97 protein-coding genes, 2 tRNA genes and 4 pseudogenes (2 of these 103 running past the window's edge) are annotated in these 114,868 nt (G+C 63.4%); 74 read left to right on the top strand and 29 right to left on the bottom strand.

Annotated features, from left to right (window positions below; all coding sequences use genetic code 11):
• The 12 genes from ACVWZM_RS32520 to ACVWZM_RS32575 form a co-directional block, all read left to right on the top strand.
• Positions 1-632 carry the 3' portion of an NUDIX hydrolase gene (locus tag ACVWZM_RS32520; protein ID WP_456855584.1) on the top strand. The gene continues 70 nt to the left of window position 1, outside the view, so the window shows 632 of its 702 coding nt (coding positions 71-702); its start codon lies off the left edge, out of view; it ends in the stop codon at positions 630-632.
• A 15-nt stretch (positions 633-647) separates the two neighbouring features.
• The gene (locus ACVWZM_RS32525; RefSeq protein ID WP_456855585.1) at positions 648-1,412 is read left to right on the top strand and encodes a substrate-binding domain-containing protein; all 765 of its coding nucleotides are present in this window, start codon (positions 648-650) and stop codon (positions 1,410-1,412) included.
• 176 nt (positions 1,413-1,588) lie between these two features.
• Positions 1,589-2,899, top strand: coding sequence for an ABC transporter substrate-binding protein (locus ACVWZM_RS32530; protein WP_076824302.1), 1,311 nt, complete (start codon positions 1,589-1,591; stop codon positions 2,897-2,899).
• A gap of 22 nt (positions 2,900-2,921) precedes the next feature.
• Positions 2,922-3,695 carry an ABC transporter ATP-binding protein gene (locus tag ACVWZM_RS32535; protein WP_050385458.1) on the top strand — a complete coding sequence of 258 codons (774 nt, stop codon included), beginning with the start codon at positions 2,922-2,924 and terminating at the stop codon, positions 3,693-3,695.
• Positions 3,696-3,699: 4 nt separating this feature from the next.
• Positions 3,700-4,404 (top strand): ABC transporter ATP-binding protein, encoded by a 705-nt coding sequence (locus tag ACVWZM_RS32540; RefSeq protein WP_092090331.1) that lies wholly within the window; start codon positions 3,700-3,702, stop codon positions 4,402-4,404.
• Between the two features lie 232 nt (positions 4,405-4,636).
• Positions 4,637-5,518, top strand: coding sequence for a branched-chain amino acid ABC transporter permease (locus ACVWZM_RS32545; protein WP_057015074.1), 882 nt, complete (start codon positions 4,637-4,639; stop codon positions 5,516-5,518).
• On the top strand, positions 5,515-6,525 hold the full coding sequence (locus ACVWZM_RS32550; RefSeq protein WP_456855586.1) for a branched-chain amino acid ABC transporter permease: 1,011 nt from the start codon (positions 5,515-5,517) through the stop codon (positions 6,523-6,525). The genes ACVWZM_RS32545 and ACVWZM_RS32550 overlap by 4 nt, the downstream gene beginning before the upstream one ends.
• A complete protein-coding gene (locus ACVWZM_RS32555) occupies positions 6,491-7,432 on the top strand; it encodes a polyphosphate kinase 2 family protein (protein WP_057015076.1) in 942 nt (313 codons plus the stop codon). The genes ACVWZM_RS32550 and ACVWZM_RS32555 overlap by 35 nt, the downstream gene beginning before the upstream one ends.
• Before the next feature lie 92 nt (positions 7,433-7,524).
• Positions 7,525-8,538 (top strand): phosphatase PAP2 family protein, encoded by a 1,014-nt coding sequence (locus tag ACVWZM_RS32560; protein WP_456855587.1) that lies wholly within the window; start codon positions 7,525-7,527, stop codon positions 8,536-8,538.
• Positions 8,539-8,947: 409 nt separating this feature from the next.
• Positions 8,948-10,507: a 2-isopropylmalate synthase gene (locus ACVWZM_RS32565; protein ID WP_038383406.1), complete on the top strand. Its 1,560-nt coding sequence runs from the start codon at positions 8,948-8,950 to the stop codon at positions 10,505-10,507.
• 318 nt (positions 10,508-10,825) lie between these two features.
• Positions 10,826-11,818 (top strand): LysR substrate-binding domain-containing protein, encoded by a 993-nt coding sequence (locus tag ACVWZM_RS32570; protein ID WP_456855588.1) that lies wholly within the window; start codon positions 10,826-10,828, stop codon positions 11,816-11,818.
• Between the two features lie 188 nt (positions 11,819-12,006).
• Positions 12,007-12,645 (top strand): HD domain-containing protein, encoded by a 639-nt coding sequence (locus ACVWZM_RS32575; RefSeq protein ID WP_456856804.1) that lies wholly within the window; start codon positions 12,007-12,009, stop codon positions 12,643-12,645.
• A gap of 115 nt (positions 12,646-12,760) precedes the next feature.
• Here ACVWZM_RS32575 and mobA read toward each other — a convergent pair whose 3' ends face one another.
• Entirely contained in the window at positions 12,761-13,393 is a 633-nt protein-coding gene (gene mobA / locus ACVWZM_RS32580) for a molybdenum cofactor guanylyltransferase MobA (RefSeq protein ID WP_057015079.1), read from the bottom strand.
• A complete protein-coding gene (locus ACVWZM_RS32585) occupies positions 13,386-14,270 on the bottom strand; it encodes a formate dehydrogenase accessory sulfurtransferase FdhD (RefSeq protein ID WP_283069765.1) in 885 nt (294 codons plus the stop codon). The genes mobA and ACVWZM_RS32585 overlap by 8 nt, the downstream gene beginning before the upstream one ends.
• A 184-nt stretch (positions 14,271-14,454) precedes the next feature.
• Here ACVWZM_RS32585 and ACVWZM_RS32590 point away from each other — a divergent pair, with 184 nt between their 5' ends.
• From ACVWZM_RS32590 to dapD, 4 genes are all read left to right on the top strand, one after another.
• Entirely contained in the window at positions 14,455-15,708 is a 1,254-nt protein-coding gene (locus ACVWZM_RS32590; RefSeq protein WP_456855589.1) for a molybdopterin molybdotransferase MoeA, read from the top strand.
• Positions 15,709-15,915: 207 nt separating this feature from the next.
• On the top strand, positions 15,916-17,628 hold the full coding sequence (locus tag ACVWZM_RS32595) for an NADH-ubiquinone oxidoreductase-F iron-sulfur binding region domain-containing protein (RefSeq protein ID WP_456855590.1): 1,713 nt from the start codon (positions 15,916-15,918) through the stop codon (positions 17,626-17,628).
• Between the two features lie 36 nt (positions 17,629-17,664).
• Positions 17,665-20,451, top strand: a complete 2,787-nt coding sequence (gene fdhF / locus ACVWZM_RS32600) for a formate dehydrogenase subunit alpha (RefSeq protein ID WP_456855591.1) — start codon at positions 17,665-17,667, stop codon at positions 20,449-20,451.
• 232 nt (positions 20,452-20,683) lie between these two features.
• A complete protein-coding gene (dapD, locus tag ACVWZM_RS32605; RefSeq protein WP_253589664.1) occupies positions 20,684-21,655 on the top strand; it encodes a 2,3,4,5-tetrahydropyridine-2,6-dicarboxylate N-succinyltransferase in 972 nt (323 codons plus the stop codon).
• Positions 21,656-22,347: 692 nt separating this feature from the next.
• On the opposite strand, the pseudogene ACVWZM_RS32610 reads toward dapD, so the two are convergent.
• Positions 22,348-23,297 (bottom strand): annotated as a pseudogene (locus ACVWZM_RS32610) (MBL fold metallo-hydrolase).
• A 311-nt stretch (positions 23,298-23,608) separates the two neighbouring features.
• On the opposite strand from ACVWZM_RS32610, the gene ACVWZM_RS32615 reads away from it, so the two are divergent.
• Positions 23,609-23,962, top strand: coding sequence for a DUF2200 domain-containing protein (locus ACVWZM_RS32615; protein ID WP_057020632.1), 354 nt, complete (start codon positions 23,609-23,611; stop codon positions 23,960-23,962).
• A 1,081-nt stretch (positions 23,963-25,043) separates the two neighbouring features.
• Entirely contained in the window at positions 25,044-26,048 is a 1,005-nt protein-coding gene (locus tag ACVWZM_RS32620; RefSeq protein WP_028342401.1) for a TRAP transporter substrate-binding protein, read from the top strand.
• Between the two features lie 194 nt (positions 26,049-26,242).
• On the opposite strand, the gene ACVWZM_RS32625 is transcribed toward ACVWZM_RS32620, so the two are convergent.
• Entirely contained in the window at positions 26,243-27,406 is a 1,164-nt protein-coding gene (locus ACVWZM_RS32625; RefSeq protein ID WP_057015126.1) for an IS4 family transposase, read from the bottom strand.
• Between the two features lie 253 nt (positions 27,407-27,659).
• On the opposite strand from ACVWZM_RS32625, the gene ACVWZM_RS32630 reads away from it, so the two are divergent.
• The 4 genes from ACVWZM_RS32630 to ACVWZM_RS32645 all read left to right on the top strand — a co-directional run bounded on the left by ACVWZM_RS32630 (position 27,660) and on the right by ACVWZM_RS32645 (position 30,508).
• Entirely contained in the window at positions 27,660-28,232 is a 573-nt protein-coding gene (locus ACVWZM_RS32630) for a TRAP transporter small permease (RefSeq protein ID WP_057020631.1), read from the top strand.
• Positions 28,232-29,515 carry a TRAP transporter large permease gene (locus ACVWZM_RS32635; RefSeq protein ID WP_092090549.1) on the top strand — a complete coding sequence of 428 codons (1,284 nt, stop codon included), beginning with the start codon at positions 28,232-28,234 and terminating at the stop codon, positions 29,513-29,515. The genes ACVWZM_RS32630 and ACVWZM_RS32635 overlap by 1 nt, the downstream gene beginning before the upstream one ends.
• A gap of 162 nt (positions 29,516-29,677) precedes the next feature.
• Complete coding sequence (locus ACVWZM_RS32640) at positions 29,678-30,268, top strand: Spy/CpxP family protein refolding chaperone (protein ID WP_456855592.1); 591 nt, start codon at positions 29,678-29,680, stop codon at positions 30,266-30,268.
• Between the two features lie 164 nt (positions 30,269-30,432).
• Positions 30,433-30,508 (top strand) — tRNA-Lys (locus ACVWZM_RS32645).
• Positions 30,509-31,146: 638 nt separating this feature from the next.
• On the opposite strand, the gene ACVWZM_RS32650 is transcribed toward ACVWZM_RS32645, so the two are convergent.
• Positions 31,147-31,380 carry a helix-turn-helix domain-containing protein gene (locus ACVWZM_RS32650; protein ID WP_253589666.1) on the bottom strand — a complete coding sequence of 78 codons (234 nt, stop codon included), beginning with the start codon at positions 31,378-31,380 and terminating at the stop codon, positions 31,147-31,149.
• A gap of 89 nt (positions 31,381-31,469) precedes the next feature.
• Here ACVWZM_RS32650 and ACVWZM_RS32655 point away from each other — a divergent pair, with 89 nt between their 5' ends.
• The 3 genes from ACVWZM_RS32655 to ACVWZM_RS32665 all read left to right on the top strand — a co-directional run bounded on the left by ACVWZM_RS32655 (position 31,470) and on the right by ACVWZM_RS32665 (position 33,252).
• On the top strand, positions 31,470-31,745 hold the full coding sequence (locus ACVWZM_RS32655; protein WP_253589667.1) for a DUF2285 domain-containing protein: 276 nt from the start codon (positions 31,470-31,472) through the stop codon (positions 31,743-31,745).
• Positions 31,746-32,288: 543 nt separating this feature from the next.
• A complete protein-coding gene (locus ACVWZM_RS32660; RefSeq protein WP_456855593.1) occupies positions 32,289-32,924 on the top strand; it encodes a hypothetical protein in 636 nt (211 codons plus the stop codon).
• 238 nt (positions 32,925-33,162) lie between these two features.
• Positions 33,163-33,252 (top strand) — tRNA-Ser (locus ACVWZM_RS32665).
• Positions 33,253-33,309: 57 nt separating this feature from the next.
• Here ACVWZM_RS32665 and ACVWZM_RS32670 read toward each other — a convergent pair.
• The gene (locus ACVWZM_RS32670; protein ID WP_456855594.1) at positions 33,310-34,014 is read right to left on the bottom strand and encodes a hypothetical protein; all 705 of its coding nucleotides are present in this window, start codon (positions 34,012-34,014) and stop codon (positions 33,310-33,312) included.
• Between the two features lie 453 nt (positions 34,015-34,467).
• On the opposite strand from ACVWZM_RS32670, the gene ACVWZM_RS32675 reads away from it, so the two are divergent.
• From ACVWZM_RS32675 to tenA, 6 genes and pseudogenes are all read left to right on the top strand, one after another.
• A complete protein-coding gene (locus ACVWZM_RS32675) occupies positions 34,468-35,508 on the top strand; it encodes a 2-keto-3-deoxygluconate permease (protein ID WP_225164475.1) in 1,041 nt (346 codons plus the stop codon).
• A gap of 29 nt (positions 35,509-35,537) precedes the next feature.
• Complete coding sequence (locus ACVWZM_RS32680) at positions 35,538-36,845, top strand: four-carbon acid sugar kinase family protein (RefSeq protein WP_092090552.1); 1,308 nt, start codon at positions 35,538-35,540, stop codon at positions 36,843-36,845.
• Positions 36,842-37,840, top strand: coding sequence for a 4-hydroxythreonine-4-phosphate dehydrogenase PdxA (gene pdxA / locus ACVWZM_RS32685; RefSeq protein ID WP_057020626.1), 999 nt, complete (start codon positions 36,842-36,844; stop codon positions 37,838-37,840). The genes ACVWZM_RS32680 and pdxA overlap by 4 nt, the downstream gene beginning before the upstream one ends.
• A 151-nt stretch (positions 37,841-37,991) precedes the next feature.
• Entirely contained in the window at positions 37,992-38,759 is a 768-nt protein-coding gene (locus ACVWZM_RS32690; RefSeq protein ID WP_076834264.1) for a DeoR/GlpR family DNA-binding transcription regulator, read from the top strand.
• A gap of 140 nt (positions 38,760-38,899) precedes the next feature.
• Positions 38,900-39,682: a C13 family peptidase gene (locus tag ACVWZM_RS32695; protein ID WP_456855595.1), complete on the top strand. Its 783-nt coding sequence runs from the start codon at positions 38,900-38,902 to the stop codon at positions 39,680-39,682.
• Positions 39,683-40,404: 722 nt separating this feature from the next.
• Positions 40,405-41,078 (top strand): annotated as a pseudogene (gene tenA / locus ACVWZM_RS32700) (thiaminase II).
• Positions 41,079-41,098: 20 nt separating this feature from the next.
• Here tenA and ACVWZM_RS32705 read toward each other — a convergent pair.
• The 4 genes from ACVWZM_RS32705 to ACVWZM_RS32720 all read right to left on the bottom strand — a co-directional run bounded on the left by ACVWZM_RS32705 (position 41,099) and on the right by ACVWZM_RS32720 (position 44,263).
• Positions 41,099-41,266, bottom strand: a complete 168-nt coding sequence (locus ACVWZM_RS32705) for a hypothetical protein (RefSeq protein ID WP_156436544.1) — start codon at positions 41,264-41,266, stop codon at positions 41,099-41,101.
• 72 nt (positions 41,267-41,338) lie between these two features.
• Positions 41,339-42,337 (bottom strand): SIS domain-containing protein, encoded by a 999-nt coding sequence (locus tag ACVWZM_RS32710; RefSeq protein WP_456782037.1) that lies wholly within the window; start codon positions 42,335-42,337, stop codon positions 41,339-41,341.
• Between the two features lie 11 nt (positions 42,338-42,348).
• Positions 42,349-43,305 carry an N-acetylmuramic acid 6-phosphate etherase gene (locus ACVWZM_RS32715; RefSeq protein ID WP_456855596.1) on the bottom strand — a complete coding sequence of 319 codons (957 nt, stop codon included), beginning with the start codon at positions 43,303-43,305 and terminating at the stop codon, positions 42,349-42,351.
• A 19-nt stretch (positions 43,306-43,324) separates the two neighbouring features.
• Positions 43,325-44,263: a BadF/BadG/BcrA/BcrD ATPase family protein gene (locus tag ACVWZM_RS32720; protein ID WP_456855597.1), complete on the bottom strand. Its 939-nt coding sequence runs from the start codon at positions 44,261-44,263 to the stop codon at positions 43,325-43,327.
• A 119-nt stretch (positions 44,264-44,382) separates the two neighbouring features.
• Here ACVWZM_RS32720 and nagA point away from each other — a divergent pair, with 119 nt between their 5' ends.
• The 4 genes from nagA to ACVWZM_RS32740 all read left to right on the top strand — a co-directional run bounded on the left by nagA (position 44,383) and on the right by ACVWZM_RS32740 (position 50,035).
• On the top strand, positions 44,383-45,558 hold the full coding sequence (gene nagA, locus ACVWZM_RS32725) for an N-acetylglucosamine-6-phosphate deacetylase (protein ID WP_456856806.1): 1,176 nt from the start codon (positions 44,383-44,385) through the stop codon (positions 45,556-45,558).
• Positions 45,559-45,720: a hypothetical protein gene (locus ACVWZM_RS32730; protein ID WP_156436543.1), complete on the top strand. Its 162-nt coding sequence runs from the start codon at positions 45,559-45,561 to the stop codon at positions 45,718-45,720.
• A gap of 301 nt (positions 45,721-46,021) precedes the next feature.
• Positions 46,022-46,447: a YybH family protein gene (locus ACVWZM_RS32735; protein WP_057020648.1), complete on the top strand. Its 426-nt coding sequence runs from the start codon at positions 46,022-46,024 to the stop codon at positions 46,445-46,447.
• Positions 46,448-46,675: 228 nt separating this feature from the next.
• Positions 46,676-50,035: an AAA family ATPase gene (locus ACVWZM_RS32740; protein WP_456855598.1), complete on the top strand. Its 3,360-nt coding sequence runs from the start codon at positions 46,676-46,678 to the stop codon at positions 50,033-50,035.
• Between the two features lie 68 nt (positions 50,036-50,103).
• Here ACVWZM_RS32740 and ACVWZM_RS32745 read toward each other — a convergent pair whose 3' ends face one another.
• From ACVWZM_RS32745 to ACVWZM_RS32755, 3 genes are all read right to left on the bottom strand, one after another.
• Positions 50,104-51,204, bottom strand: coding sequence for a patatin-like phospholipase family protein (locus tag ACVWZM_RS32745; RefSeq protein WP_456855599.1), 1,101 nt, complete (start codon positions 51,202-51,204; stop codon positions 50,104-50,106).
• Positions 51,179-51,415, bottom strand: a complete 237-nt coding sequence (locus tag ACVWZM_RS32750) for a patatin-like phospholipase family protein (protein WP_456855600.1) — start codon at positions 51,413-51,415, stop codon at positions 51,179-51,181. The genes ACVWZM_RS32745 and ACVWZM_RS32750 overlap by 26 nt, the downstream gene beginning before the upstream one ends.
• 978 nt (positions 51,416-52,393) lie before the next feature.
• Positions 52,394-53,287 (bottom strand): LysR substrate-binding domain-containing protein, encoded by an 894-nt coding sequence (locus ACVWZM_RS32755; RefSeq protein ID WP_456855601.1) that lies wholly within the window; start codon positions 53,285-53,287, stop codon positions 52,394-52,396.
• A gap of 169 nt (positions 53,288-53,456) precedes the next feature.
• Between ACVWZM_RS32755 and ACVWZM_RS32760 the strand changes: the two genes are divergently transcribed.
• Positions 53,457-54,560, top strand: a complete 1,104-nt coding sequence (locus ACVWZM_RS32760; RefSeq protein ID WP_456855602.1) for an MFS transporter — start codon at positions 53,457-53,459, stop codon at positions 54,558-54,560.
• A 185-nt stretch (positions 54,561-54,745) separates the two neighbouring features.
• On the opposite strand, the gene ACVWZM_RS32765 is transcribed toward ACVWZM_RS32760, so the two are convergent.
• The 3 genes from ACVWZM_RS32765 to ACVWZM_RS32775 all read right to left on the bottom strand — a co-directional run bounded on the left by ACVWZM_RS32765 (position 54,746) and on the right by ACVWZM_RS32775 (position 58,870).
• Positions 54,746-56,905, bottom strand: a complete 2,160-nt coding sequence (locus ACVWZM_RS32765; RefSeq protein ID WP_456855603.1) for a N,N-dimethylformamidase beta subunit family domain-containing protein — start codon at positions 56,903-56,905, stop codon at positions 54,746-54,748.
• Positions 56,906-57,080: 175 nt separating this feature from the next.
• A complete protein-coding gene (locus ACVWZM_RS32770) occupies positions 57,081-58,064 on the bottom strand; it encodes a phosphotransferase enzyme family protein (protein ID WP_456855604.1) in 984 nt (327 codons plus the stop codon).
• Complete coding sequence (locus ACVWZM_RS32775) at positions 58,061-58,870, bottom strand: HAD-IIA family hydrolase (RefSeq protein ID WP_233475840.1); 810 nt, start codon at positions 58,868-58,870, stop codon at positions 58,061-58,063. Before ACVWZM_RS32775 ends, ACVWZM_RS32770 begins: the two co-directional genes overlap by 4 nt.
• A gap of 341 nt (positions 58,871-59,211) precedes the next feature.
• On the opposite strand from ACVWZM_RS32775, the gene ACVWZM_RS32780 reads away from it, so the two are divergent.
• The 4 genes from ACVWZM_RS32780 (at position 59,212) to ACVWZM_RS32795 (ending at position 64,598) form a co-directional block, all read left to right on the top strand.
• Positions 59,212-60,774: an ABC transporter substrate-binding protein gene (locus tag ACVWZM_RS32780; RefSeq protein ID WP_057020614.1), complete on the top strand. Its 1,563-nt coding sequence runs from the start codon at positions 59,212-59,214 to the stop codon at positions 60,772-60,774.
• Between the two features lie 101 nt (positions 60,775-60,875).
• Positions 60,876-61,856 carry an ABC transporter permease gene (locus tag ACVWZM_RS32785; RefSeq protein WP_092083050.1) on the top strand — a complete coding sequence of 327 codons (981 nt, stop codon included), beginning with the start codon at positions 60,876-60,878 and terminating at the stop codon, positions 61,854-61,856.
• A 2-nt stretch (positions 61,857-61,858) separates the two neighbouring features.
• Complete coding sequence (locus ACVWZM_RS32790) at positions 61,859-62,776, top strand: ABC transporter permease (protein ID WP_456855605.1); 918 nt, start codon at positions 61,859-61,861, stop codon at positions 62,774-62,776.
• 1 nt (position 62,777) lies between these two features.
• Positions 62,778-64,598 (top strand): ABC transporter ATP-binding protein, encoded by a 1,821-nt coding sequence (locus ACVWZM_RS32795; protein ID WP_456855606.1) that lies wholly within the window; start codon positions 62,778-62,780, stop codon positions 64,596-64,598.
• Between the two features lie 4 nt (positions 64,599-64,602).
• Here the strand turns inward: ACVWZM_RS32795 and ACVWZM_RS32800 are convergent, their stop codons facing one another.
• Positions 64,603-66,009 (bottom strand): amidase, encoded by a 1,407-nt coding sequence (locus ACVWZM_RS32800; protein ID WP_057020610.1) that lies wholly within the window; start codon positions 66,007-66,009, stop codon positions 64,603-64,605.
• A gap of 201 nt (positions 66,010-66,210) precedes the next feature.
• Between ACVWZM_RS32800 and ACVWZM_RS32805 the strand changes: the two genes are divergently transcribed.
• The gene (locus tag ACVWZM_RS32805; RefSeq protein ID WP_456855607.1) at positions 66,211-67,167 is read left to right on the top strand and encodes a phosphotransferase family protein; all 957 of its coding nucleotides are present in this window, start codon (positions 66,211-66,213) and stop codon (positions 67,165-67,167) included.
• On the top strand, positions 67,164-68,120 hold the full coding sequence (locus ACVWZM_RS32810) for a choline/ethanolamine kinase family protein (protein WP_168856098.1): 957 nt from the start codon (positions 67,164-67,166) through the stop codon (positions 68,118-68,120). The genes ACVWZM_RS32805 and ACVWZM_RS32810 overlap by 4 nt, the downstream gene beginning before the upstream one ends.
• Before the next feature lie 26 nt (positions 68,121-68,146).
• Here the strand turns inward: ACVWZM_RS32810 and ACVWZM_RS32815 are convergent, their stop codons facing one another.
• The 3 genes from ACVWZM_RS32815 to ACVWZM_RS32825 form a co-directional block, all read right to left on the bottom strand.
• Positions 68,147-68,938, bottom strand: a complete 792-nt coding sequence (locus tag ACVWZM_RS32815; protein ID WP_057020607.1) for an inositol monophosphatase family protein — start codon at positions 68,936-68,938, stop codon at positions 68,147-68,149.
• A gap of 67 nt (positions 68,939-69,005) precedes the next feature.
• Positions 69,006-70,031, bottom strand: coding sequence for a helix-turn-helix domain-containing protein (locus tag ACVWZM_RS32820; RefSeq protein ID WP_310885663.1), 1,026 nt, complete (start codon positions 70,029-70,031; stop codon positions 69,006-69,008).
• 13 nt (positions 70,032-70,044) lie between these two features.
• On the bottom strand, positions 70,045-70,866 hold the full coding sequence (locus ACVWZM_RS32825; protein WP_253589681.1) for a DeoR/GlpR family DNA-binding transcription regulator: 822 nt from the start codon (positions 70,864-70,866) through the stop codon (positions 70,045-70,047).
• A gap of 351 nt (positions 70,867-71,217) precedes the next feature.
• On the opposite strand from ACVWZM_RS32825, the gene ACVWZM_RS32830 reads away from it, so the two are divergent.
• From ACVWZM_RS32830 to ACVWZM_RS32855, 6 genes are read left to right on the top strand one after another with little or no spacing between them, the layout of a single operon-like run.
• Positions 71,218-72,561, top strand: coding sequence for an aspartate aminotransferase family protein (locus tag ACVWZM_RS32830; protein ID WP_456855608.1), 1,344 nt, complete (start codon positions 71,218-71,220; stop codon positions 72,559-72,561).
• 50 nt (positions 72,562-72,611) lie between these two features.
• The gene (locus ACVWZM_RS32835; RefSeq protein ID WP_456855609.1) at positions 72,612-73,979 is read left to right on the top strand and encodes a glutamine synthetase family protein; all 1,368 of its coding nucleotides are present in this window, start codon (positions 72,612-72,614) and stop codon (positions 73,977-73,979) included.
• A 35-nt stretch (positions 73,980-74,014) separates the two neighbouring features.
• A complete protein-coding gene (locus tag ACVWZM_RS32840) occupies positions 74,015-75,400 on the top strand; it encodes an aldehyde dehydrogenase family protein (protein WP_456816412.1) in 1,386 nt (461 codons plus the stop codon).
• 9 nt (positions 75,401-75,409) lie between these two features.
• On the top strand, positions 75,410-76,582 hold the full coding sequence (locus ACVWZM_RS32845; RefSeq protein WP_057020603.1) for an iron-containing alcohol dehydrogenase: 1,173 nt from the start codon (positions 75,410-75,412) through the stop codon (positions 76,580-76,582).
• Positions 76,583-76,585: 3 nt separating this feature from the next.
• Positions 76,586-77,416, top strand: coding sequence for a type 1 glutamine amidotransferase (locus ACVWZM_RS32850; RefSeq protein ID WP_141339851.1), 831 nt, complete (start codon positions 76,586-76,588; stop codon positions 77,414-77,416).
• Positions 77,413-78,639, top strand: coding sequence for an allantoate amidohydrolase (locus ACVWZM_RS32855; RefSeq protein ID WP_456855610.1), 1,227 nt, complete (start codon positions 77,413-77,415; stop codon positions 78,637-78,639). Before ACVWZM_RS32850 ends, ACVWZM_RS32855 begins: the two co-directional genes overlap by 4 nt.
• 300 nt (positions 78,640-78,939) lie before the next feature.
• On the opposite strand, the gene ACVWZM_RS32860 is transcribed toward ACVWZM_RS32855, so the two are convergent.
• Positions 78,940-79,104 carry a hypothetical protein gene (locus ACVWZM_RS32860; protein ID WP_158074243.1) on the bottom strand — a complete coding sequence of 55 codons (165 nt, stop codon included), beginning with the start codon at positions 79,102-79,104 and terminating at the stop codon, positions 78,940-78,942.
• Positions 79,105-79,371: 267 nt separating this feature from the next.
• On the bottom strand, positions 79,372-79,569 hold the full coding sequence (locus ACVWZM_RS32865; RefSeq protein ID WP_076834229.1) for a hypothetical protein: 198 nt from the start codon (positions 79,567-79,569) through the stop codon (positions 79,372-79,374).
• Between the two features lie 627 nt (positions 79,570-80,196).
• Between ACVWZM_RS32865 and ACVWZM_RS32870 the strand changes: the two genes are divergently transcribed.
• Genes ACVWZM_RS32870 through ACVWZM_RS32885 form a run of 4 tightly spaced genes read left to right on the top strand, consistent with a single transcriptional unit; the run spans position 80,197 to position 83,766 of the window.
• Entirely contained in the window at positions 80,197-80,514 is a 318-nt protein-coding gene (locus ACVWZM_RS32870; protein ID WP_083715219.1) for a DUF485 domain-containing protein, read from the top strand.
• Positions 80,511-82,205 carry a cation/acetate symporter ActP gene (actP, locus tag ACVWZM_RS32875; protein ID WP_076834226.1) on the top strand — a complete coding sequence of 565 codons (1,695 nt, stop codon included), beginning with the start codon at positions 80,511-80,513 and terminating at the stop codon, positions 82,203-82,205. The genes ACVWZM_RS32870 and actP overlap by 4 nt, the downstream gene beginning before the upstream one ends.
• Positions 82,206-82,242: 37 nt before the next feature.
• The gene (gene fahA, locus ACVWZM_RS32880; RefSeq protein ID WP_253625909.1) at positions 82,243-83,598 is read left to right on the top strand and encodes a fumarylacetoacetase; all 1,356 of its coding nucleotides are present in this window, start codon (positions 82,243-82,245) and stop codon (positions 83,596-83,598) included.
• A 15-nt stretch (positions 83,599-83,613) separates the two neighbouring features.
• Entirely contained in the window at positions 83,614-83,766 is a 153-nt protein-coding gene (locus tag ACVWZM_RS32885) for a hypothetical protein (protein WP_158074242.1), read from the top strand.
• On the opposite strand, the gene ACVWZM_RS32890 is transcribed toward ACVWZM_RS32885, so the two are convergent.
• Positions 83,729-84,805 carry an AraC family transcriptional regulator gene (locus ACVWZM_RS32890; RefSeq protein ID WP_310885666.1) on the bottom strand — a complete coding sequence of 359 codons (1,077 nt, stop codon included), beginning with the start codon at positions 84,803-84,805 and terminating at the stop codon, positions 83,729-83,731. The genes ACVWZM_RS32885 and ACVWZM_RS32890 overlap by 38 nt on opposite strands.
• Before the next feature lie 249 nt (positions 84,806-85,054).
• Between ACVWZM_RS32890 and ACVWZM_RS32895 the strand changes: the two genes are divergently transcribed.
• The 8 genes and pseudogenes from ACVWZM_RS32895 (at position 85,055) to ACVWZM_RS32930 (ending at position 92,859) form a co-directional block, all read left to right on the top strand.
• On the top strand, positions 85,055-85,822 hold the full coding sequence (locus tag ACVWZM_RS32895; protein ID WP_057020596.1) for an enoyl-CoA hydratase/isomerase family protein: 768 nt from the start codon (positions 85,055-85,057) through the stop codon (positions 85,820-85,822).
• A gap of 2 nt (positions 85,823-85,824) precedes the next feature.
• Positions 85,825-87,036 carry a CaiB/BaiF CoA transferase family protein gene (locus ACVWZM_RS32900; protein WP_076834220.1) on the top strand — a complete coding sequence of 404 codons (1,212 nt, stop codon included), beginning with the start codon at positions 85,825-85,827 and terminating at the stop codon, positions 87,034-87,036.
• An 804-nt stretch (positions 87,037-87,840) separates the two neighbouring features.
• Positions 87,841-88,254 carry a hypothetical protein gene (locus tag ACVWZM_RS32905; RefSeq protein ID WP_456855611.1) on the top strand — a complete coding sequence of 138 codons (414 nt, stop codon included), beginning with the start codon at positions 87,841-87,843 and terminating at the stop codon, positions 88,252-88,254.
• 3 nt (positions 88,255-88,257) lie between these two features.
• A pseudogene (locus tag ACVWZM_RS32910) lies at positions 88,258-88,521 on the top strand (helix-turn-helix domain-containing protein); the annotation flags it as partial.
• 216 nt (positions 88,522-88,737) lie between these two features.
• Positions 88,738-89,988, top strand: coding sequence for an acetyl-CoA C-acetyltransferase (locus ACVWZM_RS32915; protein WP_253639294.1), 1,251 nt, complete (start codon positions 88,738-88,740; stop codon positions 89,986-89,988).
• A gap of 18 nt (positions 89,989-90,006) precedes the next feature.
• On the top strand, positions 90,007-90,789 hold the full coding sequence (locus tag ACVWZM_RS32920; protein ID WP_456834848.1) for an SDR family NAD(P)-dependent oxidoreductase: 783 nt from the start codon (positions 90,007-90,009) through the stop codon (positions 90,787-90,789).
• Between the two features lie 20 nt (positions 90,790-90,809).
• Entirely contained in the window at positions 90,810-91,577 is a 768-nt protein-coding gene (locus ACVWZM_RS32925; protein WP_057020591.1) for a crotonase/enoyl-CoA hydratase family protein, read from the top strand.
• 121 nt (positions 91,578-91,698) lie between these two features.
• Positions 91,699-92,859, top strand: coding sequence for an acyl-CoA dehydrogenase family protein (locus ACVWZM_RS32930; protein ID WP_456814786.1), 1,161 nt, complete (start codon positions 91,699-91,701; stop codon positions 92,857-92,859).
• 37 nt (positions 92,860-92,896) lie between these two features.
• On the opposite strand, the gene ACVWZM_RS32935 is transcribed toward ACVWZM_RS32930, so the two are convergent.
• Complete coding sequence (locus tag ACVWZM_RS32935) at positions 92,897-93,574, bottom strand: GntR family transcriptional regulator (protein ID WP_456816405.1); 678 nt, start codon at positions 93,572-93,574, stop codon at positions 92,897-92,899.
• A gap of 143 nt (positions 93,575-93,717) precedes the next feature.
• Between ACVWZM_RS32935 and ACVWZM_RS32940 the strand changes: the two genes are divergently transcribed.
• Positions 93,718-97,119: a molybdopterin-dependent oxidoreductase gene (locus tag ACVWZM_RS32940; RefSeq protein WP_456855612.1), complete on the top strand. Its 3,402-nt coding sequence runs from the start codon at positions 93,718-93,720 to the stop codon at positions 97,117-97,119.
• Between the two features lie 53 nt (positions 97,120-97,172).
• Positions 97,173-98,627, top strand: a complete 1,455-nt coding sequence (locus ACVWZM_RS32945) for a short-chain fatty acid transporter (protein ID WP_456855613.1) — start codon at positions 97,173-97,175, stop codon at positions 98,625-98,627.
• Between the two features lie 42 nt (positions 98,628-98,669).
• Here ACVWZM_RS32945 and ACVWZM_RS32950 read toward each other — a convergent pair whose 3' ends face one another.
• Positions 98,670-98,867, bottom strand: a complete 198-nt coding sequence (locus ACVWZM_RS32950) for a hypothetical protein (RefSeq protein ID WP_456855614.1) — start codon at positions 98,865-98,867, stop codon at positions 98,670-98,672.
• A gap of 125 nt (positions 98,868-98,992) precedes the next feature.
• On the opposite strand from ACVWZM_RS32950, the gene ACVWZM_RS32955 reads away from it, so the two are divergent.
• Positions 98,993-99,214, top strand: a complete 222-nt coding sequence (locus ACVWZM_RS32955; RefSeq protein ID WP_456855615.1) for a hypothetical protein — start codon at positions 98,993-98,995, stop codon at positions 99,212-99,214.
• Positions 99,215-99,223: 9 nt separating this feature from the next.
• On the opposite strand, the gene ACVWZM_RS32960 is transcribed toward ACVWZM_RS32955, so the two are convergent.
• From ACVWZM_RS32960 to ACVWZM_RS32970, 3 genes are read right to left on the bottom strand one after another with little or no spacing between them, the layout of a single operon-like run.
• The gene (locus tag ACVWZM_RS32960) at positions 99,224-99,949 is read right to left on the bottom strand and encodes a formyltransferase family protein (RefSeq protein WP_456856808.1); all 726 of its coding nucleotides are present in this window, start codon (positions 99,947-99,949) and stop codon (positions 99,224-99,226) included.
• Between the two features lie 38 nt (positions 99,950-99,987).
• Positions 99,988-101,346 carry a hypothetical protein gene (locus ACVWZM_RS32965; RefSeq protein ID WP_456855616.1) on the bottom strand — a complete coding sequence of 453 codons (1,359 nt, stop codon included), beginning with the start codon at positions 101,344-101,346 and terminating at the stop codon, positions 99,988-99,990.
• A gap of 58 nt (positions 101,347-101,404) precedes the next feature.
• Positions 101,405-103,753, bottom strand: coding sequence for a hypothetical protein (locus ACVWZM_RS32970; RefSeq protein WP_456855617.1), 2,349 nt, complete (start codon positions 103,751-103,753; stop codon positions 101,405-101,407).
• 667 nt (positions 103,754-104,420) lie between these two features.
• Here ACVWZM_RS32970 and ACVWZM_RS32975 point away from each other — a divergent pair.
• From ACVWZM_RS32975 to ACVWZM_RS33025, 11 genes are all read left to right on the top strand, one after another.
• Positions 104,421-105,122, top strand: coding sequence for an RNA polymerase sigma factor (locus ACVWZM_RS32975; RefSeq protein WP_076834197.1), 702 nt, complete (start codon positions 104,421-104,423; stop codon positions 105,120-105,122).
• A gap of 140 nt (positions 105,123-105,262) precedes the next feature.
• On the top strand, positions 105,263-106,087 hold the full coding sequence (locus tag ACVWZM_RS32980; RefSeq protein ID WP_028336954.1) for a flagellin: 825 nt from the start codon (positions 105,263-105,265) through the stop codon (positions 106,085-106,087).
• A 63-nt stretch (positions 106,088-106,150) separates the two neighbouring features.
• Positions 106,151-107,848 (top strand): flagellar filament capping protein FliD, encoded by a 1,698-nt coding sequence (fliD, locus tag ACVWZM_RS32985; protein WP_456855618.1) that lies wholly within the window; start codon positions 106,151-106,153, stop codon positions 107,846-107,848.
• Complete coding sequence (locus ACVWZM_RS32990) at positions 107,848-108,291, top strand: flagellar export chaperone FliS (protein WP_456816397.1); 444 nt, start codon at positions 107,848-107,850, stop codon at positions 108,289-108,291. The genes fliD and ACVWZM_RS32990 overlap by 1 nt, the downstream gene beginning before the upstream one ends.
• Positions 108,292-108,394: 103 nt before the next feature.
• Positions 108,395-108,901, top strand: a complete 507-nt coding sequence (locus tag ACVWZM_RS32995; protein WP_456855619.1) for a hypothetical protein — start codon at positions 108,395-108,397, stop codon at positions 108,899-108,901.
• A gap of 231 nt (positions 108,902-109,132) precedes the next feature.
• Positions 109,133-109,792 (top strand): flagellar hook assembly protein FlgD, encoded by a 660-nt coding sequence (locus tag ACVWZM_RS33000; RefSeq protein ID WP_076834188.1) that lies wholly within the window; start codon positions 109,133-109,135, stop codon positions 109,790-109,792.
• 19 nt (positions 109,793-109,811) lie between these two features.
• Positions 109,812-111,101: a flagellar hook protein FlgE gene (flgE, locus tag ACVWZM_RS33005; RefSeq protein WP_310885677.1), complete on the top strand. Its 1,290-nt coding sequence runs from the start codon at positions 109,812-109,814 to the stop codon at positions 111,099-111,101.
• Positions 111,098-111,352 carry a hypothetical protein gene (locus ACVWZM_RS33010; RefSeq protein WP_057020579.1) on the top strand — a complete coding sequence of 85 codons (255 nt, stop codon included), beginning with the start codon at positions 111,098-111,100 and terminating at the stop codon, positions 111,350-111,352. The genes flgE and ACVWZM_RS33010 overlap by 4 nt, the downstream gene beginning before the upstream one ends.
• Positions 111,353-111,371: 19 nt before the next feature.
• Positions 111,372-111,827, top strand: coding sequence for a flagellar protein FlgN (locus ACVWZM_RS33015; RefSeq protein WP_456855620.1), 456 nt, complete (start codon positions 111,372-111,374; stop codon positions 111,825-111,827).
• 27 nt (positions 111,828-111,854) lie between these two features.
• Positions 111,855-113,630, top strand: coding sequence for a flagellar hook-associated protein FlgK (gene flgK, locus ACVWZM_RS33020; protein WP_456855621.1), 1,776 nt, complete (start codon positions 111,855-111,857; stop codon positions 113,628-113,630).
• Positions 113,631-113,647: 17 nt separating this feature from the next.
• On the top strand, positions 113,648-114,556 hold the full coding sequence (locus ACVWZM_RS33025; RefSeq protein WP_456855622.1) for a flagellin: 909 nt from the start codon (positions 113,648-113,650) through the stop codon (positions 114,554-114,556).
• A gap of 12 nt (positions 114,557-114,568) precedes the next feature.
• On the opposite strand, the pseudogene ACVWZM_RS33030 reads toward ACVWZM_RS33025, so the two are convergent.
• Positions 114,569-114,868, bottom strand: a pseudogene (locus ACVWZM_RS33030) (substrate-binding periplasmic protein); it runs 656 nt beyond the window's last position.

Consider the following 114,868-nt stretch of genomic DNA (forward strand, 5'->3'; position numbering starts at 1 on the left):
CGGACGAGCGGCGCGTCGAGATCGACGCGCATTTCGCCGAGCAGCAGCGGCTGACCCCGAACCTGTGGAACGGCCGTGTGCTGCTCGGGCGCGATCCGGTCTTCGCCGGCGAGCGGCTCAGCGCGAGCTATTTCGAGACCGATTTCGCGAGCTTCCTCGCTTGGCGCGACTGGGGCTTTCCGGACCACGAGGTGTTCAACGGTTTCGGCATGGGGGCGCTGCTCGCCAGCGACGGCGCCTTCGTGTGCGGGGTGATGGGCGAGCAGACCGCGAATGCCGGCCGCATCTATTTCCCGTCAGGGACGCCCGATCTCGACGATATCAGGGGCGACACGGTCGATATCGCCGGAAGCGTGATGCGCGAACTCGAGGAGGAGACGGGATTGTTGCCATCGGATTGCCGCGGCGACGCCGATTGGCACTGCATCTACACCGGGCCTGCGCTTGCGATGATGCGGATCCTGCGCGTCGATATGCCCGGTGACGCGCTGCGGGCGCGGATCGAGGCCAATCTCGCGCGCCAGGCAAATCCCGAGCTTGCGGGCATCCATCTGGTGCGCAGCCGCGCCGATCTCACTCCCGCAATGCCGCGCTTCGTCACCGCATTCATCGAGACGCAGCTGCCGGCCTAGGCAAAGGAATGCGCAATGACCGAGCAAGGCACCGCTGCCGCTGCGTCGACACCGGCAATCGCCGATGGCCCCAACACGATCAAGGTCATCATTTCGGGTGGTTTCGCCACGGTCTACCGCGACGTGCTGCCTGAATTCGAGCGAAGCACGGGCATCGGGGTGGAGACCGGATCGGGCGCGTCGGAGGGCACCGGTCCGAAGACGATCAGGCACCAGCTTGCGAACGGCACCAAAGCGGATGTGGTGATCCTTTCGCGCGAGGGGCTTCGAAGTCTGACCGAAGACGGCCGAATTCGTGCGGGATCGGAAGCCGCACTGGCGACGGCACCTTTGGCCGCGGCGGTTCGAGCAGGCTCTCGCAAGCCGGACATCGGCAATGATGTCGCGCTCAGGAAAGCCTTGATCGACGCCGGCCAGGTGGTGGCGCCGAGCAGCACGAGCGGACAGTACGTCCGCGACAAGGTTTTCCCCAGGCTGAACTTGCCGGACACGGTCAGGCTCACCCTCGAGGCGCGCGGAACCGAAGCGGCCGAAGCGCTGAGAGCAGGCAAGGCAAATCTCTCGATCGGCCCGACCAGCGAACTGGTTCAGGAGGGCGGCATCGAAGTTGTCGGTTTGTTGCCGCCAGATTTCCAGCTGGTCCAGACCTTCACGGCCGCGATCGTCAGCGACGCGCAAGCGCCGGAAGCCGCCAAGCGCCTGATCGATTTTCTTGTCTCGGACAGCGATATCTTGCTCGCGGCCATCAAACGGGCCGGCATGGAACGGCCCCGCGGATAAATTGCCGCTGCCACGCGCGCGCCCGAGCACCGTGCGTCGGCACCGTTCCGCCGAAACTTTGCGCAAGCCTGCGCGGTGCGGACGCAGCCATCGCGCTTGACATCATCGGCCGCTCCCCCTGTGATAGGGCGGCACGACAACAAAAAATGCAGTGCACAATCTCTGGGGAGGGATTCATGCCGGTCAGGAGGGCTGCCCGCTGGCTTGCGGGTCTATCTGTCGCGCTTGCGGCGCTTGGTGTGGCCAATGCAGCGCATGCGCAGGACAAGAAGATCAAGATCGGCGTGATCTTCGATTTGACCGGCCCGCTGGCCGGCGGCGGCTCCGAGCTGCAATACACCGGCGTCAAGATCATGCTCGACCATTACGCCAAGACCGGCGTCGAGGGTTACAAGGTCGAGGCCGTCTATGCCGACGCGCAGAGCAAGCCCGACATCGCGATCAACGAGGCCGTCCGCCTGCTCGAGCAGGAAAAGGTCGACATGGTGATGGGCTTCTTCTCCTCGGCGCAATGCGTGCCGGTGTCGGCGCGGGTCGAGCAGATGAAGAAGTTCATGTGGATCACGACCTGCATTTCCTCCGGCGTGTTCGACGGCAAGAATTACAAATACGTGTTCCGTCCGCAGGCCGCCGGCAACCAGTACGGCATGATGACGACCGACTTCATCGCGCAATACTCCATGTCCAAGTTCGGCAAGGAGCCGAAGGATCTCCGCGTCGCCATCATCCATGAGGACGGCGCCTATGGCGTCGACGTCTCCAAGGGCAATGAGGCCGGCGCCAAGAAGGCCGGCTTCAACATCGTGCTCAAGGAGGGTTATTCGGCGACCGCGCCCGATCTGTCGGCGCTGGTGACCAAGCTGAAGCGCGCCAAGCCCGACGTGATCTTCCACACCGGCTACAATCCGGACATTACCCTGCTGTTCCGCCAGGCCCGCGAGCAGGGATTGAAGTTCGGCGCCATTGTCGGCCATGGCGCGGGCTACGGCGTCTACGAAAAGCTGAAGGAAGGGCTCGGCACCGACGCCAACTATCTCTTTAACACCGACCCGATCTCGATCTGGCTTGCCAACCAGAAGAACATGGATCCCAAGCTGCCGCCGGTCATCAAGATGGTCGGCGAGGAGTTTGACCGGCTGAAGCCCGGCGTGCCGATCCGATCCGCCCATGTCGGCATCGGCGCGGCCAACGCCTATGTCTTCCTCGACGACGTCTTGCCGCGCGCGATCAAGAAGTATGGCGGCGTCGATCCGGATGCGCTGCGCAAGGCCGCGCTCGACACCGACATACCCGAGGGCGGCACCATGCTCGGCTACGGCGTGAAGTTCTACGGCGAGGGAGAGCAGTATGCCGGGCAGAACGCGCGCTCGTTCCCGGTGGTGCTGCAATATATCGACGACAAATCCTATGTGGTGTGGCCGAAGAGCCAGATGCAGCGCGAGACCGAGCTGCCGCTGCCGGCCGGCACCACCTACAGCTACAAATAGCTCGCTCGCGAAGGGAACTGCCGTGCTCGCCGTCGAAGGCCTGGTCAAGCGGTTTGGCGGCTTTCGTGCCGTCAACAACGTGTCGTTCCGCGTCGAGCAGGGCGAGATCCTCGGCCTGATCGGCCCGAACGGCTCCGGCAAGAGCACGATCTTCAACATGCTGTCGGGCACCTTGCCGCCGACCTCCGGCTCGATCCTGTTCGACGGCCACGAGATCGCGGGGCTCGCCCCGCACCGGATCATCAACCGTGGCATCGGCCGAACCTTCCAGATCCCGCGGCCGTTCCATCGCCTCAGCATCTTCGAGAACGTCGTGCTCGCCGGCTTCTACGGCCAGGGCCGCCACAGCCGCGGCAAGGCCGAGGAGGCGGCCGAGCGGGCGCTCGCGATGGTCGGGCTGCCGACCGATCGTCACGCCAGCGTCGAGGGCCTGGGCGCCGCCGGGTTGAAGAAGCTCGAGCTCGCCAAGGCGCTCGCCACCGGCCCGAAGCTGTTGCTCGCGGATGAGAGCCTTGGCGGCCTTGACGAGGCCGAGATGGACCAGGCCGCCGACATGCTGCGCCGGATCCGCGACGAGCTCGGCATCACCATCATCTGGGTCGAGCACATCATGGGCGTATTGATGCGCGTGGTCGATCGCGTGATGGTGCTCGATCACGGCGAGAAGATCGCCGAGGGCCTGCCGGCCGATGTCGCCGGCGACGCAAGAGTGATCGAGGTCTATCTCGGCACCGATGCGGATGCGAGCCTCGCAGCCGCGGCCGCAGCCCAGGCGCGGCGCCGGATCGGGGCGTGAGCGCATGCTGGAATTGAAATCGATCGACGCGGGCTATGGCAGCTTCCAGGCGCTGTTCGACGTCAGTCTCGACGTCAAGGCGGGCGAAGCGGTCGGCGTGATCGGCCCGAACGGCGCCGGCAAGACCACCCTGATGCGGGTGATCTCAGGGTTGATCCGCCCGATCAGGGGCACGATCGCGATGGAAGGCGTGAACGTCATCGCGACACCTCCGCATCGCATCGTCAGCCTCGGGATCGCGCATGTGCCGGAAAATCGCCGGTTGTTTCCCCGGCTCACCGTCGCCGACAACCTGAAGATGGGCGCCTACATGCCCGGTGCCCGCGCGCATTACGCCGAGCGGCTGGAGTTCGTGTTCGAGCTGTTTCCGCGCATGAAGGAGCGCCAGCACCAGATGGCCGGCACGATGTCGGGCGGCGAGCAGCAGATGTGCGCGATCGGCCGTGCGCTGATGTCGAACCCGAAACTGCTGCTGCTCGACGAGCCGTCGGCCGGCCTCGCGCCGGTCGTGGTGCAGCAGGTGTTCGAGCTCGTCAAGCGCATCCGCTCAAGCGGGCTGACGGTCCTGATCGTCGAGCAGAACGTGCAGCAGGTGCTGCGCGTGGTCGACCGCGCCTATCTGCTGGAAGCCGGCAGCATCCGCGCCGCCGGGTCAGCGGCGGAGCTCGCGGCGAGCGACACCATCAAGCAGGCGTATCTCGGGGTGTGAGGGGGTAATGATCGTGAATCGAGCAAGCGCACTCACATATTTCCCCGCCATCCCCGGACGAACGCGTTTGCGTTCGCTCGGGAGGTGCGCGCTCTTGCGCGCCTCGAAGGATGAATCGGCCACAGACGGGCCGTGCATCCTTCGAGGCTCGCTCCGCTCGCACCTCAGGATGACGGTTGCGCTAGTTCGAGTTCGGCCAGATGACCACGCCTCGGTCTAAGGCAGAGCCACCATGCAATCCTTCCTCGACATCTTCGACATCTACCTGCTGGAGGCCGTCATCAACGGCATCCTGCTCGGCGGCGTGCTGGCGCTGCTTGCGCTCGGGCTCAACCTGATCTTCGGCGTCATCGACGTCACCTGGATCTGCTACGCCGAACTCGTCATGATCGGCATGTACGGCATGTACTATCTCGTGCAGTACTACGGCCTGCCATACTGGGCCGCCGCGCCGCTGGTGATCCTGCTGGTGGCGCTACTCGGCGCCGCGCTGCATTTCTTCGTGATCGCCCCGCTCCTGACCGCGCCGCCGATCAACCAGCTGCTCGCCACCGGCGGCGTGCTGTTCATCCTGCAGAGCTTTGCCACCGTCGCCTTCGGCATCGACTTCCGCAATCTCGGCATCCGCCTGCCGGTGCTCGCGCTCGGCGAGATGAATTTCAGCTACGCGCGATTGCTGTCGTTCGCTGCCGCGCTGCTCGGCATGATCGGCGTCTATCTGTTCCTGACCCGCACCTTCACCGGCACCGCGATCCGCGCCATCGCGCAGGACCGCCAGATCATGCCGCTGATGGGCGTCGATCCCAAGCGCATCTATCTCGTCACCTCGGCGATCGGCGGTGGGCTCGCCGGCCTCGCCGCCTGCCTCCTGGTGCTGCAATATGACGTGCATCCGTTCGTCGGCCTGTCGTTCGGGCCGATCACCTTCCTGATCTGCGTGCTCGGCGGGCTCGGCAATTTCATCGGCGGCTTCATCGCCGCCTTCGTGTTCGCCGAGATCATCTCGCTCGGCGGCCTGTTCTCCGATCTCGAATGGGGTTACGTGCTGGCCTTTGCCTTCTTCATCGTCATGATGTTCATCCGGCCCGCGGGCCTCCTGGCGAGGCGCTCGTGAACAGGCAAGCCGCCGGCTGGATCATCGCGCTGATCGCGCTCGTCGCGGTGCCCTTCGTGCATCGCGATCCCTATCATCTGCACGTGCTGGTGCTGATCCTGATCTGGTCGTTCGCCTACACCTCGTGGTCGATCATGGGGCGCTTCGGCCTGGTCTCGCTCGGCCATGGCGGCTTCATGGGCATCGGTGCCTATGTCACCGCGCTGCTGTGGAACCATCTCGGCGTGTCGCCCTGGATCGGCATTCCCCTCAGCATGGCAACCGCCGGCGTGCTCGCGCTCGTCGTCGCCTATCCCTGCTTCCGCTTCCGCATCACCGGGCATTATTTCGTGCTGGTGACGCTGGCGCTGTCGGGCATCGTGCTGCAGGTCATCACCGCGACCCGCGACTATACCGGCGGCTCGCTCGGCTACACCCCGCGGCGCGCCCCGAGCGGCAAGGGGCTGCTCGCGCTGCAATTCGACGACAAGACCACCTGGTATCTGATCGCGCTCGCGGTCTGGATCACAGGCCTCGTGATCTGGCGCGCGATCGATCGCAGCATGATCCGCCATGCCATGGAGGCGATCTCGGAAGACGAGGATGCCGCCGCCGCCGCGGGCGTCAACGTCACCGCCGAGAAGCTCAAGATCACCCTGATCAGCGCGCTGATGACCGCGCTGTCGGGCGCGCTCTACTGCCAGTACCAGATGTTCATCTCGCCCGACACGGTGAGCGGCATCGCGGTCTCCCTGCAGATGGTGTTCGCGGCGATCGTGGGCGGCGTCTATGTCGCGCTGGGACCGACGGTCGGCGCCGTCATCACCATCGTGCTGGCCGAGGTGTTGCGCATCTCTTTCGGCACCAAGGCGGTCGGCTGGGACAATCTGGTCTATGGCGTACTGCTGGTGTTGTTCATCATCTTCCTGCCCAAGGGCATTCTTGGTAGCGTGATCGACCGGATCAAATCGCCGCGCAAGCCGTCGAGAAGCCATGAGCAACAAACCGTCCCCATCGCTCGCCGATGAACTGAAGCCCTTCGTCGCGCCGTTCCGCTTCGACGGGTCGGGCGAATTTCACCTCAAATCGTATCCGACCGCCGAGAAGGGCGGCATCGACAAGGACGCCGGCGGCAAGATCATCGAGGCCAACCGCAAGCGGCTCAACGACTTCCAGGAGAAGCTCTACGCCCAGGACCGCTGGTCGCTGCTGCTGATCTTCCAGGGCATGGATGCCGCCGGCAAGGATTCCGCGATCAAGAGCGTGTTCGAGGGCGTCAATCCGCAGGGCTGCGAGGTTTCCTCCTTCAAGCAGCCTTCGACCAGGGAGCTCGACCACGACTTCATGTGGCGCGCCATGATCGCGCTGCCGGAGCGCGGCCGCATCGGCATCTTCAACCGCTCCTATTACGAGGAGTGCCTGGTGGTGCGGGTGCATCCGGAAGTGCTCGACAAGCAGAAGATCCCGAAGAAGCTGGTGACCAAGAACATCTGGCGCGAACGCTTCGAGGACATTGCGTCGATCGAGCGCTATCTGTCGCGCAACGGCACCGTGATCCTGAAATTCTTCCTCAACGTCTCCAAGGAGGAGCAGCGCCAGCGTTTCCTCGACCGGCTCGAGGAGCCGGCCAAGAACTGGAAGTTCTCGATGGCCGACGTCGCCGAGCGCAAGCTGTGGGCCAAATATCAGGCCGCTTATCAGGACATGATCCATCACACCGCAACCAAAGAGGCGCCCTGGCACATCGTGCCGGCCGACCACAAATGGTTCGCCCGCGTCGTGATCGGCTCGACCATCGTCAACGCCCTCGACGGGCTCGACCTGAAATTCCCCGAAGTCGACAAGGCCGACTTGAGCGAATTCAAGCGCGTCCGCGCGGCGCTGGAGGCGGAAGGCAAGGGCGGGGCGGGCGAGAAGACGTCTGCAAAGAAGTAGGCGCCGCGTCCCATGTTTGTCGCATGCGGATATTCCCAGCGCGTACCGGCCGCTCGCAAGGCAATCTTAATGAATTGACGCAACATGGGGGTATGGCAACCACAGATTTAGCGACAGGCAGTCACAACCCGAACGATGACGCACTGAGGGGCGTGCTATGGGCGCCTGTCCTGCTGTTCCTGGCTGGTTGCTTTGCTGCCTTCCATTGGTCCGGATTCCGGCACGTCGATGTCAATTGGGCCGGCTATGGCGGGATGGCAGCGATCTTGCTCAGCGCCTACCTCGTGACAAAGGGACTGCGAATCCAATTCGTCCAATTGTTCATAAACTGCTGGTCGCAGAATCTGGTGGTTGCGATCGCCGCGACGATGTTGACCTATGCCGCCGCGACAGTCGGCCGTCCCCTGATCGACGACCAATTGCTGCGTGCTGATCAGCTGATCGGATATGATTGGAGAGCTTATGCGGGGTTCTTCGCGGGCTCGGACACGATGGTCCGCTTCGTGAGCGAATTCTATAACTCGATTTTTTATCTGCCCAATGTTGTGATCCTGGCGCTGGCCATCAAGAAGGATGTCAAGACGCTTGAGAAATTCATCCTGGCGGCGATCATATCACTGCTGCTGACGATTGTGATTTTTGCCCTGGTTCCGGCCACCACGGCGTGGACCCATCTGCATCTCAGCGATACCGAGATATCCTCGTTCCGGAATTTGCCGCTGTCGTCCGACGGCTGGATCGATGAGCTGATCCGGATTCGCGAAGGAAGCCTCAGAAGCCTGCGCAATTTCCAGGGCAAGGGACTGATCGCGTTTCCTAGCTTCCATTGCGCGGCAGCCCTGATCCTGATCTGGGCAAGCTGGAACATCCGCTGGCTGCGCATCCCGATGACGCTCGTCAATCTGGGCATGATCCTGGCAACGCCGATCGTCGGCGGTCACTACGTCGCGGACCTGATCGGCGGTCTGGTGATCACGATCGTGTCCGTGATCCTCGCTGGTTGGCTTCACACCTGGATGCTGCGGCACGTGGCTGTGGTCCGGCGAGGAGCATGGGCGATGATACCCGCGGTGCAACGAGCTGAGCCCCGGGCGGAAGTCAGGTGAGGGCGATCGCGCCCCAGCCATGCGATGACGATAGGTCAATCCACCTGACCATCTTTACCCATTGCGGCAGCTTGCCATAATCGTCTAGAACGACGGCGCACAGCGCGTCCCGGCAACCAACCGTCAATGGTTTTGCCCGAGGATTTTGGCGCTCAACAGGGTCTGGCAATGCTGATTCGCGGCCAAATTGATGGGATTTCAGGGGAGGTGGCCCAGGCTACCGCCGCGATCCCTGCCGCAGCGCCCACCCTGCTTATTGGCGGCCTTCTTCTTACCTGCCCCTGAGGGCCGGCTGGGCGTTTGCGCCTGGGCACTCAGGGGTTTGTACGAGATCACCGAACCCTGATATCGCCCAGGTAATTGCTCAGGGAGCAACATGACGGGCGCAAAGCTTAAAGGAATTTCTGACATGGCCACCGCGAACAAGTCCGAGAAGGACCGCGTCATCATTTTCGACACCACCTTGCGCGACGGCGAGCAGTGCCCCGGCGCCACCATGACCTTCGAGGAGAAGCTCGAGGTCGCCGAACTCCTGGACGACATGGGCGTCGATGTCATCGAGGCCGGCTTCCCGATCACCTCGGAAGGCGATTTCCAGGCGGTCAGCGAGATCGCCCGCCGCTCCAAGAACTCGGTCATCGCGGGCCTGTCCCGTGCCCATCCGGCCGACATCGACCGCTGCGCCGAAGCCGTGAAGTTCGCCCGCCGCGGCCGCGTCCACACCGTGATCGCGACCTCGCCGCTGCATATGCGGGTGAAGTTGAACAAGACCCCCGAGGAGGTCATCGAGACCTCGGTCGCGATGGTCGCCCGCGCCCGCAACCAGATCGACGACGTCGAATGGTCGGCCGAGGACGGCACCCGCAGCGAGATGGACTATCTGTGCCGGATCGTCGAAGCGGTGATCAAGGCCGGTGCCACCACGGTGAACATCCCCGACACCGTCGGCTACACGGTGCCGGAGGAATACACCCACTTCATGCGCACGCTGATCGAGCGCGTGCCGAACTCCGACAAGGCGATCTTCTCGGTGCATTGCCACAACGACCTCGGCATGGCGGTCGCGAACTCGCTGGCCGGCGTCGTCGGCGGCGCGCGGCAGGTCGAGTGCACCGTCAACGGTATCGGCGAGCGCGCCGGCAATGCCGCGCTGGAAGAGATCGTGATGGCGATCAATGTGCGGAACGACAAGTTTCCGTTCTGGAACAAGATCGACACCACGCAGCTCACCCGCGCCTCGAAGGTGGTGTCCGCGGCCACCTCGTTCCCGGTGCAGTACAACAAGGCAATCGTTGGCCGTAACGCGTTCGCGCATGAGAGCGGCATCCATCAGGACGGCGTGCTGAAGGACGCCTCGACCTACGAGATCATGCGGCCCGAGATGGTCGGCCTGAAGCAGTCCTCGCTGGTGCTCGGCAAGCATTCCGGCCGCCACGCCTTCATCCACAAGCTGGAGGAGATGGGCTACAAGCTCGGCGCCAACCAGCTGGAGGATGCCTTTACGCGGATGAAGGCGCTGGCCGACCGCAAGAAGGACATCTACGACGAGGACATCGAGGCGCTGGTCGACCAGGAGATGGCGGCCGCGCACGACCGCATCAAGCTGACCTCGCTGACCGTGATCGCCGGCACCCATGGCCCGCAGCGCGCGACCATGAAGCTCGACGTCGATGGCCAGATCAAGATCGAGGAGGCCGAGGGCAACGGCCCGGTCGATGCCGTCTTCAACTGCATCAAGCGCCTGGTGCCGCACGAGGCCAAGCTGGAGCTCTATCAGGTGCACGCGGTGACCGAAGGCACCGACGCGCAGGCCGAGGTCTCGGTGCGTCTGGCACATGAAGGTCGCTCGATGACGGCCCGCGCCGCCGATCCGGACACGCTGGTCGCCTCCGCAAAGGCCTATCTCGGCGCGCTGAACAAGATCGTGATGAAGCGCCAGCGCGACGTCCCGGCCAAGGCTGCGGGCTGACGAGCGCGGTCGACCGACAGGTTGAAACGCGGCGCCCTGGCGCCGCGTTTTTCGTTTGGGCGTGCAGATCTAGAGCGAGAGTCCTCCGTCATTGCGAGCGTAGCGAAGCAATCCATCTCTCCCATTCCTGATACATGGATTGCTTCGTCGCTTCGCGCCTCGCAATGACGGCGGTAGTTGGCCAGATTGGAATAAAATTAGACCATTTCGGTTACCGTTGGAATCATTTACCAATATTCCGCTCCATCCCGCATTGCTTTGGAATCTTCCGCGCCATCTCCAGCGCTACGCTGCGTTCTTTCCCGGGGAACGCCGTCCATGCCGATCTCCTCCATCGTGACAGACCTTCCGCGCGCCGCCACGCCGGCGGAGACCGCGCTGACGCGCCGGGTCGACCTGACAACGCTTCGCCTGTTCGTCGCGGTCTGCGACGAACAGAACCTCACCCGCGCCGCGCAGCGCGAGGGGATCGCGGCGTCGGCGGTGTCGAAGCGGATGAACGATTTCGAGCTGGCGTTCGGCGTTACGCTGTTCAAGCGGCTCGCCAAGGGCATGGCGCTGACGCCGGCGGGCGAGGCGCTGCTGCACCACGCCCGGGTGACGCTGCTCAATGTCGAGAAGATCGCGGTCGAGCTGTCGGAATATTCGCAAGGCGTGCGCGGCCATGTCCGCATGCTCGCCAATCTCTCGGCGATCGTGCAATACCTGCCCGAGGATCTCTCCGCCTTCTTCGCCGCGCATGAATTGCTCCGCGTCGATCTGCAGGAGCGGCCGAGCGGGCAGGTGGTGCGCGGCATCGAGGAGGGCGCGGCCGAGATCGGCATCTGCTCGGCCGAGGCCGACAGCCGCGCGCTCGAGGCCTTCCATTATCGCTACGACAATCTGGTGGTGGTGATGCGCGCCGACCATCGGCTGGCCGGCCGCGAGACATTGCTGTTCACCGAGACGCTCGATTTCGACCATATCGGCTTGCACACCGCGAGCTCGATCTATCTGCGCTCGCAATATGCGGCGACGCAAGCCGGCAAGGCGATGCGGCTGCGCATCAATGTACCCGGCTTCGATGCGGTCTGCCGCATGGTGCAGGCCAATATGGGGCTCGGGCTGATCCCCGACCGCGCCTTCGAGGTGGTCGGCGCCGGGATGGGCCTTCGTGCGATCCCGCTGCGCGACGATTGGGGACGGCGCGAGCTGAAGATCGTGGTCCGCGACACCGCGCATCTGTCGGCAACCAGCCGTATGATGCTGGACTATCTGCGGGCGGCGGAGGCGGGGAGCGTGGCGCGGATAGGCGTGGCGCAGGTGCGCTGAGCCGGATATTGCACCAGCCTCACGATCTCCCTGCAGAATCTTCATGCAGCCGGGGCCTTCCGGTTGCCGCTTCGCGGGTTAGGTAGTGGTACGATTCACTGCAGCGGAGTGCCGGCGCGCATGAATCGTGACGCCATTGGCCGTCCAGTGCATGCATCCGGGGCACTACACAGGGCAGGAGTGCGATGATGGCGGACACGATTTCCGGCATTCGAATCCCGGACAGCAAGATCGCGCGGGAGGCCGCCGAGTTGGTGCGGCAATATGAGACCGAGATGTTGTTCAATCACTCGGTCCGCGTGTTTGTGTTCGGCGCGCTCAAGGGCGCCAGGCAAAATCTGAAGTTCGACGCTGAACTGCTTTATGTTGCCGCGCTGTTTCATGATCTCGGCCTTGTCGAACATTTTCATACCGAGACCAAACGGTTTGAGGTCGACGGCGCCGATGCGGCGCGCAAATTTCTCAGGAGCCACGGCATCGCCGAGCCCAAAGCGGACCTGGTGTGGGAGGCGATCGCCTTGCACACCACGCCCGGCATTCCGCAATACATGCGGCCTGAAATCGCGCTCACCAATGCAGGCGTATTGGTCGATGCCGTCGGCGTCGGATACGATGACTATACCGCCGAGCAGCGCGACGGCGTCCTTGCCGCGTTTCCCCGCGGCGATTTCAAGAACGAGTTCATCGAGGTTCAGACCTGCTCGGCCCTGAAGAAGCCGCAGACCACGTTCGGCACCGTCAATTTCGACTTCGTCGCGGAGCGCGATCCCACATTTCACAGGCCGAACGCCTGCACCCGGATCCGCAACACGCCGTGGCCGAGCTGAGTGGGGCGGCGGACGTTAGAGCGTTTTCGAGCGAAGTGGACGCCGGTTCGCGTGAAGAAAACGCGTCAAAACAAGAATCTAGAGCTTCGGTTCTGATTCAATCAGAACCGATGCTCTATCCGCCGTCGAGCGCGGCGAGGCGGTCGGCTTCCGCGATGTCCTCGACGGTGTTGGCATTGAAGAACGGATCCAGCGGCTCGGTCGGCCACTCGACCGTTGCGAGCGGATAGCGCGCGGTCCAGCGGTCGATCTTGCGCACGTCCTCGACGACAAGCGCCTTGCGCAACTCGTTCCGCAAGCGGACGCTCCAGAGACCGATGACGGGATGCGTCTGCCCGCCGGATGAAGCGACCGCGAGCTCGGCATTCACGGCCGCGCGCGCTTGCTCCAGGCGCGTGACGAGGTCGCACGGCAGAAACGGACAGTCGCCCGCGGCGCTCAGCACCCATTGCGCATCCGGCCGGTTGGCGGCGGTCCAGTCGAGCGCGGCCAGGATGCCGGCGAGCGGACCGGGATAGTCGGCGACATCGTCGGCGACGACCGGAAGGCCGAACGCGGCGAAGCGCGCCGGGTCGCCATTGGCGTTGATGATCAGCCCACTGCATTGCGGAGCGAGACGGTCGATCACCCGTTGCAGAATGGTGCGGCCCGCGATCTTGCGCATCGGCTTGTCGCCGCCGCCCATCCGGCGCGCGAGGCCGCCGGCGAGCAGCACGCCCGGGATGCTAGTCCCCGGAATGTCAGTCATTGTCGGTCTCGCCCTTGCGCTTGTGACGCATCGATTCCTCTTCGACATAGTCGAGGTTCTGGTCGTAGACGATCCGCTCCTCACCGGACAGCGCGATGAAGCGCTTGCCGCGGGCGCGACCGACCAGCGTCAATCCGACCTGCCGCGCCAGATCGACGCCCCACGCCGTGAATCCGGAGCGCGAGACCAGGATCGGGATCCCCATCCGCACCGTCTTGATCACCATCTCCGAGGTCAGCCGGCCGGTGGTGTAGAGAATCTTGTCGGCCGGATCGACATTGTGCCGGTAGATCCAGCCCGCGATCTTGTCGACGGCATTATGCCGGCCGACATCCTCGGTGTAGCACACCGGCGTCGCCTCCTTGCACAGCACGCAGCCGTGAATGGCGCCGGCTTCCAGATAGAGCGAGGGCATCGTGTTGATGGTGTGCGTCATCCGGTAGAGCCAGGAGGTTCGCAGTTCGGCCTTCGGCAGCGCGACCTTCTCGACGGCTTCGAGCAGGTCGCCGAACGCCGTGCCCTGGGCGCAGCCCGAGGTCTGGGTGCGCTTCTTCAGCTTGGCCTCGAAATTGGTGTGGTGCGCGGTACGCACCACGACGACCTCGAGATCGTCGTCATATTCGACCTCGGTGACGACGTCGTCATATTTGAGCATGTTCTGGTTCAAGAGGTAGCCGAGCGCGAGGTATTCGGGGTAGTCGTTGATCGTCATCATCGTGACGATCTCCTGCGCGTTGAGGTACAGCGTCAGCGGCCGCTCGACCGGCACCTTGATCTCGGTCCGCGTGCCGGTCTGATCGACGCCGACCACGCGCTCCGTCAGGCGCGGATCGTCCGGATCAGGAACAATGATGGGAGCGGTGGTTTTCTCGGGCACTGCTTGACGTCCAGATGGGTTCACATGGCAACGCAGCTAGGGATATAAGCACGTTCGGAGACTGACTGGCGACTCTCCGCCGCGTCGCGGGAACTGCCATCGATCGGTCCGGCTTTAAGGATAACGCCGCAGTTCGCGATCCGGGTCGAACAAATCTTGTCGATGGCGAGGACTGAGGGAGATCATGGCGCAGCTTTCGGACGACTGCTTCGCATTCGGCGGACCGATGATGTCGGTCGATGAGGCCGTCGCGATCATCGCCGCGCGGGTCAAGCCTGTCGGCGAGACCGAAGCCGTTGCCCTGGTGGATGCGGACGGACGCATCCTGGCCGGCGACATTGTTGCGCCGCTTGCGCTGCCGCCGTTCAAGAATTCCGCCGTCGACGGCTACGCGGTATCCGGCGCGGACCTGCCGGCGAGCGGCGAGCGCGCGTTTCCCGTTGCCGGACGGGTGCAGGCGGGCGCGTCGGCGCAGCCGGCGCAGGCGGGCCAAGCGGTGCGGATCTTCACCGGCGCGCCGATGCCCGATGGCACCGACACCGTGTTCATGCAGGAAGACGTGCGGATCGACGATTCCGGGCGTGTGATCCTGCCGTCCGGCCTCAAGGTCGGCGCCAATGTGCGCCCCAGCGGCGAAGACATTCCGCGCGGCCACGTCGCGCTGGCGGCGGGCCGGCGGCTGCGCCCGCAGGATATCGCGGTCGCTGCGGCCTTTGGGCTCACCACGCTCGATGTGGTGCGGCGGCTTCGCGTCGGGGTGTTCTCGACCGGCGATGAACTGGCTGCGCCCGGCAGCGCGCGCACCGAAGCGCAACTGTTCGATTCCAACCGCTTCATGCTGATGGCGATGTTGCGGCGGCTCGGTTGCGAGGTCGGCGATCTCGGCATCCTGCGCGACGAGCGGGCCGAGCTCGCCGCGGCGCTCAAGCAGGTCGCGCGGCGCTACGACCTGATCCTGACCACCGGCGGGGTCTCGACCGGCGAAGAGGACCACGTCAGGGCCGGCATCGAGCAGGCGGGCTCGCTGGTGCTGTGGCGGATGGCGATCAAGCCCGGCCGCCCGGTGGCGATGGGAATCATCGACGGCACCCCGCTGATCGGCCTGCCCGGCAATCCGGTGGCGAGCTTCGTCACCTTCGTTCATGTCGTGCGGCCGACCGTGCTGGCGCTATCGGGCGCTGTGCCGTCCCCCTTGCTGTCGATGCCGGTGCGGGCGGCCTTCAGCTACAAGAAGAAGAGTGGGCGGCGCGAATATGTCCGCGTCTCGCTGCGACGGGCGACGGACGGTACGCTGGAAGCGAACAAGTTTCCTCGCGAGGGAGCCGGTCTGCTGTCGTCGCTGATCGAGACCGATGGACTGGTCGAACTCGGCGAGTCGGTGGTGCGGGTTGAACCTGGCGATGCCGTCGGCTTTCTCGGCTACGCCGACCTGCTGTGAGAGCTGAAACGCGGTCGGGACCGCGCAGCGCGACGGGTGCGCGATAGCAAAATCAGATCGCCCGATAGGCAAACATAAACAATGGCCTACGCGGCAACCCGACGCTGCTAGAGGCGTTCTAAAACTGCTTGCCTCTGGCATACCAGAGAATAGAGTTCGTCGAAGCAGTGCAATTCGCGCAAAGCGTGGTTCCCAAGGCGAGGCTTCATGAGTCGAGACGACGTTCACAAGGTTCGTGCGTTCGAGCATCCCGGACAGGGCAGGAAGCGAGCGAAGGCCACGCCCAAGGGACGCCAGGTCGACCCCGTGGCCGCCCATGAGATCGAGACGCTGCTCGGCGATCGTCCGAGGCGGCGCGACCTCCTGATCGAGTATCTGCATCTGATCCAGGACAAATACCATCAGATCTCGGCGGCGCATCTTGCCGCGCTCGCCGACGAGATGAAGCTGTCATTCGCCGAAGTGTTCGAGACCGCCACCTTCTACGCGCATTTCGACATCGTGAAGGAAGGCGAGGCTGACATCGCGCCGCTCACCGTACGTATCTGCGATTCGCTGACCTGCGCGATGCTCGGCGGCGAACAGCTGTTGAAGGATCTGCAGAACCGCGCCGGCCCCGGCATCCGCGTCGTGCGCGCACCGTGCGTCGGCCGCTGCGACACAGCGCCCGCTGCCGAGGTCGGCCACAACTTCGTCGATCATGCGACCGTCACCAATGTGCTGGCGGCGGCGAAGAGCGGCGACACCCATGTACACCTTCCGCCATATGTCGACTACGACGCCTATGTGGCGGGCGGCGGATACCAGCTGCTGGCGCGCCTGCGCTCGGGCGAGTTGCCGCGCGAAGACCTGCTGAAGGCGCTCGACGATGCGTCGCTGCGCGGCCTCGGCGGCGCCGGTTTTCCGACCGGCCGCAAGTGGCGCGCGGTGCTCGGCGAGCCCGGTCCGCGATTGATGGCGGTGAACGGCGACGAAGGCGAGCCCGGTACGTTCAAGGACCGCTATTATCTCGAGACCGATCCGCATCGTTTCCTCGAGGGCATGCTGATCGGCGCCCACGTGGTGGAGGCGCCGGAAGTCTACATCTATATCCGCGACGAGTACCCGGCCTGCCGCGACATCCTCGCGCGCGAGATCGCGAAGCTCCCACCGGGTGGTCCGACGCTGCATCTGCGGCGCGGCGCCGGCGCCTATATCTGCGGCGAGGAATCCTCGCTGCTGGAATCGATCGAGGGCAAGCGCGGCCTGCCGCGGCACAAGCCACCATATCCGTTCCAGGTCGGGCTGTTCGGCCTGCCGACGCTGATCAACAACATCGAGACGTTGTGGTGGGTGCGCGACATCGTCGAGAAGGGCGCCGATTGGTGGAAGAGCCACGGCCGCAACGAACGCCACGGCCTGCGCAGCTTCTCGGTGTCGGGACGCGTCAAGGATCCTGGCGTCAAGCTCGCTCCCGCCGGCATCACCCTGCGCGAGTTGATCGACGAGTTCTGCGGCGGCATGGCCGATGGCCATACCTTGCAGGCCTATCTGCCGGGCGGTGCATCCGGCGGCATCCTGCCGGCGTCGATGGACGACATCCCGCTCGATTTCGGCACGCTGGAGAAATATGGCTGCTTCATCGGCTCCGCCGCCGTGGTCGTGCTTTCGCAGGCCGATGACGTCAGGGACGCCGCGCTGAACCTGATGAAGTTCTTCGAGGACGAGAGCTGCGGGCAGTGCACGCCGTGCCGCGCCGGAACCGAGAAGGCGGCACTGTTGATGCAGCAGCCGGTCTGGAACAAGGAACTGCTCGACCAATTGAGCCAGGCGATGCGCGATGCGTCGATCTGTGGCCTCGGTCAGGCGGCCTCCAATCCGCTGACCTCAGTGATCAAATATTTTCCGGACGGCTTTCGTCCGCAGCAAGCCGCCGAGTAGGCGAGGCCGAGCAGACGAATTTCGACGAGGATTTGAATGAGCAACAATCAGAACTCAGGCCTGACGATTCAGTTCGAGCTCGACGGCCAGCAGGTCGAGGCGCGCGCCGGCGAGACGATCTGGCAGGTCGCCAAACGCCAGGGCACCGAGATCCCGCATCTGTGCTATTCGCCCGCGCCGGACTACAGGCCGGACGGCAACTGCCGCGCCTGCATGGTCGAAATCGAAGGCGAGCGCGTGCTGGCGGCGTCCTGCAAGCGGACGCCGACGGTCGGCATGAAGGTGAAGTCGGCCAGCCAGCGCGCCGTCGCGGCGCAGAAGATGGTGATGGAGCTGCTGGTGGCGGACCAGCCGGCGCGCGACACCTCGCACGATCCGGACTCGAAATTCTGGCACTGGGCCGAGAAGACCGGCGTGACCGAAAGCCGCTTTCCCGCCACTGAACGCTGGCATGCCGACACCAGTCATCCGGCGATGAGCGTCAATCTCGACGCCTGCATCCAGTGCGGCCTCTGCGTGCGGGCGTGCCGCGAGGTGCAGGTCAACGACGTGATCGGCATGGCCTACCGCAACCACGATGCCAAGATCGTGTTCGACTTCGACGATCCGATGGGCGAATCGACCTGCGTCGCCTGCGGCGAGTGCGTGCAGGCCTGTCCGACCGGCGCGCTGATGCCGGCGGTCATGCTCGACGACAAGCAGACCCGCGTCACTTATCCGGACAAGAAGGTGGATTCGCTGTGCCCGTATTGCGGCGTCGGCTGCCAGGTCACCTACCAGGTCAAGGACGAGAAGGTGATCTACGCGGAAGGCCGCGATGGTCCCGCCAATCACAACCGGCTCTGCGTCAAGGGCCGCTTCGGCTTCGACTACATCCATCACCCCAATCGCCTGACCAAGCCGCTGGTGCGGCTGCCCGGCGTCAAGAAGGATGCCAACGACCAGGTCGATCCGGCCAATCCTTACACCCATTTCCGCGAGGCATCCTGGGATGAGGCGCTCGATCTGGCCGCCGCGGGCCTGCGCAAGATCCGCGACGAGAAGGGCGCCAAGGCGCTGGCCGGCTTCGGCTCGGCCAAGGGCTCGAACGAGGAAGCCTATCTGTTCCAGAAGCTGGTGCGCACCGGCTTCGGCTCCAACAATGTCGATCACTGCACGCGGCTGTGTCACGCCTCGTCGGTGGCGGCGCTGTTCGAGGGATTGAGCTCAGGCGCGGTGTCGGCGCCGTTCGCGGCCGCGGCCGACGCCGAGGTGATCTGGGTGATCGGCGCCAATCCGACCGTGAACCATCCGGTCGCCGCCACCTACATCAAGAACGCCGCCAAGCGCGGCGCCAAGCTCTATGTGATGGACCCGCGCCGGCAGACGCTGTCGCGCCACGCCACGCAGCACCTGCAATTCAAACCGGGCAGCGACGTCGCGATGCTGAACGCGATGATCCACACGATCATCACGGAAGGCCTGACCGACGAGCAGTACATCGCCGGCTATACCGAGGGCTATGACGAGCTGAAGGCGAAGATCCATGAGTTCACGCCGGAGCGCATGTCCCAGATTTGCGGCATTCCGGCGGAGACGCTGCGCGAGGTCGCGCGCGCCTATGCCCGCGCCAAATCGTCGATCATCTTCTGGGGCATGGGCATCAGCCAGCACGTCCACGGCACCGACAATGCGCGCTGCCTGATCGCGCTCGCGCTGATCACCGGCCAGGTCGGCCGCCCCGGCACCGGGCTGCATCCGCTGCGCGGGCAGAACAACGTGCAGGGCGCCTCCGACGCCGGCCTGATCCCGATGTTCCTTCCGGACTACCAGCCGGTCGGCCGCGACGACATGCGCGGCGCCTTCGAGAAACTCTGGGGGCAGGAGCTCGATCCGGTGCGCGGCCTGACCGTGGTCGAGATCATGAATGCGATCCACGCCGGCGAAATCCACGGCATGTATGTCGAGGGCGAGAATCCCGCGATGTCCGATCCCGACCTGCAGCACGCGCGCGAGGCGCTGGCCAAGCTCGATCATCTCGTCGTGCAGGATCTGTTCGTCACAGAGACCGCGTTCCACGCCGACGTCATCCTGCCGGCCTCGGCGTTCGCCGAAAAGTCCGGCTCCTTCACCAATACCGACCGCCGCGTGCAGCTGGCGCGCGAGGTGATCAAGCCGCCGGGCGATGCAAGGCAGGATCTCTGGATCATCCAGGAGATCGGTAAGCGGATGGGACTGCCCTGGAACTATGCGGGGCCGGGCGAGGTCTTCACCGAGATGGCCGAGTTGATGCCGTCACTGAAGAACATCAGCTGGGACCGCCTGGTGCGCGAGGGCGCGGTGACCTATCCGGTCGACGATCCCGACAAGCCCGGCAACGAGATCATCTTCACCACCGGCTTCCCGACCGAAAGCGGCCGCGGCAGGATCGTGCCGGCCAAGGTGATCCCGCCGGACGAACTGCCCGACGACGAGTACCCGATGGTGCTGTCGACCGGCCGCGTGCTCGAACATTGGCACACCGGCTCGATGACGCGCCGTGCCCAGGTGCTGGACCAGATCGAGCCCGAAGCGGTCGCGTTCATGACCCCGAAGGACATGCACAAGAAGGGACTCGCGCCCGGCGACTTCATCCGTCTCGAGACGCGCCGCGGCGCGGTCGAGGTCAAGGTGCGTGCCGACCGCGACGTGCCCGAGAACATGGTCTTCATGCCGTTCTGCTACGCGGAAGCGGCGGCCAACCTGTTGACCAACCCGGCGCTCGACCCGTTCGGCAAGATTCCGGAGTTCAAGTTCTGCGCGGTCCGCGCCGAGAAGATCGATATCCGGACCGCGGCGGAATAGCGGTCCGGGGACGAAGCGCGGAAAGCCGCCCGCCGGCTACTCGCTCGCCCGACACAGCACCGCAAGCACCGTCGATCGACGTCCGCTCAGAGCGTAAGAGCCGGACGTCGCTGCGGCGTGGACCCATGTCGCCCTTTGCCCCAAAGCGGACCCGTTTGAGAGCCCGGAAGTTGCCATTTCCACGAGAACTCGCGTATGCATGACGTGCAGGATCGCAGTGTGAGAAATTCAGATGACGATAGAGCTGAGGGGCGCGAGAGGCGAGGGATTTGCGACGATTGCCGCTGATGGGCGCGTGCTGGATTCCTGGTTTCTTCAGCTGCGCCTGGTCGCGGAGGCCGACAAGACGGCAACGGTCCCTCTCACGAAGGACGAGGTCAGCAGATCGTTGGGCGAGTCGGCGGACGGATATGCGCGACACGACGACATTCGCAATGTCGACATCGTTCCAATCCGTACAGAAATTGGCTCCCTTGCATCTGCGCCGACGGACGTGCACGACGCGTATCTTCGACTCCATCTGCTGAGCCACCGGCTCGTCCGGCCGAATTGTCTGAACCTCGAGGGTGTTTTCGGTCTCTTACCTAACGTTGCCTGGACGACCCTCGGTCCCTGTGAGTGCTCCCGTGTACCGGACGCGCGAATGGAGGCACGAAAGCGTGCCCTCGCATTCGAGGTGACAGGCGTGGATAAGTTTCCGCGCATGACCGATTATGTGACGCCAGCGGACGTGAGAATTGCTGATGCGGATCGCGTAAGGCTCGGCGCCCACTTGGCCCCGGGCACAACCGTCATGCATGAAGGCTTTTGCAATTTTAACGCGGGTACGCTCGGTCCCTGCATGGTCGAAGGCCGGATCAGCGCCGGCGTGGTTGTGGGAAGCGGCAGCGACGTTGGTGGCGGAGCGTCGATCATGGGCACTCTGTCCGGAGGAGGGAAAGAGAGGATTACAGTCGGTGAGCGCTGCCTGATCGGAGCCAACGCCGGTATCGGCATTTCATTGGGTGACGATTGTATCGTCGAAGCGGGCTGTTATGTCACGGCAGGCGCGCGCATCCTTTTGGAAGATGGCCGAGTCCTGAAAGCCAAAGAACTCTCGGGCCAGAAGGGCCTGCTTTTTCGTCGGAATTCCCAGAGCGGCGCTCTTGAGGCAACCAAGCGTACGCCAAATTGGGACGGCCTCAACGCGCAACTTCACAGCTAGTGTCCCGAATCCGAAGTTCGCATCATTTGCCGCACCTTCGGAGCGAACTTCGGATTCGATAAGGACACTAGCAAACTTATGATTCTAGTGTGCTTTATGAATGCGAAGTTCGTGAAAGTGGCTGCCGCGAAATCGCACGAACTTCGCATTCAGCACACTAGTCCCCGTCCGTCAGGGGACGATCACCACTCGGATTGCGATCTGTTTGGCGCGATCGCTGTTCACCACCAGTATGGCCACCGCCACGCCTCATAGAGGCGCCACGACGACACCAGGGGCGGGGCGTATGGATCGACCCGGTCGTCTTCAGGGCGATATTGATATCGTGGAACAATATAATAGTCCCACGGAGTTGGCCTTATCACGGGCGTCGGGATAATGACCCTCCTTGGTTCATGAACGACTTGTGCCTTCCGCGCCCGGGCTTCAGCACCAGACGTCCCGAGGTTGCACAGCACGAGGGCCGCTCCGAGAGCGCACGCGACGGTCATTATCTTCATGCATCGGCCTCCTTTGCCTGAGAGTGCAAAAGGACTCAAATCAAGGCAAGCTAATTCGCTCTCGGCCGGCTTGAATGACAGCTTGTGGGGCCCGTAGCCGACCTTTGCTCAGAAGGGCCGCGCGGAAGCCGGAGCCCGCACCCATGATCGATATGAGTACGCGCCCCGGTTCGGCTCTAACTCGACAAGGTCTCAGTAGTCCCAGAACACCGGCACCCAACGGAAGGCGTCACCCTCGACCGCGACATGTCCGACGGACGGGAACGGCATATGCGTGGCAACCAGCAGCTCGCGGTTCGCCGCCAGTTCCCGCATCAGACTGATCCGGGCGCGGGCCGCCTCTTCGGGATCGTGCTCGAAGCCATTGTGCCATTCGGGGTGCTCGAACCCGACCGCGAATACGAGGTCACCGGCGAATGTCAGCCGGTCGCCGCCGGACGCCAGACGAACGACGCTGTGGCCGGGAGTGTGGCCGCCGCTGCGACGGACGACCACTCCGGGCGCCACCTCGTGCTCCTCGTCGAACAGCCGCAGCTGGCTCTGGTATTCCTTCCTGAACCGCTTGGCCGTCGCACGAAGCGCGTCGGGGAAACCCGGCGGCATCGAGACGCGGGAGAAATCGGGCGCCTCCCAGAACTTGACCTCGGCAGCCGCCACATGGATCCGCAGGTCCGGACGCAGCCGCTCCTTCACGCCCTCGACGAGCAGCCCGCCAACGTGGTCCATGTGCATGTGGGTCAGCACCACGTCGGTCACGGACCCAAGATCGATACCGGCCGCCTCCAGTCGCTTGACCGTCTGCCCGGCCTTCGGCAGGTGCAGGTCCGGGTCCGACCCCAGCCCGGCGTCGACGAGGATGGTTGTCCCGCCGCTTCGCACCACGACCACGTTCAGCGCCCAGTCGAACGCGTCCGGCGGCAGGAACATGTCGTCCAGCCAGGCCGCGCGGACGGCCGGCTCGGCATTGTGCGCCAGCATCTTGGTCGGCAGCGGCAGCACCCCGTCGCTGACGACCAGCACGTCGATCTCGCCGATCTTCAGCGCGTAGCGCGATGGCACCAACTCGTTTGGCCCCGGCTGACCGGCGTGCGAGACATTGTCGAGGTTCATGCTTGCTGAGTATTGCGGATCATCTGGTTCATCGTTGAAAACTCCTGCGTTCGATCCTGATGTTCGATCCCGGCGGGCCGCATTGTTTCCGCCCGTGGATTGGACATGGTGGTGATCTAACGGATCGGGTGGGGCGCCGCCCCAGAGTGGTTGCCGTCGCTGTAGAGCGATTGCTGCCAACGCATGCGGGCCGCCGCACGCGAGCGCTGGGGACGAAACGGGAGGCAGCAGGCCATCGCCATGCCCCTAGCCACGTGCGACACTTCGGATTGGCGAAGCCGGTTCAACTCAGGACTAATATCTCCTCGTCGAGACCCCGGAATACGAACGTTCGGAGCAATTCATGGCCAAGCATCGGATCTATACAACGAGCTTCGCAAGCGTTTACCCGCTCTATGTCGCGAAAGCGGAGAAGAAGGGACGCACCAAAGCGGAGGTTGATCAGGTGATCTCCTGGTTGACCGGCTACGGTTCGAAGGAGCTGGAAGCTCAGTTGGAAAAACAAACCGACTTCGAAACGTTCTTCGCAAAGGCGCCTGAAATGAATCCTTCGCGGGCCTTGATCAAGGGCATGGTGTGCGGTGTCAGGGTTGAGGAAATCAAAGAGCCGACCATGCGGGAAATTCGTTACCTGGATAAACTGATCGATGAGCTGGCGCGTGGAAAGGCCATGGATAAAATCCTGCGGAGGGAATGACGCCTGATCGACCGGATTCCGTTCGCCGGCGAGGCGACACCGGACGCTGGTGCGTCGCCCGCAATGACGAAAGGACCGGGGAGGGCCGCTACCACTGAGTTGCCCGACGGCGCAAGCCTTCGCAACAAAAATATTTCGCTTTATCCGAAACGTGGCTCGGTGTATGGTCTGCCCGTCTCACCCGACACGAGGGGCGCTTCGCGGTCGTCACGAACGTGGGTCGAGATGCGGTGGACGCCGATTGCGCAGTTGACGAACGTGCATGAGGCGGACGGTGAAGTCGTGTGGTCCTGACGCCCTAGCGGCAGGTGTCTTTTCCGATTGCGCAGTGCGCGTTGCGAAGACGGTGACAACCAAGCCCAGTCTCGCCGGGGAGAGCACGAAGTAAGCCGTAGCCCATCGCGCAGGGAAAGCCGGGTTGTTTCCGGTTACACCTGTGGTCCTACCCCCGAGCTTTCTACCCATTGCTCGGGGCCCATGGGTGCGATCGGCACCCGGCTTTCCCTGCGCCCTCTGCTTGAGGTGAGGGCGGAACAAGATGCAAAGCTCGGACGCAATGCGCCGCGAGACTGCGGAAGCATGAGCCACACGTGGTCCAACACATTCAGTGTCGTCTTGGCGTCAGTGTCGTCTTGGCGAAAGCCAGGACCCATTACCCCAAATGAGACTTGTTGCGCGATGCTGGGGCCACGACCTCGTTCACAATCAAATGCGGTGGTTATGGGCTTTCGCCAGGACGACAACGAAGAGTCACATCTGCAAGATTTGCCGCGGCGTATGGATCTCTGTTTTCGCAGGGCGACAGCCGGCAAGAAACACGCGCAGCATTCGCGCCCGGCGAACCCGCCATTGCCAAACCTCGCATTGACCTCATTGCCGTGGCCGGGCACAGCGTGCGGGCGGTGTCATTGAACGGTCGCAAGAGCCGAAGGGGATACCGCCGCATCGAATTTTGCAGTGCAGCAATGGTGCAATTGGCCCCTGCTAAAGGGGCAATGGCAATCGTCTTTGCTTGTCTGTAATGGTGCGACCGGATGTCTCGGGGCCGGTATTCGCGCTCCGCAATTACGCGGGAGGAAACATGCGTAAACTCATATTGGCTGCGGCGTCGATCGCGGCTTTGACCTTTGTCGGGCCTGCGGCGGCGCAGTCGCCGATCGTTCTCAAATTCAGCCACGTGGTGGCCTCGGATACGCCGAAGGGCAAGGCGGCCGACAAGTTCAAGGAACTCGCCGAGAAGTACACCGGCGGCAAGGTGAAGGTCGAGGTCTACCCGAACTCGACGCTTTACAAGGACAAGGAAGAGCTCGAGGCGCTGCAGCTCGGCGCGGTGCAGATGCTGGCGCCGTCAAACTCGAAGTTCGGCCCGATCGGCATCAAGGAATTCGAAGTCTTCGATCTGCCCTACATCCTGCCCGACCTGAAGTCGCTGCGGAAGGTCACCGACGGGCCGCTCGGCGCCCAGCTGCTCAAGAAGCTGGATTCCAAGGGCATGACCGGTCTCGCCTATTGGGACAACGGCTTCAAGCAGATGAGCGCGAACAAGAAGCTGGTCGCGCCCGCCGACTACAAGGGGCTCAAGTTCCGCATCCAGTCGTCGAAGGTGCTGGAAGCCCAGTTCCGCGCGCTCGGCGCGATCCCGCAGGTGATGGCATTCTCCGACGTCTACCAGGCGCTGCAGACCGGCGTGGTCGACGGCCAGGAGAACACCTGGTCGAACATCTACACCCAGAAAATGCATGAGGTGCAGAAGTACGCCACCGTCACCAATCACGGCTACATCGGCTACGTCGTGGTCGTGAACAAGAAGTTCTGGGACGGCCTGCCGGCCGATATCCGCGAGCAGCTCTCCAAGGCAATGAAGGAAGCCACCGAGTTCGGCAACAGCCAGTCGGCCAAGGAAAACGACGACGCGCTCGCCGAGATCAAGAAGGCCGGCAAGACCGAGATCGTCGCGTTGACGCCGGAGCAGGACGAGGCGATGCGCAAGGCGATGATGCCGGTCTACAAGGACGTGGCATCGCGCGTCGGCCAGCCGTTGATCGACGAATTCCTCAAGGAAACCGGCCGCAGCCCGATGAACTAGCTGCGATGCTTCGCCGCTGAGGCGATGCCAGACGAGCTCCCTCTCCCGGTTCTTGCAGGGAGAGGGTTGGGGTGAGGGGCCTTCTCCGCGAACGCGGCTCCAGATGTGCTCGCGGAAGCTCCCCCTCACCGGAAATTCAAGCTGCGCTTGAATTTCGACCTCTCCCCGCACGCGGCAGGGGTGTCCGGGGAAATTCAGGCATAGCGGAGCTCCATCTGGTCAGGTGAGATGGTTGATTTCCGACGGCTGGGGTTGATGGGCGGAGGTTTGTCGATGGCAGCGAGGGATCGACGCGTGAGCAGGAGCTGGCCGACCAGTTCGGCGAACCTGAGCGGGAGCATTTTGATGCAGTTGGTGTGAGCGGCGATGCGCAGCAGCAGGTAGGCAATCATCGCAGCGAGCACCTGAAGGCGGATCGCGTTGTCGTTGGCGCCGAGGAACTTGCGAATATCGAGATGCTGCTTGATCCAGCGGAACAGCAGCTCGATTTGCCATCGGCTCTTGTAGAGGGCGGCGATCTCGACGGCGCTACGGGCAAGGTCGTTGGTCAGGAGTGTGATCTTGCCGCCTTTCTCGCGTCTGATCTTGATGCGGCGGAGCGGGATTGGAAGGCGCGAATCGCCCTTGCTGGTGAGCTTCACCTCGTCATCGGCAAGGATTTCGAAGCCATCCCCGTTACGCTTGCGGATGGCGCGATGCCTGAGCGAGCGAAGACGGATGCTCGTCTTCGCCCGGGTAACGAAGAAAGCCTTGCTATCATTGATCTTCTGCCACCAGTCGAAACGGCAATAGCCCTTGTCAAACACATAGGTGGTGGCGGGCTGGATTGGGGTCTGTCGGCCGATCTCGATGTCATTGACGTTCGCGGCCGTCATCTCGACGCAGGTCGGGACATCGCTCCTTGGGTCGTAGACGACATGCAGCTTCATGCCGCGGATGCGGCCGTTCCACGTCGCCCAACTGCAGACCTTGCCGAGCGGGATCGGACTGGCGTCGATCAGACGCACCATCTCCATGCCTTCACTCCGCAGCTGGCGACGCGCCATCGCCGACAGCGCCGCAAAGGTTTGCGCGAAAATGCCGATCGGACGGCGGGCATTGGCATCGGACAACGTCGAGCGCGACAGCTTGCCGGTTCCCAAGTGATAGTGATGCTGCGAATTGGCGTTGAAGCCAGTCACCACCCCGCGCAGACTGCTGTTGCCGCTAAGCTGGGCATAGATCAGCGCCACCAGATGATCCCAGCTCCTGAACGACTTGTCGTAGGCATCCCCGTCCAGACGATCCACAACCGTCTGAAACTGCCGTCGATTGATCGGTTCAAGCAGCCTTCCAAAAATGCTACCGCGATATCGCATGCTCGGCCCTCTGTGTCTCGACAACCAGAAAAGACCGATTTGCCTCGGTCCTGCCGAGCATGCACCGCGACACAGTGAATCATTCCCCGGACACCCCTGCGCACGCGGGGCGAGGTAGATCGGAGGCAGCTCCGATCGACGGCAACAGTCACGCGGGACTTGAACCGCAAACATAGTGAACGCCGCGGCCGCGTGAGGTCGCGGCCAGGGTGCCGTGGCCGGTTGCGGCATCAGGCCATGACAGGGGAGATCAATGCTGCTTAAAATTCTGGACCGGCTCGAGGAAATCATCATCGCGAGCCTGATGGGGGCCGCGACGCTGCTGACCTTCGTCACGGTCGTGCACCGTTTTCTGGTCGACGTTCCCGTGCTCTATCCGTACCTGTTCGGCATCAATCTCGCCTGGTCGCAGGAACTCTGCATCTACATGTTCATCTGGATGGCGAAGTTCGGCGCCGCCTATGGCGTGCGCGCCGGCGTCCATGTCGGCGTCGACGTCCTGATCAACCGCCTCAACGATTTCTGGCGCAAGCGCACCATCACCTTCGGCCTGCTCGGCGGCGCGCTATTCACAGGGATCGTCGGCACCATGGGTGCCAAATTCGTGTTCGAATTGATGCATACCGACCAGGTCTCGCCGGATCTCGAGATCCCGAGCTGGATCGTCTACGCCTGCATCCCGCTCGGCTCCTATCTGATGTGCTTCCGCTTCCTGCAGGTGTGCTGGAATTACTGGTGGACCGACGACCTGCCGCACCATGACGCCTCCCATGTCGATGGCGTCGAGACCAGCAAGACCGCGCCCGTCGCGCTTGGAGAAGCGTGATGAGCGCCGCACTTATTTTCGGACTGCTGTTTGCCCTGATGCTGACGGGCATGCCGATCTCGATTTCGCTCGGCCTTACCGTGCTCACCTTCCTGTTCACCATGACCGAGGTGCCGATCGAGAGCGTCGGCCTGAAGCTGTTTTCGGGTCTCGACAATTTCGGCATCATGGCGATCCCGTTCTTCATCCTGGCGGGCACCTTCCTGACCCGCGGCGGCGTCGCGCGGCGCATGATCGCGTTCACCACCTCGCTGGTCGGACATCTGCCCGGCGGCCTTGGGCTGGCCGGCGTCGCGGCCTGCGCGATGTTCGCGGCGATCTCGGGCTCGAGCGTCGCCACCGTGGTTGCTATCGGCTCGATCATGATGCCGGCGATGGTCGATCACGGCTATCCGAAGCGGTTCGGCGTCGGCGTGATCTCGACCTCGGGCGCGCTCGGCATCCTGGTGCCGCCCTCGATCATCCTGGTGCTCTACGGCGTCTCCACCAACACCTCGATCGGCGCGCTGTTCATGGCCGGCATCGTGCCGGGCGTCGTGCTCGCGCTGATGCTGGCGGCGGTGACTTTCTTCGTCGCACAGCGCAACGGCTATCCGAAGATGCCACGCGCGACCATCGGCCAGCAGTTCACGGCGTTCCGCGAAAGCATCTGGGGCCTGCTGCTGATCGTGATCGTGCTCGGCGGCATCTATGGCGGCATCTTCACGCCGACCGAAGCCGCAGCGGTCGCCGCGACCTACGCCTTCTTCATCACCGTATTCGTCTACAAGGAGCTGAAGCTCTCCGAGGTGCCGAAGGTGCTGCTGCAGGCGGCGAGCATGAGCTCGATGCTGCTCTACATCATCACCAACGCGGTGCTGTTCTCGTTCCTGATGACGCACGAGCAGATCCCGCAGGAGATGGCGGCCTGGATCATCGACAAGAACTTCTCGGTCTGGATGTTCCTGCTCGTCGTCAACATCATCCTGCTGCTCGCCGGCAACGTGATGGATCCGTCGTCGATCCTCCTGATCATGGCGCCGATCCTGTTTCCGCTGGCGACCAAGCTCGGCGTGCACCCGGTGCATCTCGGCATCCTGATGATCGTCAACACCGAGGTCGGGCTGTGCCACCCGCCGGTCGGGCTCAACCTCTACATTGCGAGCAGTATCGCCAAGATGGGCATCAGCGAGATCACCATCTCGGTGTTGCCATGGCTGTGCGCGATGCTGGTGTTCCTCGGCCTGATCACCTACGTGCCGGAGATCTCGCTGTGGCTGCCGCGCTTGCTCGGCATGATCTAGCGCAAACAACAGACATCCAAAGCGCGACCTCGCGCCTTGGATGTTTCTGCGGTGCAATGAAAGCGGATTACATCTTGGTTACAGAGCTCTCTCTGTCCAATCCGTAAGTTGAAGGCGCGGGCGGGCGGCATCATCTTCGAGCAACCTTCAAAGGAGGTTCGTATGAAGAAAGTTCTGCTCGCCGGCATCGCGGCGCTCACGATTGCCGGTTCGACCGCGGTCTATGCCCAGCATCGTCCCTGGTTCCACGGCCATATGCGGATGAGCCCCGAGGATCGGGCCGCCTTCCTCGACGCGCGGATCGCCGCCGTCCACGCCGGGCTGAAGCTCAACGCCGATCAGGAGAAGCTGTGGCCGCCGGTTGAGGCCGCGGTGCGCGACTTCGCGAAGATGCGGCTCGATCGTGCCAATGCGCGGATGGCCGCCGAGAAGACCGATGCGGACAAGTCGCAGAAGCCGGATGATCCGGTCGCCCGCCTGCGCGAGCGCGTCGGCAACATGGCGGCGACCGCGACGTCGCTGACGAAGATCGCCGATGCCGCCGACCCGCTCTACAAGACGCTCGACGACAACCAGAAGCGGCGGCTGAGCATGCTGACCCATATGGAAGGGCGCGGCTTCGGCGCCGAAGGCTGGCGCCGCCACCGCCTAGAGCGCGGCATGGACCGCTGGGAGCGCGGCGGCCGCGGCTTCGATCACGACCGTTTCGACCGCGACGATGGCCCTGATCAGGAGCGCTCCGGCCGGCTCTGAGCGCTGTCCGCCGGCACCCTCGCCAAGTCTATGAAAGGCCGCCGGATTCCGGCGACCTTTCGGTTGTCAGAAAGTCGGGAAAACTTGCTTGAGCTTGCTGGACATCGGGGAATCGCTTTGCTAAACGACCGCTCTCTTGCGAGGGTCATTTCCGGACAAGTTCCGGGCGCATAGCTCAGTTGGTAGAGCAGCTGACTCTTAATCAGCGGGTCCCAGGTTCGAGCCCTGGTGCGCCCACCAAGGAAAAGGCCTTCTTTTCCAGTACCTTCGCGAGATGGCGGTCGAGACCAAAACGAGTCTCGTGCGACGTTTTTTGTGGACGGCCGTCGCGCGACCGCATTGCTACGCGACTTTCCCTTTGTCTCTGTATCTTCACCCCATTCGATACAGCGCGCAGATCGGATGGTATAGGTCGATAATGTGCTCGTCGTAGAATAGGATATTAGGGCGAGCAAAACGGACAATCTGCTGGCCCGTCGCCGCAGGGTACGGCTTGCTGCAAAACCAGAACCGGACCGTTCGGGTCGGGCGTTCGATTCGCTCCCCCGCTACGCGTTCCCACTGTTTCCTGCCAACCTACGATCTTCCCTGATCCCCCCACGCTTGTGGCAGCACCAGAAGCCACCGTCGCGCTACGCCTTCGCATCTGGTATCAGGCAGGAATATCCTCGTTTGGCGAGGCGCTCGTGGTACATGCCGGCATGGAGCGTGCCGTCTCCCGCCATCACACCTATCGTAGCGCCCACCAGCCCTCGGTCCGCGAGCGCGTCTGCGACGGCGTCCACGATGTGGAGGATCGGTACCGAGGTTCTGACCTTCCGCACATTGTCCGAAGGCGGGACAGCCTAGCCGCGACACGGATGTAGACGTTCGCATGGTCACGCCGCGCCAATGTCAATTTCGAGTTGCTTCAGAATCTTGCTGGGGGTCGTGTCAAGTGCTTTCGCCAAGCGAAAGAGCGTGACGATCGTGGGGGATTTCAGCCCTCGTTCGATCTGACTCACATACGTCCGATGAATAGTCGCCCGATCGGCCAGCTCTTCCTGCGAAAGGCGAGCAGAAAGCCTTAGGCCAGCAATGATTTTTCCGAAGGCCAGATTGGGGCTTTTCACACCCTCACAGTGTTGCCTTGAACACTAAAGGACTACAGACTATAGTATTCAAGCTCGCAGCCTTGGGGGCGCGGCTATTGGAAGGGATTATGCAGGAGACACCGCCGCTCGATCCTGATGTGGCTGACCTGGCTCCCACTGAGCCGGCGCCGACATTCTACGATGAGCAGCACGTTGTGACTTACATTCGCCTTCTGCAGGCCGAGGGTGAGGGGGCGGACTGGCGGGACGTGGCCCGAATCGTCCTACATATCAATCCGGAGCGTGAGGCGGACCGCGCGCACAACGCATACCAGAGCCATCTCTCGCGCGCTAAATGGATGACGGAACGGGGACGTGTCTTACGTGGTGTAGGGTCGAATTAGAAGAAATCCGTCGATTCAAGCGCGGATATAGAAATCGTATCCCCCAGCCAATGTGTGGTGATCCGGAGGCACCACGTGGTGTCAAACTAGGGACTTCCCACTACGCGGTCGTTTGTAACTATTGCGCCGCAATCCTTGTTGGCTGCTGCATATCGGAGGACGCAAAGCCTGAGTTCGACAGGCGGCCCCAGTGACAACCCGCTTCAGATGGTCATTGACGGTTGCGAACAGGTATGCGTCGAATGCCATTGGCACGGCGGTAGCCCTCGCCAGAGCGAGTTCGCGGAGGTCTTCCGAATAGGGTCGCATCATCCATGCTGGCCGCCGTTCCCCAGCGTGGAGTTTGAATCAGAAATCGTCTCTGGGAATCTCGATTCCGGCAAAAGAACATGCTCTAGGCGCGAGCCAATCGCGAGTCACGTCAGGATCAGCCGAGCAAGTGTCTACCGCGTTGTCGGACGCGAATAAGGATGCGTGGCTGTTAACCACTCTTCTGTGCATCGTGTATGTAGGCGCAAATCTTCAAATCATGAGAGATCAATAATGCAGGTGGGGAAGAACGAGACGCTTGCTGGAGTTCGCTTGATCAAGTTGCGGGACTTTCTCAGATTTCACGAGGTAAGCTTTCCCGCTGAGGCCATTGGAGAGCAGTTCAAGGTCAATGGCGGCCGGAAGCAGGAAATCGAAGAGGCCCTGGTCAGGGCGGGCTATGTGATACGTCACGAGAATGACAAAACACACTATCTAGTTGCACCTCTTGGGAGGCAGCTATGCAATGCGAGGTTCATCTCGCGTATTTCGAGAGAGAAGGCCGAAGCCTTACTCCAAACCTTTCTGGTTCGCGTGGTCAGCATCAATGAACGCGACGAGCTCACGCACAAGGTTACTGGGGTGCGCGTATTTGGCAGCTATCTCACCGATAAGGCGGATTTGGGCGACATTGATCTCGCGGTTGCGATCAAAGCTCGGCGTGAATCCCACGTCAAAGAAAGCGTAGAGCGGGCGAACCAATCGGTTAGGGCAATCCGCAGCTTTCTCGACAGGATCACCTTCGGTCGGTCCGAAGTGAAAAAGCTTCTGAAAGGGGGCAGTCCCTATCTGTCCATCCATGAATTCGATGAGGTGGATGAGTTGGGAATTCCCTACAAGGTGCTGTTCCCAAGCAATGGGGCCAACTAACAGTTCGGGGACTGCGTAACGGCAAAACGTGCCTTGAGCCCGATCGCCTGCCAGATACTCCAGAGCCCGGCTTCCGGCAGGAAGTTGGGCTCTTCCTACCCGCAAACCGCAGGATCGAAACCAAGGCGCCGCGCGGCACGATCGCGACTTCTCCTGCACCCGCCACGAGGGTTAACAGGCAATGCAACGAACGATTATGACCGTGCGACGGATGCCCATTTTCGGTCGGACAAGCCCGGGGATGCGACCGGCAAGTCATTGATTGTTCTCAATCCATGGTTGACTCTTAATCAGCGGGTCCCAGGTTCGAGCCCTGGTGCGCCCACCAAGCTTTTCAATAGCTTAGGTTAGCCCTCGTAGTTGTCATTCCGACAAACGGCCGCGTCTATTCCGACAAACCGGCTGCTTTTGTTCGCTTCTCGCGGCGCTTCCGGGTCCCCGAGATCAGCTGTTTACGGGTCCGCTTTGCATAGATCGGCAATTGCCGTGCAGACCTGTGGCGGCCGGCTGCGCGCAGTTCCGCGTCGGTCAGGTCGCTGTCGGCACCCTCGGTGAAGCCGCCGTGGCGGAACGAGGTGAATGAAAGCTCGGATCGAATGCCGGCCGCGGCGACAATGTCCTTCACGACGCTGCGCAGGTAGCGGAGGTCCTTGCGCTCAGTTATCCACGGTGGCGGAGTACGCGACTTGCGGTGCGCGCGATCGCGCCTGAAGACCAGACCCGAAACCGTGACCTGCTTGATGGCATTGAGCTCGGCCATCAGTTCGGGGAAAAGTGATTCGCCCCGATCATCGAAAAGCGGCCACCAGGCTTCCTCGCCGTTCTTCGGATGCACGATCTTCACGCTATTGGGCCGCTCCTTGGGGCGGTAGTGCGAAATCTCAAAAGCTCCGACGACATGCTCCTCGCGCTGCAACCACTCCGTCAGCCCGTGAGACCGCCAGCTGTCGAAGGCCGGCAGAAGAACGTACTCGGCGCGCTCAACGGCCGCATTGTAGTTCTCACCGAGTCCCTTCGCCTTGACGTGACACCCTTGCGCACGTGCCCACGTTGGAGGCTCGAAGAAGTAGGCCCATCGGCCGTTGCGCAACGGCTTTCGCCTGCAATACCGAGGCAATCTCAGAGCGGTCTTGGGAGGTTTCGTACTAGCGCCCGAAGAGAGCCTGCGCGAGCGCGACGACTTACAGGCCGACGTTCCGCTGGCCGAGGCGGTGTCCCGCCTGCGGGCGAGGGCCCGGCCGGGCACCCTTGCGGCCGAAGCATGCGACGGTCGGGGCTTCGGTGGGTGTTGCCCCAAGTAAGCGTTTCGAGCATCTGCGCGATGAGCACCATGCCCAACCTCTCATGACCCAATTCCCTGGCATTCTCCCGCGAGCAAAATCAATCGCATCTGACGGAGCGAATGATCGGTCAGTTTTGCGCAAAATGCGCAATAGGTCTTGAATACTGCGCGATATGAGCATATACGGCCACCGTTTGCTCGTTTTTATAGCAAAACGCGCAAAATGATCGGAAGTGCGCGGTGTGCGGGAGGACAACAGAAATGCAGGTTCCAATTAAGCGGGCGATCGAGAGCGTGCCGGGCGGGATGATGGTGGTCCCTCTGTTGGTCGGGGCGCTTATTGCCACCTTCTTTCCCGATACCCCGAAGTTTTTTGGCTCCTTCACCGGCGCACTGTTCTCTGGCGCGCTGACAATTCTCGCCGTGTTCTACGTTTGCATGGGCGCGAGCATCGACTTCCGCGCGACCCCCTACATTGTGAAGAAGGGCGGCACCCTGCTGATCGTGAAGGTTGGCGTGGCCGTTGTCCTCGGCCTGATCTTCGGCCGCATTTTGGGAGAGACGCCGGTCGCAGCTGGCATGTTCGCGGGTGTCTCGACGCTCGCGATCGTCGCCGCCATGAACGACACCAATGGCGGTCTCTATATGGCGTTGATGGGCCAATATGGACGTCCGCGTGACGTCGGCGCCTATACCGTCATGTCGCTGGAGAGCGGTCCTTTCCTCACCATGATCACTTTGGGCGTCGCCGGCCTCTCGGCATTTCCATGGCAGACCCTCGTGGGCGCTATCCTGCCTCTGGTGGTGGGTATGATCATCGGCAATCTCGACAGAGAGATGCGCGACTTCCTGAGCCGCGCGGTGCCTGTGATGATCCCGTTCTTCGCCTTCGCGCTCGGCGCCGGCCTCGATCTGTCGAAGGTTTGGCAGGCCGGCCTGCTCGGCCTCGGCATGGGAGTGGCCGTGGTGGTTGTGACCGGCATCCCGCTGTTCCTCGCCGATCGCATCACTGGCGGGAATGGTGTCGCGGGTGTTGCGGCGGCCTCGACGGCCGGTAATGCGGCGGCCGTCCCGGCGATTGTCGCCGCGGCGAATCCAGCCTATGCGGACGCGGCGCGGCCGGCGACTATCCTCGTCGCGGCGTGCGTCGTGGTTACCGCTATCCTCGTGCCGATCGTCACCGCCTGGACAGCCCGCGTTGTTGGTCGCGACGTCGAGGAGCCTGCAGAAGAGAACAACGTGGCTTCTGCCGGCAAGATGCCCCCCGCGGCGCGCTCGGTTGTCACTGAGGCAAGTCACTGAGGCAAAGTCACTGAAGCAGGTCGCTGAAGATGGCCCCTAAAGCGTTTTCGAGCGAAGTGGATACCGGTTCGCGTCAAGAAAACGCGTCAAGCCAAAGCTGGCTGATCGTCGCTGACGATCTCACCGGTGCCGCGGACTGTGCGATCGCCTTCGGCAGAAGGGGGCGTGCAGCTGCGGTGACGTGGGGTGAGGTGACCGACGCGTCGGGCTACCAGCTGCCCGTCCTGGCCTACGATGCCGCGAGTCGAGGCCTTTCGGCCGGGGCCGCTGCAGCCCGCCATGCCGATGTGCTGGCGCGCCTTTGCGAAGGCGGACGTATTCTTTTCAAGAAGATTGACTCGACGCTGCGGGGGCAACCTGCAGCGGAGACTGCCGCCGCGCTTGCGCATCTCAAGTCACGGTCGGGTCCGGCCTTTGGCGTGTTCGCGCCGGCCTTTCCGGCCACCGGCCGGACCACCATCGACGGGCGTATCCTGGTCAGAGGCCGCCCCCTCGAGGAGGCCGAGGTCTGGCACCGCGACCACACCTACCCGAATGCCGATCTTGTCGACGTTCTCGCGACCGCGGGCGTTCGCGGTGAGAAGGTCAAGCTCGCTGCCGTGCGCGGTGGCGATCTCAAAGCCACATTCGCGAGGCTCGCCTGGGAGGGCGACGTGGTCGCGGCCTGTGACGCCGAGACTGAACACGATCTGCGTTTGATCGCGGAGGCGAGCCTGCATGCATCGCCCGCAACCTTCTTCATCGGCAGCGCCGGCCTCGCGCATGCGCTGGCCGGCCTCGAAGTCAGCCATGCCGTCGAGCCGCTGCGCATTCCGACGAGCGCATCCGGCACCCTGATCGTGGTGGGCTCGCTCGCCGGCGCATCTCGCGCCGCCGCGCGCGAGCTGGAGGCGACCGGCACCGTGGCGCATTTCCCGGTCGCGCCGGAAACGCTGCTCAACGATGGTGCCGGCCGGGCGGCGCTCGCCGCGGACGTGATGAAACGACTTGCCGGCGGCGGCGATACACTGGTTGAGATCATGATGGATGATCACCCCGACATGTCGCTCGGCCCGCAGCTCGCCAAGGGGCTCGCCGACGCTCTTGAGGCCGTCGCACCCGCGATCGGCGCCTTCGCTGCGACCGGCGGCGAAACCGCCGCGGCGATGCTGTCGCGCTTCGGTGTCAACGGTATCCGTCTTGCCGACGAAATCGAGCCGGGCGTGTCGCTCGGCCTTACTCTTGGCCGATTGTCTGTTCCGATCGCCACCAAAGCGGGCGCGTTCGGTGACGAGAACAGCCTCATCCGCATCAGCGAGCGGCTTCGCGCCGTCCGAACCAGAGGAAGTTTCATATGACTCGTCCGACCATTGCGATCACCATGGGAGATCCGGCCGGTATCGGGCCCGAGGTGATCATGAAGGCGCTGGCGCAGCCGCAGGTGCGGGCGATCTGCAATGCGCTGGTGATCGGCGACTCCAACCGTCTGCGCAAGGCCGGTCAGATCGTCGGCGTGCCGCTTGAGGTCGATGCGTTGAGCGACGCGAAGCAGGCGAATTTTGCGTCGAAGGCCGTGCAGTGCGTTGACCTGAAGCTGGTGCCGGACGATCTGCCGTTCGGCAAGGTGTCGGCGACGGCAGGTGAGGCGGCATATCGCTACATCGAGAAAGCCGTGCAGGTGGTGCAGGCAGGGCTCGCGCAGGGCATCTGCACCGCGCCGCTTTCCAAGGAAGCGCTGCATGCGGCCGGCCACAAATATCCCGGCCATACCGAGCTCCTGGCGCATCTGACCGGCACGCCGGAAGTATCGATGATGCTGGTGTCGCCGAAACTCCGCGTCATTCACGTGACCACGCATATCGGCCTGCTCGATGCGATCGAGAAGATCGAGCCCGGCCTCGTCGAGCGTGTCATCGCACGCGGGCATGACGTGCTGGTGCGCGCCGGCGTCGCCAATCCGAAGATCGGCGTCTGCGCCATCAATCCGCATGCCGGCGAGAACGGGTTGTTCGGTCGCGGCGAGGAAGCCGCGAAGATCGCGCCGGCCGTGGAAGCCTGTCAGCGCAAGGGCTGGGACGTGCACGGCCCCCTGCCTGCCGACACGCTGTTCTTCCTGGCCGGCCGCGGCGACTACGACATGGTGGTCGCGATGTATCACGATCAGGGCCATGGACCCATCAAGGTGCTGGGGCTGGAAGCCGGTGTGAACATCACTGTTGGTCTGCCGGTGATCCGCACGTCGGTCGATCACGGGACCGCCTTCGACATCGCGGGCAAGGGCATTGCCGACGAGCGCAGCCTGATCGAAGCGCTGCGGCAGGCAGTCGATCTCGCGCCGAAGAAGGCGGCTTGAGGGGCTGCGCGGGCTCCTCAGGATGAGGAGCGAGATGCGCGTTAAGCGCAGACATTGCGCGGCCGATGCATCGTGGTATCCATCGGCCGTGCCGCGAAGCCGATACGGTCGAGCTCGGCTGACGGCAATGGATCCGGGGGGCTGAGGTTCGATGTCGATGCGCAGCAAGGAGCGTCACGCTCGTCTGTTGGAAGCACTGAACGCGGGAGAGATCGATGTCGACGATCTCGCGCGGCGCTTCGACGTTTCCGCTTCCACCGTGCGGCGCGACTTGCAGCATCTTTCCAAGAACAATGCCGTGCGCCGCACCTATGGCGGCGCCATTCTCACCGCCCACGCGAACGAGACAACGCTCGAGCAGCGCCTCGCGGTTCAGGGCAAACAGAAGCAGGCGATCGCGCGCGCGGCGATCGATCTGATCGAGGATGGCGACACGCTGATTCTCGATGCCGGCTCGACGGTCGCAGCCTTCGGCCGACTGCTGCAGCATCGGCGGCTGCGCATCATCACCAACAATCTTGCGCTGCTGCCCTTCTTCGCCAAGGCTCCGAGCATAGAGCTTGTGGTGTTGGGCGGCGCGCTGCGCACCACCAGCATGAGCACCATGGGGCCGCTCGCCAATGAGGCGTTGCGGCGCATGACCGCGGACCGCGCCGTCATGAGCGCCGACGGCGTGGTGAATGGCCGTGGCCTGTGCGAAGCGGATCTCGAACAGGTCGCACTGAAGTCGCTGATGATGCAGCAGTCGAAGGAAGTCATCGTTCTCGCCGACGCCAGCAAGCTCGGCCGCGCCGAACAGATGGCCTGGGCGCCGCTGCCGCCGCGCTGGACTCTGGTGACTGATGTCGGCGCATCTGAGGAGCAGTGCAAGCGTCTCGCCGACGCGGGAGCGCGCGTGATCGTTGCCGGCGTTCGCTGAGCCGGCATCGCAATTTTTCGCGTGATCGGAGAAAAATATCGACCGAGGCGGGGTTGCGGTAAGGAATCGCTGAACCGGGGCGCAATGCCGTCAACTTGAATCGCCATATGCTAGGTGGCGATCACCAAACGAGGTTCGCCATGGCGTGCAAGTCTTGGAGTGGTTCTTGGAATGGCACTTGGATCGGCTCTTGGATCAGCCGGCTTGGCGCGCCGCTCGTCGCTTTTGCTTTGACCGTCGCGCCGTTGGCTTCGCCGGTGCACGCCGTTGAGGACGCTCGCAAGGTGAGCGTGGTGTCGTTCGGCCTTTTCGGCGATCAGGGCGTGTTTAGAAGCGAGGCGACCGGCGCAGCACAGGTCGTAGCGGGTCGTTTCGGGAGCGGCCCAGTCAACGTGCAATTCAATTCGAAGAAAGGCGGAGGTGCAACGATTGAAGGCCTGGCTAAGTCCTTGCAGGCGGCGGCCAATGGGATGGACGCCGAGAATGATGTTCTGTTCTTGATTCTCACCTCGCACGGCTCCCCCGACGGGCTTGCAATCAAAGCCGGACGGCTTACGCAAACGCTCACGCCGTCCCATCTCGCCGCCATGTTGGCGCGGACCGGCATGCGATACAAGGTGGTGGTCATCTCTGCCTGTTATTCCGGGGTCTTTATCCCTCGTCTCGCGAACCCCGATACGTTGGTAATCACCGCGGCCGATGCCGACCATTCATCGTTCGGCTGTCGGGACAAAGCCAAGTGGACCTATTTCGGCAACGCCTTTTTCAATGTCGCACTCCGGCAAGCCAGAAGCCTGAAGAACGCCTTTGTCGTTGCACGCTCGCTCGTCCAGCAGCGAGAACTGCGCGCTCGCTTCGAGCCGTCGAATCCCCTGATGGCAGGCGGCGCAAACGTGCAGCCGTTGCTCATTGCGCATCCTTGAGGACCGGCCGCGTTTGCGGCCGGCGCCGGTGGGTGCCGTCAACCTCGTCCATGTTGATCTGGTCACCGCATCGCGCCGCATGTCTGCTACGGGCCCCTTAGCGGACTTGATTGGCGTTATGGCTGACTTCCGCTTTGCCGGAGATAGCCGACTTCACCGCCAAAGGGAGAGACTGCTTCTGTCGGTGCCTCTCCGTCGGCCGAAGGCGAGGATCGTGGATGGCACTGTCGCGTCCACTCATTTAGCAGGTGAGCTTGCCTGACGCCGTTGCGAACTTTGGTGTGAACGAAAACAGCACGTATCTGGTGCGGTTTCTGGTGCGGTCGTCGCGCTGCGGGCAACGGGAACGAAGTAAGCTATTGATCTCATTGGCGGGCCCGGCAGGACTCGAACCTGCAACCAGACCGTTATGAGCGGTGGGACAATCGTCGCCGCTGTTAAGTTTCCTGCCTTTTCGTCGAATTCGACCACGTTCGCCGCCCTTCGTGCGAGTTGTTATTGGCGCGAAACTGGTACGGATTGTCAGTAGTCGAATCTTGGACCAGGACGTTGCGTTCTGTAGGTGATAACGTGAGAACGCACTCAAGCCCAGCGATCGACGGCAAGCGACCTCCATACGGCAGCGCGCCGGCAGATCGCCGTGGCCGGCCAAGGTCAGCCTCATAATGCAGGCTATGGGAAGGAATCAAAAGCGGTTCATGACAAGCCAGGCGAAACATAACGTGAGTTTCTGGGAGCGTCTAAAGACAGAGGCATCTGCTGAGTGGCGCGCCTACACCGAGCATCCCTTCACGAACGGATTGGCAGACGGCTCGCTCGCCGAACCGGCATTTCGTTATTATCTTGCTCAGGATTACTTGTTCCTCACCGAGTTCGCGCGCGCCTACGCGCTCTCGGTCTACAAATCGCCCAAGCTTGCCGACATGCGTGAAGCAGCGGCCGGTCTTTCGGCCATCCTTGATGTCGAGATGAACCTTCATGTGACACTCTGTGCCGGTTGGGGTCTGTCCCCAAGCGACCTTGAACAGACCCCTCCGGCGGCCGAGATGCTAGCCTATACTCGCTACGTGCTGGATGCTGGAATGCGCGGCGATCTGCTGGCACTCAAGGTGGCGCTGGCCCCATGCGTGATCGGGTACGCGGAGATCGCGAAGCGGCTGGCTGCACAACCCGATGCGAACGCTGCGACGAACCCCTATCGCGTGTGGATTGCCGAGTACGCTGGTGCGCCATACCAAGAGGTCGCGGCGAAAGCGGGAGCACACTTGGAAATCTCGCTGATCTCTACGCCACCCCGGCCCGCGAGGCAGAGCTGATTGCGATCTTCAAGGAAGCTACTCGTCTCGAGGCAGACTTCTGGGAGATGGGCTGGCGCGCGGGCCAGCGTGTCGAATAGCGCTTCGGAAACTGTCATGCTTATAACCTGAAGGTCATCGGTTCGAATTTGTTGGCAAAGCTATCCGCAGATTTGGTCTCAATTGGGCTCTCTTTGATGATTTTGGTGGGTCCGGCAGGACTCGAACCTGCAACCAGACCGTTATGAGCGGCAGAATAGCGATCAGCTTCGTCGCCTTTGCCGCGCATTCGGTCGCTTCTGCTCGCGTTTGTTACGTTTTGATGATGTCGCTCCCGCTTTGGTCGCCAGCCAGCGATCAGTCAAAACGTCTCGGTAACCTTGCTCAGGCGAGGGGGACGATCCGGGTCAAATCCGCGCGCGCATGCCGCCTGCTCGATCATCCGGTAGGCCGGAACGAGCATGGTGATCGGGTCGGTGGCGGGGTCATCCTCGACCAACCAAGGCAGCGAGCCATGCGGTCCGCCGCAGAGATGCAGCGCGATCTTTTGCTCGCGCAATTCCTCTGCCAGTGCGTCCACCGTGGCCGCCGTTTCATCCATGAGGCGCATCATGACAACTGGCGTGCGCGACGATAACGCGGCACGTGGCCCATGCTGCAGCTCGGCGGCGCTCAGTCCGATGGAGGGCAGGCGCATGATTTCCGAAAGCTTGAGCGCGATCTCCCTCGCCGAGCCCAGGCCCAGGCCCCGAGCCGCCACAAACACGGCTGATGCCTTGACGAGATCATCGGCAATCTCCGACCAGTCGAGCGCCAGCGCGCGGTGCAGGCGCTCGGGCAGCCGGTCGAGGGCTGACCGCAGCGCACGATCTTGCGCCAGCTCGGCAACCAGTCCGGCACTGGCGGCCATCGAGCCGATCACGGTCTTCGTGGCCGCTACGGAGTGTTCTTGGCCGGCTTCGATCGGAACGACGAATTCCGCTTCGTCAGCCACCGGCGACGACGGCGCATTGACGATGGCAATCGTGCGTGCGCCCGAGGCTCGTGCCGACCTGGTCGCTGCGACGAGATCCGGGCTGCGCCCCGATTGCGAGATTACGATGAACAGCGCATCGCGGAGCATCAAAGGTGTGCGAAATGCCGTGATCACCGAGGGAGCACTTGCTGAAACGGGAAGGCGAAGCCGCGTCTCGACAAGATATCTCAAGAAAACCCCGGCATGCCCGGAGCTTCCCCGACCACACACGACGCACAAAGGGGCGGAGTCAATCCCAATCCGCTGTGCGATGTCGCGCAAGGCGGGTCGGCTGCGAACAATGTTAGCGACAACACCCGCGCTTTCCCCGATTTCGCTCGCCATCGCGGATATCGTCACGGCTCAACCACTCCGCCTCGGCCGCGTCCCGCCGCTCCCTTTGGGAGTCGGTCACCATGCGAGTCACGATTCTTGGCAAGCTCGACAAACACTTGCCGAAGATTGCCGTCACAGTTCTCCAGAACGGTCTTCGCATCAACCCTGTCGACACCGAGCGCCAGAAGGACTGCAATCTTGATGTCTCCCTCGGCCTGCTCGAGCGAGCGTGCCGCGTGCGACGGATTACAGCGCGCGATTTGCGCCACCATGGCCTCGGCGCGCCGCTTCAGCTTGGCATTGGTCGGCGGCATGTTCACCATCATGCCGCGATATACCCGGCCAAGGCGCAGCATGATCCCCGAGGAGATCAGGTTGAGCACGACCTTCTGCGCGGTGCCCGCCTTCATCCGCGTGGAGCCGGCGATCAGCTCTCGGCCGGTCTCGACCAGGATCGGAAACTTTGCCAATGCCAGCAGTGCGGTGCCGGGATTGTTGGCGACACCAATCGTTACCGCATCGAAAGACCCTGCCTGCTGCAGCGCCGCGACCGTGAACGGCGTTGTGCCGCTGGCGGCTACCGCAATCACCACGTCGTGCGGCGTGAGCCGTGCGGCGCTGATCTGCGTGACTGCATCATCGACATCGTCCTCCGCGCCCTCGATGCTGGTGACGAACGCGCTGTCACCGCCGGCAACGACGAAGCGGACGCGCTCGCGGGGCCAAGCGAAGGTCGGCGTCAGCTCGGCGCCGTCCTGGACCGCCACGCGGCCTGACGTGCCAGCGCCGATATATACAATGCGCCCGCGGTCGCCCAGCACCGTCTTGGCCGCTTCGGCTGCCGCGGTGATCGCGGGAAGGGCATGGCCGATCGCGGCGACCGCCGCAAGCTGGCCCTCCCACATCGCTTCCATCGCTGACGTCAGCGACCATGCATCAAGGTCGGCAAATCTGGGATCGACTTCTTCGGTGGCCATATCGGTGATCCAAGCACCATCAAACGCGGAACTTCGAAGCCTGTTCATGGTCAGTTTCTCTCTTGGGCGGGTCCAGCTTGCGCAGGTCGAGCCGCCCTCGGGCCACAAGCAGCGCGCCGGCCGCTGCGTCGGCGTCAGGACGCCTCAGGCGAGCGCGCAGGTCAGGCGTTAGCCAGGGCGTAATCGCATCCGCGAGCCCGCCCACCAGCGCGAGCCGGTCAATTCCTTTAGCCAGGAACAGATCAAGCAGATCGCCAATGGCATCGGCCGCGCGTTCGACAATGCGGCGGCCGACCGGATCGCCCTGATTGGCATGCCGCATCACGGTCGGCGCGAACGCGGCGTAGTCGGTGGCCCGGGCTTCTTCAGACCACGCCACGGCCTGATAAGGATCTTGATCGAATGCGCCCAGCACCTCTGCAAGCAATGGTGTCAGCTCGCCGCGGCGATCCGCGGCCCGCAGCGCCAGTCGAACGACCTGCAGGCCAATGTCGGCGCCGCTGCCTTCGTCCGAGACTGGGAAGCCGTAACCGGCGATGCGGATCTCTCTGCCGCCAATCAGGCCGACACCCACCGAGCCCGTGCCGGCCACCACGATGGCCCCGTCCGCGCCGCTATGGGCGCCGACACAGGCAGCTAGGCCATCGCTAATGAAGATAACGGACGCAAAGGGATGCGGGATCTCTTTGAGCGCCGCTTCCGCGCCCCGGCGACCAATGCCGGCGAGGCCAATTCCGGCGTGCATCCGCGCGAAATCCTCGCGCGTCAGTTCGGACTGTGCGGCCGCCGCTTCGGTGGCCTCCATGATGGACCGCCAGGCCCTGTCGAAGCCAATCCGGGTCGTGGCAGGCCCCGAGCTCGCTTCACCGAGTACCCTGCCGTTTTCGTCCTCGATCCGGGCGCGGCAGCGGGTTCCGCCCCCATCGATGCCGAGATAGGTGGTACCTTTTGTTTCCATGAGAAGTTAACGCAAGGATTTAGCTCCGGGTCCCTGAAGCCCGTTGTGTACATATAGGGACCTGTACAGCACGGGACTCGCCTCACGAGTCCGTGATTGCCATTCTCGGATCAGCACTTATGGGCCAAGCTGGGTCTTCCGTGGTTTTCTCGATTGCTGCGCAGCACATCTTTGACGGTGCCGACATGCGCGGGCCGGGGTTGGTCAGGATATCGCAGGGGCGGATCGAAGGCATTACCGAGGAAGCGCGCGCCTCGATCCACCTTCCCCGAGATGCGATACTTGCACCCGGATTCGTCGATGTTCAGGTGAACGGAGGCGGCGGCGTTCTTCTCAACGACCAGCCAACGGAGGCCGGCGTTCGCCGCATCGTCGAGGGGCACCGCAAGACCGGCACCACGGGCTGTTTGCCGACCCTCATCACCGATCGAAGCGAGGTCATCGAACGATTGGCTGTAGCAGCTCAGGCGTGCCTCGAAATTCCTGGCGTGCTCGGCTTTCATCTGGAAGGTCCGGCCCTCAACAGGTCTCGCAAGGGCATTCATCCGGAAGCCGAGATACGCGTGCCCGATCGGCGCGATCTCGCCGCCATCAAAAGCTTCGGGGACCGCGGTCGCTCCATGGTGACCTTGGCCCCGGAATGCGTGCCCGCGTCCATGATCGATGAATTGATCGGCGCCGGATTGCGTATCGCGGCCGGCCACAGCGACGCCACCGCAGCCGAAATCGGGCAGGCGGTCGATCGCGGTGTCTCGGGGGTGACCCATCTGTTCAATGCCATGTCGCAGTTGAACGCCCGAGAGCCGGGCTTGGTGGGCGCCGCGCTGGGAGATGACCGGTTGTTTGCAGGGATCATCTGCGACGGCATCCACGTTGACCGCGTCGGCTTGCGTGTTGCCTTGCGCTGCAAGGGACGCGATCGATTGATGCTGGTTACCGATGCCATGCCATTGGCGGGCACGAGCGACCGGCAATTCCTGCTACAGGGAAGGGAGATCACGTTGCACGACAATCGCCTGACTGACCGGGATGGCACGCTCGCGGGCGCTCACCTCACCATGATCGAGGCGGTGCGCAACGCTGTTGCGCTTATCGGAATCTCCCTTGTCGATGCTCTTATCATGGCTTCCCGGACGCCCGCGGCATTTCTAGGCCTTGGGTCCGAGCTTGGACGGATCGCGCCCGGATACCGCGCGGATCTTGTCGCCTTTAATCCGAACTTTGAGGTCATTGGTACATGGATAGGCGGTGTTGGTTCGATGGGCGAGGCGAACAAGGCTTCCGAGCGAGGTTAGATGCGCAACCAGCCCATCGTCGTGCAGAAATACGGTGGTGCCTGCCTTGAAACACCGGCGAAGATTCGCGCGGTTGCGCGCAGTCTCGCCGACCTGCACGGCAGTGGGAAAGGCACCTCTGACCGGGAAAAATGCGCCTTGTCCCTTCATCCTTCCAAGTAAGCTGTTGCAATCGCAGCAAATGCGAACGCCCTCCGAGCGCACCATAATTCCAGAGCGGGGATGCGACGTCGCTATTGGCTTCACACTGGCCGAGCATCCGGCTTGAGAATTGGTGAGAAATTGCGCGAAGTCACTTGCTACCATAAGGCGCGCGTTGCGCTGGTTAGTCAATGTTGCTGACGGTAATTCCCCGGAATTGCTGGCGCGCCAAACCCGGTCTGGGATACCTCATTCAACGCACCCGGTTCTTGTCAAGTCAACGTCCGCCCTGCATTCGCATCGAACATATTTGGAGATGATCATGCGTAGCATAGCCTTGATGATTGCATTCGTGATCTCGTTTACAGCCCCGGCGTTAGCTCAAAAAGCCGAGATCGAGGCCATCAATGCGAAATGGATTGAATTGTTCAACAAGGGCGACTTCTCGGGAGTTGCGTCACTCTACAGCACGGATGCGACCGCATTCCCGCCAGGTACCGCGATGGTTCACGGCCGATCAGCCATCGAGGCAATGTGGAAAAGCATGGCGGAACAAGTTAGCGATCCGAAGCTCGCAACCCTTGACGTTAAGCCCCTTGGTCCAACCGCGGCGCGCGAGATTGGGACGTTCGCCCTCAAGACCAAGGGACCGACACCGAAGGATGTGACTGGAAAGTATGTCGTGGTTTGGGAGAAGGTCGGCGATGATTGGAAGCTGACCACCGACATCTGGAACGACGGCAACTAGGCATCTCTGTTCATAGCTGTGCTTCGCGCTTACGTTGAGTTGGCTATTGCACGGTCGAAGGCGCGCGCGATCGGGGCCCCATGGCATCGCTTGGCAGCGCCCAGCTTTCGCCGGAGCCAATGTGTTAAACTGGCTGAGATGTCTCGCGATCGGTGCTTCCATTTGCAGATGTGCCTTCGCAGGTCTCTGCAATGTGCTACCCTTATCCCTATTGGCCATAGGTATACCATGACAGGTATTGCAGAGTGGCTGGCATCGATCGGTTTGGGAGAGTACGCCGATCGTTTCGCAGAGAACGCTATCGACCTCTCGGTCGTCGGCGATCTCACGGAGCAGGACCTCAAGGACCTCGGCGTCCTGCTTGGGCACCGGCGCAAGATGCTGCGCGCGATTGCGGCACTTGAGGATGATGTCGCTGGATCGGACCAAGCGGCTGCCAAACCAGCGCCGCGAGACGGCGCCGAGCGGCGCCAAATCACGGTCATGTTTTGCGATCTGGTGGGCTCGTCCGCACTTTCGGCCCGGCTGGACCCGGAGGACTTGCGCTCGATAATCGGCGACTATCACGCCTGCATCGCTGAGGTTATCGCCCGGAGTGAGGGCGTTATCGCGCGCTACATGGGGGATGGCGTGCTTGCCTATTTCGGCTACCCCCTGGCGCACGAGGACGATGCCGAGCAGGCGACACGTGCGGGGCTGTCACTGGTCGATGCCGTGGCCAACCTTCAGACAGATATCGGCACCAAGCTGCAGGTTCGCGTTGGCATCGCTACCGGTATGGTCGTCGTGGGCGATCTGATCGGCGAAGGCGCCGCCAAGGAGCAGGCGGTGATCGGTGAGACACCGAATCTGGCTGCTCGTCTGCAGCAGTTCGCCGAGCCCGGTACGGTGCTGATCTCCGAGAGTACGCGCCAGCTCACCGAAGGATATTTCGAATACTGCGATCTTGGCTCGATCGCGCTGAAAGGATGGGCGGAGCCAATACCTGCCTGGCAGGTGCTCGGGACGACTGGAGTCGAAAGCCGCTTTGAGGCTCAGCACAGGACTCGATTGACGCCCTTGATCGGGCGAGACGAGGAGATCGAGCTGCTGTTGCGGCGCTGGCAGCACGCCTCTTCGGGCGAAGGTTGCGTAGTGGTTCTAACTGGAGAGCCAGGTATCGGTAAGTCGCACATCGCGCTGGCGCTTCAAGAACGGCTCCAAGCCGAACCACACATTACGGTCCGCCATTTCTGCTCGGCGCACCATACCAACAGTGCGTTGTATCCGTTCATCGACAATCTCGAACGTGCTGCCCGTTTCGAAAGAGGTGAAGCGCCGACGGAGAAGTTTGCCAAGCTTGAAGCTCTGCTGTTGCGGTCTGGCGCCGACGCAGATCGTGTGGTGCCGGCTCTAGCAAACCTTCTGTCGCTACCGGTCAGTGACCGCTACCAGCTGCCCGAGCTCAGTCCGCAGAAACGCAAGGAGATGACGTTGGCGGCATTCTCGGCTCAGCTCGAAGCGTTGGCGGCGCGGCAGCCAGTGTTCATCATCTTTGAGGATGCCCATTGGTCGGACCCGACTTCGATGGAGCTGCTCACGATTACACTGGAAAAGGTACCACGACTCCGAGTGCTGCTGCTCATCACCGCGAGACCAGAGTTCACGCCGCCCTGGCCTGGTCATGCACATGTGACGACCGTCTCGCTTACACGGCTGAACCGGCGCAACGGGGCGGCCTTGATCGAGCGCGTCACGGCAGGCAAGACGCTCCCGGAGGAGGTCTTGGACCAAATCCTCGCTCGCACCGACGGCGTGCCCCTGTTCGTCGAGGAACTGACCAAGGCGGTGCTCGAAACCGGCTTGCTGCAGGAGCGAGACGACCATTACGTGGTCAGCGGTCCGCTACCCTCGATGGCGATTCCAACGACATTGAACGCATCGCTGATGGCTAGGCTCGACCGATTGGCCCCCGTGAAGGAAGTTGCTCAGATCGGCGCCGTTGTGGGGCGCGAGTTCTCGTACGAACTGCTGAGCGTGGTCGCCAAGCTGCCAAGGCAACGGCTTGAGGAGGCGCTTGCCCAGTTGGTTCAGGCGGAGTTGATATTCTGCCGAGGCGAGATACCCCGGGCGGTCTACACCTTCAAGCATGCGCTCGTGCGGGACGCTGCCGAAGCGGGACTTCTGAAGAGCCGACGCGCAGCGCTGCATGCCGCCGTCGCCAACGCTTTCGAGCAACGATTCCCGGAAATTGTGGAGTCTCAACCCGAGACTCTCGCACTCCACCTTACCGAGGCGGGATTGTTCGAAAAGGCGGGAGAATATTGGCTCCTGGCAGGCAAGAAAGCGGCCATGCGCTCCGCCAACCTCGAAGCGATCGCACACTTGCGCAAAGGCATTGAGGTCTCGGCCCATTTGGCCGACGGTGCGCTTAAAGACCGGCTGGAGCTTGATTTCCAGTACGCGCTCGGGCCCTGCCTCATTGCCACCCAGGGGCCGGCCTCGCCCCAGGCGGTGGCGACCTTTGCGCGAGCGCGCGAGCTGTGCCAGCGGCTCGGAGATCCCCCCGAGCGACTACAAATCATGTTTTGGTTGACCACCGCGAGCGTCATTCGCGGCGAGTTGCCGGTCGCCGAGGAAATGATCTCGGTGTTGCTCGATCTTGCGGAGGGTCGGGGTGATCGACCAACGTTGCTCAACGCGATGCGTGGGCAAGGGATGATACGCCTTTTCATGGGAAATCTCGTAGGTGCCCAGGAGGTGATCGAACGGGCCTTCGAAGCGTTCGAAGCGAGCAGCGAGCATGATAGATTGGCGGCGCGTGCTGCCGGCCAGGATGCGGGTGTGGCCGACCTGGCTCTGATGTCATGGGCGCTCTGGCTGCAGGGCCGTGCTGATACGGCACTCGCGCGTGTAAATGCCGCCCTTCAGCGTGCCGACGTCATCAGTCATCCGCATTCGCAGGCCTATGGATGCTATTATGCATCCATTCTCCACGCTCTTCGGGGTGACTTCCGAAAGGCACACCGTTATGCCGATCGTTGTCTCGCCTTGTCGGAAGAACTCGGATTCCGGCAGTGGCGAGGATTGGCTCGCGCCATCCGGGGGATAAGCGCCACCTTCCTTGATCCTTCGTCCGCCGCGCTCGAGGAAATCCGTACGGCGATGAACGAATATCGCGGCGCGGGCTATCAGCTTGGCATCACAGCACTGTATGTGCTCCTGAGTGCCGCTCTGTTGTCGAGCCATCAAAGCGAAGCCGCGCTCGAACTGATTGAGCAGGGTCTCGCTACAACCGGCCGCAATAGCGAACGGATATTTGAGGCCGAGCTGTATCGATTGAAGGCACGCGTATTGCTCGTCCGCGATGCACCGGAGGCCAGCACCGATGCACGATCACTGCTCGATCACGCATTGACAACTGCGAAAAGTCAGCGCGCCAAGGCCCTTGAACTTCGAGTAGCAGTTGACCTCGCCAACTTGTGGATCGATCAGGGCAGAACCAGCGAAGCGCTCGACCAGCTCGTGCCCATCTACGGCTGGTTCGTCGAGGGTCTTGAAACGCAGGATCTGAAGCAGGCAAAGGCATTACTCGACCGACTGCAGTAATTGCGCCTCGACTGCGGATATTGGAGCTTGGCTCAGCAGGTCGGCCTCAAGGCTGCTTTACCTTGCCGTTACGCAGCCCGCCTTCGACATTCGTGATATGCCTCCTTAACCTCTCGCCATCCCGCCTCATCGCTTTCCGCAGGATTCTCATTTATGAAATGTGGCCCGTCATGCGGCGGACGTTTTTCGTGTTCGTAGTATGCCTTGATTGCTTGTTCAGCAGCGATCCTTCCCAACTGTCTCCCGCTGTCCAGGTTGCTGTGGTTCCATTTGAAACTGATGTGCCCCGGCACATGAATCTCGACGATTGTGCCCTTCCACGGATGCTCTCCGGATTTTGGCTTGTCGTACCGCACGTGGTATTTGAAGAGCTTGACGTCATCTTCGCCAACGGTCGCTGCGAACAATTGGCAGAGATTGGCCAGGGCATCGTGAAGGTTTTCCGGTTTGCGGACTTGCTTTGAATCGACGATCCTGCTCACCCATATCTCGTCCAGCTCATCGCCCGGCTTATGATGCTCCTGGAGCAAGCTCTCGAAGTTGACCGTATCGACCAGTGCTCCTTCGCAGTAGGTAACTCCGTCGATCTCTACGGTTTCTTCCACGAAGGGAAGGGCTGAACACGCACATAAGCTGGATGCGCTGATAGGCACTTTGTACTCTTTCCCGTCGACCTTCTTGTTCTCATCGACCTTCTTGGGCATTGGGCGGTTGGAAAACAACGCGAGTTTATGCTCATCGAGATTCCAGGCGTTGTGGAATATGAATGGCTTTTCGGGTCTTCCCAGCGCGTCGAAATTTATGCTCTTCATAAACTGGCTGTGTGGATAGTTGATCCTGGAGAGGCCGGTGACTTGGGACAGATACATCATTGACGTGAGATAACGAACGAAAGGATTTGGGGCCAGCACCTGATTAAGAACCCATCTGTTTACGTCTCCCTCATCCGGGCTCGTGAACTTCTTCCCGCCGTCCGTGTCGGGCTGTTGAGCGAACCAGAGCGACATGGATTCCCTGAAGGCATTCGCGACCCTGTTTGGGTCCCACAAATCCTTATAGGTATTGGGATCTGCGACGAAGTTGGTCAGAGCCTTGCCGATGCTTTCCCAATCCGGGCCGAACACCGTGTTTATGGGAAAGCGCCTATAGCTTTCGTCGTCTCGAAACACGCCATTCTTGAAGAATTGATGGGTCCTGTTTCGCCCTGTCTTTATTGTCAACGTTGTCAAACTGATTGTAGACGATCCCAACCCAGGCGCCGATGCAGGACAATGCCCACACGTCAAAGGTTATACCTGCGTTGGCAAGAGCTTCCAGAACTCCAATGTGCAGCCCTGCCGCCGGACCACCACCGCCGAGCGTAATCGCCCTCTTCACCATTGGTTCCTCCATCAAATTTTTTGCATGGCTTATTCTCTGATCAAGTTTCTGAACCGCGTAAAACTAAAAGACTGGTCGTTTGCTGGGTCCGCGGGCTTTCGGCCGCACCGAATGCCGTTGAATCCAACTCGACAACTCATTGATCGCAGCGTTGCGAAACACGATACGTACGACGGAACGGTGGACGTCGAGGTTCGGCGCCTTCTCGAGCCTGCTGATCGCGCTGGGCGCACGCCGGCCAAGAGCTCGAGCAAGCGTATCGCGGTCTGGCCCGCCCATTTGTGAACCAATTCACGGAAGATATTTATCGCCGATGTTAGTAGGGGAGATGTTGTCCAATTGTGGCTTTCGCTTCTGGCCCATCGCGACATATTGCGCTGCCGCACGAACCTGGTCGCTATAGGAGCAAAGCGGACGTAGTAAGCTCAATCTCTTCAGACAGACGGGTCGTGTTCGGCGTAGCAAGCAGTGGTCGGTTGGTTCGACGCCAGGGGAAAAAGAGATACCTCCCTTATCTGCCGTGTTTGGGATCCTGTCCCGCCGAGGTGAAAGCTCAAGTATGACGACCGGCTTCCGGCTTACTTCTTTGGCCGAGGGGCCGCGCGGAAGATAAAGCACGTCCAGCCTGTCGCAGACGTTGGCCAGACTGTTCCCGGTGACTCCGAATTCCTCGGCCGGCCGGATCATTCACCTAGCCATTGATGTAGAAGCAATAAAACATCAGCGCCAAGGCGTGGCGAGATCCCCCCTAACCTTCGCGGATCAGCCGCCTTCGCTTCTGGCAGATGCCCAGCTCGATACGTGTATAGGCCTGACGAACAAAATAAGCCGGGATTTCGAGAGGAAATCCCTGCCTATAAAGCAATGTGACACCTGAAGTGCGTCGCCAAGGCAAATGGCGATCCAAGCGCCGTCGGCGAGCTTCGCAGCGATGCTGATTTGACAATAGCAGAACAAGATCTTGCCGATCGAGAAACGTCAATTCTGTGTCCTGGTTTCGGACAGCAGCCAGTCGCGGAATGCAGCAATCTCCGGCCTGCCAACGTCGGTTTCGCGGCCGATGAGGTGGTAACTTTCGGCGGTTCGTACCACCAGCGGAAGGATCACCAATAGTCGCCCCGCTTTGAGATCGTCCTGGACCAGTTCCAGATGCGCCACCGCGATGCCGAGCCCGTCGATCGCCGCTTGATAGGCTAGCGAGGAATTGCCGAACGGCAGTCCTTCGCGAAAGCTCCCGGCTGTGACGTCCGCCGCCTCAAACCAAATCCGCCAATCGTGCGGGCGCTTCATTGAATGAAGTAACGTGCGGTCGAGCAGCTCTCGTGAATCGTGCACGGGTGGATGCTTGTTGAATTCGACGGGGCTACAAACCGGCAGCAGCTCGATCGGAAACAGCGTGTCGTAACGCACGCCGGGCTTTGGAATGGCGGGAGTCCGAATGGTGAAGTCCACCTCGCCAGCGCTCACATCGACGAGATCGTTGGCGATCGTGACCTGCACATTGATGCTTGGGTAAAGGGTATGGAAGCGCGCGAGCCGCTTGACCAGCCATTTCATCGCCACCGTGGGAAACAGCCGTATCCGCACCACGCGATTCTGCTTGTCCCGGCGGCTGACCTGGGTCGCGAGTTCGATGCGATCAAAGGCTTCGGCAATGGCCTGCGCGTACTGTTCGCCCTGCGTCGTCAGCTTGACGTCGCGTTGATTACGGACGAACAGGCGCAGGCCAAGGAAGGCTTCGCGTTGGGCGGTATGCCGGCTGACGGCGCCCTGCGAGACGTTGAGTATTTTGGCGGCGTGGGTGAAGTTCTCGGAGCGGGAGGCGACCTCGAAGACGCGAAGTGCATTCAGCGGGGGCAATTTTCGGGCCATCAGCGCCTCCCACTGAGGGCTGATCGCGTCCGCGCCGCATTCTCTGTGTTGCTCTGAAGATAAGTCATCGTCGTGATGAGTAAATTAGCATACTCGGCCCAAAGCATTCCGCTTATTTTGCCCGCATAAGCGGCGCTGAACGCCGCTACTTGCGGGAGAAACGCTTTCTATGACCACCCCCGTTAACGCCGCGGGCCGGCTTGACCGGCTCCCGATGGGCGCATTCCAGTGGCGGATTCTCAGCCTGATCGGCCTCGGGATGTTCTTCGACGGTTTCGACAACCAGATGGCCGCCGGCGTGTTGGGCGCCCTCGTTAAGGAGGGCTGGTCGAACATGGAGACCAATGCCCACTACATTTCCATCACCTTTGCCGGCCTCGCCATTGGCGCGCTGATGACGGGGTTGGTCGGTGACCGGTTCGGCCGGCGTTTTGCCTATCAGTTCAATCTTCTGATTTTCGGCAGCATGTGCCTGCTCTCGATGCTCGCGCCCTCGATGACTTGGCTGATGGCGATGCGTTTCTTCATGGGAGTAGCGATCGGCGCAGAATATGTCTGCGGTTACGGCATGGTCAGCGAGTTTGTGCCGCCGCAACGGCGCGGATGGGCGCTTGGCCTGATCAGCGTGGTGTCGATGGCATCGACATTCGCTGTGAATTTTACCGGACTATTCGTCATTCCGGCACTTGGATGGCGGCCGATGTATCTGATCGGCGGTTGCGGCGCATTATGGGTCTGGTTCCTGCGCCGCAAGCTTCCGGAGTCGCCGCGCTGGCTCGAAGCGCGCGGCCGTTATGAAGAAGCCGAAAAGATCATGCAGGATATCGAAGCTGAGGCCTCGAAGGCGGGGCCTCTCCCGCCGGTGATATCAGTGGCCGCGCCTGCGCCGGCCTGGGTACCGATCTCCATCCTGTTCTCGCGCGGCGTCGTCACCCGCACCTTGCTCGCGATGGCGGTTTGCATCACCTGCCTGGTCGGTTCCTACAGCTTCTCCTATTGGGTGCCGACCTTCTTCGTCAAACAGGGACTGAGTGTCACGAAGTCGCTCAGCTTTGCGACCGTCATGGCGCTGGGCAGTTCGCTCGGGCCGCTGGTCGGCATGCTGACCTCCGACTGGATTGGACGCCGTCGCGGCACCATGTTTGCGGCCTTATGGTGTGGCGTGTTCGCGCTGGCGTATTCGCAGCAGACCGATCCCGCCTGGGTGCTGATCTTTGGCTTCCTGTTGCAGGGCGGCATGAGCCTGATGATCGGCTTCACCATGCGATGCTAGTCGCCTTTGTGAACTTGCGCGCGAACGAAAAAGAAGCACGTATCTGTGCGGTCGCCGCGCTGGGGGACAACGAGTATCCAGTAAGATGTTGATCTTCTTGCACTCAATCCTGCAACCAGAACGTATGCGTGGCCGAACGAGGGTCGTTGACCTTTCGTTTCGGGGGCGAAGTCGCACTGACGGTCTCATGCTCCGAGCACCGGCTCCTTGCCGGTGAAGGCCCTGAGTATATTCGCCGTCAGGCGCGAAAGACCGTTGTCGCAGCCGTCCCAGGCCAGGGCGCCGGCATAGGCGATGGAGCCGACCGAAAACACCCAGCCGCCTCCATCGATCGGAAACAGGACCATGTCCGATCTCACCACGTCAGGCCGCTGTGCGCCTCCCTGATCCGGGAGCGAAAGAGTGAGATCCTCGATGACGAGCTGATACTCGTTGCCAAGCCCGGTCGAAGTCCCGAGCACATAGGCATGCTCGGGACTTCCGAGCGTAACGTCGTACCTGTCGACCTCGTCTCCCACCGCTCCACCCAGCACATAGCCGTAATCGCCGACGATTTCCTCAGTGATGCCGTCGAACAATTTCGCGGCGGGCGAATTGTAGCTCGCCTCCAGACGCCGATAGCCGCAGCCCTTCGACCATCCCTCCGATGCGAAGCCCACGCCCAGCATCTTGTTCGGGGCGCGGCCGCGCGTGCGCCAGATGCCGCCGGCTTCAGTCGTCGCAACATGGGTCCGTTCGCCATAGGGGGCATCCCAGCAGCGCGTGCCGCTGTTGTCGCGGCGCACCTCGATGACCCAGGGCTTTGCACCGAGCCGGCTCGTTACCCAGTAGAAGCCGTTGCCGCCAAGATACATGACCCGTCCGCCGTCATGCAGGTATCCGTCGAGGATATCGAGGCCGGTTCGTGTCCAGTATTCCGGGTGCGAGCCCGTGACGATCGCCGCGTACCGGTCGGCCAGGTTGCGGCCGCCACGTTCGAAATCCTCGTCGGTTGCGACATGATATTCGATGCCGAGGTGCTCCAGCCATTCGACGATGTACATGTCGACGGGAAAGTGACGGTATGAGCCCGTTAGCCAGTTCGGAAAACCAGGGCGGACGTTGAACAGCGGCCGTCGGCGGCCCGAATAGCGAACCGGCGTTCCGTCGGCATGGGTATCGTAGCAGGAGCGGCCCGGCTCGGGATGTGAGAACAGGTACTGTTCGTCCTCGGGCACCACCTTGTCATGAGGCATCACCGATGAGAAATCGAGCGAAGCCAGGTGGTCGTTCGCATAGGCCAGATAGGTGTTGGTCGGCACCAGGAACAGCACGGGTGCCGAGGTGCCCAGGACCGGTCTGACAAACAGCGGAAAATGATTGCGGCGTCCGCCGGCCTCGAGCCGAACTGCGTAGACTCCGCTTTGAAGGTCCTCCGGCAGGCGGAATTCGAGATTATACCTCCAGCCGGCATCCACCATGTCGTCGTCGTGGAATTGCAGCGCACAGTACTGCTCGGGAACTTCGACGAAGGAGTCGCTTCGCCCGTCCCAGTTGCGTCCGGTCACACCGCGCTCGACGCCGTTGACAAGGTGCCCCTGTTCGCCTCCAGCGTCCGGCTCAATCGTCTCCGACGCGAAGTCCCTGCCGAGTTTCCATGCTGCCCATGCCGGCTGCGTGGGAGTCTTCCCTGCGTGCCATGCGGCGATCATCTCGGCGGATGGCTTCGCGAGGTGCAGCGTTGGCGAGTCGATCTTGCCATTATATGGCTCCAGCGGCGACCCGGACCGGCCGATGCCGGCCGCCGCGAGCAGGAGCGTCGCCGCATTTGCCGTCGCGCCGGTTGCCGCGCGGAGCGTGCGTTGTGCTCCAACCTTGGCATCAAGACGCCTGAGGTCGATGCAGACCTCGCCGTCGCCGATGGTAGTCAGGATCGAATACCAGTGTTTGGCGATGATCGCATCCGGCAAGACCGCGAGCGTTGCGCTGCCCATTCGAAGCGCAAGACCGCCTGAGATGATGACGAGCGCGACGTCGCCAATCGACCAGATGGCCTGGGGCGCGCTCCGCTCGGGGACGGTCGGCCATGCCCAGCAATGGACGCTGATCGCCGCATCGTTGATCGGTGAGGGAAGCGGAAATTCGGCGTGCGAGCCGACCACCGTGGATTGCACGCCGCCGGAAACGGTGCGGTCGAGCACCGACGAGAAATCGACCACCTTGCCCTCGATCGCTTCGTCGCGCCCGGGACCCGAGACCAGTCGCACGAGGCTTGCGCGGACGGTGGCGTGCGGCGTGCTGATCGCGAGCCGGACGACATCGCCGGGCTCGCAGGACCAATCCTCGAAATAAGCCTGGATATCCATCTGACGCTGCCCGCGCTCGCTGGTTAAGTCCGCTTCGGACGCGCAATGTCCGAGCGCGCCCATCATTCGCGGATCAAAGCCGGCGGGGAAACATCTGTTGCGGCATTCTGGAGTCCGGGAGCAACAACACTGGAGAAACGGACAGGCGCGCCGCGGCTGGTCCCGAAAGTCCGCGTCACGATCCGCGCAGGAACCGGTCGCCGAGCGCGACCGTTCCGTCGGTGTAGCCCGTACCCAGGCGTCGCGCGGTTTCGGTGTCCGAATGCGAAGCGAGCCAGGCCGTCAGCAGCATGCGCCTGAGCATCACGAACGCAGGCAGCATGGCCTCGTCGTCGTGCGAGACCGGTGCGACGGTCCGGTATCCCGCAAGCCACGACTGCTGGAGCAGGTCCATCACCGGCTCGTGCTCGATGAAGCTGACGGCCGCGGCGAAGTCATAGAAGAACCACGAGAAGCCGCAATCGTCGAAGTCGATGACGCCGAGCCGGTCGCCTTCGACGAGCAGGTTGGCGAGGCGGAGGTCGGCGTGAACGAGGCCAAACCGCTGCTCGCCCAGTCCGTAAGCCTCGACGCGCCGTTCAAGTTCGTCGGCGACCCTCTGCAGCAGCCTGCGGCCATCGTCGCGCAGGCCAAGACCGGCGCGCCAGTCACCCCATAGTGGCCGGCGGCCCAGCATGGCATCGAAATCCCAGACCTTGCGCTGGAACGTTGATGGCAATGTCCATCGGCGGCTGTGTGCGTGAAGCCGCGCGCTGGTCGCGCCGAGCTTGCCGAACCAGGTGGCCAGATCGTCCGAGGCGTCCGGCTCCTTGCCGCTGAGGAATTCGAATGCAACGACGTGTCGTGTCGCACCACTCAGGGGAATGGGGCATAACAGGTGTCCCTCCCGATCGGCGACCGGGCGCGGCGTGAGCACCACGTTGTCTGCGATCACGGCGTCGATCCAGGCGAGCTCGGACGCAATCTCGTCAGGTGAGTGATAGCCGGGCCGCTGCACGCGCAACACGAGTTTTTGCCGAGCGGCCGGATCTTGCGCGAGAAAGGTGGTGTTCTCGGAATGGCTGAGAAAGGCGAGCGTCGATTGCGATGATAGTCCCCAGCGCGGCAGGCTCGCGGCAAGAGAGGTCTGCATGCTCTCGATGAGGCCGGGAGTCATCATCGCGGCCAACCGACCGTCTCGGGCTCCGCGAGGTCAAGAAGGCTCGCGATGATGCGATCGGGAACGACGTCCGCCACCGCATTGAAAGGGACGTCGCTGGCGAGCAGGATCGACCGCATGCCGGCGGCCTTTCCTGCTGCGATATCGGTACCGATCTGGTCGCCGACCATGACGGTCTCATGCCGGGCGGTGCCGAGATGCGCCAGCGCCTGTTCGATCAGGAACGGTTGCGGCTTGCCTAGCACGATCGGCTTCGTATTGGGAACGGCCGCTGCAACCGCGGCCGTGATCACGCCGACGCAGGGATCGTAGCCGTCATGAACCGGCGTCAGGACATCGGGATTAGTGGCGATGACGGTTGCGCCGGCGAGTGCGGCCCTGACCGCGGTGCGCAGCTTGGCGTAGTCGAGCGTGGCATCGAAGCCGAGCACGACGATCTTGGGCTTGACGTCGGTCAGGTGATAGCCAATGTCCTCGATCGCCTCGAGCAGTGGTCGTTCGCCGATCGCAAACACGGGCGTGGTGCGCGGCCAGCGCCGTTCGAGCAGGGACGTGACCGCCGAAATCGTCGTGAAGACCTGTGACGGTTCGGCCGGAATGCCGATGCGGCTCAGCTTGGCGGCAAATTGCGCGGCGGATTTCGTCGAATTGTTGGTGACGAACGCATAGGGCAGGCCCCGCTCGCTCCATCCGCGAAACGCCTTGACGGAGTCGTCGATCGGAGTGTCACCGCGATAGGCGACGCCGTCGAGATCCGAGATGACGCCGCGAATGGGATGGTTGGCCGGAGCAACGCGCTGTTCCAATGCTGGGATTCCGTTCAGTTCCGCGAGCGTGATCATATGGTTGTCTGCATGGCGTTGCTGCTCTGTGCATCCATGATTTGTGTGCTGCACATTGGAAAGGCGTCCTTGCCTTGCCGGTGTGCGCCATGCTTCCGGGAGCGGAAAATCTCCGTGCGCGACTGCGGCGCCCCGGGAGTGTCAGCAACGGAATCGTGGAGCAGCAGGAATCGGGCGATTGCGGCCTTTGGTCTAGGCTTTGCAGGCGTGAAAGCCACGATTTGTGCAAGACGATCGAAACGGCTGAGTGCCTTGCGGCCTCGAGAGCAGTTTCAGCGTTGCCGAAATCATCGAGGGATTACCATATGATCAACCGCAGAGACTTGATGTTAGGGGGATTGGCCGGGGCCGCGGCGTTCGGCTTCGGGCGGGTCAATCCCGACTTTCTTGTGAATTCCGCCTTTGCCGCCGAAGGCAAGACACTGCGCTTTCTCGGCGCGGAAGCGCTGACCGGCAACTGGGACCCAACCACCCATACCAATCTAGGCCAGCTCATCGTCGAGGGCTTCGTGTTCGGCTACCTGACGCGGGCGCCGATGCGGCCGGAGAAGCCGGACGAGCTGATCTTCGAGCTGGCTGAATCGATGAAGCCCATCGACACCTATACGATGGAGGTGAAACTCAGGAAGGGCGTCAAATTTCATGACGGAACCCCGTTCACAGCGGCCGACGTCAAGGCGACCTATGAATATGGCTGCCAACCCGATCGTCCGGCGCAGTGGTACCCCGGTCTCGTCACCGTCGACGTCGTCGACGACTACACCTGCCACATCAACACGAAGGTGCAGGGCTATCCGGCGACGCTCTACTACTACCTGTCGTCCTTCCTGCCGATCATGTCGGCCAAGGACGTTGCCAATAAGGCGCAGCTCTCGGCGCGCATGAACGGCACGGGCCCCTACAAATATGTCGAGCAGAAAGGCGACACCACCGTTCTCGCCGCCAATCCCGACTTCTTCCTCGGCGCAGCGAAGATCCCGGGTGTCGAGTATCACTTCGTCGGTGACACCACGACGCGCACGCTGTCGCTGTTGAACGGCGAGGCCGACATCATCGAGCGGCTCGAGCAGGAGCAGGTCGAGACCATCTCGAAGGATGCCCGCTTCAGCATCCACAAGGCGGTTTCGGTCGAGAACAAATACCTGTTCTTCCGCTGCTCGAAGAAGCCGTTCGACGATCCGCGCATTCGCCTCGCCGCATGCTACTCGATCGACCGCAAGCAGGTGCTCGACGTGCTCGGCGTCTCCGGCATCTATTCCAAGGCGCACATCTCGCCGGTCAAGTTCGGCTATGCCGAGGTGGCCGACTATCCTGAATTCGATCCGGACAAGGCGCAGAAGCTGCTCGCGGAGGCCGGCTTCCCCAAAGGCCAGGGCCTGCCCGAGCTCACCTATTACACGTCGGTCGGTTTCTATCCGAAGACGAAGGAATATGCCGAGTTGATTACCGGCATGCTCCAGGAGCAGGGGTTTAAGGTCAATCTGCAGACGCTCGAAGTCGCGGCGTGGGGTAATTTGCTTTACGACAAGCCCGGCGGCGGTGAGGGCAACATGATCGACTGCGGCTGGTGCACCGGCTCGCCCGAGCCGGATCTCGTGCTGCGCACCCACTTCCACTCCTCCTCCAAGCGCATCACCGGCATCGTCGACAAGGACATCGACGCGGTGCTGGACAAGGAGCGCAACGCCACGACAATCGAGGAGCGCAAGAAGATCCTGCAGACCGAGACGCTGCCGACCATCGCCAAGAAGGCCCCGGCGCTCGCATTGTTCACCTCGGTCTTCATCCATGCCTACAGCAAGAAGCTGGATGGTCTGTACATCTATCCGAACGGCATGCAGGACATGACCAAGGCAACATTGGCATGATGATTGCTCGGCAGGCCGGGTACGCCCGGCCTGCCGGTTCGCGAACGCAGGCCGGATTGGTCGGGTCTGGTCCTCATGAATTGCAAGGGTAGCTCTTCTCGATGTTGATCCTGGAATTCCTGGTCAAGCGGATCGCGCAGGGCATCCTGATCGTCTTCATCACGTCGTTGATCATCTTCACGCTGCTGCGCGTGGTGCCGGGCGATCCCGTGCGCCTGATCGTCGGCGGCATGGCGCCGGCCGATGTGGTCGAGAAGGTCGCGACCAAGATGGGGCTGCGCGACCCCATCATCGTGCAATATGGTCGGTACATGCGCGGGCTGGTACAGGGCGATCTCGGGCAATCCTATTTGCGGCCGCGCAGCGGCATGATCGCGACCGGCGGGCAGTATGTTGACCCGACCAAGTCGGATATGGCGCCGGTGATCGATCTCATCCTCGAACGCTTGCCGTTCACGCTGCAACTGGGCGGAATGGCGCTCGTGTTCGCGCTGCTGCTCTCGTTTCCGATCGGCATCGCGGGCGGGCTGCACCAGCATCGTTGGCAGAATGCGTTGGCGTTCGGAATGCAGTCGCTGTTCGTCTCGATTCCGAATTTCTGGCTCGCGATCGTTCTGATCCTGTTTCTGTCGGTGAAGCTGAAGCTGCTGCCGGCGCTCGGTTACCAGGGGTTTTCCTATGTCATCCTGCCGGCCTTCGTGCTCGCGGTGGAGATCGCCCCCTTCATCATCCGCACGCTGACGACCTCGCTCGGCGAGGTCATGCAAGCGCCGTTCATCGATGAGGCGCGGGTGCGCGGCCTGTCTCGCCGCCGCATCGTCTATTCGCACGCCCTGCGCAACGCGGCAGTGCCGCTAGTCAACCTGCTCGGGATCCAGCTTTCGACGCTGATCGGCGGCGTTCTCGTAATTGAATACATTTTCGACTATCCTGGCCTCGGCAATCTGACCGTGGTCTCTGTCGTCGGGCGCGACTTTCCGGTCATCCAGGGCATCGCCATCACGACCAGCGCCGTCTTTGTCTTCATCAATATCATCGTGGATTTGGTCGCCTATCTGGTCGATCCCCGCGTGGAGATCTGAGCATGACGGCCACCACGATCATCGCCGAGGAGCCCGCCTTGCCGGCGGCCCCAATCCGTTCCGTCAACCGCCGCATCATAGCCGCCGCCTGGCGCATGCCGAGCTTCAAGATCGGTTTCTTCATCTTCATGGCACTGGTGCTGGCCTCGGCCATCTATCCCGAGGTGTCCTCGATCAGTGCGACCAAGATGGTGGTGAAGGACAAGTTCATGTCGCCGGTCTTTCTCGGCGACAAATGGACCTGGGATCATCCGCTGGGTACGGATCAGCTCGGCCGCGACATGCTGATGCGCAGCCTGATCGGCCTGCGCTATTCGCTGCTGGTCGGCGTCGTCACGGTCCTGCTCATCTTTGTCATCGGCTGCGGCCTTGGTCTGTTCGCCGGCTTCAAGGGCAAATGGTGGGACACCGTCATCATGCGGATCACCGATGCCCAATTGTCGATTCCGATGATCATCCTGGCGATCACCATTCTCGGCGTGTCGCGGCCGACGGTGCCGACCATCATAATCGTGCTGGCGCTGTCCGGCTGGCCGCTCTACGCGCGCGTGGCGCGCAGCGCCGCGGTCACCGAGCGCGGCAAGGAATATGTCCGCGGCCTGCGCGTGCTCGGCGCCGGGGACTGGCGGATCCTGTTTCTGTTCGCCGCGCCGAACATCCTGCCGCCGATCGCATTCGTCGCCGTGCTCGACGTCGCACGCATGATGATCTTCGAAGCGATCCTCGGCTTCCTGGGGCTTGGCATCCAGCCGCCGACGCCGAGCTTCGGCAGCATCATCGCCGACTCCCGCAAATACCTGATCAATGCCTGGTGGATCGCGACCACGCCGGGCGTGTTCCTGGCTATCGCGCTTACCTCGATCAACCTGATGGGGTCGGCGCTCGAGAAGGCGCGCAACCGCATCTATGGGGGTCTCTGAGATGGATCTCTCGCTCATTCTGGAGGTTGACGACCTCACGGTCGGCGCTTCGGCGTCGGGCGCCGCGCCGATCCTCGATCACATCTCCTTCCGCCTCAACACGTCGGAGATCTTCGGCATCTATGGCGAAAGCGGCGCCGGCAAAACCGTGCTCAGCCGCGCATTGGCGAACTGGCTGCCGGAAAGTCTGGCGTATCGCTCCGGACGGGTCACGTTCGCCGGCCACGACATTCTCGGCGCCGGGGCGCGCGAGGTGCGGATCGGCCGCGACATCGCCTATATCGGCTCCAAGCCGCAAAGCTCGCTCGATCCGACGATACCGGTCGGGACCCAGATCGCGGAAAAGCTGCACAGCGTCAGGCCCGAATGGAATCCGCGCGAATGCCGCGAGCGGGTCGTGCAGCTCCTCGGCGAGGTCCGGATTCCATCGCCGAAGGAGCGCTATTGGGACTACCCGGCAAAATTTTCCGGCGGCATGATGCAGCGCGCGATGATCGTGGACGCGATTTGCGCCGAGCCCGCCGTCCTGATCGCCGACAACATTACCCAGCCGCTCGATGTCACCATCGCGGCACAGATCGTGGCGCTGCTCCACGACCTGTGCCTCCGCCACAGGATGGCGACAATCTATCTGTCGTCTTCCTTGCCCACGCTCGGCCAGTTCGGCGACCGCACGGCCGTGCTCCATCAGGGCCGGTTCGTCGAGCAGCAAGCGTTTGCCGGCCTGCTCGCCTCGCCACAGACCGACTACACGCGCAAGGCCATTGCCAGTGTGCCGCGCATGTGGGCGACCACCGAGGGCCCGCTGGCCCGCCGCAAGGCGCAAGACGAAGTGCCGCTGATGAAGGTGGAGCACGTTGTTCGGACCTATCGCGCGCGCAAGCGGGGGACGTTCAATACCTACAGCAACGTGCAGGCGGTGCGCGGCGTAACGCTCGACATCATGCCGCGCGAGAATTTCGGCATCGTCGGGGAATCCGGCTGCGGCAAGTCGACCCTCACGCGCCTGCTGGCCTGGCTGGAGGTTCCCGACAACGACAGCATCGTCCTCAACGGCACGTCGCTCGGGGCGTTGTCGCCGCGCGAGCTGATCCGCACCCGCAGCGAATTCCAGCTGCTGCTGCAGGATCCGTACAACGCGCTGCCGCCGCGCACCACCGTCGGCCGCATGATCGAGGAGAGCCTGCTGATCCGCGGCAATGTCGCCCGCGCGGACCTGCGCAGCCGGGTCATCGCAGCGATGGCCGAGGTCGGTCTTGCCGCCGAGCTCTATGACCAGCTCCCGAACACGCTCTCCACCGGCGAGCGCCAGCGCATCTCGATCGCGCGTGCCCTGATCCTCGATCCCAAGCTGCTGATCCTCGACGAAACCTTGTCCGCGCTGGATCAACGCGAGCAGTCAAGGCTGATCGACCTGTTCTCGAAGCTGCAGGAGAAGAACGACCTCACCTATGTCTTCATCTCCCATGATCTCGCAATGGTGCGCAGGGTCTGCACGCGCATTGCCGTGATGTATCTCGGTGAGATGGTCGAGATCGCCGACAACCGCGAGCTGTTCTTCGATCCCCAGCATCCCTACACCAAGGCATTGCTCTCGGCCGCCCCGACGCTGGAGGAGAAGCCGTTCAACCCGGCGGACTTCTTGCTGGAGGGCGAGCCGCCGAGCCCGATCGATATCCCGGCGGGATGCAGCTTTGCCTCGCGCTGTCCGAAGGCGTTCGGCCGCTGCCGGCTGGAGACGCCGAAGCTGGTCGAACACGCGCCGGGGCGCTTCGCCGCCTGCCACCTTCTCGACGGCGACCCGGCGCAGGCCGCGGCCTGAGCGCTCAGGGCCGTGGCTTGAAGGGCCAGTCCATCGCGAACGAGCGCATGTCCTCCAGCGCCTTGGTCACCTGCAGGACGCCGAGATCGTCGAAGCGGTGCCCGGTCACTTGGACGCCGATCGGCAGATGGCGGGAATCGAATGCCATGCAGACGGTGGAGGCGGGCTGGCAGGTCTGGTTGAACATGGCGGTGAACAGCGTGTGCGCGAGCGGCGTCTCACGCGACACGCCGGGCTCCTCGGCCGGGAAATTCACCACCGGCAGCGTCGGGGCGATGACATAGTCCCAGCCCTCGAAGGCCGCGAGCAGCGCCGCCTTCATCTTGGCGATCCGGCCCAGCGCCCGGTAGAGGTCGGCGCCCGAATGTTTCGCCCCGCCAAGGCACCATGCGCGAACGTAGGGATTGATGTCGCGTGCGGTGTCGCCATGCGGCGGCAGCGATGCATATTCGAGATAGCCGCGCACCTGGAGGAACAGGTCGATCGGCGCATAGGCGTCGTCGGTGAGCGGAGAGGTGAACGGCTCGACGATCGCGCCGGCGCCGGCGAGCAGCTTGCCGGCCGCATCGACCGCGCTGCGAACCGTAGCTTCGGCCTTCATGCCGAAGCCCATGTCGGTGAGGACGCCGATCTTCAGTCCCTTCACGTCGCGCTTCAGATGCTCGTGATAGCGCACGCCATCGGCGGGCAGGCTCCAGGTGTCGCGCTCGTCCTGCCGCGTCAGCACGGTCAGCAGGCGCGCGATATCATCCACGCTGCGACCCATCGGGCCTGCCATGCGCATGGTGTCGGCCGGCAAATGCGGCACACGGCCATGGGTCGGCTTCAGTCCGGCCAGTCCGCAATGGGCGGCCGGAAGGCGGACCGAGCCCGCGATATCCGTGCCGACGGAAACATAGCCGGCGCCAGCGGCGACGGAGGCGCCTGCGCCGGCCGACGAGCCGCCGGTATTCCAGGCGAGCCCCCAGGGGTTGCGGGTAACGCCGTGCAGCGAGCTGATGCCCGACGCCATCAGGCCGCAATCCGGCATCGTGGTCTTGGCAAAGATCACCGCGCCGGCCTCGCGGAGCGCGATCGCCGGCGGCGAATCGTAGTTGGACGGCGGCAGGGCACGGTTGGCGCCGATGCCGTGAAAATAGGGCCAGCCGATCATGGCGACGCTGTCCTTGACCGTCATGGGGACGCCGTCGAGCGGACCCAGCGCGGTTCCCGCCTTCCATCGCGCTTCCGAGCCTTGCGCGCTTGCGATGGCTTGCTCCGGACGGAAGCAGAACAGCGCATTGATCGCGGGATTGACCGCCTCGGCATGGCCGAGCACGGTTCGCAACACCTCCACCGGCGACAATGCGCGCGATGCGTAGGCCTCCGTCAGCCCCGCAAGGCTCATCCCGATCAGTTCCGCAGCAGACATCTTGGCCTCGACAAATGGCGTTCTGGATCAGTGTCCGGATAGCGAAAGTCGCCCCTGTCGGGGTAGTGCCGCTGCCGTAAGGGCATGATTTGGTGGAGTGCGAGGCATCCCTTTTGCATCTGTCTTGATCGAATTTGTCATCAAACCGGGAGGCCCGCGACAGGCGGGCCGAACGACACCCGTGAGAGATCAGAAGTCGTCATGAGCCAATCTGGAACGCAAATCGCCACGGTCCGGAACTACATTGCCGGGCTCCCGGGATGGGGGACGGGCGATATCGTGATCGAGCCCGCCATTCCGGTCCTCGCCTCGCCAAGCTGGCGCGGGGTCGACGGCGCTCCCTGGCGCGCCACCAGGAACGGAAGCGGCGAGAGCATCTTCATCAAGAACATGGATGTGGATGCCAAGCTCTACATCGACGTTGCCTGCGCGTTCGAAGCGGCCCGGCGCGCATCCGATCTCGGTATCGGTCCCAAGGTGCTTGCGGCGGATCCGGACGCGGGACTTCTGGTCATGGAAGATCTCAACCGTGGCTGGCGGGTCGGCACGCTGGAGCGGATGCTGGAGCCGAAGATCGTCGACGCGGTCATCGCGGCGCGGCGCCTGTTCCAGGCAGGGGCGCCTCTGCCGCGGCGCATGGGAGTCTTCGACGAGATCGAGCACTTCTACGAGGCGGCAAAGGCCGCGAAGGCGCAACTGCCGTCTGATGCGGAATGGCTGGTCAAGGAGCTGCGTTTTGCGGCCGATACCTTGAGGAAACTCGACATCAAACCGGTGCCAATCCATGGCGATGGCAATGTCTCGAACATCCTGATCAGCGACACCGGCGAAGTTCGCCTGATCGATTGGGATCGCGCCACGACGGCCGACCCGCTGGAGGACCTCGGCAGCTTCCTCGTCGAAGCCTTCGCGCAGGAGCCGGAGGCGCGCGACGCCTTCAGCCGCAACGCCGGCGGATTCGACGAGCGCGCCTTCAGCCGCGCCCGCATCTACGGCATGGCGGATGATCTGCGCTGGGGCCTGATCGGCGCCGTGCTCGCCGCGCGGTCGGCGCGCAACACCTTTGAGTTTTACAAGTTCGCCAGCTGGCGCTTCGTACGTTGCCGCATGACGGTCCGGGAGCCGCGCTTTGGCGAGATGCTTCGGAGGATCGCATGACTGTCCGCAGGAAGCTCGGCGAGGGAGCGACAGTCCACGAGCGCAATATCGAGGCAGCGATCGCCCGCGTGCCGCAATGGCACGGCAAGGGGGCGGCCTATACCCCGCTGGTCGGCGGCCTCATGAATCAGAACTGGCTGGTCGAGATATCCGGCGATGGACGGCGCTACTTCATCAAGGTGCCCGGCGAGGGCTCGGAGATGTTCATCGATCGCGTGACCGCCAACGAGGCTGCGCGCAATGCCCACGCCATGGGCGTTGCGCCCGAGGTGATCTTTTTCGACGCCACGGACGGGCTCGAGATCAGCGAGTTTCTCGAAGGCTATCGCGCCTGCACCAATGCCGATTTCGGCGATGCCGCCATCCAGGCCGACGTTCTCGACCTTTACCGCCGCCTGCATGCCGGCCCGAAGCTCGGCCAGACCAAGACCATCTTCGACATGATCGAGGAACATATCGAGCAGGGCAGGGAGCTCGGCGCGCATTTCCCGCAGGACATGCCCTGGCTGATGCATCGCTACAATCAGGCCAAGTCGGCGTTCCTGGCGTCGGGTCTCGATCTCGTGCCGTGCTTCAACGATCCGATGCCGGGCAATTTCCTGATCTCGGCGGAATCAGGCGCCCCAAGGCCGATGAAGCTGATCGACTACGAGTTCGCATCCAACAACGAGCGTAGCTATGAGCTCGGCGTCCTGTTCGCCGAGATGTTCTTCGACGAGCATCTGACGGAGGCCCTGATCGAGCAATATCTGGGCGAGGTGCGGCCGCAGATGGTCGCGCGCGTGATACTCAACCGGGCGCTCGCCGACCTGAAATGGGCGTCATGGGCGGTCGTGAACAGGAAGCTCAAGGACTGGGATTTCGACTATCAGAAGTACGGCGTCTGGAAATACATGCGTGCCCGCGACGTAATGTACGATCCCCGCTGGGATGGCTGGTTGCGGCTCGTCTGAGCCGCGCGACGGGAGGGCTTCCGCAGTTATTGATTGAGGATCGCGAGCGCCTGCTCGAGCAGGCTGTCGTTCGCGGCCGCGATGATCCGGCCATCGGATTCCGGCGACAGCGGCCGCCCCTGCCAGTCGCGGACGATGCCGCCAGCGCCCTCGACCACCGGAATCAGCGGCATGAAGTCGAACGACTTGAGGGAGGTTTCGACCACGAGATCGCAGTGGCCGGATGCGAGCAGGCCATATTGGTAGCAGTCGCCGCCAAATCGCCGGAACATGGCCTTCTGGCTGAGCGCATCGTAGCGGGCCCAGTCGCTCGGCGTGAAGAAGTCCGGCGATGACGTGTAGATCTGCGCGTCTTCCAGTCGCGTGGTGCGGCTCACCCTTGCCAGCTCGCCGTTGAAGGTGGTGCCTTGCCGGGTGCCGTACCACCGCTCGGCCAGCGCGGGCATATCGATCATGCCGGCGGTGATCGATCCATCTCTCTCGTCGGCGAGCGCGACGAGCGTGCCGAACAGCGGCATGCCGGAGATAAAGCTCTTCGTTCCGTCGATCGGATCGAGATACCACGTGTAGCGGTCCCCGGCCGTCGATCCCATCTCCTCGCCGAGGATGCCGTGATCGGGGAAGCGCGAACCGATCAGCTGCCGTAGCTCCATTTCGATCGCACGATCGGCGATCGTGACCGGCGTCAGGTCCTGCTTGCGCTCGAAATCGACGCGGGAACGGAAGTGCGTCACGGCGATCCGTCCGGCCACGTCGGCAAGCTCATTGAAGAACGAAGCGAGCTCGCTTGCCGATAATCTGTCTTGAATGTCGTCCAATGGTCGCTCCGGGCGGGAGGCGCGCCGACGTCGCGGGACGCACGACGCCTTGCCTTGGGATGGGGCGTTACGCGGTCTCGTGGACCGACTGCTTGTCGATCTCCCAATAGGGGGAGTCGAATCCGTTGCGCCGCGCCACTCGGGCGGCAGGGCTCCTCGGCTGCGGCACGCCAGCGGCCGGCTGCGGCGCCGACACGGGCGCCTGGCGAACGTCGCGCGGCGCCACCTTGAAGTGCCGGCTGAAGCAGCGGGAGAAATGCGACACGTTCTTGAAGCCGACTTCGTAGGCGACCTCCGAGACGGTCCGCCGGCCCTTCGGATCGGCGACTAGGATTTCATACGCCCGCTGCAGCCGCTTGGTCTGGACGAACTGGCTGACCGTGGTTTCGTTGTCGTTGAACAGGCTGTACAAATAACTGAGCGAGATGCGGCTCGACGCCGCGATCTTCTTCGGCGACAACGACTGGTCACCGAGATGGCTCTCGATGAAGTCGACGATCCGGCGGCGCAGGTGATAGCGCGCGTTGCGCACATCGGTTGCGGCGCCGCGATCCTCCGATCCGATGGTCAGCGCGACGAAGCTGATCATTTCGGTCGCGAGCGCCTGGGGGTTCGGCGGCGGCGAGGCGACGAACAGTTCGGCCACGCTGCGGATCATGCCCGCCAGCAGGTGCGTCATCTGTTCGTTTGGCTTGAAGCGGCGACTGATGTGATCTTCAACCGAGACGAGCCGGCCGCGCAGCTCGGCGGCCGGAATCCGCAACATCAGGAAGCGCGCGGTCTTGTCAGACGACAATTCGTAGAAGGCGAGCTCGCTGAGCAGGACATATTCGCCGGGACGTGCGATCCCGATGCGGCTGTCCTGGCTGAATGCGACGCATCCAGTCTGCGGAAACACCAGCACATAGGCGGCATCGTGGATGCAGGCAACGCGTTCCCAGTTGCGGGCAAAGGCGTGGTCCGGCCCGACGAGTTCGAGATCGAGGCGTCCGATCCGGGTCCGCCAATCCTGCGTGGGACCGGGGCCCTTGTCGTTGCCAGCATGAAGGCCGGTGTGTTCCTCGCGGGAAGCAACAGATGTCAGGCGTGCCATGGCTGGGCCTTTCTCAGGGTTGCGCAACGATGATCTCCGTTCCGGCTTCACGGAGAGCGGTTGCCAGAGCTCCCTCTGGCTGCCGATCGGTAACCAGGCGATCGATATCGGTCCAATGTGCGAAGACGGTGAGCGCACGCTGGTCGAATTTGCCGTGATCGGCTACCAGGATGGCTTCTGCGGCGCGCTTGGCCATCGCGCCATAGATGGCACCGGCCTCATCGTCGGCATCATTCGCGCCGCGCGCGCTGATGCCGGTCGCGCTCACGATGGCGCGGTTGGCCTCATAGCTGTTGATGTTCGCGATCGTCTGCGTGCCGAACACATAACCTTCGGTGGGGTGATAGCGGCCGGGACAGCAGAGCACGCGGATCGACGGATTGACGGCTAGCGCGGCCGCAATGGCGTAATCATGGGTGATCACGGTGATGTCTTGCGCGCGTGAGGCCAGCCGTCGCGCGATGTGAAACGTGGTCGCGCCCGCGCCAAGCATCAACACCTCGTTCGGCAGGATCAGGTCGGCGATCACCGCGGCCATCGCCTCGCGCTCGGCGATCATGATCGCCTTGCGATCGGTCAGCGCCGGCTCGAGCGCGAAGGGACGGGACGCCCCGCCATAGGTGCGGTTGATGAGCTTCTGCTCCTGAAGCTCCATCAGATCGCGCCGGATGGTCTCGCCGGAGACGCCGAGCACGGCGGCGAGCTCGGAAGCCCGCAGCGTCGGCGCGGCGGTGAGTTGCGAGATGATGTGCTTGTGGCGCGCGAGCTTCGAGAGGCGGTCGCCGTCGGCCTTTCGTGGCCGCTTGTCGGCCGCAGCAGGGGCGTCACTCGTCATTCGCTGTCTCTCCGGCTGCAAACCTCTCCAGCGTCCGTGCCATGATCGTTCCCCAAGTGATGTTGTGAGTCCACATCAATTGTGTGGCATATTCCTCATTTTTTGGGCGCCGTGCTGCCTATGGAATTCGCAAAGGAATCATGGCGATCACATAAGGCACTGAAACATATGAAGTATGGCTTTGGAATGCGGAGCGCATGTCTGACGTTCTGGTGTCTCTTGCCTGCAATCTGCTTTTCAGTTGTGGGGATTCGCACATAGATCCAAGGTCGCAGTGGAACGGCTGGGGAATGATCGCCGCAGGGGACGGCTTTGGTCCGCGCAGGCCGCGGGCCAAAGGAAAGGCAGGCGATGCAGCAGGAAAAAGGGATTCTGGCGTTGAACGCCTTCGATCAGAGTCGGGTGTCGTCAATCGACCCAGCGCTCGGCGAGGCGGTGCAACGACGCCTGCGTTCGTTCGGAAAAGCCTCGGTGCTGTTCTATCAGGAGCCGATCAGGATGGCGCGCGCCGAAGGCGTCTATATGTTCGACGTCGATGGTCGGCGCTATCTCGATCTCTACAACAACGTGCCGTCGGTCGGGCATTCGCATCCGCGCGTTGTCGAGGCGATAAGCCGTCAGGCCGGCCTGCTCAGCACGCACACACGCTATCTCAACGACGTCGTCGATGGCTATGCGGAGCGTCTCCTGGCGACGTTTCCGCGCGGGATCGATCACCTGGTCCTGACTTGCACCGGCAGCGAGGCGAATGACCTTGCGCTACGGGTCGCGAAAGTGGCAACCGGGCGGACGGGCTTCATTGTCACGGAGACCGCCTATCACGGCAATAGCGCCGCAGTGACCGATGTCTCGCCGTCCTCGCGTCCCGGTCAGCCGCTGCCGCCCCACGTGCGGGCAGTTCCCGCACCCGAGATGTATCGCAATCCGGTCGGCGATCCCGGCCAGCGCTTTGCCGACAGCGTTGCCGCAGCGATCACCGATCTCGAGCGAAGCGGCTTCGGCTTTGCTGCGCTGCTGGTGGACACGATCTTTTCGAGCGATGGCATCCATGCCGACCCTGCCGGCTTCCTGGCCCCCACCGTGAAGCTCGTGCACGAACGTCAGGGACTGTTCATCGCCGACGAGGTGCAGCCAGGCTTCGGACGAACCGGGGCGGCGATGTGGGGCTTCGCGCGCCATGGCGTCGTCCCCGACATCGTCACGATGGGCAAGCCCATGGGCAACGGCTTTCCGATGGGAGGCGTCGCCATGCGCGCCGCGCTGCTCGATCGCTTTGCCGCGGAAGTGAAGTACTTCAACACCTTCGGCGGCAACCCGGTGGCCGCGGCCGCAGGCCTTGCCGTGCTCGACGTCATCGAGGACGAGGGCTTGATGCAGAATGCGCGCGAGGTCAGCCGTCACCTGATGGATGGATTGCGCGAGATCGGCAATCGCCACATGACCATCGGAGACGTTCGTGGTGCCGGCCTGTTCATCGGGCTCGAGCTGGTGCGCGACCGCGACAGCAAGGAGCCCGCACCGGAGCTCGCTAGCCTGCTGATCAATCGCCTGCGCCGGCGCGGCATCCTGATCGGTGCTGCCGGTCCGTTCGGCAGCACGCTCAAGATTCGTCCGCCGCTGTGCTTCGGCAAGGACCACGCCGACATGTTCATCACCGCGTGCGACGAGGAGTTGCGCGAGGTGGCCGCGTCGTGACGCGATCGCCGATAGCCCGCGATGCCACAGAAGCCGAAGATTTGAAGATCATGGATGCAAGAAGCGTACGAACTATCGCCGAGGCGAAGGCCCTTGTCGAGGAGCGGGGCCTCTCCCACGTCAAGCTCGGCATCGTCGATCTCGACGGCGTCATTCGCGGAAAATATCTCGCGCGCGACAAGTTCGTCGGCGCGCTGGAGGCCGGCTTCAGCTTCTGTGATATCGTGTTCGGCTGGGACTCCAACGACCAGATGTACGACAATTGTGCATTCACCGGCTGGCATACGGCCTTTCCCGACGCGACCGCGCGCATCGATCCTTCGACCTGCCGCAATGTGCCGACGGAAGAGAACATGCTGTTCTTCCTCGGTGAATTCGAGGGCGCCGCGGCGGGGGTGTGTCCGCGCCGGCTGCTGCGGCGCGTCATTGACCGCGCCGAGGGCATGGGATTCTCGCCGTCCGTGGCCGCGGAGTTCGAGTTCTTCGTGTTCGACGAGACGCCGCACAGCGTGCGCGAGAAGGGCTTTCGCGGCTTGAAGAATCTCACGCCGGGCTGGTTCGGCTATTCTATGCTGCGCGCCTCCGTCGAGTCCGAATTTCATCGCTCGCTGCTCAAGCTCTGCAACGAGATGGACATGCCGGTCGAAGGCCTGCACACCGAGACCGGACCCGGCGTGCTGGAGGCCGCGATCCAATACACCGATGCGCTCGCGGCCGCCGACCGCGCCGTGCTGTTCAAGACCTTCTCCAAGGTCTGGGCCGAGCGTCAGGGCAAGATGCTCACCTTCATGGCCAAATGGTCGAACGCCTATCCCGGACAATCCGGGCATCTGCATCTGTCGCTGCGCGACCGGGACGGCAAGCCGGTGTTTCACCAGGGCGGCAGGCCCGGCGACATGTCCGACATCATGCGCTGGTTCGTCGGCGGCCAGCAGGCGCTGCTTCCGGAGCTGCTCGCGATGGTGGCCTCGACCGTGAACAGCTACTCGCGCCTGATCCCCGGCTTCTGGGCACCGACCGACGCGACCTGGGGAATCGAGAACCGGACCTGCGCGTTGCGCGTCATTCCCGGCAAGCCGGCCAGCCAGCGCGTCGAGTACCGCGTCGCTGCCGCCGACATCAATCCGTATCTGGCGATCGCGGCCGCGCTCGGATCGGGCCTCTGGGGAATCGAGCACAGGATCGAACCGGACGAGCCGATCATCGGCAACGCCTATGAGCGCAGGCATCCGCCCGAGCGCGCGTTTCCGCGCACGTTGTCGGAGGCGGCCGACCGGCTGGTCGCCTCGCAGGCGGCGCGCAAACTGTTTGGCGACGTCTTCGTCGATCACTACGCGATGACGCGGCAGTGGGAGGAGCGCGAGTTCCGCAAGGCCATCACCGACTGGGAGCTCGCTCGCTACTTCGAGATCATTTGAGACGGATCCTCCCTTCCAAAAACGAGTGACATCACGTGAACGATATCGTCTGCATTTCGCCGGTCGACGGCAGCGAGGTTGCCCGGCGGCCCGTCGCAACGGGTGCCGAGGTCGCCGCGGCTCTCGCGCAAGCACGGAAAGCGCAGCAGGAATGGTCGAGCATATCGCTCGCCGAGCGCAAGGCCATGATGCTCGCCTTCCTGCACGAGATGCGGGCGCAGAACGACGAGGTCGTTCCGGAGCTCGCGATGCAGATGGGCCGGCCGGTGCGCTATGGCGGCGAACTGCGCAGCCTGGAGGAGCGCGTCCGCGTGCTGGTCGAGCTCAGCGATGAAGCGCTGGCGCCGATCGTGCCGACCGGGCAGCCCGGCTTCCGCCGCATGATCAAGCGCATTCCTGCCGGCATCGTGCTGGTGATCGCGCCCTGGAACTATCCCTATCTCACCGCGGCCAACACCATCGTGCCGGCGCTGCTGGCCGGCAACGCCGTGATCCTGAAGCATGCCGCGCAGACCCTGCTGGTCGGTGAGCGCTTCCAGGCGGCACTGGACCGGGTCGGCCTGCCCAAGGGGGTGTTCAGGACGCTCACGCTCGACCATGTCATGACCAGTGAGCTGATCTCATCGCGCTCGGTCGACCATGTGAACTTCACCGGTTCGGTCGCCGGCGGCCGGGCGGTCGAGCGAGCGGCGGCCGGGACATTCATCAGCCTCGGGCTAGAGCTCGGCGGCAAGGATCCGGCCTATGTGCGGCCGGATGCCGATTTCGATTTCGCGGTCGAGCAGCTCGTGGACGGCGCCTTCTACAACTCCGGCCAATGCTGCTGCGGCATCGAGCGGATTTACGTGCATGAGCGGATCTATGACTCCTTTGTAGACGCCTTTGCCGGCCTGACCGCGCGCTACCGGCTCGGCAACCCGCTGTCGCGGGACACGACGCTCGGCCCGATGGCGGCGACACGCTTTGCCGATACCGTCCGCGCCCACATCGGCGAGGCCGTCGCAAAAGGCGCGCAGCCTCTGATCGATCCGGCCCGGTTCCCGGCGGACAAGATCGGTACGGCCTATCTGATGCCTCAGGTCCTGGTCGGCGTCGATCACTCCATGCAGGTGATGATGGAGGAGAGCTTCGGGCCTGCGGTCGGCCTCATGAAGGTCTCCTCCGATCAGGAGGCGGTTGGCCTAATGAACGACAGCCCCTATGGCCTGACTGCATCGGTCTGGACCGAGGACGCCGCCGCAGCCGAACGTATCGGTGACGGCATCGCAACGGGCACCGTATTCATGAACCGCTGCGATTATGTCGATCCCGCCCTGGCGTGGACCGGCCTCAAGGACACCGGACGTGGTGTCGGCATGTCGCGCCTCGGCTTCGAGGCGTTGACCCGCCCAAGATCGTTCCACCTTCGCATCGAGCATTGAGAGCAGCACATGGACGTTCAGATCACCGGCGCCTGGAATTTTCCGACGCGCGTCGTTACCGGCGCGGGCCGCATTGCCGAGCTTCCCGAGGCGTGCCAGACCAACGGCCTCACCAGGCCATTGCTGGTCACCGATCACGGGCTTGCCAAGACCGATCTCATCGCCAGCATCGTCGACCGTGTGCGCGAGGCGGGCATTCCGCTCGCCGTGTTTTCCGACGTGAAGACCAATCCGACCGAAACCAACCTGACGGCCGGCGTCGAAGCCTTCAAGGCCGGCGGTCATGACGGCGTGATTGCGGTGGGCGGAGGTTCGGCCCTGGACGTCGGCAAATGCGTGGCGTTCATGGTGGCGCAGTCGCGCCCGGTCTGGGATTTCGAGGACGTCGGCGATTGGTGGACGCGCGCCAACACCAAGGGCATCGCGCCGATCATTGCGGTGCCGACGACGGCAGGCACGGGGTCCGAGGTCGGCCGCGCCGGTGTGATCACTCGTGAGGATACCCATGAGAAGAAGATCATCTTCCATCCCATGATGATGCCCAGGATCGCAATCGAGGATCCCGAGCTCGCGGTCGGTCTCTCGCCGTTTCTCACCATGGCAACCGGCATGGATGCGCTGTCGCACTGCTTCGAGGCCTACTGCGTCAAGGCATTTCACCCGCTTGCCGACGGCATCGCACTGGAGGGGATGAAGATCGTCGATAACTATCTGTCGCGCGCGGTCGAGAACGGTCGCGACCTCGAAGCGCGCGCCTATATGTTCGCCGCGGCCTCGATGGGAGCCACCGCGTTCCAGAAGGGGTTGGGCGCGATCCACTCGATATCCCATCCGGTCGGCGCCCGATACGATACCCATCACGGGCTGACCAATGGTGTGGTCTTCCCTTATGTCCTGGTCTGCAACAAGGCTGCGATCGCCGACAAGATTCCGCACATTGCCCGCGCGCTCAACCTGCCGAGCCAAGACTTCGATGCCGTGCTGTCCTGGCTGCTGGCCTTCCGCAAGAAGCTCGGCGTGCCGCATACGCTCGCCGAGCTCGGGGTGAAGGAGACCGACGCCGGAACGATCGCGGCCGATGCCGTCAAGGATCCGACTGCGGGTGCCAATCCGCGGCCGTTGACCGAGCCGGAGTTCAAGCAGCTGACGCTGGCCGCCATTCGAGGCGATCTTGGAAGCTGAGCCGTGCTGAGGCTGCTCGTTCTCGAGGGCAACACGCTGGCCGGCCGGCGACGGATCGCCGAGACGGCGGGCGCAATGCCTGCGGAGAGCTATGCGGCGGTCCTGCGGTCGCTTGCACCTCGCGTCGTCGTCGACATCGCGACACCGGCGGATGCGAGCTTCGCGCTGCCGCAACCGCTCGAAGCTTACCACGGCATCGCGATCACCGGGTCGGCCCTCAATATCTACCAGCGAGAGGTCGAAGCGCTGCGGCAGATCGACCTCGTGCGCGAGATCTTCGTTCGCGGAGTGCCAATGTTCGGCTCGTGCTGGGGCTTGCAGCTCGCCACGGTCGCAGCGGGCGGCGAGGTCGGTCTCAACCCGGCGGGGCGCGAGGTCGGATTCGCGCGAAGGATCATGCTGACGGCTGAAGGCCGCGCTCATCCCATGCATGCTGGCCGTGCGGCGGTGTTCGACGCGCCGGCCATCCACAGCGATATTGTCACCCGCCTTCCGCAGTCCGCAACCGTCACCGCCTGGAATACCATGTGCGAGGTTCAGGCGGCGGAGATCCGTTTCGGTCGCGGGCTATTCTGGGGCGTGCAGTATCATCCCGAATATCGCTTGCACGACGTCGTCGCCGTCATCCGGCGCTACGGACAGCTCCTGGTTGACGAGGGTTTCTTTGCCGATCTGGACGCGCTCGCGCGTTATGCCGCCGACCTCTCGGCGCTCGAGGCGGACGAACGGCGTGGCGATCTCGCCTGGAAACTGGCACTTCACCGCGACATTCTGAGCCATGATTGCCGGCAGACCGAGCTGAGGAACTGGATCGCATCGCTGGAGCAGACATGACCGCATTGCATGACCTCATCGCGCGCTTTGCCAGGATCGGTGCGACCGACGACGGTGGCGTGTGTCGGCTGGCTGGAACGGCGCGCGACAAGGAGGCGAGGGACCTCTTCTTGCACGAGATCGCCGATCGCGGCCTTGTTCCGAGGATCGACGCGATCGGCAATCTATTTGGCGTGGCGATGCTGGCGCCGGCGTCCACGGAGGTCGTCATGACCGGCTCGCACCTCGATTCCCAGCCGACCGGAGGACGATATGACGGGGTCTTCGGCGTGCTCGCCGGGATCCTCGCGGTCGAGGCCGTCAGGGAGCGTTGCCGTGCCAATCCCGGCGCCGCGCGACGCAACCTCGCCGTCGTGAACTGGACCAATGAGGAGGGTGCCCGCTTCCAGCCCAGCCTGACCGGCAGCTCGGTTTTCGCCGGCGCCCTGAGCCTGAAGGATGCATATGCGTGCAGCGACGCAGAGGGCGTCACCCTGGGCGAGGCGCTGGCCGCGATCGGCTATTGCGGGACGACGCCGCTCGAACACAATCCGGTGCGCTATGTCGAGTTGCATGTGGAGCAGGGCGATCGCCTGGAGCAGGCGGCTGGCGACATTGCCGCAGTGTCCGGCGCGTGGATGACGCGCAAGATATCGGTGATGTTCGAAGGCGACTACTCGCACACCGGACCGATGCCGATGGCGCTCCGCCGCGACGCACTGCGCGCAGCGGCCCGGGCTATCGAGGCGCTGTACCAGGAGGTCGCGAGGGAGACTGCGGGCGCCCATGCCTCCGCGGGGCGCATCAGCGTTTATCCCAACTCGCCGAATGTCGTGGCGGGCCGTGTTCGGGTCTGGTTCGAGATCCGGCATGAGGCCGAAGCCGTGGTCGCGGCGATCAGCGATCGCTTTCTGAAGCGAATCGCGCGTGAGTCGGGCGAGATCGGCGTTGGTATCTCGATCGCTGCCGACGAGAGGCGAGCGGGGACCGTGCTTGATCCCGGCGGCGTGGCACTGGTTCTTTCTGTCGCCGCGGATCTCGGTTTCAAGGCCATGACGTTCAAGACCATCACCGGCCACGACGCGCTGGCGATCCAGAAATCTGTTCCGTCCTCGCTGATCTTCGTCCCGAGCGAGGGCGGGCTCAGCCACAATCCGCGCGAGTTCACGGCGCCCGCGGCCCTCGACAAGGGCTACGCGGTGCTGACCGAGGTGCTGTGGAGAATGGTTACCGCGACGGCGTGAGGCATTTCGGATGGATGATCCTAAATGGGCGATGAAGGGACACCACCCGACAAGTAACTGATTTGCTGGTGGGTCCGGCGGGACTCGAATCTGCAACCAGACCGTATGAGCGACGATCGCGTTTCTTCGCGAGGAAAGCCGACCAAGGCGAAGCGGACCGCCGAGATCGGTTTGGACCCATATGACGGACCTCGTGCGCATTGAGCCCAGTTACGGAACCAGTATCGCAATCGATAAACTTCGATTTGCTCTGCAAGCCTTTCTTTTGAACGAGCCGATAAACGCTTCGGGCACGAAGGATTATTTCGGGATGATGTTGAGCAGGAATTCGGCGATGGTCTGCTCTTTGGCTTTGCCGGCGTAGACTGCAACGGCCGGCCACGGCGATGCCGCAGAAGAAGCCATAGCCGCGGCGGGCGGATAACGGTAGTCATCCCTTAATGATGAGGCGCCCCAGGAACGCATTGCAGGCCCGCTCGGCTTCAGCGAACGAACTGAAGGGAGACCCGGATACGTGAGCCGCTGGCATATTCAGAAAGTCGGGGCGATATGATGCAACAAAGCCCGGCTCTCCATGCAATCCAGGTCCACTCCGGCTCTCGTTGCTGATGACGAATGAATAGTCGTCGCTGCTTGCGATCCAAATCTCCAGTTCAGTATCGACTCGGCGGAAGTGCAGGGCCATTTCACCCTCACAAACTTTGGTCCTCCGTGATCATCCACATGGGACGCTTAGTCTGCTTTTGTGCGGTTGGCCGCTTCTGCCTCCCGCGCCAGCCGTTCGGCCTTTAGGCGCTCTCGATTATCATGGACCGCTTTTTGCGCTTTGGCGTAATCCGTCATAGCATCCTTCGGCCTGACAGTTTTGAATGCCTTGTTTGCTTCGCGTTCCGCAGCCGTCGGCGCCCGTCGGTCTCGCTCTTTAATCATTGTTGACCTCCCATTTGGGCTGACTCATTCAACGCGCGAAGCAAGCTTTCGATCCTATTATGGGGCAATGATCTTGAGGCTGTGATCATTTTAGATTTCTGTCGCGGCGTACCCTTGTGAAACCGCTCCGGCCTTTTGATGAGCTTGCGCTTGCGGCTGGCCTGATCGTCTTGGCTGGCTGTACTGTCGGTCACCTTGTGGATTGCGTCGCCTGCCAATTCGCGGGCGCGCTCCCTGGGCCTGTGCCGTTCAGCGCGCAGCGCCGTGGGCGATACAGTTAGCTCGAACTCGATGAGCCGGCGGACGTCCTCAGAGCGGCCGGGAGTATCGTCCTGCTTTGCCGCCCAGGCATCGACGACAGCCCGTAGGTCGGCTGACAGGCGAATTACGACTGTCCGGCTTGTGCATCGTCCCGGGATGTCGAGACAGGCGATGGCGCGACAATCGCGGCGCACCCAGCATGGCATGAAATCACCCGGAGTTTGGCAGGATATCACCTTGCCGGATGTGGTCCGGATTCTAATGCTCGGAGCCTCGGAACAGAGACGTCCTGAGCCCCGAATCCCTGCGGCGCAACGCACGCGGAAGGACGCGACGGTCGGAAAATGTCTCTGAGGGAGGAATCGGATGCCACAACTGTCGCCCGAGCGCACGCGAAAAATCCTTGCCGATAGCGCGTTCAGAGAGCTCGTCTCAGGCCGCGCGAGGTTGCGATGGTGGCTCTCCATCCTGACGCTGGTCATGTTCTTCGGCTTCATTGCGCTGATCTCGACCGCGAAAGCCGCGCTCGGCGCGAGTTTCGCCGGCAGCGCGATGCCGCTCGGCTTCGCGCTCGCCCTTCTCATGGTTGCGGCGATCATCGCTTTCACCGCCTTCTATGTTCAGCGCTCGAACACGCGCTTCGACGAACTCGCGCGCAGAGTCAATCGGGAGCTCGGCCGATGATCGCCAGATGGCTGCTGATCGCACTTTGCGTGGTGTTTCCATTCGCGGCGATGGCCCAGGGCGCGTCCGCCGCGGCGGCGCGTGGGCCCGACTGGATCGCGATCGGAATGTTCCTGATTATCGTCGCCGTCACGCTCGTCATCACCTGGCGCTCGGCCGGCAGCACCGGATCGAAGGCAGGCTTCTACACCGCCGGACACGCGATCACGCCGGTGCAGAACGGTCTGGCGACCGCTGGCGATTTCCTGTCGGCGGCCGCATTTCTCGGCATATCCGCGCTGGTCTACGCCAACGGCTTCGACGGCTTCATTTACGCGCTCGGCTTTCTCACGGGATGGCCGATAGTGCTGTTCCTGATGTCGGAGCGTATGCGCAATCTGGGCAGCTACACCTTCGCGGATGCCGCCGCGTTTCGCCTGCAGCGGACGCCGGTCCGGCTCGTCGCCGCGACCGGAAGTCTCGTCGTTGTGCTGTTCTACCTGATCGCGCAGCTGATCGGCGCGGGCAAGGTGATCCAGCTGCTTTTCGGCATCAACTACATCTTCGCCGTGCTCGGCGTCGGCGTGCTGATGATCCTTTATGTGATCGTGGGCGGCATGCAGGCGACCACTTGGGTTCAGATCACCAAGGCAGTGCTGCTGCTGTGCGGCGGAACGCTGCTCGCGCTGGCTGCCCTGTGGCATTTCGAGTTCAGCCTTGGACGGCTGCTGGAGGCCGCAAGCCACGTCCATCCCAAGGGAGCCGCTATTCTGGTCCCCGGCGGACTGTTCGCCGAACCGGTGTCCGCCATCTCGCTCGGCCTCGCGCTAGTGTTCGGCACTGCCGGCCTGCCGCATATCCTTATGCGGTTCTTCACGGTGAAGGACGCCGCCGCGGCCCGCAAATCGGTGTTCTATGCGACGGCCTGCGTCGCGTATTTCTGCTGGATCATTCCGGTGCTGGGCTTTGCCGCCGCAGCGATCCTTATGACGGATCCGAGCTATTTCAATGTCGCGGCATCCGGGCAGTTCAACAAGATCGCCGATCTGGTTGGCGGGCCGAACATGGCGTCGATCCATCTCGCCCACGCGATGGGCGGTCCGCTGCTGCTCGGATTCATCTCCGCGGTGGCATTCGCGACCATCCTTGCCGTCGTCGCCGGCCTGACGCTCGCCGGCGCCTCCGCCGTCAGTCATGACATCTACGGCCAGGTGCTGGCCGGCGGCAAGGCATCCGAAGCGCGCGAACTGCTGGTCTCGAAGGTCTCGGCTGTGGCCATCGGCGTCGTTGCGGTTCTGCTGGCCTACGCCTTCGAGAACCAGAACGTGGCGTTCATGGCCGGACTTGCGTTGTCGGTGGCCGCGAGCTGCAATTTTCCGGTGCTGGCGATGGCGATGTTCTGGCGTGGCACCACGACGCGCGGCGCCGTCGCCGGCGGTCTCGCGGGCCTCGTCGCGTCGGTCGTGCTGGTCGTGCTGAGCAAGACGGTCTGGATCGCCGTCCTCGGCTTTCCGACGGCGCTGTTCCCCTACGACAATCCGGCTCTGGTCTCGATGCCGCTCGCCTTCCTGTTCGTCTGGCTGTTCTCGGTAACGGATCGCAGCGAGCGCGCTGCGCGCGAACGCGAGGCGTTTGCGGCGCAGTTCATCCAATCCGAGATCGGAGCGGCTTTGGCCAGCGAGCGGCCGGCTCTCGCAGCCGCAGCCTCGTGACAATGGACGGCACGGATCGAGGAACCTGGAAGGCAGCATGACCAACGCAGTTCAACTCGACGAGACCCACGACCCGGCACGGCGGAGTTTTGTCGAGACGGCAAACGGCAGCGCGACCGACTTCCCGATCCAGAATCTGCCGCTTGGCATCTTCAGCACCGCGGCCGATCCGCAGCCCCGGATCGGCACCGCGATCGGAGATTTCGTCTTCGACTTGAAGCGAGCGCTCGGTTCCGATGAGCACCTCGCGGCGCCGATCCGCCAGGCGCTCCAGCAAGGCACGCTCAATGCGCTGTTCGCGCTCGGACCTATGGCGATGCGGGAGCTGCGCCGCCGCGCCGCCGATCTGCTGGGGCAGGGCAGCGCGGCCAATGACACCAGGCGCCGCGCCTCCGAATTGCTGACGTCGATCGCGGATGCGACGCTGCATCTGCCCACACGCATCTCGAACTACACGGACTTCTACGCCGGCATCTATCATGCGCGGGCGGCGGGCGCGCTGCTGACGCCGGAAAATCCGCTTCCCGCGAACTACAAATGGGTGCCCATCGCCTATCACGGCCGTGCCTCGTCGGTGCAAGTGGGGCGCGGGATGGTGCGACGGCCACTCGGGCAACGCCCGCCCACGGTGGCGGGCGCAGCGCCGGGCTTTGGCCCGTGCGAACGGCTGGATTTCGAGCTCGAGATGGGCTTCTACCTCGCTGCCGGCAACCGGCTCGGCAATCCCGTCCCGATCGCCGAAGCATCGCAGCAGATCGTCGGCTATTCGCTGCTGAACGACTGGTCGGCGCGCGACATCCAGCGCTGGGAGATGTTTCCGCTCGGACCGTTCCTCAGCAAGAGTTTTGCTACCTCGGTGTCACCGTGGGTCGTCACGTCGGATGCGCTGGCGCCGTTCCGCGTCGCGGCGCTGGCGCGGCCGGACGGCGATCCGCGTCCACTCGACTATCTGTTCGACGCGGCCGATCAATCGCACGGCGGACTCGATGTCCACCTCGAGGTCCTGCTCTCGACCGCGCAGATGCGCGCCGCGAACCAGCCCGCCGCGGCGATTCTCACATCCAATGCCAAATACCTATACTGGACCCCGGCGCAGATGATCGCGCATCACAGCATCAATGGCTGCAATCTGCTGCCGGGCGACCTGATCGGCACTGGCACCATTTCGGGGCCTAGCCCGGCGCAGCTTTCGAGCATGCTCGAGTTCACCGCCGCCGGATCACGGCCGGCCGTGCTTCCGAGCGGCGAGCGCCGCGGCTTCCTCGAGGACGGCGACGAGGTCACCTTCCGCGGCCGCTGCAGCCTGGAAGGTTTTGCGGGCATCGGCTTCGGCTCATGCGTCGGCAGGATCGGGCCCGTCGATGCCGTGATTGCCGGAAACAACCATGCCTGATGGCGGGAGGGTGATATGGAGTGTCAGTCGCTGCTAACCTACGCACAGCTCCAGAACGCGGCGCTCGATCCAGACGACTTCCGCTTCGGACAGCTCCTGACATTGGCGGTCGGGTTATCGCTGCTGCTGGTCACGCGTCTGGCGACGCTGCTGGCGGCTGCGCTGTAGGGTGACGGAAGTCCGACGGCGAGCGGTTGGTCCACTTCTTGAACGCCTTGCGGAAGCTGGTAGCGTCGGCAAAGCCGACACGCTCGGCGACCTGATCGATGGCCAGATGGGTGTTCTCGAGCAACTCTGTCGCAATCGACTGCCGCATCCCGTCGACGATCGACTGGAACGACTGCCCGTCCTCCGCCAGCCTGCGGTGGAACGTTCGCAACGACAGCCCGAGCTTGGATGCGATCTCCGGCGCGCCCGCAAATCGGCTGGGGCTGTTGAGGCAGGCGGCTCTGATCCGCCTTACTAGCTCGGATTCGCCGGGATGCTCGGTCAAGACGACGTCACAGAGCTGCTGGCAGATCTTCGCGGTGATCGGGTTTGCATTGGGGCAGGGCAGATCGAGCACCTTGGCATCGAAATGCCATTCCATGCGATCGGCGCCGAAGTCGATCGGGCAGTTGAACATCCGCTCGTAGTTGCGCCAGTGCACGGGTGCGGCAAACGGAAAGATCATCCTCTTGCTCGGGAACGGCGACTCGAGGATGCGGCTGAACACCGCGGTCATCGAGCTGCGCCAGAATTCCGCGGCGAACGGCAGCAGCTCGCCGAGCGGGTCGAGCCCATGGCTGCGAAGGATCGCGGTCGTCCCGTGCTCGATCCGGAAGCTGATCTGCCTGACCGCCGGCCCGGCCATGGTGATGTGATCGAGTGAGAACATCAGCGCTTCGCCGAATGTCCGGCTCGACACCAGCGCATAGCCGTAAATGCCGTAATCGCTGATGCGCTGCCGAGCGCCTGCGAGCAACCCTATATCAGAGCGCTTCGCCAACCGCATCGCGTTGCGGTAGATCGCCAGCCGCTGGCGGTGCGAGATGCGAGCGTGGGGATCCTCGAGCTGGGAGGCATCGAGACCGGTCCGTGCAAACAGCTCCCGAACCGACACGCCCTGCGCCGCCAGCTCGGCGGCCAGCGCGCCGAGTCCGAGCAGGCTCTGCGTCGGCGCATCGGGGTCGCTCGAGATCGGCATCACGATCTTGATCGGCTTCATGGCACTTCCTCCACGTCCGGCTGGCACAGATTGACAGGCCGACGAACGGCTCTTCCGGCCGTTTGGCAATCTTCGACATCATAATTGGCAGAGCTTGACGTTGTCACGTTTGTTATGACGGACGACATTCAAATCATCAGAACAGCGGGATCTGCGCCGGGCAGGCCCGCAGCGAGGAGACGTCTGACCGCCGTGACGCTGCGTCGAAAGCGCTGCCGGCCGGCTTTTGTATCGAGCGGAGGGAACCTGATGACGACAGTACTTCACGAGATGGACGGCAAGGTTGGCGTGGTGACGCTGGCGAAGCCGCCGCACAATTTGCTCGACGACCAGCTCATCAACGATGTGGTCGGCGCCTACCACGCGGTGGTTGCGGCCGGCTGCCGCGCTATCCTTCTGCGTAGCTCGATGCGGCACTTCTGCGCCGGCGCGGAGATGGCGTCCTGGGGAATCGGCACCAAGCTGCACACCGATCAGGCCGGTCTCGAAAAAATCTGGCGTAGTCTCGAGGATGTACCGGTTCCCACGGTTGCCGCCGTCAATGGCGGCGTGCTTGGCGGCGGGCTTGAGCTCGCGCTGACCTGCGACATGATTATCGCAGCGAACACCGCGTTCCTCGGCCAGGTCGAGGTTGCGGTCGGGTTGCTGCCGCTGCTCGGCGGCACGCAGCGCATCGCGCAACGCGCCGGCATCGCGCGGGCCAAGGAGATCGCGATGCTCGGCCGCCGTCACACGCCCGAGGCGTTCGAACGCTGGGGCATCATCAACCTCGTCGTCCCGGAAGCCGAATTGGGCGCTTCATCGATGACCATGGCCCGGCAGCTCGCCGCCGGCCCGACCAAGGTCATCGCGGGCGTCAAGATGCAGGCGAACCTGCAGGCGCGCGGCGGCGTCGCCGCTGCCGACGCGCGACAGGTCGAGATCAACGACATGATCTGGAAGGCCAGGGATCGCCAGCGCGGCGCCGACGCCTTCTTCGCGTCGGGCCCGGCAACAGCTGTCTTCGAGGGAGACTGACGATGTCGGCTGCGCCTCTTCAGGGATTGCGGGTGGTCGATTTCACTCGCGTGCTGGCCGGTCCGCATTGCACCAAGGCGCTGCGTGACCTCGGCGCCGAGGTCACCAAGATCGAGCCGCCGTCCGGCGACATTGGCCGCGCCGGACTGCCTTACGTCGGTGGTATGGGTCTCTATTTCGTGCAGCAGAACGCCGGCAAGCGGAATCTCAGCATCGACCTGAACTATGTTGAGGGACGCGAGATAGTCACCCGCCTGTGTAGGGGAGCCGACGTCATCGTCGAGAATTTCCGTCCCGGCACCTTGGCGCGGTTCGGCTTCAGCTACGACGACGTCCGTGCCTTCAACCCCGGCATCATCTATGTCTCGCTGAGCGGCTACGGGCAGTCGACCTCCTGGCGCAACCGGCCGGCCTTTGCGCCTACCGTGCAGGCCGAGACCGGCCTGACCTCGATCGTGCAGGACCATTTCGGTGCGGCATTGTCGGAGCCACGCGGCGATTCATGCAGCCATGCCGATGTCTATACCGGGCTGCAGGGCGTGATCGCCGTGCTCGCCGCGCTCCAGCATCGCAACCGCACCGGCGAGGGACAGCACGTCGACGTGTCGATGGCTGCGACGATGCTGTCGGTCAACGAGCGCGCCGGCGCGATGATGTCGGGGATCGACACCGACGGCGAGCCTATCGCGCTGTCGGCCAATGAGTCGCACATCTTCGAGATGTCCGACGGCACCCGCCTGACGATCGCCGCCAGCCCGATCTATTCGCCGATGTTCACGCGCTACTGCGCGATGATGCGGCGAAGCGATCTGCTGGCCGATGCCCGCTACGCCACCGCCAGCCTGCGCCGGCAGAACCTCGCGCCGTTGCTCGCCGAAATCCGCGCCTGGATTACGACGTTCGAGAATCTCGAGCAGTTGCAGGCGCAAGTCAGTGAAGCCGGGCTCGCGGTTGGGCGCGTGCGCACCGTCAACGAGTTCGTGGAGACCGATTGGGCCAAGGAGTGGAATGCCGTGGTCGAGGTCGATGACCGGGCCGGCGGATTGGTCCGAATGCCGGGCAATCCCTGGATCTTCAGCCGCTCGGAACTGCCGTCGCCCGGCATGCCGGCCTATCAGGGCGAGCACAATGAAGACGTCCTTGGCCAGCTCGACTTTGCGCCCGAGAGGATCAAGGATCTGCAGCACCGCAACATCCTGCTCAGCCGGCGATAGGCGGAGCTTGTCCGGGCATGGCAAAAAGATCGCTTCAATTGGATGGAGGAGGAATCCGACGACATCGAGCGATCCGCTCCGACCTTCTCGGCACTTTCCGCAACCGACATTTCGCGACGCGAGCCTCCCGAGGCCGGCACCTAACTGGTTCCAACCCTCTCGCAGTGGAATTGCGGGCGAAAGGAGGCCTTTGACGGGGTATCAGGAGGCGACCCCGCGAGTTTGCCTGCCCGTAGGTAGAAAAGAGGGCTTCGAGAATAGTGGGCTTAGCGATGCAGCGGACCAGCGCCTCGAATCCCCGACGCCTTATCGTTAGTTGGTCCGGGCTCGCTCGAAATTTGCCTTGCCCCATTCCGACAAGAGGAAATCAAACTGGAGGTTCAATGCACGCGAGCCCTGGTGCGCCCACCAAGCTTTCATAGCTTAAGTCCGCCCTCGTAACGGTCATCCCGGCCAGCGGTCGCGTCTGTTCCGGCAACCTCTATCGCCTGCTTCCTCACGCCGCTTCCTGATCTCCGCCCTCAATTGCTTGCGCCTGCGTTTCGCACCGGCCGGCAAATCGTCGGGGCATGTCCGCTATCGCGCGCGGAATTTCGATCGCCGTTCGGCAGCGGTCTGAATCTGACGAAGTTCATCACGACAGGTCCGCGATCACTGCGCTGACAGGCGTTGGGGTGAAGGTGCGGGCTGAGCGCGGGGACGCCCTGCAGCGAGGGCGGTTGACAGGGGAGAGCGCCCACTTTAATCACCTGACTAATTAATCAATTAATTAAAGCCCAAAACCCTAGGGAAAGAATCCGCCTGATGCTGGCCGGCCAGAGACATCCGAAGCTGCTTGCCCCGCGCGGCCGCGGCCTCACTTGGCTGGAAAACAAGGTGCTCGTGCATTCCGTGCGCAGCGGCCTCGAACAGGCTGAGAATGACCTTGCCGAGCCCGCCGCACGCTTTGCCGAGCGCAACGTCGGTGTGATCACCGCGGGCAGACCGAACGCCGGAGCGACCGGCCATCGCGTCAAACCGTCGATCCCGGAAAAACCCGTGCAGCACCGCTGCAGCCGCCCACGCGGAGCGCGCCGCGGACCCCTGCCGCCGAATCCCGCACATCAGTTCGGGCGCGCGAGCGATGCGCGCCCGGCCGTGATGTCGCGGATCGGCGTCTGCCGCCCGAAGCAGAGTGGGCTTCGATCACCCGTATGGAAAATGAGGAGTGAGGCGTAAACGATGGGACGTCGATCTGAGGTACTGATGGCGCAAGAGACCGCCGGCACGGACAACCGGCGCGTGATCCAGGTGGTGTCGCGCGCATTCGACATCGTGCGTTGCTTCGAAGGTCGAAGCATACGCCTGGGAAATCGCGAAATCGCCGATCGCTGTGGTCTTCCCCGATCGACGGTGTCGCGTCTCACCTTGACGCTTACCCAGATCGGCCAGCTGATCTATCTGCCGCAAGAGCAAAAATATGCTCTCGGTCCCCACGCCGCCGCGCCCGGCGCGCCGTTGTTTGCGCATGGTTGCGACAAGCCTGCCTGCGCCGACGAGCCGCAACTCCGCCAGGTGCCGCGCTTCGGGTACTTCGAAGATCAGCGCAACTCGATTGCCGAGCCGCTTGCGGTGACGCCACACCGTTGATGCCTCGCGGAAACGGCTGGGACTATCGGTACGAGCGCAAGCTAACGAAACATTCGAAGCAAAGGGAAACGCATGTCTGAAGCATACATCATTGACGCTGTTCGCACGCCGCGCGGCATCGGCAAGCCGGGCAAGGGAGCGCTGTCGCACCTGCATCCGCAGCATCTGGCCGCGACGGTGCTCGGCGCGCTCAAGGAGCGCAACAAGCTCGACACGTCGACCGTCGATGACATCATCTGGTCGACATCGACTCAGGAAGGCAAGCAGGGCGGCGATCTCGGACGCATGTCGGCGCTCGCGGCAGGCTACGATATCAACGCCAGCGGCACGACGCTGGATCGTTTCTGCGGCGGCGGCATCACCTCGGTGAACCTCGCGGCAGCGTCGGTGATGTCGGGGATGGAAGATTGCGTCATCGCCGGCGGCACCGAGATGATGAGCTACCAACAGACCTTGGCAGCCGAGCGCTCCAAGGCCGGGCAGCCGGCGCGGATGATGGGTTCGGGCAATCCGGCGCTCGACGAGATTCACCCGCAGTCGCACCAGGGCGTGTGCGGCGACGCCATCGCCACGCGCGAGGGGATCAGCCGCGAGGCCTGCGATGCCCTGGCGCTGACGAGCCAGCAGCGCGCCAAGCGGGCCATCGATGAAGGCCGCTTCGCCAAGTCGGTGATCCCCGTCCTCAACGACGACGGCAGCGTTGCGCTCAATCGTGAAGAATTCCCGCGCCCGGAAACCACGGCCGAAGGACTGGCTTCGCTGAAGCCGAGCTTCGAACAGCTTGCCGATTTCGACCTCGGTAACGGCACGACGTTCAAGAAGCAGATCCAGCGCCGTTACCCGAACCTCGACTGGAAGGGCGTGCATCATGCCGGCAACAGCTCGGGCGTGGTGGACGGCGCCGCCGCGGTGCTGATCACGTCGAAGGAATATGCCGAGAAGCACGGCCTCAAGCCGCGCGGCCGCATCGTGGCCTATGCCAACCAGGGTGACGATCCGACCCTGATGCTCAACGCGCCGGTTCCGGCGGCCAAGAAGGTACTCGCCAAGGCCGGCCTGACCAAGAACGACATCGACGTCTGGGAGATCAACGAGGCCTTCGCGGTCGTCGCCGAGAAGTTTATCCGCGACCTCGAGCTGGACCGCGAGAAGGTCAACATCAATGGCGGCTCGATCGCGCTCGGCCATCCGATCGGCGCGACCGGATCGATCCTGATCGGCACGGCGCTCGACGAGCTCGAGCGCAGCGGCGGACGCTATGGCCTGGTCACCATGTGTGCCGCCGGCGGCATGGCACCAGCCATCATCATCGAACGCATGTGATCGCGAAAGGATATTGCCATGAAACTCGATTCATCGGTCGCCGCCGTCGTCACCGGTGGGGCTTCCGGCCTTGGTGCTGCCACCTCGCGCGCGCTGGCTGCGCAAGGCGTGAAAGTCGCGATCTTCGACTTCAACGAAGAGAAGGGTGAAGCAATCGCCAAGGAAATCGGCGGTGTGTTCTGCAAGGTCGATGTCACCTCGGACGAGCAGGTCGATGCGGGCTTTGCCAGGGCCCGCGCGGCGCATGGCCAGGAGCGCATCCTGGTGAACTGCGCCGGCACCGGCAATGCGGTGAAGACCGCCGGCCGCGACAAGAAGACCGGCGAGCCCACCCACTTCCCGATCGACGCCTTCAACCGCATCATCCAGATCAACCTCGTCGGCACCTTCCGTTGCATCGCCAAGTCGGCGCAGGGCATGCTGTCGCTGGCTCCGCTGGAGCACGGCGAGCGTGGTGCGGTCGTCAATACAGCCTCGGTCGCGGCCGAAGACGGCCAGATGGGGCAGGCGGCTTACTCAGCCTCGAAGGCCGGCGTCGTCGGCATGACCCTGCCGATCGCGCGCGATCTGATGGCCGAAGGCATCCGCGTCAACACCATCCTGCCGGGCATCTTCAACACCCCGCTGCTGCAGGGCGCACCGGAAAACGTCAAGGCCGCGCTCAGCGCGTCGGTGCCGTTCCCCAAGCGTCTCGGCATGCCGGAGGAATATGCGCATCTGGCGCTGACCATGATCACCAACGGCTACTTCAACGGTGAAGATGTCCGTCTCGACGGCGCCATCCGCATGGCTCCGCGTTGAGCGATCAGGAGACCAAAGCGATGTCCGAAGAAACTCCGGTCCTCACTGAAGTCCGCGGACCGATACTGATCATCACCCTGAACCGGCCGGAAGCCAAGAACGCGGCCAACCTCGCCCTCTCCAAGGGCGTGGCCGCGGCGATCGACCGGCTCGACGCCGACGATTCCCTGAGCGTCGGCATCATCACCGGCGCCGGCGGCACATTCTGCTCGGGCATGGACCTCAAGGGGTTCCTGAAAGGCGAGCGGCCGTCGATCCCCGGCCGCGGCTTCGCCGGCCTCACCGAGGCCCCGCCGAAGAAGCCGCTGATTGCGGCTGTCGACGGCTACGCGCTCGCCGGCGGGATGGAGATCGCGCTGTCGTGCGACATGATCGTCGCCAACCGCAACGCGAAGTTCGGGATCCCCGAGGTGAAGCGCGGACTTGCGGCCGCTGCCGGCGGGCTAATCCGCATGCCGCGCCAGATGCCGTTCCGTGTGGCGATGGAGTTCGCATTGACGGGCGAGTTCTTCGGCGCCGAGCGCGCCCATCAACTCGGCATCATCAATCGCGTGACCGATGGCCCGGCGCTCGACGCCGCGCTTGAGCTCGCGGCAGCGATCGGCGCCAACGGCCCGCTCGCCGTCAAGGCATCCAAGCAGGTGATCGTCGAATCCCGGCTCTGGCCGGAAGATGAGATGTGGAAGAGGCAGCAGGAGATCGTCGGTCCTGTCTTCGTATCCGAGGATGCCCGCGAGGGCGCGGCTGCCTTTGCCGAAAAGCGCGCGCCGAACTGGAAGGGCAAGTAGGGCATCGCCTGTTTCGATGACGGGGCGTCGGTTTTGATTGCAGCAGAACCGGCGCTCTAAACTTTTTACGATGCCTCGCCGTACGTCGGTGGGCTTCCACGAGAGCGCTATTGGGTGATTGATGCGCAGCTTTACCGAAGACCAGGTCATTTTCCGCGACTCCTACCGCAAGTTCCTCGCCAGCGAAATCACGCCTCACATGGAGGAGTGGCGGGAAGCCGGCATCGTCGACCGCAGCGCGTTCAAGAAGGCCGGCGACCTCGGCTTCCTGATGATCTGGCCCGAGGAAAAATACGGCGGAATGGGCGACGAGGACTTCCGTTACGAGCAGATCATCATCGAGGAGACCGCGCGCTCGGGCTGCAAGGGCTGGTTCAACACGCTGCACAGCCGACTGGTCGGATCCTACTTCAAGCGCTTCGGCACCGAGGAGCAGCGCGACCGGTTCCTGCCGAAATGCGTCAGCGGCGAGACGATCCTGGCGATCGCGATGACCGAGCCCGGCGCGGGCTCGGACCTCGCCGGCATGCGGACCACGGCGGAAGACAAGGGCGATCATTTCCTGCTCAATGGCTCGAAGACCTATATTTCCAACGGCATCAATTCCGACGTGGTGATCGTCGCGGCCAAGCTCGCGGGCGCCGAGAAGAAGCATGCCATGGTGCTCCTGATCGTCGAGCGTGGCATGGAAGGTTTTGAGCGCGGCCGCAATCTCAAGAAGATGGGCATGCCGGCGCAGGACACTGCCGAACTGTTCTTCAACAATGTGAAGGTGCCCAAGGCCAACGTGCTGGGAGAACCCGGCAAGGGCTTTTACTATCTCATGGAAGGCCTTGCCGAGGAGCGGCTAATCTCCGCGGTCGGATCGATCGCCAATGGCCGCAAGGCGTTCGACATCACGCGCACTTACGTGATGGACCGCAAATTGTTTGGCCGGCCGCTTGCCGAACAGCAGAATACCCAGTTCCGCATGGCGGAGATGGATGCCGAAATCGATCTCGTGCAGGTCTATGTCGATCACTGCGTGGCCGAGCACAATGCCGGACGCCTGACCAGCAATATGGGCGCCAAGGCCAAGATGATGTCGTCGGAGGTCGAGTGGAAGATGCTCGATCTTGGCGTCCAGTTGCACGGCGGCGCAGGTTACATGGACGAATATCCGATCAGTCGCATGTTTACCGACGCGCGCGTCAATCGAATCCTCGCAGGAAGCTCCGAAGTGATGCGGCTGATCATCGGCCGCGATGTCTTCTCGGAGCACTACAAGAGCATTCTGGACTAGCCGGTCACCACGACCGGCTATCTGCCTTCGCTCCGCATCAGCCGCGGGCCTGCCGCAGTGGTTCGCGCGCATGCTCCTTCGAGCGCAGCAATGCATCGACGAAGATCGGCTCCCAGGAGCGGATGTGCGTGCGCAGCAGGGTGGTCAGCGCCTCGGTCTCGCCGGCGAGCGCGAGCTCGATCAACCGGTAGTGCTCAGGCACTGACGCTTGCTGCCGCTCGTGGCCCGCGCGGGAGCTGATGCCGTAGAGCCGCATCTTGTCGCGCAGCCCCATCACCGTGTCGGTCAGCAGGTCGTTGCCGGCGGCGGCGATGAACTCGCGATGATAGTTGCGGTCGGCTTCCAGATAGAGCTGGACGTCGTCGGTCTCCACGGCTCTGGCGATCTGGTCGGCCCAGCCGCGCACGATTGTTAGATCCTTCGGCGGATTGGCGGCGACCAGCACGGCGGCGTGCAGCTCGAGCACTTCGCGCATGTCGAACAGGTTGCGCAGTTCGACCAGCGTCGGCTCGACCACCTTGAAGCCGCGGTTGCGCATCGGCTCGACCAGACCGCCGCGGCTGAGCTCGAGCAGCGCCTCGCGCACCGGCGTCGAGGAGACGCCGAGGCTCGCCGCGAGACTCGGCACCGAATACATCGTGCCCGGAAGGCTCTGCCCGGAAATGATCTCGGCCCGCACCCGCTGCAGCACCTGTTCTCGTAAATTCTGGTCCATCGGTGGTCGTGGCCGCCTCTCACTGGGAATTCCGATTCGTCGCTGATTATTACTTAGCCTTGACGCCGCCGGTAGCGTATGACGTAAATGTGTAACGCATTACAAGAATGCGTCACAAGGGGCGATCGGATAGTGAGACGGCGGTGAAACAGCGGCTACCCGGCTATTGCACGCTTTGTCGTTCGCGCTGCGGTGCCGTCACCGTGGTCGAGGATGGGCGCCTTGTCGGCGTAGAGGTATTGAATAACCACCCGACAGGCGGCGCGCTTTGCGCCAAGGGCAGGGCGGCGCCCGAAATCGTCGCCAGCCCGCGCCGTCTGACCGTCCCGCTGAAGCGGACCCAGCCGCGCGGTGCTGCCGATCCGGGCTGGGTCGAGGTGTCGTGGGACGAGGCCTTGACCGAGATCGCCGCCCGGCTCGGTACAATCCGCGCCGAGAGCGGCGCCGAGGCGGTGGCGTTCGGCGTCACCACGCCGAGCGGCACGCCGATGGTCGACAGTTTCGAGTGGGTCGAGCGCTTCATCCGCGGCTTCGGCAGCCCCAATCTGATCTACGCGGTCGAGATCTGCGGCTGGCACAAGGACTATGCGCACGCGCTGACCTTCGGCCGCGGCATCGGCTTTCCCGATTACGACAATGCCGATGCGATTATCCTGTGGGGCCACAATCCGGCGCGGACCTGGCTTGCCCAGGCAACGCGGATCGCCGATGCGCGGCGGCGCGGCGCCAAGGTCGTGGTGATCGATCCCAAGCCGAACGGCTCGGGGCAGCAGGCCGATCTGTGGCTGCGCATGCGCCCGGGCGCCGATGGCGCGCTCGCGATGGGGGCGATCCGTCACCTCATCGCGACCGGCGGCTTCGATGCGGATTTCGTCAACGCATGGACCAATGGATCGCTGCTGGTCGATCGTGCGACGGGACGCTTCCTGCGCGCCGACGCATTGTGGCCGGATGGCGCGCCGGAGGCTTTCGTTCGTCTCGATGCGTCGGGCGCGCCCGTGCCTTGCGACACCCGCTACGCGCCGGAGAGCTGTGGCCAGCTGCGTGGCGCGCTGCAGGTCCGCACACGCGACGGCCGGCTGATAGCGGCGGCTACCGCGTTCGAACTGCTCGTCGAGCGAGCTGCGCCATACACGCCGGCGCGCGTCGCGGAGCTGACCTGGCTTCCTGTCGAGGACGTCGACGCGTTCAACACGCTGCTCGCTCGCCGGCCGCGGCTCGCCTACCATTCCTGGACCGGCGTCGGCCAGCACACCAACGCGACCGCGATCGAGCGCACGATTGCAACGTTGTATGCGCTGACCGGCGCTTGCGATCGGCCCGGCGGCAATCGCTGGCCGGTGCCGCCGCCGACCCGTGCCCTCAACGACTACAACATCCTGTCGCCGGAGCAGCAGGCGAAGGCGCTGGGCATTACTGAGCTGCCGCTCGGCCCGCCGGCCAAGGGCTGGATCACGGCGCGCGATTTCAGCAGGGCGGTGCTCGACGGCGAGCCCTACCGGGTGCGCGCGCTGGTCGCCTTCGGCACCAACTTCGTCGTCTCGCAGGGCCATTCCGAGCGCAACCGCGCCGCGCTGAACGCGCTGGAATTCCAGGTCCATATCGACATGTTCATGAATCCGACCGCGGAGAGCGCCGATTTCGTGCTGCCGGCCAGCACGCCATGGGAGCGCGATGCGCTCAAGATCGGATTCGAGATCACGCAGGAAGCTGTCGAGACGGTGCAGTTACGCCCGCGCATGGTCGAGCCGGTCGGTGAGGTGAAGGCCGATTACGAGATCGCCGCCGCGCTCGCGCTCAAGCTCGGGATGGGCGACTTGTTCTTCGGCGGCGACATCAAGGCCGGGTGGAACTACCAGCTGGCGCCGCTCGGCATCGGGGTCGAGGATTTGCGCGACCATCCGGAAGGCCGCCGTTTCCCGCAGGTCTTCCGCGACGAAAAATACGCCGTGGCGCGCGAGGACCGAACGGTTGCCGGATTCTCAACGCCGACGCGCCGCGTCGAGCTTTATTCCGAGCTCATGCTGGGACACGGGTATGATCCCTTGCCCGACCATGTCGAGCCGGTCGGCAGCCCGCTCACGGCAGCGCCGGATGCACGCTTTCCGCTCGTGCTTTCCACTGCCAAGAGCGGCTGGTTCGTTCACTCCTCCTATCGGCACGTCGCCTCGCTGCGGCGCAAGTCGCCCGATCCGGCCGTCGAGATCAGTCCGCAGCTGGCCAAGCGGCGTGGCCTTGCCGAAGGCGACTGGGCCGTGGTGGAGACGCATGGCGGTGCCGTGCGCCTGAAGGTACGCATCAATGCGGCGCTCGACGATCGCGTCGTCGTCGCCGAATTCGGCTGGTGGGAAGACTGTCCGCCGCTCGGCCGCGAGCGTTCCGCGACGGCAGGCATCCACACCCGCAACATCAACGCCGTGCTGCATGACGATGCGCGCGATCCGGTCAGCGGCTCCGTCCCGCTGCGCGCGATCGTCTGCGATATCAGGCGCGACGGAATTGCCAGTCGCGGCCTGTGGAGCGGTCAGCGGCGTTTCACGGTCGGCGCGCGTCGCGCCGAGGCGGATAATGTCATCGCGCTCAACCTGCTGCCGCTTGACGATGGTCCGCTGCCCGACTTCCTGCCGGGCCAGCACGTGATGGTCTCGCTGCCCGGCGCAACGCAGGCACGGGCCTATTCGCTGACCGGATCGGGCGATCGGCCGGATGTGCTCTCGATAGCGGTGAAGGGGCGCTTCTTCAATGAGGCGCCGAGTGGCGATGCGCCGTTCTTCATGCCGGATCGTCTGCACCGTCTTGCCGTCGGAGACGAGGTCGTGCTGGAGCCGCCGGGCGGCATTTTCACGCCGCCATTGAAGGGGCAGCGGCCGCTGATCTTCCTCGCCGCCGGCATCGGCATCACGCCGTTCATCAGCCATCTCGAAACGCTGCAACGGATTGCCCCACAAGATCGCGTTGGCGAAATCCTGCTGCTCCACGGCTGCCGCAGCAGTCGGGAGCATCCGTTTGCCGAGCGGCTTGCGGAGCTGGAAGCCGGTATTCCGGGGCTGAAGCGTGTGACGTTCTATTCCGCGCCGTTCGCGCAGGACCCGATCGACTCGCATGCGCTGCGCAAGGGGAGGGTTGATCTCGGACAGGTCAAGCCGCTGTTGCCGCGCCGGCCGCTGGTCTACATCTGCGGCTCGCCGGAATTCGTTGCGGCACAGATCGAGGCCGTGACGGCGCTTGGCGTGCCGCGCTTCGACATTTTCGCCGAAAGCTTCGTGTCGCCGCCGTCGGTACCGAGCAATCTTGCGCCGCGCACCGTCCGGCTTGCGGGCAGCAAGCAGAGTTTTTCTTGGCGGCCGGAGCAGGGGACGCTGCTTGATGCGGCGGGTGCGGCGGGCGTCGCGCTGCCGAGCGGCTGCCGTGTCGGGCAATGCGAAAGCTGCGCGGTTCAGGTCGTCGATGGCGAGTTCACCCATCTCGGCGCTGTCGATGGCAGTGAGGGACAGTGCCTTGCCTGCCAGGCCGTGCCGCTGACCGATCTTACGCTCGCGCTTTGATGACGAAACCCGATTGAAGGCAGTAACCGAATTACCGGAAGGGGATCAGATTGATGACGAATGCAACGCACGATCAAACCGTGAGCTTACGAAAACCTGTCGCGGACAACATCATCGCGCGATTTTCGCAAGCCCTGGTAGCATTCGCGGAGCGCTGGTTTCCGGATGCCTACGTCTTCGTCCTGATCGCGGTGATTGCGGTCGCAATCGGCGCGATCCTGCATGGCGGTTCGCCGCTCGCCGTCAGCCGCGCCTTTGGCGACGGGTTCTGGAACCTGATTCCCTTCACGATGCAGATGGCGCTGGTCGCGATCGGCGGCTATGTCGTGGCGATGTCGCCGCCGGTGGCGGCCGTGCTGGCGCGGCTCGCCAGCGTGCCGAAGACCGGGCGCGGCGCCGTGGTCTTTGTCGGTGTGCTCAGCATCTTCCTGTCGCTGCTGAACTGGGGCCTGAGCCTGATCTTCTCCGGCCTTCTGGTGCGCGAGATCGCACGGCGCACCGACATCAGGCTCGACTACCCGGCGGCCGGCGCCGCCGGCTATCTCGGGCTCGGCTGCGGCTTCACGCTCGGCATCACGTCCTCGGCCGCGCAGCTGCAGGCCAATGCCGGCAGCATTCCGGCATCGCTTCTGCCGATCACCGGCGTGATCGGTTTCTCCGAAACCATCTTGACCTGGCAGAATATGGTCACCGTCGTGATGGTGACCGTGGTCTCTGCTGCGATCTGCTATTTCACGACGCCGGCGCCCGAGCAGGCCAGGACGGCGGAAGACCTCGGCGTTGCGCTCGGCAATGATCGCATCGAGGCCAGGAAGCCGGCGCGTCCGGGCGACTGGCTCGAGTTCAGCCCGCTGCTGACGATCCTGATCGCGCTCCTTGCCGCCGGCTGGTTGTGGCAGACGTTCCAGTCGGGCAATCCGTTGATCACGCTGTCCGGCCTCAACACCTATAATTTCGTCTTCCTCATCCTCGGCATCGTGCTGCACTGGCGTCCGCGCAGCCTCATCGAGTCGTTCTCGAAGGCGATGCCGAGTGTCTCCGGCGTACTGTTGCAGTTTCCGTTCTACGCCGGCATTGCGCAGATCCTGACCAAGGTCCCGAACAGCAGCGGCACGACGCTGTCGGACACGATCGCACACTGGTTCGTCGGCGCCTCCAGCAATTCCACCGTGTTTTCGTTCCTGGTCGGAATCTATTCGGCGCTGCTCGGCTTCTTCGTGCCGTCGGCGGGCGGAAAGTGGATCATCGAGGCGCCCTACATCATGAAGGCGGCCAACGACATCGGCGCGCATCTCGGCTGGACGGTGATGGTCTACAACATCGCCGAGACGCTGCCGAACTTCATCAACCCGTTCTGGATGCTGCCGCTGCTCGGCATCCTCGGCCTGAAGTCGAAGGATCTGATCGGCTACACCTCGGTGCAGTTCTTCATCCATTTCCCGATCGTGATGCTGTTGGCGGCGATCCTGATGGCGACCTTCACCTATCACCCGCCGATCCTGCCCTGAGCGACCTTGGCCGGGCACCGGGATGCACGGTGTCCGGCCAATTCAGCGCTCCACGACCGTCACCACCAAAACTGTGCTGTTTTTCCGCTGGCCGCGAATGAGGCGTCGCGCCGGGCTCTTATCTTTGGTCAGCCATTTCATTGACCGCCGCGCGGTTCGGCCGGATATTGCTGCGCGATACTCCGCGTTGTTCAAGGCCACCGCAATGAGACACGACCACCGCAGCTTGATGTGCGACATGCGAAGCCGCATGCAGCATCGCTGCGTCTCGGCGGCGACCGGCGTCTGTTGTTGTTAATCGCTTCGACAAATCCAAAGCATCCGACAATCTGACTGGAGCGCCGTCATTCGGCGATCGAACACGCATGTCCCAAACCCAAATGTCCCAAGCCTATGTCATCGAAGTATCGGATCGCACCGCTGGCATCGTCGTCAGCGATAGCCGCGGCTTCTGCTTCTTCTCCTCCGACCGCGCCTTTGACGGCCTCGACGGCGGCTATTTCGGCTCCGCGCGCGCCGCGGAGCGCGCGGTGAGGGCGCATTTGCAGCAGCGCCGCGAGGTCCGGGGCCGTGCGACGCGCGGTTGAGGCCGTGTCTCAGGAGGCCGCGGCGAGCGGCGGCGAGACCACCTGTGGTGCTTCGGGCACCTGCGTGGTAGTCGTCGCCAGCTGGAAGCGGATGCCGTGCAACGAGCAGGTCAGCGGGATGCCGCGAAAGTCGTCGTGGAAGGCGCGGATCCGGCGCGCCAGCTCACTGGGGTTGATGCCGGTGGGAAGCTCGCACATCTCGCGGTACATCTGTCGGGTGCTCTTGATTCCGCACCAGGCGATCTCCAATTCCGCCAACGGCGTGGGATCGCAGGCGAGATCGCGTGACATCCGCCAGAGCAGATGGGCAAGCCGCACATAGGCGATCTGTTCGAGACCGCGCACGCTGATCTTGTCGGGAATGATGAAGGACTCGACCCCGACGATCGGGCCGGAATCGACGCGCGCGGCCATCACATGGGCCGTCGCGCCGAAGGTGCGGGCACCGTCATAGAGCGCGAAATGCGCCGGCGCCCAGCCGGGATATTGCGGCGGGCCGGGATGGAAATTGTAGGCGCCGCGGCCGAGCGCCGCCAGAATGTGCTCCGGCACGATGACGCTGGCGGTGAAGGCCAACAGCCGGGCCTCGCGCAAGACCTCCGGCTCGATCGCGGCGAGCTCGTCGGCCGTTACCGCGCAGCGGAATGACAGCGCCGGATTGTGCGCCTTCAACAGCTCGGTAAGCGCGAATTGCTGGTTGGCGACGCCGGTAAGAAGGATGATTGTCTTCACGATGTCGATGTCCTTCCCTTGCTCTGTCTTCCCAGCATTCATCAGCCGCGCTGCCCGGCCATCACGACGACGCTGCCGGCATCGCGGGACTGGCCCACGGTGCGGAACAGGTCGGCCGGCAGCGTCTGCCACGGCGCGATCTCGATGATGCGGTTGTTTGCGCTTTTCGCGGCCGATTTCGCCGCGCGGATATCGTCCTGCCAGGGGCAGAGTGCGAGCTCGAGCCGGCCGAACCCGCCGCAATCGGCCGCGAACGCGCCGGTGACCGCCTCGATGCTGGCAGCCATTTCGCGCGCGTCGCTGGTCGCGATATCGCGCATGATCACGGTGATCGCATCATTCGAGGCCGCCTGCGACCGGATCACGATCATGGCGTCACGGCCGCCGCTGCGGCCGGCGCGCCGCGCGGCCCGCATCGCGACGCCGAATTCGGCGTCCGGTCCAAGATCGCTGCTGTCGGTGGGCAGGTCGTGAACGACCGTGGTGTGGCGGGGCGTGCCGGCGTCTTCGGCCGGAGCGTGGTATGAGCGCGGCAGCCAGACGGTGTCGAGCGCCATCTGTGACGATGTCAGGCTCCAGGCCTGGTCGAGCAGATAGCCTTCCCAGACCGCGGGATAGGCGCTCGCGATGTGATGCCAGTTGCGCAGCACCGCTTCGGCGGCGGGCGAACGGGCGAGATAGAGGGTGCGCGCCGACATTTCCCACCGGTTCCATTTGTGAAGCGCGATGTCGCATGCGAGGGACGACGGCAGCATTGGCGGCTCGCTGAGGACTGCGTCGGCCTCGATGAACAGCAGCGGCTCGCGATGCTGCTCCCACATCCGCAGCAAGAAGGCGGATTTCTCGGCTGCGCGCATGTGCTCGCCGTCTGCGGTGTCGATCGGTGCGATATCGCAGGGGATCCGAAATTCGGCCAGCTTGTCGCGGAGAGCGCGGGCATGGTCGTCGCCGCAAGCGCGGGGATAGCAGGAGACCACGCGCAGCGATGCCTCGGACCTTGAGCCTTGCTCGGGCGCGATCGGGCGCCAATTGAGGCCGCCCCACCACATCTCATGCGGGCCATCGAAGCTCGGCCCGATCGTTCCGAAGTCGGTCAACTTGGATTTCAGGAAGTCGAAGGCGGGATTCTCGCCGAAGGGGACGACGACCGCGCAGTTGGCGCGAAGCGACCGGTAAAGCATCTCGGCGGCGGGGCCGCTCGGCGGCTCGACGAGGATGATGACGCCATGGTCCCTCGCCGGCACTGAGCTGGCCTGATGGACGACCGCGGGTCCGAGCCGCTCCGACAACCATGCGAGCCGCCGGCGCTGCGCCGCGCTCATCCGGATGCCGTTCGCCGCCAGCAATTGGTCGAAGTTCGTCTGCAAGCCGTCAGCTTGCGCCGTGCCAACAGAAGTCATGCCCGCACTACCCCTCGTTAACCTTCTACGTGCGGGGCGGCCGGATCAGGCGGACAAATCAGCTGTTGTTGTTCGTTGTCGGCATGCCTCTGGCGCTGCGCCAGGTCAGTGTGGCCGAAGCGGCGCCGTTGCCGTCGCGGTCCGCGACCGCAAGGATGCGGTCATGGTCGAGGGCGGTCAGCGCGACCGTGTAGATGGCGACGTCGTCTTCGAAGCCGTCGACGGGGATGAGCAGCATGCCGTCGTCACTGGTGGCGCGGAAGTGACGGCCGCGCCGTTCGAGGCCGACATCGATGAGCCGTCCCTCGGCGATCGCTGTCACGTTCGAACCCTCGGCGGCTTTCGCGGCGCTCTCGCCATATTGGACCGTGATGCCGTGGAGCATCCCGTCGCGGGTGAGCTTGGCCAGCGGCAGCACGATAGTCGCGATTGCCATCCGGCGCGACAGCGGGATCCGCAGGCGAAGATCGCCGAGCCCGGTGTGATAGACGCTGATCGCCTCCAGCGACGCCTGGCCGTTCCGCTCGAACAGACCGACCTGCAGCGTCCCGCACAGCGCTTCGCCGAACACGCTAGCGGGCAGGCGATTGGCGCCGAACAGCGTGTAGAGATAGGCATGCGACGGCGACAGGGCGGCAAAGCTGCCCGCCAGCCACATCGGGGGCGCCGGAGCCGTGCAGGCGGTCATGAGGCCGCGGGCGATGATGCTATCATTGACGAAGTCGGCATCGAGCAATGGCGCCAGCGCCGGGGTGCCGAGATTGACGTCATGCTTGATGCCGCCGAGCAGCGCGAGCTCATCAACGTCCGGCAGCAGAAGGAGGCGGCCGAGCACGGCGGCGGTCCAGCGCGCCGCGACCGCGGGGGCGGCATCGGGCTGCAATCCGTAGCGTGGTGCCAGCTCGCGGGCGCGCGAAACATAGGCCAGCGTTCCGGATTGCACCTCGGTCGCCAGCGCCAGCTGGGCGGCCGGGCGCTGATCACCCTCGCGCAATACCTCACCGCCGCGATAATCCCGCGCCGATCCTTCCGTGGAACAGCACAGCTGCTCCAGCAAGGCGACGTTGCGGATCAGCATGCGCTTGACGTGCGGCGTGACGACGCGATCAGAGACCAGGCCCTCCGCGGTGTCGTCATCGGAGATGCCGTCGAAGGCATCGTCAAGCGTCAGCAGATAGGCACCGTGCAGGCGGATGCGGATGCCCTCGCGATCGAAAATTCGCCGCAGCGACTTCTGCACGCTTGCGGAATAGCCGAGGTCGACCAGGATCAGATCGGTGCAGCCATCGAAATCCCGGATATGCGCGCGAAGATAGGTCAGCAAACGGGTCCGGACACCGGCAGCGATATCGGTGATCTCGCGCGGGTCCATCAGATCGGGCAGGGCGTCGGCGAGTTCGCGGCCGCTGGCAATGCCGTCGGGATACTGCGCGAAGAACTTCATCACGGCGGGCGGCTGCACCTTGACGATGTCGATAAAGGTCGCCGCGTCGATCTTGACGACCCGGCTCAGCAGCTCACAGAGTGGTTCGAGCGTATCGGCAGACCCGACCAGGCTGACGCGACGATTGATCTCGATATAGGCGCCGGTCTCGCCGTGGTTTGCCTGCCAGACGCGATGCGGCAGCAGGCCGTCGCGGCCGAGGAAGCCGACCGCCACGCGCGCGCCCTCGCGAGCAAGCGTGCTGCGCCGCGCAGAAATGAATGCGTCGAACGCCGCCATCACCGGGCCGAGCACGGTCACGCCGAGGTCGAAAGCGGGAGCAGGCTCCGCGCTCTTCGCCGTCACCGCGCGCCGCAGCGTGCGGGCGCCGCAGTCGAGCCGCGACGGCTGATCGGGGCACAGCAATTCAAAGATCGATGTCTCGCGTTGAAACTTGGAAGCCAGCGCCGCGCCGGCCTGCGGGTAGTAGCGCGGACGGATGCCGTGACGGCGCGCGCCCTTGATATCGGCGGTGTGGTTGTCGCCGACATGGAACGAGCTTGCCGCGTCGATGCCTTGCTCGGCGAGATAGGCCTCAAACAGCGCCTCGCTCTTGCTGCTGCCGTGATCGCAGGACGCATAAAGGAAATCCCAGCTCAGCCCGGGACTGCAGGAACGCAGCAGCTGCGCGAGCTGGTCGGTGCTCCAGTAGGTGTCGGAAATGAAGCCGACACGAAAACCGCCGCGCTTCATGTCCAGATATTGCTCGAGCATTTCGGGATTGGCGCGGCACAGCTCGAGCTCGGTCTCGAACTCGATCTGCGCGAGATCCTGCAACGCATCGCGGCTCAGGCCGAACAGCCTGAACGGAAAGTATTTGTAGATGTCGGCGATGCGCACTTCAGTTGAGCCGCACCGCTCCTGCGATACCTTGCGCGCCCGCGCCTCCGCCTGGATTCGATGCTGAACGAAACTGGCGGACATGTTCGGAAATTTTTCAGCAATGCGGCAACGCTGAAAAACCCTTTCAAATACGCCATCCGGCGTCGTGCAGGCGCGCAACAGAAATGTATCGAAAACATCGAATGAACATGCAGAAACATTCTGCGCTCGACGCGTCGCGTCGACCGTCATGATCGTCATGCGCAAAATTCCCGCCAGTCCTCATGCGTTGAACGCGCGCGTGAGACAAATCAGGCGCGACAGTTCAAAAAAGTTGATGCGGGATTCGAAAACGCGCGCTTCGCGACTGACAGATTCAAAAAATCCGATAACGTCGAAACAGTGATTCGGAAAAAATTGCCTAGTCGCAATCGTCGAATGCAAGATGGCGACCAACGGCGGTGAGTCACTCGCATGCTCGGCGCATGCATGGGTTCGCGTGGCGTTAGTTGGTGTGACAACAGCGTTTTCCGACGCGACGATCTCTTCCGCGGAAATGCGAGGCGATGCTGAACGACTGCTCCAAACTCCGTCGCATTTTTCCCTGCGCCTGCGCGCAGCGGCAGCTTTTGCCGGGCGGTCGGCAAAAACATCCAGCTAAGCGTTTGAAAAATAACGAAAAAAGTTCGCCTGGTTTGCTGGACCCCTCCGTTCAACGCTCAGAAGCCGCATGGAATGTGTGCCAGCGGCGTTGGTTGGAGAGCGGCGGATGAGTTACGCGCTTGATATGAGGGCACCGGCCGAAGTGGAGGCCACGCCGGCCGCGGTTGCACCGGCCGAAGCGGCTGCTCCGTGGAGCAACGTCCCCACCGTTGCCGATGCGGGCCCGCTCGACACCGTCGAGATCCACGACGAAGACAAGGACTTGCTCGACCGTCTCGCCGCCGGCGACGAGACGGCATTTCGTGCTCTGGTCGAACGCCACGTCGATCGCGCCTACGCGATCGCGCTGCGCATCGTCGGCAACGCCGCCGACGCCGAAGACGTCGTGCAGGACACGATGCTGAAAGTGTGGACCCATCGCGGCCGCTGGCAGCATGGCCGCGCAAAGTTCTCGACCTGGCTCTATCGCGTCGTCAGCAACCGCTGCATCGATCTGCGCCGCAAGCCGCGCACCGAGAATGTCGATGTCGTGCCCGAGGTCGCAGACACCCAGCTCGATGCCTCCGCCGTGATCGAGCGCAACGAGATCGGCAATCTGCTGGAGGTCGCGATGCAGCGCCTGCCCGAGCAGCAGCGCGTCGCAGTGATCCTGTCGTATCACGAGAACATGAGCAACGGCGAGATCGCCGAGGTCATGGACACGACCGTGGCCGCGGTGGAGTCGCTGTTGAAGCGAGGACGGCAGCAGCTGCGCGAGATGCTGAAGCGGCACGAGCGCGACCTGCGCGGCGCGTTTACCGACTGCTAACCATAAATTCCAGCTTCTGAAGATTTTGCGCCTGACCACCGGCGGCCGGCCCGTTTGATCGGGCGGACGGGGGCTGGATCCGCGTCACCTCTCTTTTTCACGATGCGGCATGCCATGCCCCATCAGCACAGGAGCTACTCATGCCGGCAATCTCCACCAACACCGCCGCGAACTCCGCGGTCCGTTACCTCAACATCAACTCGCAGCAGGAAACCAGCGCGCTGTCGAAGCTGTCGAGCGGCTCGCGCATCACCTCGGCTTCCGACGACGCGGCCGGTCTTGCGATCTCGACCCGCATCTCCTCCGACATCACGACGCTGCAGCAGGCCGCCACCAACGCGGCGCAGGCGACCTCGATCCTGCAGACCGCCGACGGCGGCGCCTCCAACATCTCGGACATCCTGGCCCGCATGAAGTCGCTGGCTTCCGAGTCCGCCTCGGGCACCGTGGCCGATTCCAGCCGCGCCTACATCAACTCGGAATTCACGCAGCTCAAGGGCGAAATCGACTCGATCGCCAGCGGAACCCGCTACAGCAGCCAGAGCTTGCTCGACGGTTCGAGCGTGTTCTCCTCGGGCGTCTCGGTGCTGGTCGGTTCGACCTCGGCCGACACCATCACGATCACGCTGACGAGCCTCACGGCCTCGTCGCTGTCCGTGACGTCGCTCGATGTGTCCAGCCTGTCGAGCGCCACCAGCGCGATGACGGCTCTCGACACCGCGATCGACAAGGTTTCGTCCGCACGCGCCGAGATCGGTGCTCAGGAATCCCGCTTCAACTTCAGCGCCGACTCGATCTCGACCCAGACCCAGAACCTGCAATCGGCCAACTCGGCGATCAAGGACGTCGATATCGCCTCCGAGCAGGCGACGCTGTCCTCGGCCGAGGTGAAGACCCAGGCCGCGGTCTCCGCTGAAACCGCGGCGAACCAGATGCCGCAGTACCTGCTGAAGCTGCTCGGCTAATTCGAAAGATCGATCGGGCCGGCATGATGCCGGCCCGGTTCCTATCGCGGCGGAAGTGTCGACATGACGGTTAGCAGCGCCACCTCGAGCACATCAAACACGACGTCGACCAGTTCCGCCAGCACGGTGACAACGACCGGCACGACCAATTCGACCAGCATCGATTGGGATGCCCTGATCGAGGCCGAGGTCAACGCCAAGCTCGCAGCGGCGACCTCGATCACCACGACGATCACCGCGAACCAGGCCAAGATCACGGCCTATCAATCGCTGCAGACCGAGCTGTCGACGCTGGCGACCGGGTTGTCGTCGCTCAGCACCTCGATCATCAATTCGATTGCCACCAACGCGTTCGCCACCCGGGCGGCGACGATCTCGTCCACCGGTGACGTCAGCGCCTCGTCGGCGCTCAACATGAGCGTCAACAGCGGCTCGGCGACCGGCGATCACACGCTCCAGATCACCCAGCTCGCAACCGCGCAGAAGGTGATCGGCTCCTCGCAGTCGAGCAGCTCGATGGCGCTGGGCCTCTCCGGCACTTTCTCGCTCGGCCTGTCCGGCGGCACCAGCACGGCGATCTCGATCACCAGCGGCATGTCGATGCAGGATATCGTCGACACCATCAACGCCCAGACCTCGACCACCAATGTCCAGGCCTCCATCGTCCAGGTGTCGAGCGGGTCCTACGAGATGGTGCTGACGGGGACGCAGGACGCCGCTGACATCGCCTATTCGTCGACGTCGGGCGATGACATCCTGAACGAGCTCGGCGTCACCGACACGTCCGAGGCGTTCACCGACGTGCTGCAGAAGTCGCAGTCCGCGGAGTTCACCCTCGACGGCATCGCGCTCACGCGTAACACCAACGACATTTCCGACGTCCTGTCCGGCGTCACGTTCGACCTGCTGCAGCCGACGCCGAGCGGCACCAGCCTCAACATCAGCATCGAGACCGACACCAGCCAGATCACGTCAGCGCTGCAGACCTTCGTCACCAACTACAACGCATTTCGCGACCAGGTGATCGCGCAGTCGGCGCAGAATTCCGACGGCACGGCCGCGTCGAGCGCGGTGCTGTTCGGCGACAGCACGATGCGCGATCTCATGACCCAGCTGCAGCAGGTGCTCAGCGGGACGGTCGGCGGCATGACGATGGCCGATCTCGGCCTGTCCTTCAATGAGAACAACGAGCTCCAGCTCGATACCGGAACGCTGTCGACGGTGCTGACGCAAAATCTCGCCGGCGTCACCCAGCTGCTGTCGGCGCAGACCGCCACTTCGTCCAGCCAGCTCAGTGTGGTCAATACCGGCACATCGCCGCAATCCTTCACGCTCGACCTCACGGTGGACTCCACCGGTACGCTGACCGGAGCCTCGGTCGGCGGCGACAGCTCCGGCTTTTCGGTGGTCGGCAACACCATCATCGGCAATTCAGGAACGATCTACGCCGGTATGGCCTTCACCTATACGGGCTCGACCTCGCAGTCGATCACGGTGACATCGTCGTCCGGTTTGGCGACGCAGCTCTACCAGCTCGCGCACACCAGTTCCGGAACCAGCGGTCAACTCCAGACCATGATCACCAACTTGCAGTCGCGCGACACCGACCTGCAGTCCCAGGTCAGCGACATTCAGAGCAATGCGGCGACGTTCAAGGCTCAGCTGCAGGTTCAATACGCCAATTACCAGGCGGCCATCGAAAGCGCGAACAACACGCTGGGCTACCTGAAAGCACTCCTAGATGCAGCATCGAGTAACTGATGACACAGAATGCCACGGCCTACCACGCCAACAATGCCTATCGATCCGCCGCGGTGGCGGTGCCGCCGCTGAAGGCGGTGGTGATGCTGTGCGACGGCGCGATCACGCTGTTGCAGAAGGCGCTGGACGCGCACGAGGCGAAGCGCTTCGAGGAAGGGCACATCTATCTGACGCGGGCGACCGCGATCCTGCGCGGGCTGAGCCACAATCTCGACTTCACCCGTGGCGGTGCGATGGCCGATCGTCTCTACCGCACCTATAACGCCCTGATCATGGCGTGCCTGCGCTCCTATGGCCGGCCGCAGGCCAGGGACAATTTCCGGCGCATCATCGCGAGCCTGGCGGAACTGCGCGACGCCTGGAAGTTCGTCGAGGCGACCGCCGGCAAGGCCGCCAAGGCCAGGGCACTCGACAAGACGCTCGAATCAGCCGCCGGCCGCTGAGCCCGGAGAGGGCCGCGAATCACCCGGCGAGGGCGGTTAGCGGGCGCAGCAAGGGGCCTGGGCGGGCGCCCTGGTTGGGGAAAATAGCCGTGCGGCAAGCACCATGCTGGACCTGATGCGGCAGCGGCGGAAATTGATTTCCGCCGTCCCGCGAATGCTTTATGACAGCCTTGGCGACGAGGCTGGATCTGCGCGCGCGATGGATGTTGCGACATTCGAAGACCTGATCGACCGGCTGGGGGAGGATCTGTCCCGCTGGCCCGACGATCAACGTCTTGCCGCCGCCCAGCTCCTGGCATCTTCGGCCGAGGCGCGGACGCTCTACGAGGAGGCGAGTGCGGTACGCCGCGCGCTCGCGGCGCCGCCGGTTCGCGCACCCAAGGGTCTTGCCGACCGCATCGTGACCGCGGCGGCGAAATTGCCCCAGAAGCCCGCTTCGGGGCCAGCCCCGACTGACGATCAGCTGAACGATGCACAAGCACCGGACCAATCCGCACAGCAAGGCAAGGTGCTGCCTGCGCTGCTGCTGGCCCTCTGCCTGTTGCCCGCATTGACGCCGCCGGCATTGATGCTCGGCGAGCCGGATCTGCCGATCAGCCTTTCGCTCTAAAACGCTCCGCATTGCCTTTGCAGCTGTCCGCGGGCTCTCGCGGCGAGATGCACGGCTGCGAGCCGCGAACCCGCAACGGACACGGCAAATTCTGCCGATTCATCAAGTGATTCCGGGCGGATGAATCCGCGCCTGAAATCGGCGCGTCATCCGTTTTATCTGCGAACGACATCACGACCCCAATGTTCCACCGCGTTCCGTCGCGCATCCCGCGGCGAAGAGAGCCTTGTCATGACCGTCTCCTCGGCAACCTCTGCTGCAACCTCCACCACGTCGAGCTCGTCGTCGAGCGCGTCGATGGGGATGAGCTCGACCGATTTCCTCAACCTTCTCGTCAGCGAGCTGCAAAACCAGGATCCGCTGAACGCCACCAGCACGACCGACTTCATCAACCAGCTCACCTCCTACGCCAACTTCACCGAGCAGCAGTCGACCAACGCCAGCATGACGTCGCTGGCGAGCTCGTTCTCGAGCCTCGTGACGCTCAACTCGGTCAACTATATCGGCCACACCGTCGAGGCGAAGACGAACACGGCGGAGCTGAGCAACGGCTCGGCGACCTTCGGCTACTCGCTCACCTCGGCTGCGTCCAACGTCGCGATCACGATCCAGGACTCCTCGGGCAACACGGTGTGGAGCGGCAAGGGGACCGGAACCGCCGGCTCCAACACCTTCACCTGGAACGGCCAGTCCGCCGACGGGACCCAGCTCAAGGACGGCGGCCAATACACGATTCAGGTGACCGCGACCGACTCCGCCGGAAACTCGCTGCTCAGCTACACCACGATGACAGGAACGGTGACCGGCATCGATGCCTCCGGCTCGACGCCCTCGCTGCTCGTGAACGGCGTTCCCGTCAGCGCCGCCAACATCATCGGCGTCACGTCCTGATTGCCTCCGGAGTTTTATCATGAGTCTCACTGGTGCTCTTTCCTCGGCGATCTCCGCGCTCAACGCGCAGAGCCAGTCGCTGGCAATGATTTCCGACAACATTTCCAACGCCGACACCACGGGTTACAAGACCACGTCGGCGATGTTCCAGGATCTGGTGACCGCGTCGAACAGCGCCACCTCATACACGTCCGGCGGCGTCACGGTGTCCGGCCGCGCCAACATCACCCAGCAGGGCTTGCTGTCCGCGACCACCAACGCCACCGACGTCGCGATCCAGGGCAGCGGCTTCTTCGTCACCACCAACGCGACGTCCGGCGGTACCACTTCCTATACGCGCAACGGCGCGTTCACCACCGACAATCTGGGTTACCTCGTCAACAACGGCAATTACCTCGAGGGCTGGCGCACCGACGCTGACGGCAACATCGTCGGCAATGCCTCTGCCGCGAGCCTCGGACCTATCAACACGCAGGTGGCGTCCACCAGCGGCAGCGCCACCACCAAAACCACGGTCGCGGCGAATCTGCCGGCCGATGCCGCCGTCGGTGCGACCTTCAATAGCTCGATGACGGTCTACGATTCGCTTGGCACGGCGAGCACGATCCAGATCGATTGGAAAAAGACCGCCGACAACAGCTGGCAGGCCAGTTTCGAGACGCCAAAGCTCGCCTCGGACTCCACGACAGACAGCGCCAACGCGATCAACGATACGGTGGATATCACCTTCAACAGCGACGGCTCGCTCGCCTCGACCAGCCCGAGCCCTCCCGTCATCTCGGTGACCGGCTGGAAGGATGGGGCGGCCGACAGTTCTGCCGCCAATGGCACGGCCATCACGCTCAATCTCGGTACGGCCGGCAAGACCGACGGCCTGACGCAGTATTCATCGGGCGAGACCACGCCAGCGGTCGATCTCACCAGCATCACGTCGGACGGTCTGCCCTATGGCAAGCTGAGCAGCATTTCGATCGGCAAGGGGGGCGTGGTCGACGCCACCTACTCCAACGGGCAGACGATCGCGATCTACAAGATTGCGGTCGCGACCTTCAGCGACCCCAACGGATTGAGCGCGGCTAGCGACGGCATGTACTCCGCGACGGCAGCTTCCGGCAACGCCACGCTGCAGACCTCGGGCACCAACGGCGCCGGCACGATCTACGGCAGCGAGCTGGAGTCGAGCACCACCGATACCAGCGGCCAGTTCTCCAACATGATCTCGGCGCAGCAGGCCTATTCGGCGGCCTCGCAGGTGATCACCACAGTCGACAAGATGTTCGATACGCTGATCTCGGCGGTGTCGCGATGATGACCGAAAAGCAAAATGACCGCTTGCTGGTCAGGCTTCAGCGGCTGAAGGCGAAGGCCGCTGCGGTCCGGCCGGACGATCGCGCGCAGCTTCGTGCGTTGCTCGACGATGTCGGAACGTTGCGGGACCAGCTAATGCGCGAATGCGCGCGGCTCGACCATGAACTCAACCGGGCCGCGGTCCGGGTAACGGCAATCACCGCGTACGGGCGCAGCGCACAATCGGTTCGCGCCCTGCGTCGCGGACACTAGCTTGAACGGGAGCGATGACATGACACCGGAACGCAACATCAAGATCAATCCCGCGGGAAATGACGAGCGCGCAAGGTCGTTGATCGCGCTGATCGACAATCTGATCGCGATCGTGAACGAGGAGAATGTCGAGCTCGCCAAGGGCTTGCCGGCCTCGCGACTGAAGCAGGTCGACGAGAAGCACCGCCTTGCCACCCTGTTCGAGCAGCGTGTGGCGGAGGCGGTCGGCAAGACGGCAAATCTCAACGTTCAGGATCGCGCGCTGCGCGAGCAGCTGATGGACCGGATCCTGAAGCTGCGCATGGCGATGGACGAGAATGTGATGCGGCTGCGTGCGGCGATCGATGCCAGCAATCGCAGGATCGAGGCGATCATGCAGGCGATCCGCGAGCAGATCGCCAACGTATCGCCTTATGGCGCCGGCGGTCGTCGCGTCACGCCGGCGATGTCCTATGGCACCAACGTGCGGGCCTGATCGGGCCGGCGCCGGAGGGAGTTGGTCGTGTCGTCGCTCGATATCGCACGAAGCATCGCATTCAGCGGGCTGTCAGCCACGCAGGTGCAGATCAGCGTAGCTTCGGCCAATATCTCCAATGCCGACACCAAGGGCTATACCGCGAAGACCGCCAACCAGAGCAGCAGCGTCACTTCCGGTGTTGGTACCGGCGTCACGATCACGGGGATCAGCAGCGCGGTCGACAAGCTGCTTTTGAAGTCGCTGGTCGGGGCCGATTCCGATCTCGGCGCTGCCGACACCACCAACAGCTTTCTGACCGAGCTCCAGCAGCTCTATGGCAGCACATCGAGCTCGGACAGCTCCACAACGGGCACCTCGCTGGCCAACACGATCGCGGCATTCGAGTCGGCGTTGGCGTCGCTGGCGAGCACGCCGAGCAGCGCGTCGCTGCAATCGAACGCCGTCAGCGCGCTTGCGGCGATAACGACGCAGCTGCAGCAGACCTCGAACGGCATCCAGACGCTGCGCTCCAATGCCGACCAGGACATCGAGTCGTCGGTCACCGATATCAATTCCGACCTGCAGCAGATCTCCGACCTCAACAAGCAGATCAAGCAGCAGGCGGCAGCCGGGCAGTCGACGGCCGATCTGGAGGACCAGCGCAACAGCGCGCTGCAGGATCTCGCGTCGATGATGAATGTGAGCTATTTCACCACGTCGAGCGGCGATCTGCAGGTCTATACCGGATCGGGACAGGCGCTGGTCGATAGCACGGCGCATCCGCTGAGCTATACGGCGCTGCCCAGCGTCACGGCGTCGACGACGTACAGCGCGGGATCGTCAAGCGGTTTCAGCGGCATCACCGTCAACGGCGTCGACATCACCTCGCAGATCTCCTCGGGCAAGGTCAGCGCGCTGATCACGCTGCGCGACCAGACGCTGCCGGCCGCGCAGTCGCAGCTCGACGAGCTGGCCCGGCAGCTGACCGCGAGCGTCAACGCGGTATCGAACCAGGGCACGTCGGTGCCGCCGCCGGCCAGCCTGACCGGAACTGCCACTGTGAGCAGCACGACGCCGTTCTCGGCGACCGGCACGGTGCGAATCGCGGTTGCGGACAAGAGCGGCAATCTGGTGTCCTACCAGGACCTCGATCTGTCGTCCTACGCCACGGTCGGTGATCTCGCCACCGCGATCAACGGCATCTCGGGGCTGTCAGCTTCGGTCGATGCCAACGGACACTTGTCGATCTCGACGACCACATCCAGCAACGGCGTTGCGATCAACGAGATGACGAGCGCGGTCGGCAGTGCGGGCGAGGGCTTTTCGGATTACTTCGGGTTCAACGACCTGATCACCGGGACCGGCGCGTCCGACATCGCCGTTCGCAGCGACATCCTCAACGGCACGGCGGCGCTGCCGACGGCGACGCTCGATGCGTCGTCCACGATGACGGCCGGAAACTCGGTGCTGTCACCGGGCTCGGCGACGGTGGTGAACGCGCTCTCGAGCGCGCTGACGGGGTCGACCAATTTCGGCATGGCCGGCGGCCTCGGGGCGACCACCGGCTCTTTCACGGACTACGCGGCCGCCATCGTCGCCAACGTCGCCGGCAAGGCGACCCAGGCGTCGGCGGCCTACACCGCCAAGCAAACCGCGCAGTCGACCTATGCGAATTCGCTGTCGTCGCAGTCTGGCGTCAACATTGACGAGGAATCCGCAAATCTGAGTGCGTTGCAGAACAAATACGCCGCCGCGTCCCAGATCATTACCGCCATCAATGCCATGTTCTCGGCGCTGATGACCGCGATGAGCGCCAGCTGAACCCCGAGGCCGTCGTCATGACGATGCGCGTTGCCACCTTTGCACAGTCGGACCAGATGATATCAAACGCGCTGCGGGTGCAGGCGGTGATGGCCAACGAGCAGGTGCAGGAGTCCTCAGGGCTGCAATCCGAGGATTTCGGCGGCTACGGTTCCGGCGCCGGGCGCGTGATCAATTTGCAGGTGTCGGTGACGCGCGCGCAGTCCTATATCGATGCCAGCCAACTCGCCGATAACAAGGTGCAGGTGATGTATTCGGCGGTCGGGTCGATGACCGACATCATCACGCAGCTGCGAACCCAGCTCAGCGCGGCCACCACCGGCAGCAGCACGGCGACGGCATCGGTGATCAACTATGCGCAGCAGGCCATCGCGCAGATGCAGGGGCTGCTCAACACCCAGTATGACGGCGAATATGTCTTCAGCGGCGCCCGCACCGACACCGCGCCGGCGGACCTGTCGAGCTATGGGACGGGCACCGGATCGCTGACGACATCAGACACCAGCTACTACAAGGGCGACGGCGAGATCGCGTCCGTGCGCGTGTCGGACAGCCAGTCGATCTCGTACGGCGTCACCGCCCACAATCCAGCATTCGAGCAGGTCATGCGGTTGCTGAAATACGTCGGCAACAGCAGGACGCTGTCGTCGAGCGACATCACGCAGGCGCTCGACCTCGCGAGCAATGCGCTGGATGCCACATCCACCGTGCAGGCAAAGCTGTCGGCCGCGGCGTCGCAGATCGAGACCGCCAGCACAAACCAGAGCGATTACCAGAATTTTGCGAAGACGCTGTCGACGGACCTCACCAGCGTCGATGTCGCGGCCGTGACGGCACAGCTTTCGACCTATCAGGCGCAGCTGACGGCGTCCTATTCGGCGATCTCCAAGATCCAGAGCATGAATCTGGCGAGCTATTTGCGATAGCTATCGCCGGCATCACCGGTTCAGAATCTTCAGCCAGACATCGCCGAGAATGATCGGCTCGCGCGGCGGAAGCCAGGTGAGGCCGGCAGCCTTGCCGAGCTCCGCGATGGTTCCCTTGGCTGCAGGTCGGTGAGGACCTTGTTGACCGATTCCTGCAGGACCTTGTCGGTCTCGAGCGCAACGTAGCCGCGGTTGGCGCCGATCGGATAATAGTAGCCCGAGGCCGTGATCCTGGTGTCCGGATGTTCAGCGCGGTAGGCGTCGAAGCGGCGCAGGTCGAGCAATGTGGCGTCGAATTCGCCGCGTTCCAGT

The sequence above is a fragment of the Bradyrhizobium sp. USDA 4501 genome (assembly GCF_054062115.1).

What these genes read in the sequence shown, in the direction of transcription:
- ACVWZM_RS32965 (WP_456855616.1), bottom strand. Translation starts at nt 101,346, where the DNA reads ATGACTTCTGTTGGCACGGCGCAAGCTGACGGCTTGCAGACGAACTTC.
- ACVWZM_RS32895 (WP_057020596.1), top strand. Translation starts at nt 85,055, where the DNA reads ATGACGACAGTACTTCACGAGATGGACGGCAAGGTTGGCGTGGTGACG.
- ACVWZM_RS32765 (WP_456855603.1), bottom strand. Translation starts at nt 56,905, where the DNA reads ATGGATATCCAGGCTTATTTCGAGGATTGGTCCTGCGAGCCCGGCGAT.
- ACVWZM_RS32805 (WP_456855607.1), top strand. Translation starts at nt 66,211, where the DNA reads ATGAGCCAATCTGGAACGCAAATCGCCACGGTCCGGAACTACATTGCC.
- ACVWZM_RS32785 (WP_092083050.1), top strand. Translation starts at nt 60,876, where the DNA reads ATGTTGATCCTGGAATTCCTGGTCAAGCGGATCGCGCAGGGCATCCTG.
- ACVWZM_RS32565 (WP_038383406.1), top strand. Translation starts at nt 8,948, where the DNA reads ATGGCCACCGCGAACAAGTCCGAGAAGGACCGCGTCATCATTTTCGAC.
- ACVWZM_RS32820 (WP_310885663.1), bottom strand. Translation starts at nt 70,031, where the DNA reads ATGGCACGCCTGACATCTGTTGCTTCCCGCGAGGAACACACCGGCCTT.
- ACVWZM_RS32890 (WP_310885666.1), bottom strand. Translation starts at nt 84,805, where the DNA reads ATGAAGCCGATCAAGATCGTGATGCCGATCTCGAGCGACCCCGATGCG.
- ACVWZM_RS32555 (WP_057015076.1), top strand. Translation starts at nt 6,491, where the DNA reads ATGAGCAACAAACCGTCCCCATCGCTCGCCGATGAACTGAAGCCCTTC.
- ACVWZM_RS32830 (WP_456855608.1), top strand. Translation starts at nt 71,218, where the DNA reads ATGCAGCAGGAAAAAGGGATTCTGGCGTTGAACGCCTTCGATCAGAGT.
- ACVWZM_RS32640 (WP_456855592.1), top strand. Translation starts at nt 29,678, where the DNA reads ATGAAGAAAGTTCTGCTCGCCGGCATCGCGGCGCTCACGATTGCCGGT.
- ACVWZM_RS32675 (WP_225164475.1), top strand. Translation starts at nt 34,468, where the DNA reads ATGCAGGTTCCAATTAAGCGGGCGATCGAGAGCGTGCCGGGCGGGATG.
- ACVWZM_RS32590 (WP_456855589.1), top strand. Translation starts at nt 14,455, where the DNA reads ATGGCGCAGCTTTCGGACGACTGCTTCGCATTCGGCGGACCGATGATG.
- ACVWZM_RS32955 (WP_456855615.1), top strand. Translation starts at nt 98,993, where the DNA reads ATGTCCCAAACCCAAATGTCCCAAGCCTATGTCATCGAAGTATCGGAT.
- ACVWZM_RS32810 (WP_168856098.1), top strand. Translation starts at nt 67,164, where the DNA reads ATGACTGTCCGCAGGAAGCTCGGCGAGGGAGCGACAGTCCACGAGCGC.
- actP (WP_076834226.1), top strand. Translation starts at nt 80,511, where the DNA reads ATGATCGCCAGATGGCTGCTGATCGCACTTTGCGTGGTGTTTCCATTC.
- ACVWZM_RS32620 (WP_028342401.1), top strand. Translation starts at nt 25,044, where the DNA reads ATGCGTAAACTCATATTGGCTGCGGCGTCGATCGCGGCTTTGACCTTT.
- ACVWZM_RS33015 (WP_456855620.1), top strand. Translation starts at nt 111,372, where the DNA reads ATGACACCGGAACGCAACATCAAGATCAATCCCGCGGGAAATGACGAG.
- ACVWZM_RS32915 (WP_253639294.1), top strand. Translation starts at nt 88,738, where the DNA reads ATGTCTGAAGCATACATCATTGACGCTGTTCGCACGCCGCGCGGCATC.
- ACVWZM_RS33010 (WP_057020579.1), top strand. Translation starts at nt 111,098, where the DNA reads ATGATGACCGAAAAGCAAAATGACCGCTTGCTGGTCAGGCTTCAGCGG.
- ACVWZM_RS32860 (WP_158074243.1), bottom strand. Translation starts at nt 79,104, where the DNA reads ATGCGTTCCTGGGGCGCCTCATCATTAAGGGATGACTACCGTTATCCG.
- ACVWZM_RS32595 (WP_456855590.1), top strand. Translation starts at nt 15,916, where the DNA reads ATGAGTCGAGACGACGTTCACAAGGTTCGTGCGTTCGAGCATCCCGGA.
- ACVWZM_RS32945 (WP_456855613.1), top strand. Translation starts at nt 97,173, where the DNA reads ATGACGAATGCAACGCACGATCAAACCGTGAGCTTACGAAAACCTGTC.
- ACVWZM_RS32935 (WP_456816405.1), bottom strand. Translation starts at nt 93,574, where the DNA reads ATGGACCAGAATTTACGAGAACAGGTGCTGCAGCGGGTGCGGGCCGAG.
- ACVWZM_RS32760 (WP_456855602.1), top strand. Translation starts at nt 53,457, where the DNA reads ATGACCACCCCCGTTAACGCCGCGGGCCGGCTTGACCGGCTCCCGATG.
- ACVWZM_RS32630 (WP_057020631.1), top strand. Translation starts at nt 27,660, where the DNA reads ATGCTGCTTAAAATTCTGGACCGGCTCGAGGAAATCATCATCGCGAGC.
- pdxA (WP_057020626.1), top strand. Translation starts at nt 36,842, where the DNA reads ATGACTCGTCCGACCATTGCGATCACCATGGGAGATCCGGCCGGTATC.
- ACVWZM_RS32705 (WP_156436544.1), bottom strand. Translation starts at nt 41,266, where the DNA reads ATGCGCGGCAAAGGCGACGAAGCTGATCGCTATTCTGCCGCTCATAAC.
- fliD (WP_456855618.1), top strand. Translation starts at nt 106,151, where the DNA reads ATGACGGTTAGCAGCGCCACCTCGAGCACATCAAACACGACGTCGACC.
- fdhF (WP_456855591.1), top strand. Translation starts at nt 17,665, where the DNA reads ATGAGCAACAATCAGAACTCAGGCCTGACGATTCAGTTCGAGCTCGAC.
- ACVWZM_RS33000 (WP_076834188.1), top strand. Translation starts at nt 109,133, where the DNA reads ATGACCGTCTCCTCGGCAACCTCTGCTGCAACCTCCACCACGTCGAGC.
- ACVWZM_RS32715 (WP_456855596.1), bottom strand. Translation starts at nt 43,305, where the DNA reads ATGGCCACCGAAGAAGTCGATCCCAGATTTGCCGACCTTGATGCATGG.
- ACVWZM_RS32615 (WP_057020632.1), top strand. Translation starts at nt 23,609, where the DNA reads ATGGCCAAGCATCGGATCTATACAACGAGCTTCGCAAGCGTTTACCCG.
- ACVWZM_RS32930 (WP_456814786.1), top strand. Translation starts at nt 91,699, where the DNA reads ATGCGCAGCTTTACCGAAGACCAGGTCATTTTCCGCGACTCCTACCGC.
- ACVWZM_RS32925 (WP_057020591.1), top strand. Translation starts at nt 90,810, where the DNA reads ATGTCCGAAGAAACTCCGGTCCTCACTGAAGTCCGCGGACCGATACTG.
- ACVWZM_RS32625 (WP_057015126.1), bottom strand. Translation starts at nt 27,406, where the DNA reads ATGCGATATCGCGGTAGCATTTTTGGAAGGCTGCTTGAACCGATCAAT.
- ACVWZM_RS32755 (WP_456855601.1), bottom strand. Translation starts at nt 53,287, where the DNA reads ATGGCCCGAAAATTGCCCCCGCTGAATGCACTTCGCGTCTTCGAGGTC.
- ACVWZM_RS32825 (WP_253589681.1), bottom strand. Translation starts at nt 70,866, where the DNA reads ATGACGAGTGACGCCCCTGCTGCGGCCGACAAGCGGCCACGAAAGGCC.
- ACVWZM_RS32770 (WP_456855604.1), bottom strand. Translation starts at nt 58,064, where the DNA reads ATGATGACTCCCGGCCTCATCGAGAGCATGCAGACCTCTCTTGCCGCG.
- ACVWZM_RS32795 (WP_456855606.1), top strand. Translation starts at nt 62,778, where the DNA reads ATGGATCTCTCGCTCATTCTGGAGGTTGACGACCTCACGGTCGGCGCT.
- ACVWZM_RS32635 (WP_092090549.1), top strand. Translation starts at nt 28,232, where the DNA reads ATGAGCGCCGCACTTATTTTCGGACTGCTGTTTGCCCTGATGCTGACG.
- ACVWZM_RS32990 (WP_456816397.1), top strand. Translation starts at nt 107,848, where the DNA reads ATGACACAGAATGCCACGGCCTACCACGCCAACAATGCCTATCGATCC.
- ACVWZM_RS32525 (WP_456855585.1), top strand. Translation starts at nt 648, where the DNA reads ATGACCGAGCAAGGCACCGCTGCCGCTGCGTCGACACCGGCAATCGCC.
- mobA (WP_057015079.1), bottom strand. Translation starts at nt 13,393, where the DNA reads ATGACTGACATTCCGGGGACTAGCATCCCGGGCGTGCTGCTCGCCGGC.
- fahA (WP_253625909.1), top strand. Translation starts at nt 82,243, where the DNA reads ATGACCAACGCAGTTCAACTCGACGAGACCCACGACCCGGCACGGCGG.
- ACVWZM_RS32655 (WP_253589667.1), top strand. Translation starts at nt 31,470, where the DNA reads ATGCAGGAGACACCGCCGCTCGATCCTGATGTGGCTGACCTGGCTCCC.
- ACVWZM_RS32995 (WP_456855619.1), top strand. Translation starts at nt 108,395, where the DNA reads ATGCTGGACCTGATGCGGCAGCGGCGGAAATTGATTTCCGCCGTCCCG.
- ACVWZM_RS32870 (WP_083715219.1), top strand. Translation starts at nt 80,197, where the DNA reads ATGCCACAACTGTCGCCCGAGCGCACGCGAAAAATCCTTGCCGATAGC.
- ACVWZM_RS32920 (WP_456834848.1), top strand. Translation starts at nt 90,007, where the DNA reads ATGAAACTCGATTCATCGGTCGCCGCCGTCGTCACCGGTGGGGCTTCC.
- ACVWZM_RS32530 (WP_076824302.1), top strand. Translation starts at nt 1,589, where the DNA reads ATGCCGGTCAGGAGGGCTGCCCGCTGGCTTGCGGGTCTATCTGTCGCG.
- ACVWZM_RS32660 (WP_456855593.1), top strand. Translation starts at nt 32,289, where the DNA reads ATGCAGGTGGGGAAGAACGAGACGCTTGCTGGAGTTCGCTTGATCAAG.
- ACVWZM_RS32710 (WP_456782037.1), bottom strand. Translation starts at nt 42,337, where the DNA reads ATGGCGAGCGAAATCGGGGAAAGCGCGGGTGTTGTCGCTAACATTGTT.
- ACVWZM_RS32740 (WP_456855598.1), top strand. Translation starts at nt 46,676, where the DNA reads ATGACAGGTATTGCAGAGTGGCTGGCATCGATCGGTTTGGGAGAGTAC.
- ACVWZM_RS32575 (WP_456856804.1), top strand. Translation starts at nt 12,007, where the DNA reads ATGGCGGACACGATTTCCGGCATTCGAATCCCGGACAGCAAGATCGCG.
- ACVWZM_RS32855 (WP_456855610.1), top strand. Translation starts at nt 77,413, where the DNA reads ATGACCGCATTGCATGACCTCATCGCGCGCTTTGCCAGGATCGGTGCG.
- ACVWZM_RS32790 (WP_456855605.1), top strand. Translation starts at nt 61,859, where the DNA reads ATGACGGCCACCACGATCATCGCCGAGGAGCCCGCCTTGCCGGCGGCC.
- ACVWZM_RS32570 (WP_456855588.1), top strand. Translation starts at nt 10,826, where the DNA reads ATGCCGATCTCCTCCATCGTGACAGACCTTCCGCGCGCCGCCACGCCG.
- ACVWZM_RS32735 (WP_057020648.1), top strand. Translation starts at nt 46,022, where the DNA reads ATGCGTAGCATAGCCTTGATGATTGCATTCGTGATCTCGTTTACAGCC.
- ACVWZM_RS32720 (WP_456855597.1), bottom strand. Translation starts at nt 44,263, where the DNA reads ATGGAAACAAAAGGTACCACCTATCTCGGCATCGATGGGGGCGGAACC.
- ACVWZM_RS32835 (WP_456855609.1), top strand. Translation starts at nt 72,612, where the DNA reads ATGGATGCAAGAAGCGTACGAACTATCGCCGAGGCGAAGGCCCTTGTC.
- ACVWZM_RS32800 (WP_057020610.1), bottom strand. Translation starts at nt 66,009, where the DNA reads ATGTCTGCTGCGGAACTGATCGGGATGAGCCTTGCGGGGCTGACGGAG.
- ACVWZM_RS32540 (WP_092090331.1), top strand. Translation starts at nt 3,700, where the DNA reads ATGCTGGAATTGAAATCGATCGACGCGGGCTATGGCAGCTTCCAGGCG.
- ACVWZM_RS32885 (WP_158074242.1), top strand. Translation starts at nt 83,614, where the DNA reads ATGGAGTGTCAGTCGCTGCTAACCTACGCACAGCTCCAGAACGCGGCG.
- ACVWZM_RS32950 (WP_456855614.1), bottom strand. Translation starts at nt 98,867, where the DNA reads ATGTCGCACATCAAGCTGCGGTGGTCGTGTCTCATTGCGGTGGCCTTG.
- ACVWZM_RS32865 (WP_076834229.1), bottom strand. Translation starts at nt 79,569, where the DNA reads ATGATTAAAGAGCGAGACCGACGGGCGCCGACGGCTGCGGAACGCGAA.
- ACVWZM_RS32845 (WP_057020603.1), top strand. Translation starts at nt 75,410, where the DNA reads ATGGACGTTCAGATCACCGGCGCCTGGAATTTTCCGACGCGCGTCGTT.
- ACVWZM_RS32690 (WP_076834264.1), top strand. Translation starts at nt 37,992, where the DNA reads ATGTCGATGCGCAGCAAGGAGCGTCACGCTCGTCTGTTGGAAGCACTG.
- ACVWZM_RS32680 (WP_092090552.1), top strand. Translation starts at nt 35,538, where the DNA reads ATGGCCCCTAAAGCGTTTTCGAGCGAAGTGGATACCGGTTCGCGTCAA.
- ACVWZM_RS32980 (WP_028336954.1), top strand. Translation starts at nt 105,263, where the DNA reads ATGCCGGCAATCTCCACCAACACCGCCGCGAACTCCGCGGTCCGTTAC.
- ACVWZM_RS32970 (WP_456855617.1), bottom strand. Translation starts at nt 103,753, where the DNA reads ATGTCCGCCAGTTTCGTTCAGCATCGAATCCAGGCGGAGGCGCGGGCG.
- ACVWZM_RS32545 (WP_057015074.1), top strand. Translation starts at nt 4,637, where the DNA reads ATGCAATCCTTCCTCGACATCTTCGACATCTACCTGCTGGAGGCCGTC.
- ACVWZM_RS33025 (WP_456855622.1), top strand. Translation starts at nt 113,648, where the DNA reads ATGACGATGCGCGTTGCCACCTTTGCACAGTCGGACCAGATGATATCA.
- ACVWZM_RS32900 (WP_076834220.1), top strand. Translation starts at nt 85,825, where the DNA reads ATGTCGGCTGCGCCTCTTCAGGGATTGCGGGTGGTCGATTTCACTCGC.
- dapD (WP_253589664.1), top strand. Translation starts at nt 20,684, where the DNA reads ATGACGATAGAGCTGAGGGGCGCGAGAGGCGAGGGATTTGCGACGATT.
- ACVWZM_RS32695 (WP_456855595.1), top strand. Translation starts at nt 38,900, where the DNA reads ATGGCGTGCAAGTCTTGGAGTGGTTCTTGGAATGGCACTTGGATCGGC.
- ACVWZM_RS32560 (WP_456855587.1), top strand. Translation starts at nt 7,525, where the DNA reads ATGGCAACCACAGATTTAGCGACAGGCAGTCACAACCCGAACGATGAC.
- ACVWZM_RS32780 (WP_057020614.1), top strand. Translation starts at nt 59,212, where the DNA reads ATGATCAACCGCAGAGACTTGATGTTAGGGGGATTGGCCGGGGCCGCG.
- ACVWZM_RS32905 (WP_456855611.1), top strand. Translation starts at nt 87,841, where the DNA reads ATGCTGGCCGGCCAGAGACATCCGAAGCTGCTTGCCCCGCGCGGCCGC.
- ACVWZM_RS32730 (WP_156436543.1), top strand. Translation starts at nt 45,559, where the DNA reads ATGCGCAACCAGCCCATCGTCGTGCAGAAATACGGTGGTGCCTGCCTT.
- ACVWZM_RS32975 (WP_076834197.1), top strand. Translation starts at nt 104,421, where the DNA reads ATGAGTTACGCGCTTGATATGAGGGCACCGGCCGAAGTGGAGGCCACG.
- nagA (WP_456856806.1), top strand. Translation starts at nt 44,383, where the DNA reads ATGGGCCAAGCTGGGTCTTCCGTGGTTTTCTCGATTGCTGCGCAGCAC.
- flgE (WP_310885677.1), top strand. Translation starts at nt 109,812, where the DNA reads ATGAGTCTCACTGGTGCTCTTTCCTCGGCGATCTCCGCGCTCAACGCG.
- ACVWZM_RS32750 (WP_456855600.1), bottom strand. Translation starts at nt 51,415, where the DNA reads ATGGTGAAGAGGGCGATTACGCTCGGCGGTGGTGGTCCGGCGGCAGGG.